118 protein-coding genes, 6 tRNA genes and 1 pseudogene (1 of these 125 running past the window's edge) are annotated in these 106646 nt (G+C 70.0%); 58 read left to right on the top strand and 67 right to left on the bottom strand.

The window, feature by feature from the left end; translation table 11 throughout:
* The 3 genes from R6U01_RS09305 to R6U01_RS09295 form a co-directional block, all read right to left on the bottom strand.
* A protein-coding gene (locus R6U01_RS09305; RefSeq protein ID WP_410286178.1) for a hypothetical protein crosses the window boundary here: on the bottom strand, positions 1-117 show its beginning. 144 nt of this gene lie to the left of the window's left edge; the window shows 117 of its 261 coding nt (coding positions 1-117); its start codon is at positions 115-117; its stop codon lies beyond the left edge, outside the window.
* A 78-nt stretch (positions 118-195) separates the two neighbouring features.
* The gene (locus R6U01_RS09300) at positions 196-702 is read right to left on the bottom strand and encodes a hypothetical protein (RefSeq protein ID WP_410286177.1); all 507 of its coding nucleotides are present in this window, start codon (positions 700-702) and stop codon (positions 196-198) included.
* Positions 695-1318, bottom strand: coding sequence for a class I SAM-dependent methyltransferase (locus R6U01_RS09295; protein ID WP_410286176.1), 624 nt, complete (start codon positions 1316-1318; stop codon positions 695-697). Before R6U01_RS09295 ends, R6U01_RS09300 begins: the two co-directional genes overlap by 8 nt.
* Positions 1319-1377: 59 nt before the next feature.
* Between R6U01_RS09295 and R6U01_RS09290 the strand changes: the two genes are divergently transcribed.
* The gene (locus tag R6U01_RS09290) at positions 1378-1896 is read left to right on the top strand and encodes a CinA family protein (protein WP_410286175.1); all 519 of its coding nucleotides are present in this window, start codon (positions 1378-1380) and stop codon (positions 1894-1896) included.
* 72 nt (positions 1897-1968) lie between these two features.
* Positions 1969-2388 (top strand): universal stress protein, encoded by a 420-nt coding sequence (locus R6U01_RS09285; RefSeq protein WP_410286174.1) that lies wholly within the window; start codon positions 1969-1971, stop codon positions 2386-2388.
* 48 nt (positions 2389-2436) lie between these two features.
* On the opposite strand, the gene R6U01_RS09280 is transcribed toward R6U01_RS09285, so the two are convergent.
* The 4 genes from R6U01_RS09280 to R6U01_RS09265 all read right to left on the bottom strand — a co-directional run bounded on the left by R6U01_RS09280 (position 2437) and on the right by R6U01_RS09265 (position 4141).
* Positions 2437-2640 (bottom strand): hypothetical protein, encoded by a 204-nt coding sequence (locus tag R6U01_RS09280; protein ID WP_410286173.1) that lies wholly within the window; start codon positions 2638-2640, stop codon positions 2437-2439.
* A 69-nt stretch (positions 2641-2709) separates the two neighbouring features.
* Positions 2710-2783 (bottom strand) — tRNA-Thr (locus tag R6U01_RS09275).
* A gap of 77 nt (positions 2784-2860) precedes the next feature.
* Complete coding sequence (locus R6U01_RS09270) at positions 2861-3406, bottom strand: N-acetyltransferase family protein (RefSeq protein WP_410286172.1); 546 nt, start codon at positions 3404-3406, stop codon at positions 2861-2863.
* A gap of 108 nt (positions 3407-3514) precedes the next feature.
* Entirely contained in the window at positions 3515-4141 is a 627-nt protein-coding gene (locus R6U01_RS09265; protein WP_410286171.1) for a CBS domain-containing protein, read from the bottom strand.
* A 176-nt stretch (positions 4142-4317) separates the two neighbouring features.
* Here R6U01_RS09265 and udk point away from each other — a divergent pair, with 176 nt between their 5' ends.
* Complete coding sequence (gene udk / locus R6U01_RS09260; RefSeq protein WP_410286170.1) at positions 4318-5013, top strand: uridine kinase; 696 nt, start codon at positions 4318-4320, stop codon at positions 5011-5013.
* 66 nt (positions 5014-5079) lie between these two features.
* Positions 5080-5475 (top strand): hypothetical protein, encoded by a 396-nt coding sequence (locus R6U01_RS09255; RefSeq protein ID WP_410286169.1) that lies wholly within the window; start codon positions 5080-5082, stop codon positions 5473-5475.
* Positions 5476-5484: 9 nt separating this feature from the next.
* Here the strand turns inward: R6U01_RS09255 and R6U01_RS09250 are convergent, their stop codons facing one another.
* Positions 5485-6897, bottom strand: coding sequence for a DEAD/DEAH box helicase family protein (locus R6U01_RS09250; protein WP_410286168.1), 1413 nt, complete (start codon positions 6895-6897; stop codon positions 5485-5487).
* 49 nt (positions 6898-6946) lie between these two features.
* On the opposite strand from R6U01_RS09250, the gene R6U01_RS09245 reads away from it, so the two are divergent.
* Both R6U01_RS09245 and R6U01_RS09240 read left to right on the top strand, forming a co-directional pair.
* Positions 6947-7942 carry an alpha/beta hydrolase gene (locus R6U01_RS09245; protein WP_410286167.1) on the top strand — a complete coding sequence of 332 codons (996 nt, stop codon included), beginning with the start codon at positions 6947-6949 and terminating at the stop codon, positions 7940-7942.
* Between the two features lie 132 nt (positions 7943-8074).
* On the top strand, positions 8075-8446 hold the full coding sequence (locus R6U01_RS09240; protein WP_410286166.1) for a hypothetical protein: 372 nt from the start codon (positions 8075-8077) through the stop codon (positions 8444-8446).
* A 22-nt stretch (positions 8447-8468) separates the two neighbouring features.
* Here R6U01_RS09240 and R6U01_RS09235 read toward each other — a convergent pair whose 3' ends face one another.
* Positions 8469-8918 carry a universal stress protein gene (locus R6U01_RS09235; protein ID WP_410286165.1) on the bottom strand — a complete coding sequence of 150 codons (450 nt, stop codon included), beginning with the start codon at positions 8916-8918 and terminating at the stop codon, positions 8469-8471.
* 81 nt (positions 8919-8999) lie between these two features.
* On the opposite strand from R6U01_RS09235, the gene R6U01_RS09230 reads away from it, so the two are divergent.
* The 5 genes from R6U01_RS09230 (at position 9000) to R6U01_RS09210 (ending at position 14782) form a co-directional block, all read left to right on the top strand.
* The gene (locus R6U01_RS09230) at positions 9000-10589 is read left to right on the top strand and encodes an amidohydrolase (protein WP_410286164.1); all 1590 of its coding nucleotides are present in this window, start codon (positions 9000-9002) and stop codon (positions 10587-10589) included.
* Between the two features lie 269 nt (positions 10590-10858).
* Positions 10859-11992: a quinolinate synthase NadA gene (nadA, locus tag R6U01_RS09225; RefSeq protein ID WP_410286163.1), complete on the top strand. Its 1134-nt coding sequence runs from the start codon at positions 10859-10861 to the stop codon at positions 11990-11992.
* Positions 11989-13656 (top strand): L-aspartate oxidase, encoded by a 1668-nt coding sequence (locus R6U01_RS09220; protein WP_410286162.1) that lies wholly within the window; start codon positions 11989-11991, stop codon positions 13654-13656. The genes nadA and R6U01_RS09220 overlap by 4 nt, the downstream gene beginning before the upstream one ends.
* A complete protein-coding gene (nadC, locus tag R6U01_RS09215) occupies positions 13650-14474 on the top strand; it encodes a carboxylating nicotinate-nucleotide diphosphorylase (protein ID WP_410286161.1) in 825 nt (274 codons plus the stop codon). Before R6U01_RS09220 ends, nadC begins: the two co-directional genes overlap by 7 nt.
* Positions 14475-14530: 56 nt before the next feature.
* Positions 14531-14782 (top strand): hypothetical protein, encoded by a 252-nt coding sequence (locus tag R6U01_RS09210; protein ID WP_410286160.1) that lies wholly within the window; start codon positions 14531-14533, stop codon positions 14780-14782.
* Positions 14783-14834: 52 nt separating this feature from the next.
* On the opposite strand, the gene speB is transcribed toward R6U01_RS09210, so the two are convergent.
* The 4 genes from speB to R6U01_RS09190 form a co-directional block, all read right to left on the bottom strand.
* A complete protein-coding gene (gene speB / locus R6U01_RS09205) occupies positions 14835-15677 on the bottom strand; it encodes an agmatinase (RefSeq protein ID WP_410286159.1) in 843 nt (280 codons plus the stop codon).
* Between the two features lie 6 nt (positions 15678-15683).
* Positions 15684-16061: a translation initiation factor IF-5A gene (locus R6U01_RS09200; RefSeq protein ID WP_410286158.1), complete on the bottom strand. Its 378-nt coding sequence runs from the start codon at positions 16059-16061 to the stop codon at positions 15684-15686.
* Between the two features lie 120 nt (positions 16062-16181).
* On the bottom strand, positions 16182-16466 hold the full coding sequence (locus R6U01_RS09195) for a hypothetical protein (RefSeq protein ID WP_410286157.1): 285 nt from the start codon (positions 16464-16466) through the stop codon (positions 16182-16184).
* Position 16467: 1 nt separating this feature from the next.
* Complete coding sequence (locus R6U01_RS09190) at positions 16468-17631, bottom strand: aminotransferase class I/II-fold pyridoxal phosphate-dependent enzyme (protein WP_410286156.1); 1164 nt, start codon at positions 17629-17631, stop codon at positions 16468-16470.
* Between the two features lie 153 nt (positions 17632-17784).
* Here R6U01_RS09190 and R6U01_RS09185 point away from each other — a divergent pair, with 153 nt between their 5' ends.
* From R6U01_RS09185 to pyrF, 5 genes are all read left to right on the top strand, one after another.
* A complete protein-coding gene (locus tag R6U01_RS09185) occupies positions 17785-18804 on the top strand; it encodes an AI-2E family transporter (protein WP_410286155.1) in 1020 nt (339 codons plus the stop codon).
* A 108-nt stretch (positions 18805-18912) separates the two neighbouring features.
* The gene (locus R6U01_RS09180) at positions 18913-20574 is read left to right on the top strand and encodes a succinic semialdehyde dehydrogenase (RefSeq protein ID WP_410286154.1); all 1662 of its coding nucleotides are present in this window, start codon (positions 18913-18915) and stop codon (positions 20572-20574) included.
* A 73-nt stretch (positions 20575-20647) separates the two neighbouring features.
* Positions 20648-21442 (top strand): hypothetical protein, encoded by a 795-nt coding sequence (locus R6U01_RS09175; protein ID WP_410286153.1) that lies wholly within the window; start codon positions 20648-20650, stop codon positions 21440-21442.
* Positions 21400-22191: a class I SAM-dependent methyltransferase gene (locus R6U01_RS09170; protein WP_410286152.1), complete on the top strand. Its 792-nt coding sequence runs from the start codon at positions 21400-21402 to the stop codon at positions 22189-22191. The genes R6U01_RS09175 and R6U01_RS09170 overlap by 43 nt, the downstream gene beginning before the upstream one ends.
* A 69-nt stretch (positions 22192-22260) precedes the next feature.
* Positions 22261-23091 carry an orotidine-5'-phosphate decarboxylase gene (pyrF, locus tag R6U01_RS09165; RefSeq protein WP_410286151.1) on the top strand — a complete coding sequence of 277 codons (831 nt, stop codon included), beginning with the start codon at positions 22261-22263 and terminating at the stop codon, positions 23089-23091.
* 36 nt (positions 23092-23127) lie between these two features.
* Here the strand turns inward: pyrF and R6U01_RS09160 are convergent, their stop codons facing one another.
* Entirely contained in the window at positions 23128-23271 is a 144-nt protein-coding gene (locus R6U01_RS09160) for a hypothetical protein (RefSeq protein ID WP_410286150.1), read from the bottom strand.
* A 51-nt stretch (positions 23272-23322) separates the two neighbouring features.
* Between R6U01_RS09160 and trmY the strand changes: the two genes are divergently transcribed.
* From trmY to R6U01_RS09125, 7 genes are all read left to right on the top strand, one after another.
* Positions 23323-23943 (top strand): tRNA (pseudouridine(54)-N(1))-methyltransferase TrmY, encoded by a 621-nt coding sequence (trmY, locus tag R6U01_RS09155; protein WP_410286149.1) that lies wholly within the window; start codon positions 23323-23325, stop codon positions 23941-23943.
* A complete protein-coding gene (locus R6U01_RS09150) occupies positions 23924-24370 on the top strand; it encodes a CHY zinc finger protein (RefSeq protein ID WP_410286148.1) in 447 nt (148 codons plus the stop codon). The genes trmY and R6U01_RS09150 overlap by 20 nt, the downstream gene beginning before the upstream one ends.
* Before the next feature lie 490 nt (positions 24371-24860).
* A tRNA-Pro gene (locus R6U01_RS09145) sits at positions 24861-24933 on the top strand.
* 493 nt (positions 24934-25426) lie between these two features.
* The gene (locus R6U01_RS09140; RefSeq protein WP_410286147.1) at positions 25427-25990 is read left to right on the top strand and encodes an AN1-type zinc finger domain-containing protein; all 564 of its coding nucleotides are present in this window, start codon (positions 25427-25429) and stop codon (positions 25988-25990) included.
* Between the two features lie 332 nt (positions 25991-26322).
* Positions 26323-27756: a lamin tail domain-containing protein gene (locus R6U01_RS09135; protein WP_410286146.1), complete on the top strand. Its 1434-nt coding sequence runs from the start codon at positions 26323-26325 to the stop codon at positions 27754-27756.
* Positions 27753-28049: a DUF3006 family protein gene (locus R6U01_RS09130; RefSeq protein WP_410286145.1), complete on the top strand. Its 297-nt coding sequence runs from the start codon at positions 27753-27755 to the stop codon at positions 28047-28049. The genes R6U01_RS09135 and R6U01_RS09130 overlap by 4 nt, the downstream gene beginning before the upstream one ends.
* A 107-nt stretch (positions 28050-28156) precedes the next feature.
* The gene (locus R6U01_RS09125) at positions 28157-28858 is read left to right on the top strand and encodes a TVP38/TMEM64 family protein (protein WP_410286144.1); all 702 of its coding nucleotides are present in this window, start codon (positions 28157-28159) and stop codon (positions 28856-28858) included.
* A gap of 40 nt (positions 28859-28898) precedes the next feature.
* Here the strand turns inward: R6U01_RS09125 and R6U01_RS09120 are convergent, their stop codons facing one another.
* Both R6U01_RS09120 and R6U01_RS09115 read right to left on the bottom strand, forming a co-directional pair.
* Complete coding sequence (locus R6U01_RS09120) at positions 28899-29321, bottom strand: GtrA family protein (RefSeq protein ID WP_410286143.1); 423 nt, start codon at positions 29319-29321, stop codon at positions 28899-28901.
* Positions 29321-30823 (bottom strand): sulfatase, encoded by a 1503-nt coding sequence (locus tag R6U01_RS09115; RefSeq protein ID WP_410286142.1) that lies wholly within the window; start codon positions 30821-30823, stop codon positions 29321-29323. Before R6U01_RS09115 ends, R6U01_RS09120 begins: the two co-directional genes overlap by 1 nt.
* A gap of 253 nt (positions 30824-31076) precedes the next feature.
* Between R6U01_RS09115 and R6U01_RS09110 the strand changes: the two genes are divergently transcribed.
* The 3 genes from R6U01_RS09110 to R6U01_RS09100 are packed head-to-tail and all read left to right on the top strand — an operon-like array spanning position 31077 to position 32840.
* Complete coding sequence (locus R6U01_RS09110) at positions 31077-32033, top strand: alpha/beta fold hydrolase (RefSeq protein WP_410286141.1); 957 nt, start codon at positions 31077-31079, stop codon at positions 32031-32033.
* Positions 32034-32076: 43 nt separating this feature from the next.
* Positions 32077-32403, top strand: a complete 327-nt coding sequence (locus tag R6U01_RS09105) for a cupin domain-containing protein (protein ID WP_410286140.1) — start codon at positions 32077-32079, stop codon at positions 32401-32403.
* Positions 32403-32840 (top strand): rhodanese-like domain-containing protein, encoded by a 438-nt coding sequence (locus R6U01_RS09100; protein ID WP_410286139.1) that lies wholly within the window; start codon positions 32403-32405, stop codon positions 32838-32840. The genes R6U01_RS09105 and R6U01_RS09100 overlap by 1 nt, the downstream gene beginning before the upstream one ends.
* On the opposite strand, the gene R6U01_RS09095 is transcribed toward R6U01_RS09100, so the two are convergent.
* The 4 genes from R6U01_RS09095 to R6U01_RS09080 all read right to left on the bottom strand — a co-directional run bounded on the left by R6U01_RS09095 (position 32841) and on the right by R6U01_RS09080 (position 38324).
* The gene (locus tag R6U01_RS09095; protein WP_410286138.1) at positions 32841-35042 is read right to left on the bottom strand and encodes a PGF-CTERM sorting domain-containing protein; all 2202 of its coding nucleotides are present in this window, start codon (positions 35040-35042) and stop codon (positions 32841-32843) included.
* 218 nt (positions 35043-35260) lie between these two features.
* Positions 35261-36169, bottom strand: coding sequence for a Vms1/Ankzf1 family peptidyl-tRNA hydrolase (locus tag R6U01_RS09090; protein ID WP_410286137.1), 909 nt, complete (start codon positions 36167-36169; stop codon positions 35261-35263).
* A gap of 586 nt (positions 36170-36755) precedes the next feature.
* The gene (locus R6U01_RS09085) at positions 36756-37100 is read right to left on the bottom strand and encodes a DUF5802 family protein (protein ID WP_410286136.1); all 345 of its coding nucleotides are present in this window, start codon (positions 37098-37100) and stop codon (positions 36756-36758) included.
* 153 nt (positions 37101-37253) lie between these two features.
* Positions 37254-38324, bottom strand: a complete 1071-nt coding sequence (locus R6U01_RS09080) for an NADP-dependent phosphogluconate dehydrogenase (protein WP_410286135.1) — start codon at positions 38322-38324, stop codon at positions 37254-37256.
* On the opposite strand from R6U01_RS09080, the gene R6U01_RS09075 reads away from it, so the two are divergent.
* Positions 38323-38799, top strand: coding sequence for a cupin domain-containing protein (locus tag R6U01_RS09075; protein WP_410286134.1), 477 nt, complete (start codon positions 38323-38325; stop codon positions 38797-38799). The two genes, R6U01_RS09080 and R6U01_RS09075, sit on opposite strands and share 2 nt — an antisense overlap.
* A 14-nt stretch (positions 38800-38813) precedes the next feature.
* Here R6U01_RS09075 and R6U01_RS09070 read toward each other — a convergent pair whose 3' ends face one another.
* On the bottom strand, positions 38814-40106 hold the full coding sequence (locus R6U01_RS09070) for a threonine synthase (protein WP_410286133.1): 1293 nt from the start codon (positions 40104-40106) through the stop codon (positions 38814-38816).
* Between the two features lie 200 nt (positions 40107-40306).
* Here R6U01_RS09070 and R6U01_RS09065 point away from each other — a divergent pair, with 200 nt between their 5' ends.
* Positions 40307-41050, top strand: a complete 744-nt coding sequence (locus tag R6U01_RS09065; RefSeq protein ID WP_410286132.1) for a helix-turn-helix domain-containing protein — start codon at positions 40307-40309, stop codon at positions 41048-41050.
* 72 nt (positions 41051-41122) lie between these two features.
* Here R6U01_RS09065 and gcvPB read toward each other — a convergent pair whose 3' ends face one another.
* The 4 genes from gcvPB to fen form a co-directional block, all read right to left on the bottom strand.
* Positions 41123-42553 carry an aminomethyl-transferring glycine dehydrogenase subunit GcvPB gene (gene gcvPB / locus R6U01_RS09060; protein WP_410286131.1) on the bottom strand — a complete coding sequence of 477 codons (1431 nt, stop codon included), beginning with the start codon at positions 42551-42553 and terminating at the stop codon, positions 41123-41125.
* Positions 42554-43882, bottom strand: a complete 1329-nt coding sequence (gcvPA, locus tag R6U01_RS09055; RefSeq protein ID WP_410286130.1) for an aminomethyl-transferring glycine dehydrogenase subunit GcvPA — start codon at positions 43880-43882, stop codon at positions 42554-42556.
* Between the two features lie 135 nt (positions 43883-44017).
* The gene (gcvH, locus tag R6U01_RS09050; RefSeq protein ID WP_410286129.1) at positions 44018-44401 is read right to left on the bottom strand and encodes a glycine cleavage system protein GcvH; all 384 of its coding nucleotides are present in this window, start codon (positions 44399-44401) and stop codon (positions 44018-44020) included.
* A 292-nt stretch (positions 44402-44693) separates the two neighbouring features.
* The gene (gene fen / locus R6U01_RS09045) at positions 44694-45671 is read right to left on the bottom strand and encodes a flap endonuclease-1 (RefSeq protein ID WP_410286128.1); all 978 of its coding nucleotides are present in this window, start codon (positions 45669-45671) and stop codon (positions 44694-44696) included.
* 184 nt (positions 45672-45855) lie between these two features.
* Here fen and fer point away from each other — a divergent pair, with 184 nt between their 5' ends.
* Positions 45856-46503: a ferredoxin Fer gene (fer, locus tag R6U01_RS09040; protein ID WP_410286127.1), complete on the top strand. Its 648-nt coding sequence runs from the start codon at positions 45856-45858 to the stop codon at positions 46501-46503.
* A 44-nt stretch (positions 46504-46547) separates the two neighbouring features.
* Here fer and R6U01_RS09035 read toward each other — a convergent pair whose 3' ends face one another.
* The gene (locus R6U01_RS09035; RefSeq protein WP_410286126.1) at positions 46548-48719 is read right to left on the bottom strand and encodes an OB-fold nucleic acid binding domain-containing protein; all 2172 of its coding nucleotides are present in this window, start codon (positions 48717-48719) and stop codon (positions 46548-46550) included.
* Positions 48720-48871: 152 nt separating this feature from the next.
* On the bottom strand, positions 48872-49486 hold the full coding sequence (locus tag R6U01_RS09030) for a YIP1 family protein (protein WP_410286125.1): 615 nt from the start codon (positions 49484-49486) through the stop codon (positions 48872-48874).
* 188 nt (positions 49487-49674) lie between these two features.
* On the opposite strand from R6U01_RS09030, the gene R6U01_RS09025 reads away from it, so the two are divergent.
* Positions 49675-50139, top strand: coding sequence for a type IV pilin (locus R6U01_RS09025; protein WP_410286124.1), 465 nt, complete (start codon positions 49675-49677; stop codon positions 50137-50139).
* Positions 50140-50183: 44 nt separating this feature from the next.
* On the opposite strand, the gene R6U01_RS09020 is transcribed toward R6U01_RS09025, so the two are convergent.
* Both R6U01_RS09020 and R6U01_RS09015 read right to left on the bottom strand, forming a co-directional pair.
* On the bottom strand, positions 50184-51323 hold the full coding sequence (locus tag R6U01_RS09020; protein ID WP_410286123.1) for a Gfo/Idh/MocA family protein: 1140 nt from the start codon (positions 51321-51323) through the stop codon (positions 50184-50186).
* Positions 51324-51338: 15 nt separating this feature from the next.
* Complete coding sequence (locus R6U01_RS09015; protein ID WP_410286122.1) at positions 51339-52310, bottom strand: sugar phosphate isomerase/epimerase family protein; 972 nt, start codon at positions 52308-52310, stop codon at positions 51339-51341.
* Between the two features lie 200 nt (positions 52311-52510).
* Between R6U01_RS09015 and R6U01_RS09010 the strand changes: the two genes are divergently transcribed.
* Positions 52511-53395, top strand: a complete 885-nt coding sequence (locus R6U01_RS09010) for a PspA/IM30 family protein (RefSeq protein WP_410286121.1) — start codon at positions 52511-52513, stop codon at positions 53393-53395.
* A 27-nt stretch (positions 53396-53422) separates the two neighbouring features.
* Here R6U01_RS09010 and R6U01_RS09005 read toward each other — a convergent pair whose 3' ends face one another.
* The 3 genes from R6U01_RS09005 to R6U01_RS08995 form a co-directional block, all read right to left on the bottom strand.
* Entirely contained in the window at positions 53423-54472 is a 1050-nt protein-coding gene (locus R6U01_RS09005; RefSeq protein WP_410286120.1) for a dipeptide epimerase, read from the bottom strand.
* Positions 54469-55575, bottom strand: a complete 1107-nt coding sequence (locus tag R6U01_RS09000) for a DUF1611 domain-containing protein (RefSeq protein WP_410286119.1) — start codon at positions 55573-55575, stop codon at positions 54469-54471. Before R6U01_RS09000 ends, R6U01_RS09005 begins: the two co-directional genes overlap by 4 nt.
* 117 nt (positions 55576-55692) lie before the next feature.
* Positions 55693-56010 carry a DUF5785 family protein gene (locus tag R6U01_RS08995; protein ID WP_410286118.1) on the bottom strand — a complete coding sequence of 106 codons (318 nt, stop codon included), beginning with the start codon at positions 56008-56010 and terminating at the stop codon, positions 55693-55695.
* Between the two features lie 250 nt (positions 56011-56260).
* On the opposite strand from R6U01_RS08995, the gene R6U01_RS08990 reads away from it, so the two are divergent.
* Both R6U01_RS08990 and R6U01_RS08985 read left to right on the top strand, forming a co-directional pair.
* Entirely contained in the window at positions 56261-57430 is a 1170-nt protein-coding gene (locus tag R6U01_RS08990; protein WP_410286117.1) for a glutathione-independent formaldehyde dehydrogenase, read from the top strand.
* Between the two features lie 317 nt (positions 57431-57747).
* A complete protein-coding gene (locus tag R6U01_RS08985) occupies positions 57748-58290 on the top strand; it encodes a DedA family protein (protein WP_410286116.1) in 543 nt (180 codons plus the stop codon).
* Between the two features lie 86 nt (positions 58291-58376).
* Here R6U01_RS08985 and R6U01_RS08980 read toward each other — a convergent pair whose 3' ends face one another.
* Positions 58377-58544, bottom strand: coding sequence for a hypothetical protein (locus R6U01_RS08980; protein WP_410286115.1), 168 nt, complete (start codon positions 58542-58544; stop codon positions 58377-58379).
* 164 nt (positions 58545-58708) lie between these two features.
* Between R6U01_RS08980 and R6U01_RS08975 the strand changes: the two genes are divergently transcribed.
* On the top strand, positions 58709-58861 hold the full coding sequence (locus R6U01_RS08975) for a hypothetical protein (protein ID WP_267664681.1): 153 nt from the start codon (positions 58709-58711) through the stop codon (positions 58859-58861).
* A 24-nt stretch (positions 58862-58885) separates the two neighbouring features.
* On the opposite strand, the gene R6U01_RS08970 is transcribed toward R6U01_RS08975, so the two are convergent.
* On the bottom strand, positions 58886-60007 hold the full coding sequence (locus R6U01_RS08970; RefSeq protein WP_410286114.1) for a CobW family GTP-binding protein: 1122 nt from the start codon (positions 60005-60007) through the stop codon (positions 58886-58888).
* A gap of 97 nt (positions 60008-60104) precedes the next feature.
* Here R6U01_RS08970 and R6U01_RS08965 point away from each other — a divergent pair, with 97 nt between their 5' ends.
* A complete protein-coding gene (locus R6U01_RS08965; RefSeq protein ID WP_410286113.1) occupies positions 60105-60566 on the top strand; it encodes a hypothetical protein in 462 nt (153 codons plus the stop codon).
* Between the two features lie 485 nt (positions 60567-61051).
* On the opposite strand, the pseudogene R6U01_RS08960 reads toward R6U01_RS08965, so the two are convergent.
* The 4 genes and pseudogenes from R6U01_RS08960 to mvk form a co-directional block, all read right to left on the bottom strand.
* A pseudogene (locus tag R6U01_RS08960) lies at positions 61052-61387 on the bottom strand (hypothetical protein); the annotation flags it as partial.
* 155 nt (positions 61388-61542) lie between these two features.
* Positions 61543-62592: an Mrp/NBP35 family ATP-binding protein gene (locus R6U01_RS08955; RefSeq protein ID WP_410286112.1), complete on the bottom strand. Its 1050-nt coding sequence runs from the start codon at positions 62590-62592 to the stop codon at positions 61543-61545.
* A 45-nt stretch (positions 62593-62637) separates the two neighbouring features.
* Positions 62638-63432 (bottom strand): isopentenyl phosphate kinase, encoded by a 795-nt coding sequence (locus tag R6U01_RS08950; RefSeq protein WP_410286111.1) that lies wholly within the window; start codon positions 63430-63432, stop codon positions 62638-62640.
* Positions 63429-64445: a mevalonate kinase gene (gene mvk, locus R6U01_RS08945; RefSeq protein WP_410286110.1), complete on the bottom strand. Its 1017-nt coding sequence runs from the start codon at positions 64443-64445 to the stop codon at positions 63429-63431. The genes R6U01_RS08950 and mvk overlap by 4 nt, the downstream gene beginning before the upstream one ends.
* 145 nt (positions 64446-64590) lie before the next feature.
* Between mvk and R6U01_RS08940 the strand changes: the two genes are divergently transcribed.
* On the top strand, positions 64591-65142 hold the full coding sequence (locus R6U01_RS08940; protein ID WP_410286109.1) for a mechanosensitive ion channel domain-containing protein: 552 nt from the start codon (positions 64591-64593) through the stop codon (positions 65140-65142).
* Between the two features lie 198 nt (positions 65143-65340).
* Complete coding sequence (locus R6U01_RS08935; protein ID WP_410286214.1) at positions 65341-65655, top strand: DUF4870 domain-containing protein; 315 nt, start codon at positions 65341-65343, stop codon at positions 65653-65655.
* A gap of 134 nt (positions 65656-65789) precedes the next feature.
* On the opposite strand, the gene rpsB is transcribed toward R6U01_RS08935, so the two are convergent.
* The 13 genes from rpsB to R6U01_RS08870 form a co-directional block, all read right to left on the bottom strand.
* Positions 65790-66614, bottom strand: a complete 825-nt coding sequence (gene rpsB / locus R6U01_RS08930) for a 30S ribosomal protein S2 (protein ID WP_410286108.1) — start codon at positions 66612-66614, stop codon at positions 65790-65792.
* A gap of 16 nt (positions 66615-66630) precedes the next feature.
* Entirely contained in the window at positions 66631-67833 is a 1203-nt protein-coding gene (gene eno, locus R6U01_RS08925) for a phosphopyruvate hydratase (RefSeq protein ID WP_410286107.1), read from the bottom strand.
* Positions 67833-68012: a DNA-directed RNA polymerase subunit K gene (locus R6U01_RS08920; protein WP_410286106.1), complete on the bottom strand. Its 180-nt coding sequence runs from the start codon at positions 68010-68012 to the stop codon at positions 67833-67835. The genes eno and R6U01_RS08920 overlap by 1 nt, the downstream gene beginning before the upstream one ends.
* A 2-nt stretch (positions 68013-68014) precedes the next feature.
* Complete coding sequence (locus R6U01_RS08915; RefSeq protein ID WP_410286105.1) at positions 68015-68209, bottom strand: DNA-directed RNA polymerase subunit N; 195 nt, start codon at positions 68207-68209, stop codon at positions 68015-68017.
* 12 nt (positions 68210-68221) lie between these two features.
* Positions 68222-68620 (bottom strand): 30S ribosomal protein S9, encoded by a 399-nt coding sequence (locus R6U01_RS08910; RefSeq protein ID WP_410286104.1) that lies wholly within the window; start codon positions 68618-68620, stop codon positions 68222-68224.
* A complete protein-coding gene (locus R6U01_RS08905) occupies positions 68614-69063 on the bottom strand; it encodes a 50S ribosomal protein L13 (protein WP_410286103.1) in 450 nt (149 codons plus the stop codon). Before R6U01_RS08905 ends, R6U01_RS08910 begins: the two co-directional genes overlap by 7 nt.
* Positions 69060-69413 (bottom strand): 50S ribosomal protein L18e, encoded by a 354-nt coding sequence (locus tag R6U01_RS08900; protein WP_410286102.1) that lies wholly within the window; start codon positions 69411-69413, stop codon positions 69060-69062. The genes R6U01_RS08905 and R6U01_RS08900 overlap by 4 nt, the downstream gene beginning before the upstream one ends.
* 39 nt (positions 69414-69452) lie before the next feature.
* A tRNA-Leu gene (locus R6U01_RS08895) sits at positions 69453-69537 on the bottom strand.
* A 167-nt stretch (positions 69538-69704) separates the two neighbouring features.
* Positions 69705-70457: a DNA-directed RNA polymerase subunit D gene (locus tag R6U01_RS08890; protein ID WP_410286101.1), complete on the bottom strand. Its 753-nt coding sequence runs from the start codon at positions 70455-70457 to the stop codon at positions 69705-69707.
* 1 nt (position 70458) lies between these two features.
* Positions 70459-70848 carry a 30S ribosomal protein S11 gene (locus R6U01_RS08885; protein WP_004046448.1) on the bottom strand — a complete coding sequence of 130 codons (390 nt, stop codon included), beginning with the start codon at positions 70846-70848 and terminating at the stop codon, positions 70459-70461.
* On the bottom strand, positions 70848-71381 hold the full coding sequence (locus tag R6U01_RS08880; protein ID WP_410286100.1) for a 30S ribosomal protein S4: 534 nt from the start codon (positions 71379-71381) through the stop codon (positions 70848-70850). The genes R6U01_RS08885 and R6U01_RS08880 overlap by 1 nt, the downstream gene beginning before the upstream one ends.
* Positions 71378-71899, bottom strand: coding sequence for a 30S ribosomal protein S13 (locus R6U01_RS08875; RefSeq protein WP_410286099.1), 522 nt, complete (start codon positions 71897-71899; stop codon positions 71378-71380). Before R6U01_RS08875 ends, R6U01_RS08880 begins: the two co-directional genes overlap by 4 nt.
* Before the next feature lie 57 nt (positions 71900-71956).
* Positions 71957-72042, bottom strand: a tRNA-Ser gene (locus R6U01_RS08870).
* Between the two features lie 220 nt (positions 72043-72262).
* Between R6U01_RS08870 and R6U01_RS08865 the strand changes: the two genes are divergently transcribed.
* From R6U01_RS08865 to R6U01_RS08840, 6 genes are all read left to right on the top strand, one after another.
* Complete coding sequence (locus R6U01_RS08865) at positions 72263-73303, top strand: zinc-binding dehydrogenase (protein ID WP_410286098.1); 1041 nt, start codon at positions 72263-72265, stop codon at positions 73301-73303.
* Positions 73293-73625, top strand: a complete 333-nt coding sequence (locus tag R6U01_RS08860; protein WP_410286097.1) for a hypothetical protein — start codon at positions 73293-73295, stop codon at positions 73623-73625. Before R6U01_RS08865 ends, R6U01_RS08860 begins: the two co-directional genes overlap by 11 nt.
* Before the next feature lie 93 nt (positions 73626-73718).
* Positions 73719-74297: a (d)CMP kinase gene (gene cmk / locus R6U01_RS08855; protein ID WP_410286096.1), complete on the top strand. Its 579-nt coding sequence runs from the start codon at positions 73719-73721 to the stop codon at positions 74295-74297.
* A gap of 25 nt (positions 74298-74322) precedes the next feature.
* Positions 74323-75300, top strand: coding sequence for an RNA-guided pseudouridylation complex pseudouridine synthase subunit Cbf5 (locus R6U01_RS08850; protein WP_410286095.1), 978 nt, complete (start codon positions 74323-74325; stop codon positions 75298-75300).
* Positions 75301-75322: 22 nt separating this feature from the next.
* Positions 75323-76615, top strand: coding sequence for a succinylglutamate desuccinylase/aspartoacylase family protein (locus tag R6U01_RS08845; protein ID WP_410286094.1), 1293 nt, complete (start codon positions 75323-75325; stop codon positions 76613-76615).
* Between the two features lie 46 nt (positions 76616-76661).
* Positions 76662-76732 (top strand) — tRNA-Pro (locus R6U01_RS08840).
* 50 nt (positions 76733-76782) lie between these two features.
* Here R6U01_RS08840 and R6U01_RS08835 read toward each other — a convergent pair.
* Both R6U01_RS08835 and R6U01_RS08830 read right to left on the bottom strand, forming a co-directional pair.
* Positions 76783-77418, bottom strand: coding sequence for a DsbA family protein (locus R6U01_RS08835; RefSeq protein ID WP_410286093.1), 636 nt, complete (start codon positions 77416-77418; stop codon positions 76783-76785).
* A 108-nt stretch (positions 77419-77526) separates the two neighbouring features.
* Positions 77527-78363, bottom strand: coding sequence for an alpha/beta fold hydrolase (locus R6U01_RS08830; RefSeq protein WP_410286092.1), 837 nt, complete (start codon positions 78361-78363; stop codon positions 77527-77529).
* 264 nt (positions 78364-78627) lie between these two features.
* Between R6U01_RS08830 and R6U01_RS08825 the strand changes: the two genes are divergently transcribed.
* Genes R6U01_RS08825 through R6U01_RS08815 form a run of 3 tightly spaced genes read left to right on the top strand, consistent with a single transcriptional unit; the run spans position 78628 to position 80781 of the window.
* Positions 78628-78858 (top strand): AbrB/MazE/SpoVT family DNA-binding domain-containing protein, encoded by a 231-nt coding sequence (locus R6U01_RS08825; protein WP_410286091.1) that lies wholly within the window; start codon positions 78628-78630, stop codon positions 78856-78858.
* Positions 78859-79233: a hypothetical protein gene (locus R6U01_RS08820; RefSeq protein WP_410286090.1), complete on the top strand. Its 375-nt coding sequence runs from the start codon at positions 78859-78861 to the stop codon at positions 79231-79233.
* Positions 79234-79275: 42 nt separating this feature from the next.
* Entirely contained in the window at positions 79276-80781 is a 1506-nt protein-coding gene (locus R6U01_RS08815; RefSeq protein WP_410286089.1) for a replication factor C large subunit, read from the top strand.
* Positions 80782-80843: 62 nt separating this feature from the next.
* Here R6U01_RS08815 and R6U01_RS08810 read toward each other — a convergent pair whose 3' ends face one another.
* Complete coding sequence (locus tag R6U01_RS08810; protein WP_410286213.1) at positions 80844-81968, bottom strand: sensor histidine kinase; 1125 nt, start codon at positions 81966-81968, stop codon at positions 80844-80846.
* A gap of 273 nt (positions 81969-82241) precedes the next feature.
* On the opposite strand from R6U01_RS08810, the gene R6U01_RS08805 reads away from it, so the two are divergent.
* Positions 82242-83357 (top strand): alcohol dehydrogenase catalytic domain-containing protein, encoded by a 1116-nt coding sequence (locus R6U01_RS08805; RefSeq protein ID WP_410286088.1) that lies wholly within the window; start codon positions 82242-82244, stop codon positions 83355-83357.
* Positions 83358-83444: 87 nt separating this feature from the next.
* Here the strand turns inward: R6U01_RS08805 and R6U01_RS08800 are convergent, their stop codons facing one another.
* Positions 83445-84281, bottom strand: coding sequence for a cytochrome oxidase assembly (locus tag R6U01_RS08800; protein ID WP_410286212.1), 837 nt, complete (start codon positions 84279-84281; stop codon positions 83445-83447).
* A 574-nt stretch (positions 84282-84855) separates the two neighbouring features.
* Positions 84856-85311, bottom strand: coding sequence for a DUF5814 domain-containing protein (locus tag R6U01_RS08795; RefSeq protein WP_410286087.1), 456 nt, complete (start codon positions 85309-85311; stop codon positions 84856-84858).
* Between the two features lie 159 nt (positions 85312-85470).
* Between R6U01_RS08795 and R6U01_RS08790 the strand changes: the two genes are divergently transcribed.
* Positions 85471-85543: transfer RNA gene (locus R6U01_RS08790), tRNA-His, on the top strand.
* 148 nt (positions 85544-85691) lie between these two features.
* Here the strand turns inward: R6U01_RS08790 and R6U01_RS08785 are convergent.
* Positions 85692-86426: an MBL fold metallo-hydrolase gene (locus tag R6U01_RS08785; RefSeq protein WP_410286086.1), complete on the bottom strand. Its 735-nt coding sequence runs from the start codon at positions 86424-86426 to the stop codon at positions 85692-85694.
* A gap of 195 nt (positions 86427-86621) precedes the next feature.
* On the opposite strand from R6U01_RS08785, the gene R6U01_RS08780 reads away from it, so the two are divergent.
* From R6U01_RS08780 to R6U01_RS08760, 5 genes are all read left to right on the top strand, one after another.
* Positions 86622-87263, top strand: coding sequence for a hypothetical protein (locus R6U01_RS08780; RefSeq protein ID WP_410286085.1), 642 nt, complete (start codon positions 86622-86624; stop codon positions 87261-87263).
* Positions 87260-88342, top strand: a complete 1083-nt coding sequence (locus tag R6U01_RS08775) for a hypothetical protein (RefSeq protein WP_410286084.1) — start codon at positions 87260-87262, stop codon at positions 88340-88342. The genes R6U01_RS08780 and R6U01_RS08775 overlap by 4 nt, the downstream gene beginning before the upstream one ends.
* Before the next feature lie 171 nt (positions 88343-88513).
* Positions 88514-89185 carry a hypothetical protein gene (locus R6U01_RS08770; protein ID WP_410286083.1) on the top strand — a complete coding sequence of 224 codons (672 nt, stop codon included), beginning with the start codon at positions 88514-88516 and terminating at the stop codon, positions 89183-89185.
* Positions 89186-89329: 144 nt separating this feature from the next.
* Positions 89330-89689, top strand: coding sequence for a hypothetical protein (locus R6U01_RS08765; RefSeq protein ID WP_410286082.1), 360 nt, complete (start codon positions 89330-89332; stop codon positions 89687-89689).
* Between the two features lie 3 nt (positions 89690-89692).
* Entirely contained in the window at positions 89693-90022 is a 330-nt protein-coding gene (locus tag R6U01_RS08760; RefSeq protein WP_410286081.1) for a hypothetical protein, read from the top strand.
* Between the two features lie 245 nt (positions 90023-90267).
* Here R6U01_RS08760 and R6U01_RS08755 read toward each other — a convergent pair whose 3' ends face one another.
* Positions 90268-91947, bottom strand: a complete 1680-nt coding sequence (locus tag R6U01_RS08755) for a Na+/H+ antiporter NhaC family protein (RefSeq protein ID WP_410286080.1) — start codon at positions 91945-91947, stop codon at positions 90268-90270.
* A 325-nt stretch (positions 91948-92272) separates the two neighbouring features.
* Between R6U01_RS08755 and asd the strand changes: the two genes are divergently transcribed.
* Positions 92273-93319, top strand: coding sequence for an aspartate-semialdehyde dehydrogenase (gene asd, locus R6U01_RS08750; protein WP_410286079.1), 1047 nt, complete (start codon positions 92273-92275; stop codon positions 93317-93319).
* Between the two features lie 50 nt (positions 93320-93369).
* On the opposite strand, the gene R6U01_RS08745 is transcribed toward asd, so the two are convergent.
* Positions 93370-95361, bottom strand: coding sequence for a 3-hydroxyacyl-CoA dehydrogenase NAD-binding domain-containing protein (locus R6U01_RS08745; protein WP_410286078.1), 1992 nt, complete (start codon positions 95359-95361; stop codon positions 93370-93372).
* A gap of 130 nt (positions 95362-95491) precedes the next feature.
* Here R6U01_RS08745 and R6U01_RS08740 point away from each other — a divergent pair, with 130 nt between their 5' ends.
* Positions 95492-96088 (top strand): DNA-3-methyladenine glycosylase family protein, encoded by a 597-nt coding sequence (locus R6U01_RS08740; protein ID WP_410286077.1) that lies wholly within the window; start codon positions 95492-95494, stop codon positions 96086-96088.
* A 14-nt stretch (positions 96089-96102) separates the two neighbouring features.
* On the opposite strand, the gene R6U01_RS08735 is transcribed toward R6U01_RS08740, so the two are convergent.
* Positions 96103-97455 (bottom strand): RimK/LysX family protein, encoded by a 1353-nt coding sequence (locus R6U01_RS08735; RefSeq protein ID WP_410286076.1) that lies wholly within the window; start codon positions 97453-97455, stop codon positions 96103-96105.
* A 158-nt stretch (positions 97456-97613) separates the two neighbouring features.
* Between R6U01_RS08735 and R6U01_RS08730 the strand changes: the two genes are divergently transcribed.
* Positions 97614-98651 carry a succinylglutamate desuccinylase/aspartoacylase family protein gene (locus tag R6U01_RS08730; RefSeq protein ID WP_410286075.1) on the top strand — a complete coding sequence of 346 codons (1038 nt, stop codon included), beginning with the start codon at positions 97614-97616 and terminating at the stop codon, positions 98649-98651.
* Positions 98652-98699: 48 nt separating this feature from the next.
* Here R6U01_RS08730 and R6U01_RS08725 read toward each other — a convergent pair whose 3' ends face one another.
* From R6U01_RS08725 to R6U01_RS08710, 4 genes are all read right to left on the bottom strand, one after another.
* Positions 98700-99209 carry a hypothetical protein gene (locus tag R6U01_RS08725; protein ID WP_410286074.1) on the bottom strand — a complete coding sequence of 170 codons (510 nt, stop codon included), beginning with the start codon at positions 99207-99209 and terminating at the stop codon, positions 98700-98702.
* A gap of 63 nt (positions 99210-99272) precedes the next feature.
* Positions 99273-100193: a tetrahydrofolate dehydrogenase/cyclohydrolase catalytic domain-containing protein gene (locus tag R6U01_RS08720; protein ID WP_410286073.1), complete on the bottom strand. Its 921-nt coding sequence runs from the start codon at positions 100191-100193 to the stop codon at positions 99273-99275.
* Positions 100194-100298: 105 nt separating this feature from the next.
* Positions 100299-101090, bottom strand: a complete 792-nt coding sequence (locus R6U01_RS08715; RefSeq protein ID WP_410286072.1) for an aldo/keto reductase — start codon at positions 101088-101090, stop codon at positions 100299-100301.
* 59 nt (positions 101091-101149) lie between these two features.
* Positions 101150-101839: an HAD family hydrolase gene (locus R6U01_RS08710; protein ID WP_410286071.1), complete on the bottom strand. Its 690-nt coding sequence runs from the start codon at positions 101837-101839 to the stop codon at positions 101150-101152.
* Positions 101840-101971: 132 nt separating this feature from the next.
* Here R6U01_RS08710 and R6U01_RS08705 point away from each other — a divergent pair, with 132 nt between their 5' ends.
* Positions 101972-103111 (top strand): CBS domain-containing protein, encoded by a 1140-nt coding sequence (locus R6U01_RS08705; protein ID WP_410286070.1) that lies wholly within the window; start codon positions 101972-101974, stop codon positions 103109-103111.
* A gap of 119 nt (positions 103112-103230) precedes the next feature.
* Here the strand turns inward: R6U01_RS08705 and radB are convergent, their stop codons facing one another.
* Complete coding sequence (radB, locus tag R6U01_RS08700) at positions 103231-103938, bottom strand: DNA repair and recombination protein RadB (protein WP_410286069.1); 708 nt, start codon at positions 103936-103938, stop codon at positions 103231-103233.
* A gap of 186 nt (positions 103939-104124) precedes the next feature.
* Positions 104125-104331, bottom strand: a complete 207-nt coding sequence (locus tag R6U01_RS08695; protein WP_410286068.1) for a cold-shock protein — start codon at positions 104329-104331, stop codon at positions 104125-104127.
* Positions 104332-104506: 175 nt separating this feature from the next.
* Between R6U01_RS08695 and R6U01_RS08690 the strand changes: the two genes are divergently transcribed.
* A complete protein-coding gene (locus R6U01_RS08690) occupies positions 104507-105049 on the top strand; it encodes a hypothetical protein (RefSeq protein ID WP_410286067.1) in 543 nt (180 codons plus the stop codon).
* A 15-nt stretch (positions 105050-105064) separates the two neighbouring features.
* Here the strand turns inward: R6U01_RS08690 and R6U01_RS08685 are convergent, their stop codons facing one another.
* Positions 105065-106525, bottom strand: a complete 1461-nt coding sequence (locus tag R6U01_RS08685) for an amidohydrolase (RefSeq protein ID WP_410286066.1) — start codon at positions 106523-106525, stop codon at positions 105065-105067.
* Between the last annotated feature and the right edge of the window lie 121 nt (positions 106526-106646).

Genomic DNA, 106646 nt, shown 5'->3' with positions numbered 1-106646 from the left:
CTCCGCGTCGCCGGCGTCGCGGTACACGACCTTGGTCCACGCCCGCACGACGAGGCGCGGAGCGAGCGTCTGAATCAGTCCCACGAGACCGACGAGCAACAGGAGCGCTGCTTTCATAGACGCCGCTTCGTCGAGCGTATTTAAAAGCGATACGCCGGTGGACGTTCGCGCCCGGCGGGGGGTCACACCGACCGCTCACACCGGCTCGGCGGCCGCGAGGAACCGCCGGCAGGTCGCGGCCGCCCACTCCCGGACCGGCCCCGCGTCCGACCACAGCACCGCGGCGAGCCCCCGCTCGTCGAACAGCCCGACGACGGCGCGCTCGCCGACGAGGAGCACGCCGACCGGCGAGTCCCCCTCGTGACGGTACGGCTCGATTCCCTGCGCGGCGAGCGCCGACCGCACGGCGGCGCCCGCAGGCCCGTCGAGTCGGTCGCCCGCGCTCCCGGTGAACACCAGCCGCGTCTCCGCGTCGAGGCCGCCGGCGACTCGCCGGGCGAGCGACGGATCGGCCCGCGGAACTACGCCGACGACGGAGTCGCCGCCGTCGAGCCGTTCGACGAGCGCGGAGAGCCGCGCGGCGGGCCCCGGGTCGTCGCCGCGCTCGAGGACGGTGAAGGATTCCCGCGGTCCTTCGGAGTCGCCGTCGACCGCCGTCTCGACGAACGCGCGGAGCGAGGCCCCCGGCCCGTCGTCACTCACAGGCGGGACCCTCCGACGGTCGCGGGGGATACGACTGCCGCCCGCCGGTCGACCGCCTGGCGAGCAGGCGGGCCGTCGCGCGGCGCCGGTCGTCCGGACGCTCCTCGGTCGTCTCGTCGTAGTACAGCACGGTCAGGCGGAGCCCCGCCCGCAGGAGCTCGTTGGCGGCGAACCGATACCGGTCGTCGCTCGGACCCGAGGGGGTCGGCGACGCGGACCGGAGGTGACCCTCGACGAACAGGTAGCCGCCGGGGACGAGCGCCTCGGCGAGGTCGGCGAAGCGATCGAGCGTGTGGAAGAAGCTCATCGTCACCAGCTCGTACGTCTCGCTCGGGAAGCCGTAGGTCGCGACGTCGCCGCAGATCGGTTCGATCCGGTCGCCGATCCCGTGCTCCGCGGCGCGGTCGCCGATGATCCGCAGCCCCTCGCGAGAGGCGTCGAGGGCGTCGACGGCGTAGCCGGCCTCGGCCAGGAACACCGCGTTCCGGCCGGTGCCGGCGGCGACGTCGAGCGCACGCCCGTCGGGGATCGCGGACACGTACGAGTGCAGCACGGGCGACGGCTCCGGCTCCCGCGGGTACTCGCCGGCCGCGAACCGCTCGTCCCAGTCGGTCATGGCGGCGGTTGCGACCGGTCGGGCGTAAACCCCACGGGCGTGGCGGTCGCACTGCGGCCATGGACGACACGGAGCCAACCGCGGAGGCCCTCGGCGACCTGCTGACCGACCGCGACGAGACCCTCGCGGTCGCCGAGTCCCTGACCGGCGGCCTGGTCGGATCGAGCGTGACGGACGTGCCCGGCGCGAGCGCCTACTTCGATCGGGGGTTCGTCACCTACGCGTACGACGCGAAGCGCGAGGTGCTCGGGGTCTCCCGCGAGTCGCTCGACGCGGAGGGAGCGGTGAGCGCGACGGTCGCGGAGGAGATGGCCGCCGGCGCGCGCGATCACGCGAACACGACGTGGGCGGTCGCGACCACGGGGATCGCCGGGCCGGACGGCGGAACGGCGGAGAAGCCCGTCGGCCTCGTGTACGTCGGCGTCGCCTACGCCGCGCCGTGGGGGAGCGAGGCGTCGTTCGTCCGGAGCGAACGCGTCGTCCTCGACGGCGACCGCACCGCGGTGAAACGCGGCGCGGTCGAGGCCGCGCTCGACGCGCTGGTCCGGACGATCCGGGAGGTCGATACCGACCGATAGGGCGGGTATCGGCCGCTGGCCGCGCCGTCGGAACGCGCGAGCGTTTATCCCAATGGCGTGTGTACGACGACCATGGTAGAGCGTGTACTCGTGCCGATGGACGACTCGGACCTCGCCGAGCGGGCGCTGCGCTACGCGCTCGACGTGCACCGCGACGCCGACATCACCGTGTTACACGTCGTCGGAGAGCCCTCCGGCATGATGGGAGCTGCGACGGGGATCGCGCTCGCGGATGACAGCGAGGAGCGGGTCCGGGAGCTCTCCGAAGACGTGTTCGAGCGAGCGGGGAGGATCGCGACGGAACACGGGGTCACCGTCAACGTCGAGTCCGAGGTGGGGTCGCCGGCGAGCCGCATCGTGGAGCGCGCCGAGGACTTCGACGCGGTCGTGATCGGAACGCACAGCGGGTCGCTCGCCGATCGGCTCCTCGTCGGCAACGTGGCGAAGTCGGTGTTCCAGCACTCGCCGGTCACCGTGACGGTCGTGCGGTGAGGCGTCGCGCGACCGACGGGAGCCTCCCGCGACCAGGGATTCTCTGCGTCAGTCGATGTACGCGTGGCCGACGACCGCGACGATCAGCGCCGCGACGACGATCCACGCGAACGGCTCGACGGCGAGCAGTCTGAGCGGTCGGGTCACCGACTCGTCGAGGCCGAACAGGGTCCCGGCGGCGAAGACAATAGCGAGGACGAGGGCGGCGACGACCCCGGCGACGCCAAGCAGCGCGGTGTCGGTCCGATCCATACCGCGGATGCGTCTCGGGTCTATATAAGCGGATCCCGAGCCCCGACGCGGGTTCGGGAGGAGGTGCGAAGCCAGGGCAGGGATTTGAACCCCGGAAGTCTCGATTACAAGTCGAGTGCATGAACCACCCATGCTCCCCTGGCGCAGGCTGGCGTACTCGGGCCTCGTATGAGTGCGTGTCGCTTTCGGCGAGGCTGACGCCCGCGGGGAAGCCGCGAGGTCACTCGGTCTCGGTCGCGGTCTCCTCGTCGCCGGTCTCCCCGGAATCGGTGTTCCCGTCACCTCCCGGCCCCGACAGCGGCTTCGTCAGCTCCACGCGGTGGAGGTCGTACCCCCGGTCGTCATAGAAGGCGCGAGCCCGGTCGTTGTCGGCGAGGGCCTCCAGCGCGACGGTCTCGGCGCCGGCCGCCGCGAGGGCGCGCTCGGCGGCCTCGAGCAGGTCGGTCCCGATTCCCTCGCCGCGGCGTTCCGGAACGACGAACAGGTTGCTCACCGTTCCGCGGACGCGCTCCCGCTCGTACCCCTCGCGGTCGAGCGAGTAACTGACGAACCCGACCGGATCCCCGTCGGCGCCGCGGGCGACGAACACTTCCCCGGTGACGACCGAGCGCGCGACCCACTCGCGCACCGCGGCGCGGTTCGGCTCCGCGAGCAGCGTCGAGCCGTGGCGGCGCTGGCCCGCCGCGAGCGCGACCCACAGGTCGGCGACGTCGTCGATGTCGTCGACCGTCGCGGGCGCGACCGTCGGCGGCTCGCCGTCGGACATGTCGGTCCCCCGTTCGGTGCCGCACGGCATGAGGCTACCGACGGGGCAGCGATGAGACGAGACGAGAGCGGGAGCCGCCAAGCGCGGTCGACACGGACCCCGCCCAGATCACACTTCGCGACAGTCGGGGCAGACGGCCTGGCCGTTGTCGCTCACCAGGTCGGGGACGAGCGACCCGCAGCTCTCGCAGACCCCTTGCGTCGGCGATCCGGAGGCGTCCGTCGTGGCGACCTCGCTCGCGGGGCTGACGCCGCCGTCCGACCCGACCATCTCCTCTTCTCTGCGCCGCGTTCCGCGGAGCGACTCGTCGTCGAGCGCCTCGCGGGCCCCGTCGCCCGTCCGCGGCGCTCCCGCGGCGAGCGCGTCGCCGGCGGTGACGACGCCGACCGCCTCGCCGCCCTCGACCGCCACGACGCGGTCGACTCCCTCGGCGACGAGCCGCTCCTCGACGGCCGCGAGCGAGTCCTCAGGCGTCACCGTCGGGAGCGGCGGGGACATCACCGAGCCGACAGTGGGCCCGTCGGTGTCGCCCGGGGTCCAGCCGTCCGCGTCGAGCAGCGCGCCGAGCGCGCTCTGACAGTCCAGCCGGCCGACCGGCTCACCGCCCCGGACGACCACGAGACAGCCTGTGCCCTCGTCCACCAGTAGGTCCGCCGCGTCCGCCAGCCGGTCCGACTCGCTCACGCCGAGGAACTCGCGATGCATCACGTCACGAACCGTGGTGTCTGTTCGCATGAGTCGTGGATCCGGGGCGATCGGCTAAAAGCTGCCCCCGGTATCGTTATACCGGCTCCGAACGTAGACAGCCGATCGGTGCCGAAACGGCCGATTTCGCGGCGACGACCGCGCGCCCGCGACGCCGACGCGGGACGAAGAGGAGGGTTCAAACCCTCCGGCGTTCGAGCGGGCACATGACCATTCCCTCGTTCGTGATCGGGATCGCGGGGGGGACCGGCGCGGGGAAGACGACCGTCTCCCGGCTCGTCACCCGTGACCTCGGCGACAGCGTCACCCGCATCCCGCTGGACAACTACTACGAGGACCTCTCGCACCTGGACTTCGAGGAGCGACAGTCGGTCAACTACGACCACCCCTCGGCGTTCGAGTGGGAGCTGCTCCGCGAGCATCTGGAAGCGCTCTTGGAGGGGCAGTCCGTCCGGATGCCCCAGTACGACTTCGAGATCCACAACCGGAAGGCGGAGCGCGTCCCGGTCGAGCCCACCGACGTGATCGTGCTCGAGGGGATCCTCGCGCTGTACGACGAGGAAATAAACGAGATGATGGACCTCCGGCTGTTCGTCGAGACCGACGCCGACGTCCGTATCCTGCGCCGGATCCGCCGGGACGTCATCGAGCGCGGCCGGGACCTGGAGGGCGTCATCGACCAGTACCTCTCGACGGTGAAGCCGATGCACGAGCAGTTCATCGAGCCCTCGAAGAAACACGCCGACGTGATCATCCCGGAGGGCGCCAACAGCGTCGCCGTGAACCTCCTCGAAGAGAAGCTCCGCGCCGAGGTCGAGGGCGACGCCGTCCGGAGCTGGGAGCGCGGGAGCCTGGAGGAGGAGCTCGGCGAGAAGCGCTCGCTCGACATGGACGACGACTGACGCGACGCTTCTCACCGCGGTGGAATCGGGGATGCGACTACGTGCGCCCGGCGCGTATCTCCGCCCATGATCCGAGCGATTATCGGCGTCGCCGGCGGACTCGCGGCGCTGCTCCCTGACCGGATCGTCGACGTCTTCCAACGGCTCGCGGTCGCGAACCCGGACGAGGTCGAACCACGGCCGGGGCTCCTCCCGACGCTTCGAGCCGAAGGCGCGCTCGTCGTCGCGATCGCTCTGACCGGCGGTCGCGTCTACGCGTGGATGCTGTACGTCGCCGGTGCCTTCGGTTCCCTGCTGCTCGCGTTCCCGCGACTGTACCGCGAGATGGCAGCGCGGTTCGTCTACGACGACCCGGACGCGGTCGAATGGAAGGTCGGGTTCGACGGCGTCCTCCGGCTCGTCGGCGCGCTGTACGTGCTGTGGGGGATCCGGGAGCTCCGCCGGCGCCGGGAGGGAGCGTAGCCTCCCTGCCTACCGCCGCCGACTCGCCACCCGTTCCTCCGCGGTCTCCGCGCTGACGACCTCGTAGAGGACCGCGCGCCCGCCGTCCGCCTTCGGACGGAGCACCCGACCGAGCCGCTGGGTGAACTCCCGCTCGCTGCCCGATCCGGAGAGCACGACCGCCACGTTCGCGTCCGGCACGTCGACCCCCTCGTCGAGGACGTTCGCGGCGACCACGCGGCCGTAGGTCCCCTCGCGGAAGCGCTCCAAGATCTCCCGGCGCTCTTTCACCCCCGTCTCGGCCGTGATCGCGGGCAGGAGGAACCGCTCCGAGAGCCGGTAGACGAGGTCGGTGTGCGCGGTGAAGACGATCACGCGGTCCCCGCGGTGGCGGTCGAGGATGGACTCCAACCGGTCGACCTTCCGGCGCGCGTTCATCATGATCTCGCGGGCCGCCTGCTTCGCGAGGAGGGCCTCTCGGGCGGCCGGGTCGTTCCCAGAGCGCTTCACCAGTTCCCGATAGTCGCTCCCGCTGGTGAACGTGATCCCCGCCTCGCGGACGTACTCGACGAAGGTGCCCTGTTCCTCCTCGTAGCGCTCGCGCTCCGCGGGCGTCAGCTCGACCTCGATCCGCCGGATGTCGTAGGGCGCGAGGTGGTCGCCCGCGAGGTCGTCGACGTCGAGCGCGTAGGCGCGGTCGCCGATCAGCTCCGCGACCGTCTCGTGGGCGCCGTCGGGGCGCTCGAACGTCGCCGTCAACCCGAGCCGCGCGGGCGCCGCGAGCAGCCGCGCGACGTCGCGGTACCCCTCGCCGCCGAGGTGGTGGACCTCGTCGAAGACGACGAGCTCGAAGGCGTCGCCGACGCCGTCGGCCTTCAGGTACGCCGAGTCGTACGTCGACACCGTGATCGCCTCGCGGCGCTGCTCGCCCCCGCCGAACCGACCGATCGGGACGTCGAACTCCCGCGCTAACTCCCGCTGCCACTGGTCGAGCAGGTCCACCGTGGGGACGACGACGAGCGTCGGGACGCCGAGCTCGACCATCGCGCGGATCGCGATCACGGTCTTGCCGGCGCCGGTGGGGAGCTCGAGCACGCCGCGGTCGCCCGCGTCGCGCCACGCCTCGAGCGCCTCGCGCTGGTACGCCCGCAGGTCGTAGTCGGTCGCGAGCGCGTCCGGCAGGCCGGCCTCGCGCGCGGCGCGGTCGCTCGCGTCCAACACGCGGTCCTCGACGCTCGCGCCGGCGATCTCCAGCGCCCGCCGGATCGCGGCGTAGCGGTAGGCGGGCGCCCGGCCGGTGCCCGAGCGCGGGTCGACCTCCACGCCCGGGAGCGGCGGGAGCGGCTCCGGGGCGTCGCCGTCGGCCGACGCGTCCGCGTCGCCCGTCGCCTCCCCGGCGTCGACCCGGATCGTGCCGTCCTCGTAGGTCAGCCGGACGTTCATCGCCGGACCTTGCCGACCGACTTACAAAGGGGCACCGCCTCTCGTCGGCATGCGCGCGGACGAACTCGACCCCGAACTCGCCGCCGTCGTCGAGGAGATCGAGGCGTTGGGACTCCCCGAGTGGCACGCGCTCTCGGTCGACGCCGCGAGACGCGTCGAGGACGAGGTGTTCGCCGGCGACGCCGAGCCCGCCGTCGTCGACGTCCGGGACCTCGCGTTCGACGGCCCCCACGGCGAGGTGCCGGTGCGGGTGTACCGACCGGAGGCGGCGGTCGACGCGGCCGGTGGCGGGGGCGACACCGAGGGGGCCGAGGACGCAAGCGACGACGCCGGCGCCCGCACGCTCGTCCACTTCCACGGCGGCGGCTGGACGCTCGGCACGCTCGACTCCATCGACGGGCCGTGCCGCGAGCTGGCGGCTCGCGCCGACGCGGTCGTCGTCTCCGTCGACTACCGGCTCGCGCCCGAGCACCCCTTCCCCGTCGCGGTCGACGAGGCGGCCGCGGCCGTCTCGTGGGTCGCCGACACCGCGGCGGCGTTCGGCGGCGACCCGGACCGGCTGGGCGTCTCCGGCACCAGCGCCGGGGCGACGCTCGCGCTCGCGGCGTGTCTCCACCGACGCGAGTTCGGCGACCCGCCCGTCGAGGTCGCCGGGCAGTTTCTGCTCTACCCGATCGCCGGCGACGACTTCGAGACGGACGCGTACCGCGAGAACGCGGACGGCCCGCTGCTCACCCGGGCGGACATGCGGTGGTTCTTCGACCGGTACCTCCGGAGCCCGGTGGACGCGTACAACCCGTTCGCGGTGCCGCTCCGCGCGGACGACCTCGGCGGGCTCCCGCCCGCGACCGTGGTCACCGCCGGGTTCGACCCGCTCAGGGACGACGGCGCCGCGCTCGCGGAGCGGTTCGGGGACGAGGGGACGCCGGTCGAACACCGTCACTACCCCGCGATGGCCCACGGGTTCTGCAGCCTCGCCGACCGAGTCGCCGTCGCCGAAGAGGCGCTGCGGGCGGTCGCGGGCGACGTCCACGAGCGACTGTAGCGGGCCGGGTCGCGCGGAGCGGCCTCAACGCGCGGAGCGGCCTCGACGTGCGGAGCGGCCTCGACGCGCAGAACGGCCCCGGTTGCGCGGTTTTCCCGATGCGCCCAAGTGACTGGACGAGAGAGAACTAATATGACGCTCATCGGTTCCGCCGTCACCTTCCTCGTCGGACTGCTCGTCGGCGGGCTGGCGATTTTCATCGCCGCAGCGGTCGTCACCGGGACGAAAAACTACGGCCACGCCGTGTTCACGGCGCTGTTCGGCGCCATCGTCTGGGCGCTGGCGGCGCTGTTCCTCTCGTGGATCCCCCTGATCGGCGACTTCACGCCGCTCATCGCGTGGGTGTGGCTGATCCGACGGCGCTACGGCGCTTCGTGGGTGCAGGCGGCGATAATCGGCCTCGTCGCGTGGGCCTCGGCGGTCCTCGTGCTCGCCGTCCTCCCGTTCGCCGGCGTGACCGACGCCGTGGGCGTTCCGTTCGTCCGGTCGCTCGGCACGGTCTGAGGGCGTCTCGCCGTCCCGTCGCTCACTCCGAGACGGTGGTCTTCACGATACTGACCGGCGCGGTGGACCGCCGGGAGACGCGCTCGGTCACGGAGCCGAGCATCCGGCGGTAGTCGCCGGAGCGCGTCTTCGAGCCCATCACCGTCAGGTCGATGTCCGCTCTGTCGATGTACCTCAGGATCTCCTCGTGGGGGACGCCGTACACCAGGTCGGTGACGACGTCGACGCCGGCGTCCTCGGCGTGGGCCGCCACCGCGTCGAGCGCCTCGCGGCCGCGCTCTTCGAGTGTCTCTCCGGCGCCCTCCGACCCGTCGACGAACTCGTCGCCGGAGTACGCGTTGACGATGTCGCTGTCGACGACGTACAGCACGTGGAGGGTCGCGTCGTACCGGTCCGCGGCGTCGACGGCGTGATCGATCGCCCGGTCGACGCCCTTGCTGCCGTCCGTGGGGAGCAGGATACGGTCGTACATGGGAGAGAATTCGCGCGGTCAGCGAATAAATCGGTCGCCGTTTCCCGAACCGTTAACACGCTTCCACGCGCCGGACCGTCCATGACAGAAGCCGCGGACCGGCTGTTCGTGAACGGGGAGATCCACACGCTGGCGGCGCCCGACGAGACGCACGAGGCGGTCGCGGTCCGGAACGGGGAGATCGTCCGGCTCGGCAGCACCCGCGACGTCGAGTTCCTCGAGGGGGTGGACACCGACGTCGTTGACCTCGACGGGCGCGTCCTCCTGCCCGGCTTCGTCGACGCGCACACTCACCTGACGACGGTCGGACGCTACCTCGTGCACGCGGACCTCTCGACGGCCGACTCGCCGGACGAGGCGGTCGACCTACTGGCGGAACGGGCGACGGAACTGGAACGCGACGCCGCCGAATCGGACGGCCCGGCGGACCCCGACGACCCGGTCCTCGGGTACGGCTACGACGAATCGACGTGGGACGAGGACCGCTACCTGACGCGGTCGGACCTCGATCGGGTCTCCGCCGACCGGCCCGTCGCCGCGTTCCGCGAGGACATGCACGTCGCCGCGGTGAACGGGGTCGTCCTCGACCGGTTCGCGGCCGCGCTCGACGCGGCGCCCGACGAGACGGTCCCGACCGACGGGAACGGCGAGCCGACCGGCGTCCTGCTGGAGAGCGCGATCGACCCGATCTACGAGGCGTTCGAGTCCGGACCGGCCGAGACCCGCGAGATCGTCGAGGCCGCGCTGGCCGACTGCGCCGCGAAGGGGATCACCGGGTTCCACGACATGGTGCGCAACTCCCACGCGCCGCGGGCCTACCGCGAGCTCGACGCGGCCGGCGAGCTGACCGCGCGGGTCCGGATCAACTACTGGAGCGACCACCTCGACGCGCTCCGCGAGGTCGGCCTCACGACGAACCACGGGAGCGACATGGTGGAGACCGGCGCGATCAAATCCTACACCGACGGGAGCTTCGGCGGGCGGACCGCGCGGCTCGCCGAGCCGTACGCGGACGACCCGGAGGAGACGGGTCAGTGGGTCGTCGACCCCGACGAGCTGGCGGAGACGGTGACCGCGGCGACCGAGGCCGGCTACCAGTTCACCGCCCACGCCATCGGCGACGAGGCGGTCGACGCGGTCCTCGACGCCTACGAGGGCGCGTCACGCGCCGACCCCGGCGAGGCGCGTCACCGGATCGAGCACGTGGAACTCGCGGACGACGCGGCGATCGACCGGCTCGCCGAGACGGGCGTCGTCGCCAGCGTCCAGCCGAACTTCCTCAAGTGGGCGGGTTCGGACGGGCTCTACGAGGCCCGGCTCGGGTCGGAGCGAACCGCCGCCACGAACCGCTACCGCGACATGCTCGACGCGGGCGTTCGCCTCGCGTTCGGTTCCGACGGCATGCCGATGGACCCCCTGCTCGGCGTCCACCACGCGGTCAACGCCCCCGCGGAGGCGCAGCGGCTGACGGTGACCGAGGCGCTGCGCGCGTACACTCGCGGGGCGGCGTACGCGGGCTTCGACGAGGACCGGCTCGGGACGGTCGCGGTCGGCAACCGCGCCGACCTCGTCGCCCTCGACGCCTCGCCGTGGGAGCGGTCGGCCGAGATCCGTGACGTCGACGTCGCGATGACGGTCGTCGACGGCGACGTCGTGTACGACGGGCGCTGATCGAGCGGAAACGACGGCCGGGCGACGGCGCGGCCGAGAGCGGTCCCATCGCGGCCCGGATTCGAACGTTCTGCGAAGGTGCGAGCACGCGTCAGGCGTCGGTCCTCTCTCACACGTCGGTCCCGCTCCGAGCGGTGGCCGGGGTGTTCGAAGTCGAGTACTCTCACAAAACGGCTCATAAGAAATTCTCACTGGGTACTGTATAATTGAAGAAAAAATTTATACAATACGCGCCCTTGAAACGGATACCTTCCGGAGCTGTCACTCGAATGCCAACGCTCGAATCGACCGACATCGATACGGAGCTCAGCCTTTTCAAATACGACGGACTCGAGCGACTCCCGGCGGAGTACCGGGAGCTCGGTCCGGACGAGCGGCGCCCCAGACTCGACGCCGCGCGCGACGCGCTCGGCGACGACGTCGTCGTCCTCGGCCACAACTACCAGCGGAGGGAGATCGTCGAGAACGCGGACTTCGTCGGCGACTCGTACCAGCTCTCGACGCGGGCGGCCGAGACGGACGCGAGCCACGTCGTCTTCGGCGGCGTGACGTTCATGGCCGAATCGGCCGACATCCTCACCGACGAGAGCCAGACCGTCCACCTGCCGTCGATGGAAGCGTCCTGCCCGATGGCCGGGATGGCCGAGGCGCTCCAGGTCGACGCGGCGTGGGCGGAGCTGACGGCGGCCGCGGGCGCAACGGAGATCGTTCCGGTGACGTACATGAACTCGTACGCCGATCTGAAGGCGTTCTGCGCCGATCACGGCGGACTCGTCTGCACGTCCTCGAACGCCGCGGACGCCTTCGAGTGGGCCCTCGACCGAGGCGACGCGGTGCTTTTCCTCCCCGACAAACACCTCGGGTACAACACCGCCGTCGACCTCGGGATCGACGACGCGACCACCGTGTGGGACCCGTGGGACCCGGCGGGTCAAGACGCCGACGCGGTCGCCGACAGCGACGTGATCCTCTGGGAGGGGTACTGCCAGGTCCACGAGCGGTTCCGACCGGAGCACGTCGCGGAGGTGCGCGAGTCGCACCCCGACGCGGAGGTCGTCGTTCACCCCGAGTGTCGACACGACGTCGTCGCGGCCGCCGACACCGTGGGGTCGACGGCGACCATCCGCGAGACGGTCGCGTCCGCGGAGCCGGGCGAGACGGTCGCCATCGGGACGGAGGTCCACCTCGCGAAGCACCTCAACCGGTGGCATCCCGAGGTCGAGGTCGTCCCGCTGTGCGGCGACGCCTGTATGGACTGCAACGCGATGCGCCAGATCGACCCGAACTACCTGCTCTGGATCCTCGAAGAGCTCGTCGCGGGTCGGGACCGGAACGTGATCGAGGTCGCGCCGGCCGAGCGGGAGTCGGCCGCGACGGCGCTCGACCGCATGCTGGAGCTATGAGCGGGACGACGACCGCGCCGCCGGACGGCGCACGGACCGAGGTCCTCGTGATCGGGGCCGGTATCGCCGGGTGTGCGACCGCGCTGGCCGCGGCCAGGGCCGGCGCCGACGTGACCGTGGCGACGAAGGCGAGCCGCCCGGCCGACGCGAGCAGCTACTGGGCACAGGGCGGGATCGCCGTGACCACCGAGGACCCGGCGTCGTTCCGCCGCGACGTCCTCGCCGCCGCGGCCGGCGAGGCGGACCCGGAAGCGGTCGAGATCCTGGTGCGCGAGAGCCGCGACGCCGTCGCCGACGTGCTCGTCGACACCCTCGGCGTGCCGTTCGATCGCTCCGCGGGTCGGGCGAGTGACGACGCGGACACCGCCGACGGGCGGCTCGACGGGCTCGCCCGCTGTCGCGAGGGCGGTCACTCCGCCGACCGGATCGTCCACGTCGACGCGTCGACCGGGGAGCACGTCCTCCCGCCGTTCCTCGATCACCTCGACGGGCTCGACGCGGTGCGCGTGCTGCAGGACACGGCGGTCCTCGACCTGCTCGGCGACGGGGGGAGCGTCGAGGGGGCGCTGCTCGAACGCGGCGGGGAGACGGGAACCGTCGCGGCCGGCGCGACGGTCCTCGCCACCGGCGGGATCGGCGCCTGTTATGGGACGTCGACGAACCCGGACGGAGCGACCGGCGACGGGATCGCCATGGCGGCGCTCGCGGGCGCGACGGTCGCCGACGCGGCGTACGTCCAGTTCCACCCCACGGCGTTCCCCGGCGGCGACGATCCGGGCGCGACCGGGGTCGAGGCCGACGCCGACCCGTTCCTCGTGAGCGAGGCCGTCAGAGGCGCCGGCGGGGTCCTCCGGAACGGCGACGGCCAGCGATTCATGCCGGCGGTACATCGGGACGCCGAGCTCGCGCCGCGCGACGTCGTCGCCCGAGCCGTCGCCGACGAGCGACGCGAGACCGACGGCGTCACCCTCGACGTCGCGGGGATCGGGTTCGCGGAGCGGTTCCCCGACCTGGCGGCGACGTGCGCTGACCGGGGCATCGATCCCGCCGACGGGATCCCCGTCGCGCCCGCGCAGCACTTCCTCTGTGGCGGCGTGGCGGTGGACGAGCGCGGCCGCGCCTCGGTCGACGGTCTCTTCGCCGTCGGCGAGTGCTCTCGCACCGGCGTCCACGGCGCCAACCGGCTCGCCTCCACGGGCCTGCTGGAAGGGCTCGTCTGGGGGCTTCGCGCCGGCGAAACGGCCGCGACGGAGGCCGAGCGACCGGCGGTCTCGCCGTCGGTCCCCGACCTCCCGACCGACGATCCGGAGCTGCCGGCGAACTTCGAGGCGGCGAAGTTCGACCGGCTTCGCCGCACGATGGACGAGCGCCTCGGCGTGGAGCGGACCCGGGAGGGGATCCGGAGCGCGGCGGCCTCGCTGCGTCGACTGAAGGGCGAGGTGGACGCGTACGCCCGGACGCGTCGGAGCCGCGAGTTGGCCGAACTCCGGAACGCGGTCGTCTGCGGGCTCCTCGTCGCGCGCGACGCCGCCGAGGCCCCGTCGGCCGGCTGCCACCGCCTCGTCGACGCGGACGGCGGCCGAGGAGCGGCCTCGAGACCGGACGGCGGCCGACCGGACCGCGCCGGCGTCCACGGCCCACGGGGGGGTGGGGACGAGTGCTGACCGAGGCGACGATCGAGTCGTGGCTCCGCGAGGACGTCGGTCACCACGACGTGACGAACGACGTGCCCGGGGAGACGACCGGTCGCTTGGTCGCCTCGGAGTCGGGGGTCGCGGCCGGAATCGAGGCGGCGACTCGGGTGTTCGACGCCCTCGACGCGGACGCCGAGGCCCTCGTCGCGGCGGGCGACTCGGTGGAACCGGGCGAGACGGTCCTCCGGGCGACCGGTCGGGCGCGGTCGGTCCTGCGCGCGGAGCGCGTCGCGGTCAACGTCGCCGGGCACGCTTCGGGCGTCGCGACGCTGACGCGCGAGGCGGTCCGCCGAGCGGCGACGGCGAGCGACCCCCCGACCGTCGCGGCGACGCGGAAGACCACGCCCGGGCTCCGCGGCGTGGAAAAGCGCGCCGTTGCGGCCGGCGGCGGCGACACCCATCGGCTCGGTCTCTCGCACATGGTGATGGTGAAAGACAATCACGTCGCCGAACTGGGGCTCGAATCCGCGGTCGAGCGACTCCGCGCGCGCGCCTCGTTCGCGACGAAGGTGGAGGTCGAGGCCGAGTCCCCCGAGACGGCGGCGCGTGCCGCCGATGCGGGAGCCGACATCGTGCTCCTCGACAACATGGATCCGGAGACGACGCGGCGGGCGGTCCGACGCACTCCCGAGGACGTTCTCACTGAGGCGAGCGGGGGAATCGGAATCGACGAGGTCGAGACGTACGCGGCGACCGGCGTCGACGTCGTCTCGCTCGGGTCGCTCACTCACGGCGCGCCCGCGCTCGACTATTCGTTCCGAACCGAGGGCGAAGCGGGTCCGATGTAACCGCAAGCGCTGCCAGAAGACAGTAGTTATTAATCATGTAGTTCGTACGGTCGACTATGGCAGAGATAGCCATCGAGTACGCGGCCGGCAGCCGCCTCCAGCCGGAAGCGGAGACAGCCCGACGCCTGATCGACTCCTACCTCGGCGACCGACCCGACGTCGACGGGGTGACCCTTCGCCCCTCCGGCGACTCGGTGTTCTGCGTCAGCGTCGAGGGCGACCGGATCTGGTGTACGGACCCGCGTGAGTGGATCGACGCGATGGCGGCCGTCACCGCGGCCCGGCGGCGGCTCTCCGAGCTATCGTAAGCGGTCGGTCCCCCGGAATCGATCTCCCGGCTTCCCCGCGTCGCCTCCCAGGTCAGTCGGCCCGCGCCGCCGCGTGGGTCCGCACGAACTCCCGGAGGAGCTTGCCCGCTACCGCCGCGGCCTGCCCGTCGTCGCGGTCGTTCACCTCGACGACGTCGAAGCCGTCGGCGCGGGGCGCGACCGCTCGCACGAGGTCGCGCGCCTCGCGCGGGGCGAGCCCGAACGGCTCCATCGTCCCCGTGCCCGCCGCGAAGCCGGGGTCGAGCCCGTCGACGTCGACGGAGCAGTACACCGAGTCGCCCGCGAAGGGGCCGTCGCCGTCCCCTCCGGTGGTCTCGTCGAGCCACGCGCGCGCCTCTTCCGGCGGTACGACCTCGACGTCGGCGTCGGCGGCGCGGTCCCACTCCTCCTCGGAGCCGGTGCGCGCCCCGACGATCACGGCCCGGTCGACGCCGAGGTCGTCGAGACAGCGGCGCGTGACGCACGCGTGGCTCCACGGGTTGCCGCCGTAGGCGTCGCGCAGGTCGAGGTGGGCGTCACAGACCACGAGCACGTCGGGTTCGACCGCCTTCACGCCCGCGTAGGTAACTGTGTGCTCGCCGCCGAGGGCCAGGGGGACGGCGTCGTCGATGGCGACGCTCCGCAGCTCGGCCGCGAGGTGGTCGAGGTACGCCTCGACGTCGTCCCACGAGTTGACGTCGCCGGCGTCGTGGACGCCGAGCGCGGAGAAGTCGCTGTCCGTTCTACGGTCGTAGTCGTCGTACGTCTCGGCGAATCGCCGGATCCGGTCCGGTCCGAACCGGGTACCCGGCTGAAACGTGGTCGTGGCGTCGAGGGGAGCGCCGACGACCACGTAGGAAGCAGCCTCGCGGTCGGTCGTCGCTCCGGGGAACATGCTCGACTACCCGACGACCTTGCGCTGGCCCTCGTACTCGAGGTACTCGATGGTGTCGTCCGAGGAGAAGTCCTCGCCCTCGGGGATGCGCATCGTGAACGTCTCGTAGGTGTCGAGGTCCATGACCTGCGCGTCGTTTCCGGAGACGGAGACGACCTGGCCCTGCTTCCGCTCGATGATCGGGACCCAGACCTTCGCGTCGACGGGCTGGGAGAGCGATCGCTTCTTCTCGTCGAAGACGCCCTTGCCCTCGACGCGCGCCTTCGCGCTTCCGTGTTTCCCCGGCTTCGCAGTGCTGTAGTGATTGATTTTGCAGGGCGAACTGTCCATCATCACGTAGCTGCCCTCCTGGAGTTCGCGAACCTGCTTCTGCTCTCGCGGCATGCCCGCTACTTTTTCCGGCGCGGGTATAAACGGTTTGGAACGGCGCCGAGGCCGGCGTTCGGGCTCGCGGTCGTCCCGTCGGAGACGCGGGCGCCGAGGCCGGCGATCGGGCTCGCCGAACTACGGGTCCAGCTCGTCGACGTACTCTTGGGGTTCGTCCTCGTCGTCCGCGTTTCCGTCCGGGGGGACGAACTGTCCGGTGAGGAGGTAGCTGGCGAGGAAGAGACCGATGAACCCGATCCCGACGGCGGCGGTCGTCCGCACGACGAACGGGAAGTCGATCCACCAGAGGGCGCGGTCCGCGATCAGCATGACGACGACGGCGAATAACAGCGCCTTCTGCTCGTCGGTCGGGTCGCGGACGAAGCCGACGACCTCCTCTTTGAGGTCACCGAGGAACCCCATCTCAGGCACCTCCGTCCGCGTCGGCTCCCTCGATCACGCGGCTCACGCGGTCGAGTCCCTGCTTGAGATCCTCGGTCGGGAGCCCGAAGCCGATCCGGAACCGGTCCGGGAAGCCGAACAGCCCGCCGGGCGCGAGCACGACGCTCTCCGTCTCCACCACGGTTCGGCAGAACGCCTCGGCGTCGTCGAAGCCGTCGGGCACCGTCACGAACCCGTTGACGCCGACGGGGTCGTACCAGTCGAGGCCGTGGCGGTCGATCCAGTCGGCGACCATCGCGTGGTTCGTCGCCGCCAGCTCGCGGTTCTCCGCTAAGATCCGCGGTTCGCGCCGCCCGAGCGCCTGCTTCGCGACGTGCTGGCCGAGCAGCGACGGGGAGATCGTGGTGTAATCCTTCCACTGCCACGCCCGCTCGACGATCGCTTCCGGGCCGGCGATCCAGCCGAACCGGAGCCCCGCGAGCCCGTACGCCTTCGTGAGGCTCGTCGTCGAGACGCCGTGCCGCCCGAAGCTCGCGACCGGGGGCTGCGGCTCCGCGGCGAGCAGCCGGTACACCTCGTCACAGAGGAGGTACGCGTCGCGGTCGACGGCGACGTCGTAGACCGCCCGCATCGCCGCCTCGTCGTGGTACCGACCGGTGGGGTTGTTCGGGTTGTTCACGACGATCACGGCGGTGTCGTCGCGGGCCGCCTCGGCGACCGCGTCGGCGTCGAGCTCCCATTCCGGCGGCTCCAGTTCGACGCGGGTCACCTCGCCGAACGCCTCGGGGACCGCGTGGAGCGCCTGATAGGTCGGTGTCACCACGACCGCGTGGGTGCCGGACCCGACCGCGTCGCCGCTCGCCCCGCCGTCGCCGCTCGCCCCGCCGTCGCCGGGGGCACCGCCGAGCCCCCGCTCGTCGCCGAGCAAGGAGAGGAACGCGAGGAAGTTCGCCTCCTGCGTGCCGCAGGTGAACAGCACCTCGTCGGCGCTCCGGCCGTAGCGGTCGCCGACCGACGCGCGGAACCCGGGGTCGCCGTTGGTCGGGATGACGTAGTCCAGCCGGCCGGGGTCCAGGTCGAACCGGCTCGCGTCCAGCGAGCGGATCCCGCTCTCGGCCAACATGATGTCGGCCTCGTGCTCGTACTCCGCGAACCAGCGTTCGAGGCCGAACGGGTCGATGCGCATACCGGACGTGAGAGTGGCGCGAGGTTAGGTGCTGCGGTCGCTCATGACCGTCTCGGAAGAGGAGACCCCCCTGAAGCAGGGTGGGAACCGACGCCGAGACACCGCGGACACCACCATCGCAACGACTTTTGCCGGCGGATGGGACTCCAAACCATGATTCTCAACCGGGGGCGACTGCTGGGTACGCTGCTCGTCGCGGTGGCCGCGCTCACGGCGGTCGTGTTGGCGGAGGTGTTGCGGACCGTCGTCTTCGCTGTCACCGTCGCATACGTCCTGTACCCGGTTCGCCAGCGACTCGTCGGACGGGGAGTGTCCACTCGGATCGCGTGCGTCGTCACGACCGTCGTCGCCTTCGTCGCCGCCGTGCTTCTCGTGGTTCCGCTGCTCTATGTGCTGTATCGGCGACGGGCGGAGCTGATCGAGATCCTCGGGCAGATCCCCGACGTCGTCCCGATCAGCGTCGGCGAGTTCGAGCTGGTCATCGAGACGGTGCCGTACGTGGCGGCCGCCGAGGTGTGGGTCCGGCAGGTCGCGCTCGCCGTCGCGGCCGCGGCGCCGCGGCTCGCGCTCGAACTCGTCGTGTTCACGTTTCTCGTGTACGGTATCCTCTACCGACCAGGAGGGGTCGAAACCGCCGTCTTCAGCGTGGTCCCGTCAGAGTATCACGACATCCCGACGCGGCTCCACGAGCGGACGCGAGAGACGTTGTACTCGATCTATGTCCTGCAGGCGGCGACGGCGTCGGCGACGTTCGTGCTCGCGTTCGCGGTGTTTTGGGCCCTCGGATACGGCTCTCCGGTCCTGCTGGCCGTCATCGCTGGCGTCCTCCAGTTCATCCCCGTCGTCGGCCCGAGCGTGCTCGTTGTCGCGCTGGGCGCGGGAGACCTCCTCGCCGGGGAGACGGCGCGGGCGATCGCAGTGCTGGCCCTCGGCCTCGTCGTCGTCTCCTTCGTCCCCGACGCGGTGATCCGGACGCAGCTCGCCGACTGGACCGGACGGATCTCTCCGGGACTGTACTTCGTCGGGTTCGTCGGCGGTATCCTCACCCTCGGCGCGATCGGACTCATCGTCGGCCCCCTCGTCGTGTCGCTGCTGCTCGAAGTGATCGACATGCTCTCCGAAGGCAATGGGACGTCGGGTCCGCCGGAGGTGGCGACCGAACCGACGGAGTGACGCGACCGTGACGAACCGGCCGACGGCGCACGGCTCGTACGATCGTCGTCCGCCCCACCGGCACCGCTTTCCCGCTCCCGACCCTCGTTCGAACGACTGATGTCCCCGATGGATCCACCGGCTCTGACGGAGCCACCCGCCGCCCTCGCGGAAGCCCCGCATCTCTCGACTCGACGACTCGACGACCTCGCCGAGCGCGTCCGCCGCGCGGACGCGACAGAGCCGGCCGGTTCGGCGGACGCGCCCGACGAGAGCGACGCCCTCGACGTGATCGCGCCGGCGACGGCCGAGCGGATCGGTTCCGTGCCCGCCTGCGACGGCGACGACGTGAACGCCGCGGTCGACCGCGCGCGGGCGGCGCAGGCGGAGTGGGCCGAGACCCCCGCAACCGAGCGCGCGGCCGTCATCGACCGCTTCGGCGACCTCGTGCTCCGGCACCGCGAGCGGCTCCTGGACCTGCTCCAGCTGGAGACCGGGAAGTCCCGGCGCACCGCGGTCGAAGAGCTGCTGGACGTGCCGACCGGGTGTACCTACCTCGCGAACGAGGCGCCCGGCGCGCTCGCCGAGGAGCGCCGTCGCGGGGTCTTCCCCGGGCTCGCGACCGCGACGGTCACCTCCGACCCGGTGGGCGTCGTCGGCGTCATCTCGCCGTGGAACTATCCGCTGGTGCTCTCGATGGCCGACGCGCTCCCGGCGCTCGTCGCTGGCAACGCGGTCGTCTGCAAGCCCGACGAGAAGACGCCGTACGGCGCCCTCGCGCTCTCTGAGCTGTTGGAGGTCGCCGGCCTCCCCGACGACGTCTTCCAGGTCGTCACCGGCGAGGGGGCGACGGTCGGACCCGCGCTGATCGACGCGGTCGACTACGTGGCGTTCACCGGGGGCACCGAGACGGGGCGGACCGTCGCCGAGCGCGCCGGCCGGAACCTGATCGACTGCTCGCTGGAGCTCGGCGGCAACAACCCCCTCGTCGTGCTCGGCGACGTCGACGTCGACGAGGCGGCGCGCGGCGCGGTGGACGCCTGCTTCTCGAACGCGGGGCAGCTCTGTCTGGCCGCCGAGCGACTCTACGTCGAGGAGTCGGCCTACGACCCGTTCCTCGACGCGTTCGTGCGCGAGACGGGGGCGCTCACCCTCGGCACCGGCTACGACTACGACGACGACCTCGGCTCCCTGATCAACGCCGACCAACTCGACCGGGTTCAGGACCACGTCGACGAGGCCCGGGAGGCGGGCGCGACCGTGGAGACCGGCGGGCGCCACAGGCCGGACGTGGCGCCGTACTGCTACGAGCCGACCGTCCTGACCGACGTCGAGCCGGACGCGACGGTCGCCTGCGAAGAGACGTTCGGACCGGTGGTCGTCGTGACGCCGGTCCCGGACGCGGCCGCCGCGGTCGCCGCCGCCAACGACTCGCTGTACGGCCTCAACGCGAGCGTGTGGACCGCCGACCGCGAGCGCGGCGCGGCGGTCGCCCGCGAGATCGACTGCGGCACCGTCAACGTCAACGACGGTTTCCTCGCGACGTGGGGCGCGGCCGACGCGCCGATGGGCGGGTTCGGCGACTCCGGACTCGGCCGCCGCCACGGCCCGGAGGGGATCCGGCGGTACACCGAGTCGCGGACGGTCGGGGTCTCCCGCGTCGGTCCGCTCGGCTTCCCCGACCGGCTCCCGACAGGGTGGTTCGTCAGGGGCGCCTTCGCGGCGACCTCGCTCGGCCGAAAAGCGAGCCGGGGCGTGCGGCGGCTCAAAGAGCGGATCGGGCTGCGGTAGCTCCGGTCTCCGTGGAAGAGCGAGCCGCCGCTCCGACCTGCGGATTCAAGGCCGTCGGCTGTCACGTGACACCATGGCAGGACCTGACCCCGCCGAACTGCGGCGGGTCGTCGACGCGTTCCCCGCGGCAGACGGCGACACGGCCGACGGCGACGCGACAGACGGCGACGCGGCAGACGGCGTCGACGACCTCCTCGACGGGACGTACGGCAGGATGAGACGCGACTGGTACCCCGAACTCGCGGAGCTGACGGCGGCGTACGCCGCGGGCGACGTCCTCCGCGAGGACGTGCTCGAACACGTCGAGGCGGTGCCGTCGTTCCGGCTCTCCGACGGCGCGGCGCCGCTCCCGGGGAACCGGCGAGCGCTGGCGGCGGCGGACGAGGCGGCCGACGAGGTGGCCGAGGTCGCCGGCTGGTACGCGACGCTGCGATCGATGCTCGACGACGACCCCGACGACCTGACCCGCCTCGAAGGACTGCTCCACGGCTTCGGCTACGTCCTCGCGCACGGGCTCTTCCTCGGCGCGTCGTCGCCCGCGCGGGTCGTTCGGCGGCTCCGACTGGCGTACCGGTCCGTCGGCGTCAGCATCGACGAGACCGAACGCGAGGCCGGCGCCGAGCGGACGACGTTCACCTGTCCGTACCGTGGCGTGGGCGCGCGGAGGTACGGCGAGAAGTGGGTGTGTCACGAGAAGCTCGACCGCGTCGACGACGGGTACGTGACCTACCTCGCGGAGCGGGGGATCGACTACCAGCGGCCGCGGGACTGCGACGGGAGCGACCGGTGTTATTCCACCGTCGCGCGCGACGGCCCGGAGCTGTGGTGGCCGAAGACCGCTCCCGCGGCGGTTCGCGCCCGCTCGTGACCCGCGATCGACGACGGCCACGGCTGCGAGCGGGGGCGAACGCGACGCGCTCGGGCGACACACCGACCACGGCGACCGACGACGAGCCGCTGGCACACCGGATCCAGCGCGGCTACGCGGCGTGGGCGCGGGTCTACGACTGGTTCGCGCGGGCGACCGCGTCCGTCGGCGGGGTGCGGGCGGGCTGCGTCCGGGCGCTCGACCTCGACCCGGGCGACACCGTCGTCGAGTTCGGCTGCGGGCCGGGCGTCAACGTCCCGTCGCTCCGGGCGGCCGTGGGCCCGACGGGGCGCGTCGTCGGCGTCGACATCACCGGCGCGATGCTCGACCGGGCGCGACGGCTGGCCGAGCGGCGCGGGTGGGAGAACGTCGAGTTCGTGCGCGGCGACGCCACCGACCCGCCGGTCCGCTCGGCGGACGCCGTCCTCGCGACGTTCGTCACGTCGCTGTTTCCCGACCCGTACGCCGCCGTGAGCGAGTGGTGCGCGCTGGCCGACGGCGTCGTCGTCGCGGCGTTCGCGCCGCGAGGGAGTCGGCCCGCGAACGCCGCCCTCTCCGCGTTCACCCGCCTGAACGGGCGGCTGTTCGACGCGAAGGGAGGCGACCCGCTCGCCCAGCTTGACGCGCGGACGGCGGCCGCGCGGCGGGCGCTCGCGGACAACTCGGAGCGGCTGACGGAAGAGCGGTACCTGTTCGAGACGATCACGGTGTACGCCGGGCACGGACGTGCGGTCGGCCCGACCGAATAACGCGGGACCGACGGACGGGTCCCCGAGCGGAACGCAACGTTTAGCGCGTCCCCGGTCGCAGTGGCGGGCATGAGCTTCTTCGAGACGCTGGCGGCCCGGATCGAGTCGACGGACAGCGTCGTCTCGGTCGGGCTCGACCCCGACCCGAGCCGGCTCCCCGAGTTCGTCGTCGACGCCGACCTGCCCCGGTGGGCGTTCAACCGCCGGATCATTGACGCGACGCACGAGCACGCCGCCTGCTACAAGCCGAACGCCGCCTTCTACGAGGACGCCGATGGCTGGCGCGCGCTCCGGGAGACGATCGCCTACGCGCACGGCAGAGACGTCCCCGTCCTCCTCGACGCCAAGCGCGCCGATATCGGCAACACGACCCGGCGGTACGCCGCCGCGCTCGACGACGCCGACGCGATCACCGTGAATCCGTACCTCGGCCGCGACTCCCTCCAGCCGTTCCTCGACCGCGCGGAGAAGGGCGTGTTCGTCCTCTGTCGCACCTCGAACCCGGGCGGGAGCGACCTCCAGGACCTCGAACTCGCCTCCGGCGAGCCCCTCTACGAGCGCGTCGCGGCGCTCGCGGACGTCTGGAACGCCAACGACAACGTCGGGTTGGTGGTCGGCGCGACCGCGCCCGAGGAACTGGCGGAGGTCCGCGAGATCGTCCCGGAGATCCCTTTCCTCGTCCCCGGCGTGGGCGCGCAGGGCGGCGACGCGGAGGCCGCCGTCGAGCACGGGCTCGCGAGCCGCCCAGGCGCCGCCGTCGACGTCGGGCTCGTCAACTCCTCTCGGGGGATCATCTTCGCCGGTGAGGAGTCGAGCCGCCCGGGCGACGAGGCGACGTACGTCGGCGCCGCGGGCGACGCCGCGAAGCGACTCACAAAGCGGCTGAACCGGCACCGGTAGGCGGTTCGTCGACGGCCGGTCGGTCTCGGGCCCGGTCTACTGCTGGTGTCCCTGCACGCAGATCGTGCAGGCGCCCGCGGCGTCGTTCCAGTGGTCGTCGCAGACGGCGTTCCCGCACCGCGGGCAGGTGTGTCGGGCGGTCGCGGCCTCGCACACCTGACAGAGTCCAGTGACGCTCATACGCCTCTCACCGGTCGCGTGCCTTATCAGGATCGGGGTCAACTCGGGCGTATGCGCCAGTTCGTCGTCATCGGTCACGACGCGCCCACCGATCCGGACGAGATCTCGCTGTCGGACCTCCCCGGCACGGGGCGGCTCGACCTGCTCTGTCGGTGCGTCGCGACCGGCGTCTTCCTCTCGCACGGGATCCGCGAGGCCGTGCGGGTCAACCTCGTCGTCGCCGACGAGCTCACCGTCACCTTCGACGCGGACAGCCTCCGCCACCTCCACCCGGACGAGCGCAACGTCGCCGCCCGGGTGCGCGACGCGCTCGACGCGACGGCCGACGCCATCGGCCACATGCCCGCGGACGTCTCGCCGGGGGTCGAGCTCCGCCGGATGGGGCTCGACGCGACCCTCGGTCGGCTGCTCGACGCCGGCGGGACGGGTGCGGCCGCCGATCCGACGCTCGTCCAGCTCCACGAGGACGGCGAGCCCCTCGTCGACGCCGCGCCCCCGACGGACCCCGTGTTCGTGCTCTCGGACCACCGCGATTTCACGGACGAGGAGGAGGAACTGCTCGCGGCGCGCGCGGATCGCCGGGTGCGCGTCGGTCCCGAGCTGCTCCACGCCGACCACACCGTCTCGGTCGTACACAACTGGCTCGACACCGATGGCTACGAGTCCTACTGACCGCCGGACCACGACCGCGCCCGCGACCGACGGTCGGTTCGCGGTCCCCCTGCGCGGGGTCGCCGTCGACTCCGAGACGCGCTGCGCGCACTGGGACGACGCCGTCGACGTTATCGCGCTCCGCTTCGGGTGCTGTGAGACGTACTACCCCTGCGACGCCTGCCACGACGCCGCGGCCGACCACGAGGCCGAGCCGTGGCCCCGCGACCGGTTCGGCGAGCCGGCGGTGCTCTGCGGCGTCTGCGGGGCGACCCTGTCCGCTCGCGAGTACCTCGACGGCGACAGCGAGGCGCGACGCGCCGCTGGCAGCGAGGGACACAGTCCCTCGGGCAACCGGGCTTCGCCCGGTGACGACGCCTGCCCGCGCTGCGGCGCCGACTTCAACCCCGGCTGTCGCAAGCACCGGGACCGCTACTTCGAGGTGTGACGGGAGCGGAGCGCGACCACGGCGACGACGATTTATAAGTGTCCACGCGGTGCGGTGGCGCGCTCCGGTGAGCGCCGCCCCGCGGCGCGACTCCGAGCGCGAGGGAGTCGGTCGCTCGGAGCGACGCAGAGAGCGACCGACGAGGCTGGGGAGGCGTGAGGTGCGGTCGCTGCGCGGGTGGGTGGGATTCAAAGGGGCAGTCGCGATTCCCGCGAGCATCGCGAGCGGGAAGACGGGAGACGGAGTCTCCCGGAAGGGCGAAGCACGCCGATGCAAGGACCGCAAGGAGTGAGTCAAACGAACGACTGAGGACCACAGCGAGGCGCACGAGCCGTCGCGGCTGGGGCTTTGGAAGTGTTCACCGCAGATCCGGTCTCACCCGTTTATAAACAAGCGCCGACGGCTTCGGAGGCGTCCGCGGTCGCCGTCGATTCTCGACTGCCCCCCTTTTCGGAAGGATTAAAAGAACGAGCGGCCTTCTGTCAAACGCGGGCCGGTGGGGTAGCTTGGTATCCTTCGGCCTTCGGGTGGCCGTAACCACGATTCAAATTCGTGCCGGCCCATTTTCACCCCACTTCGCAACGACGAGCGCTAGCGAGGAGTCCGTAGTGGGCGTGAGACTGCCAGCGGGCGAATTTGAATCAGTGAGCAAATCGAAGATTTGCGACCGTGATTCAATATTCGTGCCGGCCCACTTCTCCCGCATCCGTTTTAATCTTCTCCGTACCGGGAGGTGACTCGCGCGCCGTCTCCGGAGCGACAGTCACGATCCGCGCCCGCCGAAATCCGATTGGTGGTTGACCACGGCGAAGATCGCGTCGGGCTAGGAATGTGCTCGATTTGCGAACTCGTCGGTGAGTGGATGCTTAGACAGACCGCAACGAGCCTCAGTGACCGTGCGGCGCCGCAGCACCGGTCTGACCTGCGGCCAGTCGTACAATCGCAATGACCTCCTAACACACCGTTAAGAAATAAATAGTGTTTGATAAAAATGAAATTCATGTTAACTCATATATTTGCTCGCGGTCATCATCCCGACTCACTCGGTGTTTTAAAATGACCGAGACCCCGTTCCGTGACCGTCTACACGAAGACGATCCAGAGTATCGCAGGGAACACGCCTCGCATCGTTGTACCAAGTGCGACTGGCAGGTGTTCAGCCATGAAAAGTATGAGTGCTCCTACTGTGGCGATGACTACTGCCCGGACCATCGACTCCCTGAGAAACACGACTGTATCGATTTCAGTACCTACGTAGCGTCAGAAAAAAACATCTCAAGCGCACGGCTTACTGATTCACCGTCAGAGAAGCAGTCATTTCGGGCGCATATGCCAGAGATCCCGATTCAAGAACTCGCCGAGCGCACACGAGAGCGACGAGAGCAGATTGAGACGAAACAGGACAAAATCAAACAGGAACAGAAAGAGCAGTTTGCTAGCCCAGACGTGAATTTGGACGGGAGTCTCTCGGAACCAGAGTACGAGGAGGATATCCAGTCCATCGGGAATGAAGGGAGAAGCAACACCGAAACGGCGAGCGGAGCGAATATCACAAAGATTGTCCTACTGCTCTTGGTAATTCTCGGATTGGCTATTGGCGTGTACGTGACCGTACTGTAGGTTTGCGTACTGAGAGTCCTGTTCCCGAGCGTGCTGCGGTGCTGTGAGAGCGCTTGAAGATGTGAGACCAACACTCGTCTCAGAATCGACAAAAGGGGGGCGGTTTTGCCCTCCTACAATGAGGATGGTCTGACCAACGAGGTTGTACACAATTTGTACCGACGTACTGACGAGAATATCTCGATTGAGGAAGTGACTGACAGAACGGAGCCACAGGAATCCAGAAATCACAGTACCGACAAAAGAATGTCGGGGCCGAGCGTGGGTGATTTAGATTAGCAACGAAGGTAACGGGCCCACATCTCTTTATCAGTGTAGGACATTAACACAATATGAAACGAACCGGGGGAAAGCTACGGATCCTCTTGGCGGTGGGGATCATCCTGCTCGCGGGGTGTGCGGGCGCAGTACCCGGCGATCAGACGTCGACGGAACCGGACACCGGCGGCGATACGGCGAACGGCACCGTCGAAGTCCATTACATCAACGTCGGACAGTCGGTCAGTACGCTCGTCGTCGGCCCCGAGGGAGAGACGATGCTCGTCGACACTGGCCACTACAACGACGACGGGGAGTACGTGTTGCGGTACCTCCAACGACACGACATCAGCCGCATCGACCACCTCGTCACCTCGCACAACGACGCGGACCACATCGGCGGCAACGCGGCGGTCATCGAGTACTACGAGACCGAGGCGGACGGGATCGGAGCGGTCTACGATCCGGGTATCGCCGCGAGCACGCAGACGTACGGCGAGTACCTCGACGCCGTCGAGGAACACGACGTGACGCTGTACGAGACCCGCGAGGGGGACGCCCTCTCGTTCGGCGAAGTCGACGTCGACGTCCTCGGACCGCCGGAGCCGTACCTCGAAGACGAGGCACGCAACGAGAACAGCATCGTCCTCAAGCTCACGCACGGGGAGACGAGCTTCCTGCTCTCCGGCGACGCCGAGGACGACCAGGAGGCGTACCTGATCGACACGTACGGGACGCAGCTCCGGTCGACCGTCCTGAAGGCCGGCCACCACGGCTCTTCGAGCTCGTCGAGCGAGCCGTTCCTCGACGCGGTGCAGCCGCGGGCGGTCGTCGTCTCGAGCGCGTACGACTCCCAGTACGGGCACCCGCACGAGGAGGTCCTCCAGCGGCTGGCGGACCGGTCGGTCCCGGCGTACTGGACCGCGACGCACGGCGACGTCGTCCTCGTGAGCGACGGGAGCGGCGTCTCCGTGCAGACCCAACGCGACGCGCCCACCGACCCGCTCGCGATCCGCGACGCCGACCCGATCGAGCCGGGCACGAGCGGCGACGTCGTCGAACGCGCTCGCCTCGGCGGCGCTCCGACCGAGGGCGACACCGACGGCGACGTCGGGACGGACGGCGAAACGGACGACGGCGCCGAGGAGAACGAAACGGCGTCGACCGAGCCCGGCGCGGCGCTGGAGGTCGCGGCGATCAACGCGGACGCCGAGGGCGACGACCGCGAGAACCTCAACGACGAGTACGTGGTCTTCGAGAACACGGGCGAGGACCCGATCGACCTCTCGGGGTGGACCGTCGAAGACGAGGCGGGTCGGAGCTACGAGTTTCCCCAGGGGTTCACGCTCGAGGCGGGCGCGACGGTGACGCTTCGAACCGGCAGCGGAACCGACACCGACACCGAGCTGTACTGGGGGTCGGGTTCGCCGGTCTGGAACAACGACGGCGACAGGGTGATACTGTCGAACGACGACGGAGATCGTGTCATCGAGGTGAGCTACGAATGACCGACATCGAACTCCCGGACGGCGAGTACACCGCGGTGGTCGACAACGTCGAAGACGGGCTCGCGACCGTGTTCTTCGAACGCGACGGCGAGGAGGTGGGTGACGCGCTCTTGGAGGCCTCCCGGCTCCCGTCGGACGCACGGCACGCCGACGCCGTTCTCTCCGTGACCCTCAGCGACGGGAGCGTCGAGTCCGCCTCGTACGAGCCCGAGCGGACGGAAACCAGATCGGCGGCGGCACAGGACCGGTTCGATCGGCTCTCGCGGCGACCGCCGTCCGACGAGGACTCGTGAGTCGCTCCAAGCTCGGACGGCGACCCTGAGACGGTCAGTCACCCGCCTCCCGCCGAGGTGTCTCCGTTGACAAGTTTCAAGGCCACCGCCGGACGGGTGTAACACGAATGAAGGTCTTCGCCTCGGCGTCGGATCGACGCCGGGGAATCCTCGCCCTCGTCGCCGTCGCGGTCGCGTTCGCCGGCCTCTACGTGTTCGTCCGGGAGTACGCGGCGTTCGTCGGGGACGCCGCGGCCCTGCGGGTGTGGCTCCGGCAATTCGGCGCGTTCGCCCCGCTCGTGTTCGTTCTCATCCAGATCCTCCAAGTGATTCTCGCGCCGATCCCGGGACAGGTCGTCGCCCTGGCCGCGGGGTACCTCTTCGGTCCGTTCTGGGGCACCGTCTACAGCCTCACCGGCGTGCTCATCGGGAGCGCGATCGCCTTCTCGCTCGCGAAGCGCTACGGTCGGTCGTTCGTCGAGGACGTGCTCCACGAGGACGTGATCGCCCGCTTCGACGCGTTCGTCGAGACGGTCGGGATTCCGGGGCTGTTCGTGTTCGTCCTCATCCCCGGCCTTCCCGACGACGCGATCTGCTTTCTGAGCGGTCTCACGAAGTGGAAGCTTCCGGCCTTCATGGCCGTGATCAGCGTGGGTCGCCTGCCGGCGTACGTGCTCGCGGTGTACGCCGGCGACGAGTTCGCGAGCGGACGGGTCCTCTCAGGGATTGCGCTCGTCCTCGCGCTCGTGCTCGCCTCCGTCGCCGGTTACTACAAACAGGAGGCGATCCGCGATCTCATCGCGCGGGTGGGGCCGCGGCGTCCATTATAAAAGGACGTCTGATACAAACGCGCGTCCGGCGCTCCGGGCGTCAGCCCCAGGTCCATCGCCGGTCGAGGACGAACCGATAGAGCCCGCTGAGGAAGATGGCGATCGCGTTGGCGACGAGGTACATCATTTCCCCCCACTCGACGAGCGCGTAGAGGACGCCCAGCTGGATCGGGATCGCCGTCCCCCGGACGAGGTTCGTCTTCGCGAGTCCGGAGAGGTACTCGGCCATGCCGGTGTTCTGGCTCGCCTGAAACGTCCACGCGTTGTTGAACACGTACGAGAGGATGATCGTGGTTTCGATGGCGATCGCCGCGCCGATGAGGTAGTTGATCCCGGCGACGTCGACGAACAGCCAGAGCAGCGCCATCTGGATGCCTGCCGTGAGCGCGCCGACGACGATGAACCGACGGAGTTGGACGGCGATCGGTCCGCTGACGAGGTCGCGGAGGATCGCCCGGATCATCACCGATAGCCGAGCGCCTCGAGCCGGGCTTCGAGGTCCTCGTCGACCTCGTCGTCCCCGGTGGCGTCTCCTTCCCGGTCGCGAAGCTCCGCGACGTGGTCCGCGGCGATGGGCGCGAACCGCTCCACCACGGCCAGCTCGTCGTCGGTCGGGTCCGCCGACAGGTCCTCCTGTTGGGTCGGATCCGAGGGCCGGTGGTACAGCTCCGTCTCCCCCGTGTCCGCGTTCTCGATGTAGGTCCACTCCGCGTCGCGGACGCTCACGAGGAGGTCGCCGTCGGCCATCGACCGCGGGATGGGCTGCTCGGTCACGTCATCGCCGCGAACGGTCACGGAGACGACGGGGTCTTGTTCCGGCTCGGCCTCGCCCCGGACCGCGGGCGCCACCGACTCCCCGCGCCACTCCGGCGGCGACTCGACGCCGAGCAGGTCGGCGACGGTCGGCGGAATCGCGTCGAGCCCGACGTGCTCGGAGACGCGCCCCCCGTCCTCGCCGGGCACGTTCACGATGAACGGGACGCGGATCAGCTCGTCGTACAGCTTGGGGTAGTGCGCGAGGTGGCCGTGCTCCTGGAACTCCTCGCCGTGGTCGCCCGCGACCACGATCGCGGTCTCGTCGGCGACGCCGGCCGCTTCGAGCGCGTCGAGCACCCGTCCCACGCTCGCGTCGACCTGTCGCACGGTCGCCTGGTACAGCGTCCGCAGTTCGTGGAGGGTTCGTTCGCCGACCTCCAGCCCGAGGCTCGTGCGGGTGTGCGCGTGAAGCATCCGGTGGGTCCCGACGATCCCGTCGGACACCTCCCGGATGTACCGCGGCGCCGGGACGTACGGCGTGTGCGTGTCCATGTAGTGGGTCCACAGGAAGAACGACCCGTCCGCGTCGTCGATGAACTCGGTGGCGGCGTCCTCGACGTCGAACATCCGCGAGGCGTCGAGGAAGGGGCGCTCGTCGCTCTGTCCCCTCAGCCTAGATCCGAGGCGGCGGAACGGCGAGGCGAGCAGCTGGATCCACGCCTCGACCGTCGGGTGCGCGGCGAGATAGCGGCTGTACACGCTGGACCCGACGCTGGTGACGAACGGCTCGAACTCGTCGAACCCCTCCGGGTACCCCCAGTGGGAGGTGAGAAAGCCGTTGGCGGCGTTGAACCCGCCGGTCGCGATTCCCGCCTCGGAGAGCACCGAGGCGAGCGTCCGCGCGTCGGTCACGCCGATGTCACCGTTCCGGGCGAAAACGGGCTCCGAGGCGAGGATCGAGGGGAACGAGAAGGGCGTCCAGTTCCCGGTCGCGAACGATTGCTCGAACACCGTCCCGCCGTCGGCCAGGTCCGCGAGCACCGGCGACCGCCGCCCCTCGTCGTACGGCGCGATCGCGTCCGCTCGCAGCGAGTCGATCGTAATCAGGACGACGTTCGAGACCTCGCGGCCCGCGTCTATCGACCGCGATTCCTCCGGCGTGGACGAGTTCGAGGCCGCCTCGTCCGAGTGTGACGTGTCCGATGCCATGTTATACGGGAGGTGTCTCCGACCTTGCGACACCGCGAAACGGCTCGACCGGTCGTGCCGTGTCCCGTCGGCGGTCCGAACGGGACTCGGTCGCCCGTCGAGGAGAGGGAGCCGTGGGGGCCCCGCGCCTCGTCGAGCCGCGCGTCAGAAACACGAGTGTACCCCAGAAGCCGCATGCCAGCGGCTTGAGGATTTCGATCGCAGAGACGGCGTCGAGCGTAGGTATTTGCCGGCCGCGTGCGAACGGAACCGCATGAACGACGCGACGACCGACGCCGTCCGCGGGGTCGACGCCCTCGACGCGGACGTCCCGGACGACGAGGTCCCCGAGTCGGTGCCCGCCGAGTCGCGGGCGGTGGAGACGAACGGCGTCCGGCTCCACGTCGTCGAGGCGGGGCCGACGGACGGCAAGCTGCTCCTGTTGCTGCACGGCTTCCCAGAGTTCTGGTACGGCTGGCACGAGACGATCGCGCCGCTGGCCAACGAGGGGTACCGCGTCGTCGTCCCGGACCAGCGCGGGTACAACCTCTCGGAGAAGCCGCCGGCCGTGAGCGACTACCGGATCGACGAGCTCGCGCGTGACGTCGTCGGCATCGTCGACGCATACGGGCGCGAGACGGCCGCCGTCGCCGGCCACGACTGGGGCGCGGCGGTTGGGTGGTGGCTCGCGCTCCACAACGCCGACCGCGTCTCCGAGTTCGTCGCGGTCAACGTGCCGCACCCGACCGTCTTCGAGCAGGAGCTCCGGAACTCGTGGGACCAGCGGCTCAAGAGCTGGTACATGCTTCCGTTCCAGCTCCCGAAGCTCCCCGAGACCGTCGCGAGCGCCGGGAACTGGCGACTGGCCGTCCGTGGGCTCCGCGACACCAGCGCCCCGGGCACGTTCAGCGACGAGGACATCCGGCGCTACCGCCGCGCGTGGGACCGCGAGGGGGCCTTCGAGTCGATGGTGAACTGGTACCGAGCGATCGTCCGAGACCGCCCGACTCCCGAGCAGATCCGCGTCGAGGTCCCGACGCTGGTTATCTGGGGAGCGGAGGACCGCTTCCTCGCCAAGCGGATGGCGGGCCGAAGCGTCGACCACTGCGTCGACGGTCGGCTGCTGACGCTCGACACCGCGTCCCACTGGGTCGTCCACGAGGAGCCGCACCGCGTCGCCGAGGCGATCGCCGACCACGCCGACCCCCTCCCGCCCGGCGCGCGGGAGTAGTCCCGCCACGCACTTTTTATATCGACGGCGACGACCGTCGGACATGACGCTCGACAGATACGCGACCGCCGTCGACGACCTCGACCCGGCCCCGGGCGAGGTGGAGACCGCCGAACTCGTCGTCACCGACGACGTGCTCGTCAAGGCGTTCGTCCTCGGTCCGGACGCCGTCCTCGACCCGCACGAACACGCCGACGCGACCAACGTCTTCCACGTGGTCGAGGGGCGGCCGACCGTCGTCCGAGGCGAGACCGAGGAGACCCTCGCGGCGCCCGCGGTGGTCCTGAACGAACGCGGTGCGGTCCACGGCGCCCGGAACGACACGGAGGAGCGAGCCGTGCTGACGGCGAGCCTCTGCCCGCTCCCCTGATGGACGGCGAGATCGACCCGGACGAGCTGGTGGGGCTCCTCGGTGACGAGGCCGACGGCGAAGGTGACGAGGCCGACGGCGAAGGTGACGAGGCCGATAACCTCCGGATCGTCGACATCCGCGACCGGCGGGCGTTCGACCGCGGCCACATTCCCGGCAGCGAGTGCGTCCCGTTCCCCGAGCTGACGACGCGCGTCGGAGAGCTCGAGGGCGCCTCGCGGATCGTCACCGTCTGTCCGCACGGAATCGCCAGCCGGCAGGCCGCCCAGCTGATCGGGAGCTACGCCGGGATCGAGGACGCGCGCGTCGAGAGCCTCCGCGGCGGCGTCGAGGCCTGGGAGCGCGACGTCGACGAGCTGGTGACGACGGCGGGAGCCGACGGGACCCCCGACGCGAACGACGGCGAGACCGACGAGGGGCCGCAGGCGCCGTTCTAGCTACGGGCGACCGCGTCGGCCGAACAGCCCCGCGACCGCCAAGAGCGCGACGACCGCGACCACCGGGCCGAATCCGGGCGCCTCGTCGTCGGTGACCTCACCGAGCGGCCCGTCGCCCTCCACGACGACCGTCGTCGAGGCCTCGTCCTCCGGACCGACGACGGTCACGGTCACCTCGCGGTCCCCGCCCCCGATACCGTCTGACGCCCCCGCCTCCCCGAGCGCGACCGTCCGCTCGACCGTCCCCTCAGCGCCGGCGTCGAGCCGGGCGGGGGCGGTCGCGACCGTCTCGCCGTCGACCCGGAACTCCACGTCGCCCCCGGCGGGGAGCCCGGCGTCGTTGCCGACGGCCCCGGTGACGCGAACCGACTCGCCGGCGGCCACGCTGTCCGCGTCGGTCGAGACGCCGCGGACCGACGGCGGCGCGGGCTCCGAGACGGCGACCGTCAGCCGCTCGCCGCCGACGCGGACCGCGTAGGTCCCCGGCTCCGCGAAGGCGTGCTCGAAGCGCTCGGTCGTCTCCGCGCCGCCTTGGACCGAGCCGTTCCGGGTCGCGACCGACTCGCCGTCGACGGTCAGCGCGAGGTCGTACTCGCCCGCGACGCCGCCCGTGTTGGCGACGTCGACGGCGAGCGCGAGCGTCTCGCCCGCCACGAGCTCGACCGGGTCGCGGGCGACCGGGCGGTCGCGGTACTCCCCGGTCGCTCGGACGCCGTCGTCGGGCACGTCGTAGCCGACCTGCGCCGGCGTCTCACCGAACGCCTCCACGTGGGCCGCGCGGTCCCACGTCTCGGTCGTCTCCCTCGTGGTCGTCAGCCGCTCGGCCTCGGCGCGGATCGCGGCCGCGGTCCCGTCGTCGGCCCCCTCGGCCGCGGCCGCCTCGACCGCGTCGAGGACGTCCGCGTTCGAGACCGGCTCGTCCGCCGCGTTCAGATCGCGGAGGACCGTCGCGAGCGACGCGCTCCCGTCGGTCGCGACCCGGAGGCGGCGGTCGATCTCGCCGGCGACGAGCGCCCCCTTCGTGTAGTCGGGGTTCCGCTCCCACGTGCCGGGGTCGGCGAGCACGGCCGAGGCGTCGGGGTCGCGCTCGCCGCGCGCTAGAGTCCGCTCGAACGCCTCGAAGTCGGCGGCGCCGCGGTCGAGCGCGAACAGCGCGGCGTAGTAGGTCGCGCTCGCCTCGGTGAGCCAGCGGCCGCTCGCCTCGGCGCGATAGGCCTGCCGCGTGTGGACGTACTCGTGGGTCCACACGTCCGTGGTCGTACCCGCCGGCTCGACGTCTCGGACCCACAGGTCCGCGTCGCCGGTCTGGAGCCCCCGGACGCCCCACTCGACGCCGTCCGTGGGAGCGACGACCGCGAACACCGTCTCGTCGCGCGCGCCGACCTGCAGCGCGGTCGACGCCGACTCGAAGACGGCGAACACCTCCTCGGGGGTCGCCTCCGCCTCGGCCGCGTCGGGCACGATCAGCCGGTAGCGCTGCCCGCCCGCCTCTCTGACGTACTCCTCGTGGGGGCCGAGGAACGCCACCGCCTGCGAGGCGACTCCCTCGCCGTCGACGGCGTTCTCGCGCGTCAGCCGGACCTGACCGTCGTACTGCCCGGTGTACGACCAGCTCGCGCTCGTCCGCGGCGTCCGGACCAGCGCCCACTCGCCGGCGTCGACGAATCGGTAGGTGCCGCGCGCGCCGAGCGGTCCCGCCTCACTGACGGTGTCGTTGGCGTCCATCGCGTAGGTGAGCGACGGGTCCGCCGTCTCCCCGTCCCATTCCCACGCCGACGCGTCGGGGTCGGCGTCGTCGGCCGGCTCGAACCCGTCGGCCTCGACCGCGTCGTCGTTCGCGCTGAGCAGCGTCACCCTGAATTCCGTGACCCGGTCGGGGATCTCCGCGCGGGTCGTGACCCCGACCGTCCCGGGCTCCTCCGTCAGGGACAGCTCGTTCCGCAGGCGTATCGCGTCGCCGTCGTCGACCTGTCCCGCGCCGCCACTCCCCGTTCCTCGCGAGGGGGCGGGACCGACCGACCCGTGGAAGGCGGTCCCGCCGAGCGCGACGCCGTGGGTCGCGGCGGCGAGGCCCTCGTCGCCAGCACCGTCGTCGCCCGCCGCTCCCCCGGCGACGCCTATCGCGCCGACGAGCAAGAGGACGACGAGCAAGAGCGCACCGAGCGACGCGACCCCCCCGAGATCCGACCCCGACCGTGTCATTGTTTCCAACGCCGTCCGACGCCGACATAGGCCTGTTCCTCTCGACGGGGAGCGCCGTGGCTCTAGGGGTCCGGAGCGGTGTTCAAAAAACCGAGCGGCGGGGGGAGAGAGGGAGCGTGTCGCACCCCTCCGTGTGAGAGTTCGCTACCATGTCACATAGTTAATACGCTCCTACCGCCCACGATCGGCCGATTTCGCGTCGGTCTCGACGGACCGAATCAGACCGCGTGGATCCGGGCGGTCCAGAAGTCGCGGAAGGCGTCTTCGAGGGCGGCCTCCGGCTTACCGGTCGCGTCCGAGACGTCGGTGACGTCTGCGTGCTCGCGGACCTCGCCGAGCACGCTCCGCTCGCCGACGACGATCACGCGGTCGAGGTCGGCCGCGTCGCCGACGGCGGCCAACTCTCGGCTCGCCTTTTTTAAGTGGTCGCGGATCTGGCCCTCGCGGCGGCGCTCGAAGCGCCCCTGCGAGAAGCCGCCCTTCGAGTGGGCCTCCTTCACGTCGGAGGTGAACCCCTCGAAGGCGACGCGCTCTCCGTCCTCGTAGGTCCCGAGCGCGAACGTGTCCGAGCGGACCACCGCGAAGGCGAACCGGCCGATCGGGCGGAACCAATCGTCCGCCAGCCGGAAGGCGTCGTCCCACCGGTCGAACGGGTCGGGCTCGATCGGGGGCGAGAGTGCCGCGCTCACGGCGCCGGAGTCGTCGGCGAGGACGACCGCGGGCGCGGCCCGCCGCACGAGTCGGGCGCGGTCGCCGAACCACTCGGAGACGCTCGTCGGGACCGCGTCGGCGTCCGGGACGAACGCCGTGAGCAGCCCCTCCGGGTCGTCGCTCTCGACGGCGCGGAAGCGACCGAGGACGTCGGTCAGTCGCTCGCCGCGGGCGTCGCTGACGCGGCGGAACTCGATCGAGGCCTCCTCGCTCGCGGCCCGACTCAGTCGCTCCTCTAACGACTCGATCCGGTGTTCGAGTTCGTTGACGCGCTCCTCGGCGCGCTGCCGGTCGGCGACCGCGTCCGAGCGGCGCTCCTCTTCGGCCTCGGCGCGGCGCTCGAGGTGTCGCTTCTCCTCTTCCAGCTCCGCGATCCGCTCTTTCAGCTCGGCGCGCCCGAGCAGCCTGTCGATCATACCGAATCCGCGACCCCCGGCGACCTAAAAGGTGCGCTGTGGCGAGGCGAACTTCGAAACTCCTTATAAATCGTCGCGGTGGCGTCGCCGGCGCTACGCGCCGGCTGCTAGCGAGAGCGAAGCTCTCGCCCTGCGCGCCCCGGTGAGCGGCCCGGAGGGCCGCGAACCGCCGGTGCGAGGGAGTCGCTGGCGCTATCGGCACCAGCGACGAGACTGGGGAGGCGTGAGGCTGTGGTCGCGGTCCCGCGAACGCAGTGAGCGGGAGCACGGAAGTCGCAGCCCGCGCAGCGAAGCGAGCAGGAACAGGGCGAGACCGGAGGTCTCGCTCGCTCACGCGGTGAAACCGCGTGACCGTCTTCCGGTGGTGCGGGGCGGGACTCAGAGGGGCAGCCGCGCTCCGCGAACCCCAGCGACGCAAGGACCGGAGGGAGTGAACGGAGTGAGCGACCGAGGACCGCAGCGAGCTGTGGGAGTCGAGCGCGGCTGGGGCTTTGGAGATGGCAACCGTCGATCCACGGTCATCGATTTATAAAAAAGCAATTAGAGCACCGACACCAACCCAGAAAACCGAATCCGTCTCGGAGTACTACGCGTTCACGAACGGCTCCCAGCCCCCCCAGCGCAGGAGCGTCTCGGCGCGGTCGGCGTCCGCCAGGAGGACGTTCTTCCGGTCCGGGAGGGTCTCGTCCGCGAGCTCGTGGGGGAGCGCGAGCGTTCCGCTCGGCACGTCTTCGTCGCCGGCGACCGGGATGTGGCCGGCACTCACCTTCATCACGAGCGGCGCGTCGAGTCGCTCGATCCCCTCGCCGTCCGCGTAGAGCTGCTCGTTGACGTGCTCGTGGTCGGCCCGCCGGATGACGGCGCGGTCGCCGTCGTGGGGCTCCACGTACAGTTCCCCCAGGTAGTACCCGCTCGAGAATCGCTCGAACATGCTATGCGTGGTATCCTCTGACACGACCATATATAAGCGTTACCCGGAACGCGATCGAATTCGATAATCGGCGATTCCGCGAGTTCCTGGGGCCCGCGGTCCCATACCCCCGTGATCCGATGCCCCTGCGATCCCGAGCCCCCCGCGACTCCGCTACTCCCCGTCGGATCGCCGCGCGACCTCGTGGCGTCCGAAGCCGTAGCGCAGGCGGTTCGCGAGCCGCCGCGAGAACCGGCCATCGTTCCGCGAGTCGAACCGCTCCGCGAGCGCCTGATAGATGAGCGGGACGGGCACCTCCTGTTCGAGCGCCTCCTCCACGGTCCACGTGCCGGTGGAGCCGCCGGCGACGCGGTCCGCGACGTCGCCCAGGTCGGACCCCTCCTCGCGGAACGCCTCCTCGCACAGCTCGAGGAGCCACGACCGGATCACGGCGCCGTTGTTCCACGTGCGCGCGACCGACTCCATGTCGAGGTCGTACCGCCCCTCGGCGAGCAGCTCGAACCCCTCGCCGTACGCCTGCATCAGCGCGTACTCCACGCCGTTGTGGACCATCTTCACGTAGTGGCCCGACCCCGACTCGCCCATCCGGTCGTGGCCGTCCGGCCCGGTCGCGACCGCGTCGAAGACCGGCACCAGCGCCTCGTAAGCCCACTCCGGGCCGCCGATCATCAGGGAGAAGCCCGCCTCCGCGCTTGCGGGCCCCCCCGACGTGCCGCAGTCGAGGTAGGCGGCGTCCGTCTCCTCGGCGCGCCGGACCGACTCGTGGAACCGGGAGTTGCCGCCGTCGACGACCACGTCGTCGCCGTCGAGGTGCGGCTCCAGGTCCGCGAGGGTGGCGTCGACCGCGTCGCCCGCGGGCACCATGAGCCAGATCCGCTTGCCGTCGCTCTCGTCCCCGCCAGAACCGTCCAGCCGCTCGCAGAGGTCTTCGACCGAGTCGGCGGGCGTCGCGCCCGCCTCCGCCGCGGTCGCGGTCGCCTCCGCCGAGAGGTCGAACGCCACCACGTCGTGGCCCGCCTCCAGCGACCGGTTCGCGACGATCTGCCCCATCCGCCCGAGTCCGATGACGCCGAGTTCCATGCGCGAGGGGTGGCGACCGCCCGCCGTAGTGGTTCCGGTTCGGGCGGGGGAGCGGCGCCTCGGCGACGGGACGACGCGCCGGCGGCGGAGCGGTTCCGAGGTCCCCCAACCGTTTTGCTCGCCGCTCCGATGACCCACATCCATGGCACGCGTTCACGAGGACGCCCTCGACTGGACAGAGACGGAGCGCGGCGAGACCCGGTTCCGCCGGAAGCAACTCGCCGAGGCGGCGGACGGCGAGGCGATCGGGTGCAGCCTCTACGAACTTCCGGCGGGGGCCAAATCGTGGCCGTACCACTATCACGCGGCCAACGAGGAGGCGCTCTACGTCCTCGCCGGCGAAGCGACCCTGCGGCACGGCGGCGAGACGCACGCGATCGGGGCCGGCGACTACGTCGCGTTCGCGGCGGACGAGTCCGGCGCGCACCGCGTCGTTAACGAGGGCGACGAGCCGGTGCGATACCTCCTGATATCGACGATGGCGGAGCCCGACGTGACGGTGTACCCCGACTCGGGCACGTTCGGCGTCTACGTCGGGTCGCCGCCGGGCGGCCGCGAGGAGCGCTCGCTGTCTGGGTACTACGACGTCGACGAGACCGTCGACTACTGGGACATGTAGGCGCGCTCGGCCGGTCAGGCGGCGTCGCCGTCGTCCGGTGTCGCCGGCTCGCCGTCGCCCCCGGTGGCCACCTCGCTCTCGGCGGCCTCGCGCTCCGCGTCGCGCTCGCCGAGGTGGGCCCGCAGCGCGTCGACGTCCTTGTTGCCCGCGCCGGTGTTCAGGAGGACGACGGTGTCGTCCGGCCCGAACTCACCGGACTCGGCCAGCGCGAACGCCCCCGAGACGCAGGCCGCGCAGGTCGCCCCGACCTCCAACCCCTCCGTCCGGGCGACCTCGATCGCGGCGTCGAAGATCGCTCGGTCCGTCGTCGCCACCGCGCCGCCGTCCGACTCCCGGACCGCGTCCAGGATGAGGCGACTCGCGCCGGGGTCCGGGATCGCGATCCCGTTGCAGGCGGTGTCCACCTCGTCGTCCGGGATCGGCTCGTGGCGGTCGACACCCGACTCGTACGCGTCGACGACCGGCGCACAGCCCGCCGCCTGCGCGACGTACATCGGGACGAGTTCGTCGGTCCACCCCAGATCGCGGGCCTCGCGGGCCGCCTTGTGCATCCCGACGAGCCCGACGCCGCCGCCGGTGGGGTAGACGACGCCGTCGGGCGCCTCCCAGTCGAGCTGTTCGAGGAGCTCCAACGCCATCGTCTTCTTCCCCTCGTGGCGGTACGGCGTGACGAACGTCTTCGCCGAGTACCAGTCCGGGTGCTCGTCCATCGCCTCGGCGTACGCCGCCCCGGCGTCGCCGATCTGCGAGTTCCCGTCTATCGGGTCGGTGACGGTGAGGTCGGCGCCGTGGACCTCCGTCATGGCCTTCTGCGTGAACCCCGCCCGCGACGGGAGGAAGACGTGGGCGTCGAGGTCCGCCCGGGCGGCGTACGCGGCCGCCGCCTGTCCGGCGTTGCCGGCGCTGTTCAACGCGACCTCCGTCGCGCCGTGTTGGCGCGCGGCCGTCATCGCGAGCGACTGCCCGCGGTCCTTGAACGTCCCGGTCGGGTTCGCCCCCTCGTCTTTCAGCAGGACCCGCCCGACGCCCATCGCGTCGGCGAGGGCGGGACACTCGACCAGCGGCGTCGCGCCTTCCCCGAGCGACACCGCCGTCTCGGGCGCGAACGGGAGCAGCTCCGCGTACCGCCACATCGACTCGAAGGGGCGCTCCGCGAGCGTCGCCGGCGTCAGGTCGACCCGATCGTAGTCGTACGCGGGGTCCAGGATCCCGTCGCAGTCGGGACAGCGGTGGGTCGCCGTCGCCGCGTCGAACGTCTCTCCGCAGTCGACACACGAGAGCCCGGTGAACGCGTCGGTCGTCTCCATGGGCCGCGCTCGGGCGCGTCCGACTTCGGTCCACCGATCCCGGCGAGGCGCCCGGAGAGGGGCGGGCCGGAGGGCCTCGAACCGCCGGTCGGTACTTAACTCCGAAACGAATGAAGGGACAGCGGCAGGGAGCGAACCGTCGTAGGCTCTGTACGAATGTCTCCACACGACGGCGGGTCGGCGGCAGAGGGGTGGAACCGATGAGCCGAACGCGGCTGCGCGTCCGGCTCCCGACCGATTCCTGGCTCGGCGCGGTCTCGCGCGCGTCCCCCGAGGCGACGCTCCGAGCGACGGGCACGGTCGCCGCCGACGAGGGCGACGTCACCGCGCTGACGGTGACCGGAGCCGACCGTCCGCGCGTCGTCGAGGCTCTCCGCGACCGCGACGACGCCGACCGGACCGAGGTCGTCGAACGGGGGCGGGCGGAGACGATCGTCCGCGTGACCGGACCGGCGCCGTCGTACGTCGCGGCGGCGCGACGGGCCGGGGTCCCGCTCGAGTCGGCCGTCGAGGTCAGGGACGGGCGGGCGACCCTCGCGGTGGTCGACGACCGCGAGCGGCTCTCGGCGTTCGGCCGACGGCTCGCGGCCGAAGGCGCCACGGTCGAATCGGCCGGCGGCGACGAGTCGGAGCCGGTCCTCACGCAGGCCCAGCGCGACCTCGTCCGTGCGGCGATCGAGGCGGGGTACTACGACACCCCCCGCGAGTGCACGCTCACAGAGCTGGCCGCCGACCGCGACATCGCCAAGTCCACCTGCAGCGAGACGCTCCACCGCGCCGAGGGTCGAGTGTTGCGTCGGTTCGTCGAAGACGAGTCGATGCTCGTCGCCGAATGGACCGACGACAAACCCGACGAAACGACGACGGGGCACGCAGAGGACGCCGAGGACGCCCGCGCGCTCGACCTCGCCGAGACCGTCGGTGTCACTCCCACCGAGCCGTGATTCCCGACGTCACCGAACCGTGATCACCGACGTCACCGGCCAGTCCGGTTATCGCACCGGCGACGCTCCGCCCTACTCCTCGTCGAGCGCCTGCCACGAGAGCCGCGGATTCCGCGCGGCGGAGACCTGGTCGATTCGGCCCGCGGCGGTCCGGTTCGGGGCGGCGTCGAGCGCCTCGTCGGTGTCGGCGTACGCGAGGTTGAACGCCTCCGCGAGGTCGTCGAGCGACGATCGCCCCTCGATCTCGGTCGGCTCCGTCAGCATCGCCTCGGGCACCATCTCCGGCCACTTCGTCGTCGGCGGGTGGACGCCGAAATCGAGCATGCGCTTGGCGACGTCGGCGGCGTCGCGCTCGCCCGCCGTCGCCGCGAACTCGTGGTGGAAGGGACCGTGGGGCACGTCGAGGTCGATCCGCTCGGCGAGGTAGTTCGCGTTTAATACGGCCTTCGCGGCCGCGTCGGCGAGCCCCTCGTCGCCGAGCCGAGCGATGTACGCGTACGCCTTGACGAGGACGAGCCAGTTGCCGGTGAATCCGTGGACCTTCCCGATGGAGTGCTCGGGGTCGAAGCGCTCGTACCCGCTGACGTTCTCGTTCTCGCGGACCTGCGGGGCGGGGAGGAACTCGGCCAGCTCGCCGACGACGCCGACCGGACCAGCGCCGGGACCGCCGCCGCCGTGCGGGGTCGCGAACGTCTTGTGAACGTTGTAGTGCATCACGTCGAACCCCATGTCGCCGGGGCGGCCGCGACCGAGCAGCGCGTTGAGGTTCGCGCCGTCGTAGTAGAGCAGCCCGCCCGCGTCGTGGACGATCTCGGCGATCTCCGTGATGTCGCGCTCGAAGAGCCCGACGGTGTTCGGGTTGGTTAACATGAGGGCGGCCGTGTCGTCGCCGACGGCCGCCTCGAGCGCCTCGACGTCGACCCGTCCGTCTTCGCCGGAGGGGAGTTCAACCACGTCGTAGCCGGCGGTCGCCGCGGTCGCGAAGTTCGTCCCGTGCGCGGAGGCCGGGATCACGACCTCGGACCGGTCGTTGGCGTGGTGCTCGTGGTACGCCTTCGCGACGAGGATGCCGGTGAGCTCGCCGGCCGCGCCCGCCGGGGGCTGGAGCGTCACGGCGTCCATGCCGCCGATCTCGGCGAGGAACTCCTGGAGGCGGTACTGCAGTTCGAGGTTCCCTTGCACGGACCGCTCCGAGCGGTCCGGGTGGACCGCCGCGTTCGGATCGGCGGCGACGTCCTCGGTGAACTTGGGGTTGTACTTCATCGTGCAGCTCCCGAGCGGGTACGGCCCGGAGTCGATCGCCCAGTTCATCTGCGAGAGCCGGGTGTAGTGGCGGGCGATCTCCGGCTCCGAGGGCGCGGGGAGCGTGAGCTCGTCCCGCGTCAGGTCGTCCGGGAGCGGCGAGTCCTCGGTCACGTCGACGGTCGCCTCGCCCTTCTCCGAGAGCAGGGGCTCCCGGAGGTCCTCGGCCTCGCGCTCGTAGGTGGCCTGGTCGTGAATCACTCAGACCACCTCCTCGAACGCCGCGACGAGGTCGTCCGTCCGGCCCGCGTTCAGGTCGGTCACGCACACCTGCAGGAGGTGTTCGCCGACGACGTGGACCGCGAACCCCGCTCCCTCGAGGTCCTCGGCGATCGCCGCGGCCGGCTGGTCGACGCGCACGGCGAACTCCCGGACGTGGTGGCGGTCGTGGACCGGCGCGACGGCGCCGTCGACCTCGTCGATCCGGTCGGCGAGTGCGGCCGCCTCGCGGACGCAGTCGTTCGCGAGGTCGACGAGGCCGTCCGGCCCGAGCGTCGCCGCGTGGATCGCCGCGCGGAGCGCGACCCACGCCTGGTTCGTGCAGATGTTGGAGGTCGCCCGCTCCTTCCGGATGTGCTGTTCGCGGGTCTGGAGCGTGAGCGTGAACGCGCGGTCGCCGTCGGCGTCCTCGCTCGCGCCGACGAGCCGCCCCGGCACCTGCCGGAGGAACTCGTCGCTGCAGGCGAAGATCCCGAGCCCCATCCCGTAGGCGGTCGGGAGCCCGAGCGCGCCGGCCTCGCCGACGACGACGTCGGCGCCGACGCTCGCCGGTTCCTCGAGGACCGCGAGCGAGACGACGTCCGACCCCAACACGAACAGCGCGTCGGCGTCGGCCGCGAGGTCGCCTATCGCTCCGAGCCGCTCCTCGACGCAGCCGCGGACCGTCGGGTTCTCGGCGTACACCATGACGACGTCCTCGCCGACGCGGTCGGCGAGCGCGTCGACGTCGGCGTTGCCGTCGACCATCGGGTACGGCTCGACGGTCAGGTCGGCGCCGGCGCAGTAGTTCGCGAGCACCGCCCGCTTCCCCTCGCGGAGGTGCTCGGGGACGAGGACGGTGTCGCCCGCGGTCGAACGGACGCGGTCCGCGAGCGTCGCCGCCTCGCCGAGCGCGGTCGCGGCGTCGTACATCGAGCAGTTCGCGACCGGGAGCCCCGTCAGCTCCACGAGCATCGACTGGTACTCGAACAGCGCCTGAAGGAACCCCTGCGAGATCTCGGGTTGGTACTGGGTGTAGCTCGTGAGGAACTCCGCGCGGTCCGAGAGGTGGTCGACGACGCTCGGCACGTAGTGGCCGTAGTGGCCGCGCCCGAGGAACTCGGTCAGGCCGTCGTTCCGGCCGAAGATCTGCGAGCACTCCGCGCGGATCTCCCGCTCCGTGCGCGGTTCGATCCCGAACGCGCCGTCGAAGGCGACGTCGTCGGGGATGTCGAACAGCGCCTCCTCGTCGTCCACGCCGATCGCCGAGAGCATCGCCGCGGTCTCGTCGTCGGTGTGCGGCGCGTACGGGGAGCCGCTCGTCCCGCTCATCGGTCCGCTCCCGCGCGTCCGCCGTCGCTCTGTCGTTCGGTGCCGGGTCGTCCGTCGAATGGGTGGGTGGTCATGGTCGTGTGTCCGCTGGTGTGTCCCGCGTTCGCGGGTCGCTCCGTCGGTGGTCCGCGCTCGCTACGCGATCTGCGCGTCGTACTCGTCGGGGCCGAGGAGCCCCTCGGCGTCGCCGCCGTCGCTCGGGTCGACCTCCAGCATCCAGCCGTCGCCGTACGGGTCCTCGTTGACGAGCTCGGGCCGGTCGAACAGCTCCTCGTTGACGGCGACGACCTCGCCCGAGACGGGGGCGTACAGGTCCGAGACGGCCTTGATCGACTCGACGACGCCGAACGCCTCGCCGGCGACCACCTCGTCGCCGACCTCGGGGAGCTCGACGAAGACGACGTCGCCCAGCTCGTCCTGTGCGAAGTCGGTGACGCCGATCCGGACGGTGTCGTCGTCGGTCGTGGTCCACTCGTGCGATTCCAGGTACCGTAACTCGTCGGGAACTTCGAAGCTCATTGGTGAAATGGGTCGTCGTGGGACACTCGAAGCGGGCGCGATCCGCCCGACGCACGCCACCGCGCCGCGCGCGTCCGCCGGACCCGCGTCCGCGGGGCGATGACCGACGGGATTCGCGGTCGAGAGGTGGTCCACGACACGTGTGACTCACTCTTTCCACGACGAGGAAATAAAAGGTATGTTCGCGGCGGTCGCGTGGTCGCCTCACTCGTCTCGCCGGCAACGCAGTGGGACCGGCGTCGGGGCCGGGGCGACGGTCGGGAGGTCGGACGACTCCGAACCGGGCCGACGCTCACGACCACCGGTCGAGGCCGGTCTGGACCTGCGACTCTCTGATTCGCTCGAAGCCCCGCTCGACCTCGTCGGCGGCGACGCCCCACTCGTCGACGACGTAGGCGCGCGCGGCCCCCACGTCGGGGTTCATCTCGGTGTCGACGTCGACGTCCGTCGCCGGCGGGTGCATGAACAGCTCCCGGATCTCGGCGGCGTTCGGGATCTCGGCGCCGCGCGCGTCGAGGACGCCCCACAGGTCGCCGTGCTCTTTGACCGCCGTCACGGCTGTCTTCGGGCCGACGCCGTGGACGCCCTCGTTGAAGTCGGTGCCGCACAGCATGGCGACGTCGACGAGTCCCTGTCGGTCGAGCCCGAGTTCGTCGAGCGTCGCCGCTAGGTCCATCAGCTCCGGGTTCCCCTTGCTCGTGAGCTGCCGAAGGGTCGTCGGGGCGCCGAACAGGAGGGCGTCGTAGTCCTCGCTGCCGACGTGATCGACGGATCCCGTCGCCGCCATGTGCGCGCACTGCGCCTCCCCCTCCGCCGGCGCCTCCACGATCGGCACGTCGAGCAGGCGGAGCAGCTCGCGGGTCGTCTCCTGAATCGTGTCGGTGAGCCGCTGCGTGCGGGCGTCCAGTCGGGCGGCCTCGATCGCGTCGCCGCGCTCGACGGCCGCCGATCGCCGCTCCTCGGCTCCCTCGCGCTTTTGTCGTCGGTCGGCGACCTCGTCGGCCTTCAGGTCGGTGACGTCCCCGTCGAACACCATCACGGGGACCAGGTCGTGTTCGAAGAACTTCGGGAGCCCCTGGACGACGCCGATCAGGTTCGCGACCTCGACGCCGTCGGCGGTGGTGTACTTCTCCCCGCTCGTCCACTTGACCGTCGTCGTGAGGTACCGGTACAGCCAGTTGTGCGCGTCGACGGCGACGACGCTCCCCGCGATCTCCTCGAAGGTGACGTCCCGGATCGAAGCGAGGTCGCGTAGGTCCGCGTTTCCCATTACTCGATCCGTCGTCGTCGCGACTCTTAAACCATCGACTCGCGGGGCGGTCGGTCGACGGCTGACCGCCCGCAGACCGCTAGACGCCCGTCGGAGTGGCCGTCCCGCGCCCGGCCGAACGCCTCCGATCGCTGCCGGCTTGTGTGCCGTTTATGTGCGTCGATCGATTAGGGTCCGACACCGAATGGTGTCGCCGTTCGAGGTGTTGAAAGTAGACGAAGACGCCGACGAGGCCGCGATCGAGCGCGCCTACCGCGCCCGGGTAAAGGAGGCGCACCCGGACCAAGGCGGGACGGTCGAGGAGTTCCAGCTCGTCAGGCGCGCCTATCGCGAGATCGACGAGCGGTCGGAGAACGGGGACGCGGACCGCGCGGCCGCCGACGTGGACCTGACCGACGAGGGGGAGGCTCCCGAGGTGGAGCCGGCCCGGGTCGACTTCCTCGATTACGACGTGCTCGCCGACTACGGCTGGTCGCTCGACGACGACGACCTGTTTACGAAGGCGTCGCACGCCGACCTCAGCGCCGCGGAGCACGGCCGCCTGCTCGTACAGCCCGACGAGAGCCTCCTGGAGGCGGCCGAGAACCGCGGGTTCGGGTGGCCGTTCTCCTGTCGAGGCGGCGCCTGCGCGAACTGCGCGGTCTATCTCGTCGAGGGGGAGCTCTCACAGCCGGCAAACCACATCATGCCCGACGAGCTCGCCGAGGAGGGCTTCCGCCTCTCGTGTAACGGCTATCCGGTGAGCGACGAGCTGAAGATCGTGTTCAACGTGAAGCACCTCGCCGAGCTCGACGACCTCATCCTCCCGCCGGGACCGTTCACTCGGCGGTGAGCGGGGTCGCGTCCTCGAAGACCGGGCCCGAGCTGCGGGCGCGTTCAGAACCTCTCGGCGATGGCGGCGACGACGGCGTCTTCGACCGCGTCGCGCTCGCCCGAGAGGAACTCGATTTTGCCCTCGCGGAGCCCGGCCGTCGTGACGTCGGCGGCGGGCGCGAGCTCGGCCGCGCGCTCGGCGACGTCGCGGACGGAGACGTCCGCGCTCGTTCGGACGTACAGCTCGTCGGTGCCGATCCCGACGGTCGCGTGCGACTCGCCGTTGGCGCGCCGGCGGTGGAGGTCGTCGAGCAGGAGCGGCGTCGGCGGGAAGTCGTAGCGGTGGGTGTAGCCGTCGGTGTCGAGCACGTCGAACTCCACGCCGTCGACCGCCTCGGTGACGACGTTCGCCGTCGCGGTCGCCACCTCGGTCTCCAGCTTCTCGCGGAACTGCTCGGAGACGTGCGCCGCGAGGTTGCCGCCGTCCTCGAAGAGGAGGTCGGCGACGAGCTCGCGTTTGTCCTGGTACGACTGGTAGTACGCCTCTAAGGCGATCGCCTCGCGGAGCTCGGCGACGCGCTCGACGTCGTAGCCCGCGTCGCGCGCGAGGTCGACGTAGCGGTCGGGGGTGTCGGCCCAGTAGCTAACGGCCGGGAGGTGCCGCAGGTCGTCGCGGACGTCGTCGTTGACCGCGGAGGCCAGCGAGGCGACCAGCGCGCCCGTCGAGAGGTCGCCCTCGATCGACTCGATCTCCGGGGAGACGAGCGTGTCGACGGCCTCGCGGGTCTCGGGGTCGGCGACCTCTGCGTCGACGACGACCGCGTCGACGCCGTAGACGGAGAGCAGGTCGATGCCGTCGGCGGACTCCACCGTCGAGCCGGTGCCGACGAGGAGGAACAGCGGGAGCTTCTCGTCGTGGCGGTCGCGGTCCTGCAGCATGCGGGTCGCGTCGTTCGTCGCCGCGTCCATCCCGTACACCGGGTCGTCGAGCGGACGGCGGGTGAAGTAGTGGTACTCGGCGTCGCTCTTGGCGTGCTCGTCGCGGATCAGCGGGAGCACGGCGCGCTCGACCGCCGCGCCCGCGACGTAGCCGTCGGCGGTGGCGGGGTGGCGCACGACGATCGGGCGCGACTCGAGGACCGCGCGGCGGATCGCCTCCGCGGCGTCGAGCAGTCCGTCGGCGAGCTGGGCGACCGTCTCGTCGCCCGCGAGCGGCTGCAGTCCGTCGGGACGCGCCTCGTCGGTGAGGGCCTCGGCGAGTCGGCGCCGCACGGCGTCGGCGTCCGCGCCCTCGAGGAGCACGAGCGCCTCCGACTCGACCTGCACGTCGCCGCGGTGGCTCTCGACCTCGCCGTCGATCCGAACCACGTCGCCGACCTCGACGTTCGGGTACGCGCGGGTGCCGGGGTCGACGAACGCGGCGACGTCGACCACACCGGTCTCGTCGCGCACCTCGAAGACCGTCGGGCCGCCCGTCTGTCGGACGCTAACGACTTCGCCGTCCATTCGGACCGAGTCGCCGACGGCCTCGGAGAGCGTGCCGATGTCGACGCGCTCGCGGTCGCCCTCGATCTCGTCGGCGTCGTCGGGTTCGGACTCGTCCGCGACGTCGGCGGTCTCGCTCGCCTCGGCGAACGTCTCGGCTCCGGGCTCGTCTCCGTCGTCCTCCTCGGTCTCGGCCGGCTCGGTGGTGTCGACTTCGGTGCCGGCGTCCCCGACCGCCGCCTCGGCTCCGGTTCCGTCGCTCGCCTCGGCGTACGTCTCGGCTCCGCTCTCGTCGTCGGCGTTCGCGCTCTCGTCTCCGTCGTCGCCCGCGCTCTCGTCGTCGCTCCCGCCCTCGTCGGCGTCTTCCTCGGGCAGGTGCTCGGTGTCGCCGTCCTGGACGAGCACGCCGCGGAACTCGCGGTCCGCCTGGCGGATCGACCACGCGAGGTCGATGTTCCCGTTGTCGCGAACGCCTTTCACCTGCACGAACACCTCGTCGCCGGGCTCCCAGTCGAGGCTGTCGAGGCGACGGTCGAGCTCGGAGCGGTGAAGCAGCCCGGTCACCCCCGGAGCGAGGTCGATGAACACGCCGAACTCGGCGTAGCCGTCGACGACGCCGCGGTAGAACCGGTCGGGTACGAGCTGATCGGGGGCGTTCCCCTGGAAGTCGAACACGACGTCTTCCTGGTGCGGATCGCAGATGCGACCGCCACCGTCGACGTCGACGCCACAGATGATACAGGATCCCATTTGAGTACACCGAGAGCCTCGGGCCTAAAACGGTTGTCGAAAGCCTCGCGGGAGCTACGCCGCGGGAACGGTCGCCGCAGCGCGCTCCAGCTACAGCCGGGGCGACCCCTTCGGCGGCCTCGACGACCGACCGACCGGGGGCGCCGGGCGATCTACCCGAATAAGACCCGGACCGACGCGATCACGCGGTAGCCGACGCCGTAGCCGAGCACCGCCGGCGGGACGCCGGCGACGAGGGTTCGGAGGGGCGTCGTCCGGTGGACGGTCCGGAACCCGATGAGGAGCAGCGCCGCCGCGTACGCGCCGCAGACGACACGCAGCTCCGGGATCGGCGGTCCGGCGAGCGCCATCGGTGAGCTCGCGTACGCGACGACCTGAACGGTCTCGCTGACGCCGCCGCGGTCGCGCAGCGCGAGGCCGTCGTCGATCTCGACGCTGGCGACGATGACGCTCACCGTCGCGACCGCCGCGGTCAGGTGGAGTCCGACGGGGGCCGCGAGCGCGATCACGACGAGGAGCGTCACGACCGCGGAGAGGGGACGGGACCCGACGATCCCGGGGATCGCGGAGGGCTCGGTGACCATCCACCCGAGCGCGAACGCGGCGGCCACGGCGACGGCGAACGTCAGCGCCGGCGCCTGATCGCCGGGCGCCACGCCGTTCGCGAAGAGGCGACGCGGCCGAACGAGGGCCTCGACCCACGCCCGAGCGAGCCCGCGTGGCCCCCGCGCCCGTCCGCCCACCGGATCGTCGATCCACGATGTCACGTGCCCCCTTCGAGTGGGTGGAATAACGGGGTTCCGATTCCGGACTGTCCGCGGGGGTTCGAGTCCGGACTGACCGTGGGGGCCGGATCACCGCGGCCGCACCTCCCGCGGCACCGACGCCCGCCCGTTCTCCCGTCTGATAAGCGGCGGCTAAACCCTTATACGACTCCGCTCGGAGTCGCATCCGAATGTGCGCGTTCCGGAACGACGAGCGGGGGTTCACCCCGGTGGCCGGCACGGGACTGCTCGTCGTCGTCGTCGTCCTGCTGTTGGCGGTCGTCGGGGCCGCGGTGTTCGGCCTGATCGACGGGGTCGCCCCGCCGGACGCGGAGTTCCAGGTCGAGCGGGAAGACGGCGAACTCGTCGTCGTCTCCGCCGGTCCCGAGCCCGTCGCCGCCGAGGAGCTGTACGTCCGCGGCGAGGACCCCGACGGCGAGATTGAGTTCGGCGCGTGGCCGGGCGACGGGGTCGTCGAACCCGGCGATCGCGTGACCATCCCGAACGCGACCGGGAACGAGCAGGTCGACGTGGTGTGGGAGCCCGTCGCGTTCGACACCCGCGAGACGCTCGGGACCTACGAGGGCGAGGACTCGGCGATAAGCGAGTGGGCCGAGGAGGAGCCGGGCTCGGACCCGCTCGGCGGCGGCTTCTGAGCGGTCGCGTCACGGCCGGGTGACCCCCGCCGACCGCGCCGGCCTCACCCGACCGAGATCCACTCGCCGCGCTCGTCCGAGCGCTCGACCGCGCGGAGTACCTCCTGGACCGCGTACCCCTCCGCGAACGACGGCGAGAACGACCCGCCCTCGGCGACGGCGGAGAGAAACTCGTAATTCTCGTGGACGAAGGTGTGTTCCCACCCGATCACGTGTCCGGGGGGCCACCACCGGTCGACGTAGGGGTCCGTCTCGTCCGTGACGAGGACCGTCTGGTAGCCGCGGTCGTCCCCGCGGAGCACCTCCAGCTCGTTGAGCCGCTCTAAGGAGAACTTCAGACTCCCCTCGGAGCCGTGTACCGCGATCGCGTGGTCGTTCTTGTGTCCCGTCGCGAACCGGCTCGCCTCGAAGGTGCCGGTCGCGCCCGACTCGTAGGCGACCTGCGCCGAGTAGGCGTCGTCGACGGTCACGTCGCGGTACTCCTCGACGGCGGGGTCGTCGCCGTCGGCGTACACCGGCCGCTCGTCGACGAACGTCTGCAGGTGCCCGGAGACGCGGTCGATCCCGCCGGCCTCGTCGCCCACGAGGAAGTTCGCGAGGTCGATCGTGTGCGCGCCGAGGTCGCCGAGCGCGCCCGAGCCCGCCATGTCGGCGTCCATCCGCCACGCCCAGGGCGCCTCGGGGTCGACGAGCCAGTCCTGCAGGTAGCGGCCGCGGACCTGTCGGATCTCGCCGATCTCGCCGTCTTCGATCAGCCCCTTCGCGTAGCGGATCGCCGGCACGAACCGGTAGTTGAACGCGGTCCCGGCGGGGACGTCCGCCGCGGCCGCGGCGTCGCGCATCGCTTCGGCCTCCTCGAGGGTCGGCGCGAGCGGCTTCTCACAGAGGACGGGGACCCCCGCGTCGAGGGCCGCGATTGACGGCTCCGCGTGGACGTGGTTGGGCCCGAGGTTGTAGAAGACGTCCACCTCGTCGAGCGCGTCCGCCCAGTCGGTCGCCGTGTGCGCGAAGCCGAAGCGCTCCGCGGCGTCGGCGAGGGCCTCCTCGTCGCGTCCGACGAGCGTGTGGCGCTCGACCGCGGGCGCGTCCGGGAAGAACATCGGGAGTCGCGCCAGCGCGTTCGCGTGCGCCTTGCCCATGAACCGATACCCCAGCACGCCGATCGTCAGTGGTTCCCGTGTCATGATCTCGTCCTCCGTCTACTCCGCCCAGTAGGCGTCGCCCGGTTCGGTCGCGAAGACCGCTCGGTCGAGCACGTCGACCGCCTTCTCTAGCCCCTCGCGCGAGGAGGTGAGCGAGTCCTCGTGTTCGATCGAGAGCGCGCCCTCGTAGCCAACCATCCGGAGCGTCGAGACGACGTCCTTCCAGTGGCCCTCGCCGTGGCCGTAGCCGATCGAGCGGAACAGCCACGAGCGGTCCGGTTCCTCCGTGTAGCTCGTCGTGTCGAGCACGCCCTTCACGCGGGCGTTGGCGTCGTACACTTTCGTGTCCTTGGCGTGGACGTGGTGGATGGCGTCACGCTCGCCCAAAAAGCGGATCGCCTCGGTCGCGTCGATCCCCTGCCAGTAGAGGTGTGACGGGTCGAAGTTGGCGCCGATCCGCTCGTTCGTGGCCTCCCGCAGCGCGAGCAGCCCGGTCGGCTCGTACACGAGCATGTTCGGGTGCATCTCGATGGCGACGTCGACGCCGTGGCCCTCGGCGTGGTCCGCCAGGTCCCTCCAGTACGGGATCGCGACCTCGTCCCACTGGTGCTCGTGGGCGTCGGCGTGCTCGCTCGGCCACGGCGCCGTTACCCAGTTCGGCGTCGAGTCGCCGGGCGCGCCCGCGGGGAGCCCGGAGAAGCAGGTCACCGCGTCGACGCCGAGCAGGTCGGCCAGCTCGATCGCCTCCCGGAGCTCGCGGTCGGCCGCCTCGGCGCGTTCCTCGTCGGGGTGAAGCGGATTGTTGTGCGTCGCCAGCGCCGAGATCCGGAGGTCGTGACGGTCGAGCAGTCCGAGCAGTTCCTCGCGCTCGGTCTCGTCTGCGAGGAGCGCCCGGCGGTCGACGTGGTCTTCGCCCGGCCACCCGCCGACCCCGAGCTCGACTGCGTCGACGCCGATCGACTCGAGGTACGCGGCCGCGTCGCCGATCGATTCGCCGCCCAGCGGAACGGTCAGTACACCGATGTCCATGCGCGAGGGTTGTACAACATCCCGAATAAACCTTCAGGAACTGGGGACGAGTCGCGAGCGCCGCCGCGGAAGTTCCGATCGGACCCCCCGGGGAGCGTCGGTTCTCGCTCCCGTTTCGAGGGGCATCCACGGCGTTTCCGTCGCGTGCGGGCCCGCGAAACCACATGAGGTTTTAACGGGTGGAACGCGTATGACGGACCATGGGAATCCTCTCGCGCGCCTCCTACGTCATCCGCTCGAAGCTGAACGCCCTCTTGAACCGAGCGGAGGATCCGACCGAGTCGCTCGACTACTCGTACGAACAGATGCGCGACGAGCTTCAGGACGTCAAACAGGGGATCGCCGACCTGACGACACAGAAGAAGCGGCTGGAGATTCAAAAGCGCAAGCTCGATGAGAACGTCGAGAAGCACAACCGGCAGGCCCGCGAGGCGGTCCAGCAGGACCGCGACGACCTCGCGCGGAAGGCCCTCGAGAAGAAGAAGTCGAAGATGGCCCAGATCGAGGAGCTGGAGGGCCAGATCGCGAAGTTAAACCACACCCAGGACCAGCTCGTCGAGAAGAAGAACAAGCTCCAGAACCGCATCGAGGAGTTCCGCACGAGGAAGGAGACGATGAAGGCCCGCTACGAGGCCGCAGAGGCGTCCTCGCGCGTCTCCGAGGCGATGACCGGGGTCGGCGACGAGATGGAGGACGTGAGCCGGTCGATCGAGCGCGCCGAGGAGCGGACCGAGGAGATGGAGGCGCGCGCCGAGGCGATGGACGAGCTGGAGGAGACCGGCGCCTTCGAGGACGCGCTCTCGGACAAGGACTCCATCGACAGAGAGCTGGAGAGCCTCTCGACGGACAGCGAGGTCGACGCCGAGTTGGAGACGCTCAAGGGCGAGCTCGGAAAGGGCGGCTCCGCGAGCGACGACGTCGACGCGAGCACCGACGAGGAGATCGACGAGGAGCTGGCCGACATCGAGTCCGAGATCGACACGGACGACCTCGAGGCCGACGTCGCCGACGACGCCGAGGCGGAGGAGGAGGTCGACGTCGAGCTGGAGGAGTCGGAAGTCGACGCCGACGAACCGCGGAACTGACGCGCTAGGAACCGCGGAACTGACGCGTTACCGCTCTCCGCGCGGTCGGGCGCCGGTCCCCGCCCAGTCCTGTTCTCCGAGCCGGATCTCGCCGCCCTTCAGCCCGATCCCGTCGTACGGGTCCTCGGCGAGCAGCAGGGAGCCGTCGAGGTCGGCGTAGTCGAGGAGCGGCGCCAGCTGCGCGGCCGCCGCGATCGACGCGTTCGACTCGATCATGCAGCCGCACATCACCTCCAGTCCGTGAGCGCGCGCGGTCGCGATCATCCGTCTCGCCTCCAGCAGCCCGCCGGTCTTCATCAGCTTCAGGTTCGCGATGTCACAGCGGTCGGCGATCGCGGGGACGTCGGAGAGCGTGACGCACGACTCGTCCGCCGCGACGGGGAGCGCCGAGCGCTCGTAGACGAACCGGAGCCCCTCGGGCTCCTCGGCGGGCACGGGCTGCTCGACGAACTCCACGTCTCGCTCGGCGAGCCACTCGCTCTTTTCGACCGCCTCGCGGGGAGTCCAGGCCTCGTTGGCGTCCACGCGGAGCCGGGCGTCCGGCGCGGCCTCGCGGACCGCGTCGATCAGGTCGCGGTCCCGGTCGGTGCCGAGCTTGATCTTGAGGACGGGGTATCCCGCCTCGACGGCGGTCTCCGCCTTCTCGCGGACGCGCTCCGTCTCGTCGAGTCCGATCGTGTAGGAAGTCGCGGGCGCGGTCGAGGGGTCGAGGCCCCAGAGGCGGTACAGCGGGACGCCGAGCCGCTTCGCGGCGAGGTCGTGGACGGCGATGGACACGGCGGCCCGGGCGGCGGGATTGTCGCCGATCGCGCTCGCCATCCGGGCCTCGACCTCGTGGAACGCGTGCGGGTCGTCGACCGACTCGACGATCGACAGGAGTTCCGGAAGCACCGCCTCGACCGTCCCGGCCGTCTCTCCGTAGTGGACGGCGGGGGCCGCGCCGCCGATTCCGGTCATTCCGCCTTCGTCCGTGATCCGGACGATCACGTTCTCGGCGTCGGTCTGGGTGCCACGTGAAATGGTGAACGGGTTCTCCAGCGGGAGCGAGACCCGTTCGAACTCGGTATCGAGGCTCATTCGCTCGCGGGCCCCTCGTCGTCGACCCCGCCGTCGGCGGTCGCGGTCGCCTCCCCGAGCCCCGCGTCGACGATCCCGTCGACGATCGCCTCGGCGCCGTCCCTCACCGGATCGGCCGCTGGCGCTCCGAGCTCGTCGCCGAAGTCGGTGACGGCGTCGGCGGCGGTCGCGTCGTCGTCGACGTCTTTGGTGTTGAGCGCCCCGGCCACGACGCTCGTCTCGTGGACGGGCGCCGAGAGTCCCTCGTAGAGGTCGACGTAGTCCGCGAGCGTCGGGAGCGAGAACGACTCGTAGCCGTGGACCGCCTCTCGGCCCGCGGCGTGACAGAGGACGAGCCCGTCGGCCATCGAGCCGTGGAGGATGCCGCAGGTGACCGCCGAGTAGGCGGGGTGGACGATGCTCCCCTGTCCCTCGACGACGAGGAGGTCGTGGTCGTCGCCGATCTCGACGAGCATCTCCTCGACCGCGCCGGCGGTGAAGTCGGAGACGACGCGGTCGATCGGGTTCCCCCAGCCGGCGATCATGATGCCGGTCTGGCCGGTCGGGACGAACGCCGCGTCGATCCCGCGCTCGCGGGCCGCGGCGACGATCTCCAGCGAGGCCGTCATCTTCCCGACCGAGCAGTCGGTGCCGACCGTGAGCACGACGTCGGCGTCGACGTCGCCGGAGGCGCCCGTCGCCACCGTCAGGTCGTCGTCGGGCTCGCGGACGTCGACGAGGTCGACGCCGTGCTCGGCGGCCAGCGCGGCGAACTCCTCGTCCTCGTTCAGGAAGTAGTGGAGGCCGCTGACCACGTCGCACCCGGCCTCGATGGCGGCCTCGACGTCGGCGCGCCACGACTCGTCGAAGCCCCCACCGATCGGCGCGATACCGATGTAGAAGGCGTCCAGGTCGCCGGCGGCGGCCGCGTATGCCTCGTCGAACGACGCGACGATCGGCGCGTCCGCCACGTCGGGGACGTGGTCGCTGACGCGGTCGCCGGCGCGGTCGCGGTCGAGGACGGCCCGCACCTCTTGGTCGCCGTAACGCATCACGCCGAGGGCGGTCTTCGCGCGGTCGGGGAACTTCTCGTGGGCGAGAATGGCAATCCGTTCGTCGCTCATGGCGAGTCGGTCACCCCATGTACGCTTAAAAGGGTCGGCCGAGGTCGGCGGGTCTCTGCGATCCGTCGCCTCGTGCGGGGCGATCGTCGCCGGTCGCACTCGCGGTGGCCGCTCGTTTCAGGCCCGGTCGCGGACGAAGTGGTCGGCGCCTTCGTAGAACCAGTACCCGTTCTCGCGCATCGCCCGGCCGAGTTCCTGATGGAACTCGACGAAGTCGTCGAACTCCTCCTTCTCGACGCCCTCGAAGATCTCCTCGACGGAGACGACGGTCTCGTAGTCGATCCGGATCGGATGGTCGCCGTACGCCTCGACGTACTCCGCGGCCGACAGCGGGAAGTCCTCCTCCTCGTCGATCTTCTTCGCGAGCACGGCGTGGCCGTACTGCCGCATACCCTCGCTGCCCTGCTCCCCGTCGGGGTCGTGTGGCCAGTCCATACCCTCCGTTTACCGTGCCGCAGGAAAGTCGTTGCGCTCCGCCGAACGCGCGTCGGGCCGCCAGCGCGGTGGGGGTCCGTCCTGCCGGTCGCGTCGCCAGCGCGGTGGCGGTCCGTCCTACTGGCCGATCCACGGCTTCCGGCTTGGCCCGACGTGCGTCTTAGTTGAATTATAACACGATTTATTAACAGTATCTATAATTGAAAAACATTTAGAATACCTCGGAGAGCTTGTTAGCTCGGATCCCAACATGAAAGCAGTAGTATACCAAGGCCCGTACGAAGTGGCGGTAGAGGAGGTTGACGACCCGGAGATCGAGCACCCGAACGACATCGTCATCGACATCACGACCTCGTGTATCTGCGGTTCGGACCTGCACATGTACGAGGGTCGGACCGCGGCGGAGGAGGGAATCGTCTTCGGGCACGAGAACATGGGGATCGTCTCGGAAGTGGGCGAGGCGGTCTCGACGCTGGAGGAGGGCGACCGCGTGGTCATGCCGTTCAACGTCTCCTGCGGCTTCTGTCAGAACTGCGAGGAGGGGTACACCGGCTTCTGTACCAACGTCAACCCCGGCTTCGCGGGCGGCGCGTACGGCTACGTCGCCATGGGGCCGTATCCGGGCGGACAGGCCGAGAAACTGCGCGTCCCGTACGCCGATCACAACGCCCTGAAACTCCCCGAGGGACGGGAGCACGAGGACGCGTTCTCGCTGCTCGCGGACATCTTCCCGACCGGTTGGCACGGCACGGAGCTGGCGAACCTCCAGCCCGGCGAGTCGGTCGCCGTCTTCGGCGCCGGCCCGGTCGGACTGATGGCCGCGTACAGCGCGAAGATCAAGGGCGCGGCCGAGATCTACGTCGTCGACCAGGTGCCGAGTCGACTGGAACTGGCCGAGGACCACTGCGACGCGACCGCCATCGACTTCTCCGAGGGCGACCCGGTCGACCAGATCATCGAGGAACACGGCGGGATGGTCGACAAGGGCGTCGACGCGGTCGGGTATCAGGCGACCGACCCCGAGGACGTCGACACCGACACCGAGGACTACTCCTACGACCCGGCCAAGGAGAACCCGGCGGTCGTGATCAACAACCTCATCCGCGTCGTCCGGCCGACCGGCGAACTCGGCATTCCCGGTCTGTATGTGCCGGAGGACCCGGGCGCCCCCGACGACATGGCAGCGCAGGGGCGGCTCGGCATCGACTTCGGGAAGTTCTTCGAGAAGGGGCTGAAGTGCGGAACGGGTCAGTGTAACGTCAAGTCGTACAACCGGTACCTCCGCGACATGATCATCGAGGGACGCGCGGACCCGAGCTGGGTCGTCTCGCACCGCGTCGACCTCGAGGAGGCGCCGGAGATGTACGAGGCGTTCGACGCGCGAGAGGAGGGCGTCACGAAGGTCCTGCTCGAGCCCTGAATCGCCGAGGCTCCGCCCCGCGGTCGCCGGTCCGAATTTTTGCTTCGTTGAAATCCTCGTACGGGTACGTATTCTCGCGGCCGCGCTGAATGGAGCGGCTGAGTTCTGTGAGACCGGTTCCTCCCCGGTCGCCACGACATCCGTGGCGCAGCCGAGTCGGGGAGACCATTCTGAGAGTGCTACTCTCAGTCGAATGCGTCTCAATTCGTCTTCAGACGTTCGTTTGGAAATGCGCGACCATCCCGTCGAACAAAACGCGTGCGAGCTCCTCACCTCGCGCGGAGTATTCAAGTATCACCGAAAACAACGGAAGCGAGATGATCACGTCCGTCCTTCCCACCTCATGGACGGAGCTCGTCGTTTCGGCCGGCGTGCCGCTTTTCGTCATGTTGTTCTACTTCGACGGGATGATGCTCGGGAAATTCACTCCACCCGGGGCGCTCTTTTTCGGATACGTCGTTGTCGTCGACCCGCCACTGCTGGTGCTTTCAACGGTGGTTGGGCTGTGCGTCGCCGCTTCAACGCTTGGCCAGTGGACGCTGTACCGGGGGTTCAACGAGGACCGGCCGGAGCTCATCGGAATCCGTCGGCGGATGCCGTATCTAAACCGTCTTCCGTTCTTCATCCGGCGGAAGGTGGGCAAACGGTGGATGCGGTTCGTCACCCGCGCGTTCGATCGGTTTGGCGGTCTCGCTCTCTGTCTGACCAACGCCGTTCCAGGTATGGGGGGACTGATGAGTATCCCGGCCGGTCTGAGTAAGTACCCACTGGCCCGTTTTCTCGTGTTCGCCACCGTCGGAAACGTCTTCTACATGCTTCTCTTGGTCGCTGCCGCGAAGGGACTCGTCGACTTGTTTTGAAATAAAAATCAGTGTACGACCGGAAACGTCGAGTGAGACGACTCGAACGCCGACGCGCGTCTGGAGGTCTCACCTCTCGACGGTCGTCACGCCCGGAGCCACGCCTTCGGGTGTTCCGCCCGGAGGTGCGACTGGTACTGCGAGACGAGCTCCGGATAGCCGTCGGCGACGCAGTGCCAGCCGCAGTGCTCACAGAGCCGTTCGACCGCTTCGTCGTCGCTCTGGACGTGTCCGCCCCGCCTGTATGTAACCATAGTGAACTCTCTCGGCGGCCGAGCCGAGCCAATGGGTATCGTACGATACGAAAGCGCTTCACTCTGTCGGCGGCGCGAACGCGCCGTCACGCCGACGCTCGCGAATCCGGACATCCCTTCCGACCGCCGAAATCGGTATGTCGGTTCCGCGCGTTTTGGCCCGTATGTGCAAGTACTGCAACTGGGCCTTCCACGACGGGTGGGGCGAACTGCTGAAGTACGACGACGTCTACCAGTCGGCGGTCGGCGCGGAGACCGAGTCGACTCACGGGTTCCACGAGGAGTGGGACGACCTACAGGCCGAACTGGGGATCTGACGCTGACCGATCGGCCGAGCCGAGTCAGAGCGGGAACGCCTCCGCGCTCTCGATCGCGTCGGGGTCCGTCGTCGCGAGGTCGTCGAGTTCCCGCCGGATCCGCGCTTCGTCCATCTCGCTGCCGATGAACACGAGCCGCGTGCGGCGGTCGTCGTCGGGGCTCCACTCGCCGATCGGTCCCGCCTGCACCGACGGGCCGGCCTGGCTCACGCCGATCACCTCGTCGGTGCCCGCGACGTTCGCGACGCCCTTCGCTCGGACGACGGCGCCGTCCCAGTCGTCGAGCCAGTCCGCGAACGGCTCCGGATCGAGCGCGTCGGCGGAGCGGTAGACGAACGAGTCGACCCCGTGGGCCGCGGCGGCGCCCTCGTCGTGGTCGTGGGCGTGGCCGGCCGCCTCCTCGTCGTGGCCCTCTCCCTCGCTCTCGGCGATCGCCCGCTTCCAGCCCGGGGACCGCTTGGCCGTCTCGAAGTCGAACCGACCGGTGTCGAGCACGTCGTCCGAGTCCACCTCGGAGTAGCTCGTGCGGATCCGCTTCGCCCGCGGTCCGAGCCGGTCCGCGACCGACTCGATCTCGTCGAGCACGTCGTCGGGGACCATGTCCGTCTTGTTCAACACGAGCACGTCGCAGAACTCTATCCCCTCGACGAGCACGTCCGCGAGGGGACGGTCCGCGGCCGGCTCCCCGTCGCCCGGAAGGCTCTCGCCGGCGTCGAACTCCTTCCAGAACCCGTAGGTGTCGAGGACGGTCACCATCGTGTCGAGCCGGAAGCGCTCGGTCGGGTCGACCTCGGAGTCCTCGGTCCCCTCCGTGAACGCCCGCGCGATCGGGATCGGCTCTGAGATGCCCGACGACTCCACGAGGAGGTAGTCGAACTCGCGGGACTCCGCGAGCGCGGCGGCCTCGCTCAGCAGGTCGTCCTGCAGCCGACAGCAGATGCACCCGTTCGAGAGGTCGACGATCCCCTCCTCGTCGTTCTCGCGCGCGACGAGCTCGGCGTCGACGTTCACCTCGCCCATGTCGTTTAAGATGACGGCGATCCGGCGGTCGCCGGGGTTCGCGAGCAGGTGGTTCACCATAGTCGTCTTCCCGGCACCGAGGTACCCGCTGAGGACCGTCACGGGGATCCGGTCGTCGTTGCTCATGTGTGCCACCGTGAGACGTGCTATCAGTATGAAACGATCGATCGACGGAGTTCCCGCTGGCACAAAGTTTACGCCGGCCGCCGGGCGGTGCTCCACCATGCGCCGCAGAGCCCTCCTCTCGACCGCGGCCGCGACCCTCCCCCTCGCCGGGTGTCCGACCCCGCCGTGGGGGGAGATCCCCGAGACCGCCGCCGGCGCCGAGGTGACGCTCCGCCGCGAGCACGCCGGCGCGTTCGAGTCCGACGAGCCGAGTCCGCACGACGACGCCGTCCTGCTCCGCGCGCTCGACGCCGACCCGGCCCGGCTCACCGTCAGGGGCCGGCTGCTCGGCGGCTCGCGCGACTGCTACCGCGTCGACCTGATCGAGGCCGACCTGACGCCCGACCGCCTGCTGCTCCGGCTGACCACCGAGGACGACCCCAACTGGGACGAGGAGGTGTGTTCGGACATCGCCCAGGCCCATCCCTACGAGGTCGCGGTCACGTTCACGGAGGCGCCCGTTCCGGAGCGCGTCGAAGTCCGTCACGGCGACGAGACGGTGCTCGACGAGCGGGTGTGACTGACCGAGGCCGAAATCAGAGTGGTAGTTTATAAATAAACTGCGGTGGCGTCGCCGGCGCTGTGCGCCGGCTGCAAGCGAGAGCTTCGCTCTCGCCCTGCGCCCCGGTGAGCGGCCGAACGGGCCGCGAACCGCCGGTGTCGTCGGATCCGTCGCTTCCGGCGGCTGTCGCCGCCAGCGGCGAGGCTGGGGAGGCGTGAGGTTCGGCCGCTGTGCGGGGCGGGACTCAAAGGGGCAGCCGCGAGGGCGGCGTAGGCGACGTAAGCACTGGAGGGAGCGAGCAACGCGAGCGACCGAAGCGCGCAGCGAGCGTACGCCGCCCTCGCGGCTGGGGCTTTGGAGGACTTCACCGACGATCTTCCAGCGAACAGGTATAAACGATCGACTGGAACTTCGGAGGACTTCACCGCAGCACCCGTCGCTCCCGTGTATGGACGATCGACTGAGCTCTCTCAGCCGGCAACATCATCGCCACCAACCCCGTCTTATCGCTCGATCCCGCCCTGCTCTTTGATCCGCATGATGTGTCGGACGTTCAGGTAGATCTCCTCCGGCGAGGTCTGCTCGTCGGGGTCGTACAGGTCCGACACGCGGTAGAGGATCGCCGAGAGCTGTTGGCTCTCGGAGCTGTCCCCGCGCACGTCGGCGGCGATCTCGCGGAGGAACGCGCGGACCTCGCCGTCGTCGGGGAACTCCCCGGCGGCCGCGTCCGCGGCCGACTCCGAGACGACAGGGTCGACGCCGGCCGCGTCGAGGGGGTCGGCGGGGTCGTCTTCGCCCCCGTCGCGCTCTGCATCCTCTTCGTCGCGCTCTGCATCCTCTTCGTCGCGCTCTGCATCCTCTTCGTCGCGCTCTGCATCCTCTTCGTCGCGCTCGGCCTCCTCTTCGTCGCGCTCGGCCTCCTCTTCGTCGCGCTCGGCCTCCTCTTCGTCGCGCTCGGCCTCCTCACCGCCCCCGTCGGCTCCGTCCTCCCCGCTCATCGACCCTGGCTCACCCCGCGACGGCGCACCACGCCGGCGTTGTTCGCGACGTTCTCCACGATCACCCGGAACGCGTCGGCGGTCTCGCCCTCGCCCAGCACCACCGGGTCGCCCTCGTCGCCGCCGGTCCGGACCGCGGGGTCGAGCGGGACGCCGCCCAGGAAGGGGAGCTCGTGCTCCCGCGCGAGCGCCTTCCCGCCGCCGGAGCCGAATATCTCGTGGAACCCGCCGCAGTCCGGACACCGGAAGCCGGCCATGTTCTCGGCGATCCCGAGGACGTTCGTGTCGTGTTTGCCGAACATCCGGAGGCCCTTCACCGCGTCGTCGAGCGCGACCTCCTGCGGCGTGGTGACGATCACGGCGCCCGTGAGCGGGAGCGTCTGGAGGATCGTGAGCTGCGTGTCGCCGGTGCCCGGCGGCAGGTCCATTACGAGGTAGTCGAGCTCGCCCCACTCCACGTCCTCGACGAGCTGAGTGATGATCTTGTGGACCATCGGCCCGCGCCAGATGACGGGGTCGTCCTCGCCGGTGAGGAAGTCCATGCTCATCAGCGTCACGCCGAAGCGCTCGGGCGGGACGATCGTCTCGCCGTCCGTCTGGGGTCGCTCCTCGGCCGAGACCATCCGCGGGACGTTCGGCCCGTACACGTCGGCGTCGAAGAGCCCGACGCGAGCGCCCAGCTCCGAGAGCCCGGCCGCGATGTTGACGGCCATCGTCGACTTGCCGACGCCCCCCTTCCCGGAGGCGACCGCGATCACGTTCTTCACGCCCGGTAGCACCCGCTCGTCCGCGTCCAGCTCGTCCGGGATCGACGCCGACAGGTCCACGTCGAACCCGGTGTCCGCGAGCGCGTCCCGCACGTCCTCGGCGATCGCGGACTCGTGCGGCGAGAAGGGCGCGCCGAGCGCGAGCGACACCCGGACCGTCCCGCCGTCCCCGTCCGCCTCGACGGCGACGTCGTTCACGAGACCGAGCGAAACGATGTCGTCCCCGAGGTCGGGGTCCTGCACGTCCGCGAGCCGCTCTCGCACGTCCGCTTCGTTCATGCCCGGAGGGAGGGCGGTGGGGCGAATAAGGGTTCTGTCACCCGGTCAGTCGACCCGCGTGCCCGCGTCTTCGCCGCGCAGGAACGGTCCCAACCCGTCGGCGCCGAACACGTACGCCGGCGCGTCGAGCGCCAGGAGCTCCCGCACCTTCGCCGCCATCCCGCCGGAGACGTCCGTCGCGTCGCTCGCGCCGAGCGCGTCGGCCACCGCGTCGAACGAGTCGACGGCGGGGATCACCTCCCCGCCCGCGTCGAGGACGCCGGGGACGATCGAGCAGACGCCGACCCGCCGCGCGCCGAGGCCGGCGGCGAGCTCGACGACCAGCTCGTCGCCGGAGACGACGGTGACGCCCGCGCCCGCGGTCGCGACGCCGTCGCCGTGGAGCACCGGGACGAACCCCTCGCCCAGCAGCGTCGACGTCGACGAGAGCGGGAGGTCGAGGTCGCCGCCGGCCCCGTCGGGTCGGGCCGCGAGCGACAGCGGGTGGACTGGCACCGCGGACACGTCGCGGTCGCGGAGCCGGTCGAGGACGGCCCGGTTCAGCGTCGTCATCGCGCCGTGGACGTCCGCCACGGCCGCCGGATCGCGGGTCCCCGCGCTCGTCGACACGCCGTGCTCGCTGGCGTGGTGGTGACCGAAGCTCCCGCCGCCGTGAACGACGACGAGCCGGTCGACCGTCCCGTCGGCGAGGGCGTCCGCGATCGCGTCGCAGGCGGCCGCGAGCCTCTCGTCGTCGAGCGTCTCGGGTCGGTCCTTCTCGGTGATCAGACTCCCGCCGAGCTTGAGGACGACGGGGGGTGCGGCGCCGTCGGAGCCGGAGTCGAGTCCGTCGTTCGTCACGACTCCACCACCCGGACGCCCTCGGTCGCCAACTCGGCGCGGAACGCGTCCTCGCAGCCCTGCGTGAACGAGAGCGCGGTCTCGGAGGCGTCGCTCGCGTCGAGCGCGACGATGCACCCCCCGCCGCCCGCGCCCGTGAGCTTCGCGCCGTGTGCGCCCGCGTCCCGGGCGGCCCACACCATCGCGTCGAGCGACCGCGCCGAGACGCCGAGCGCGGCGAGGAGGCCGTGGTTGAAGTCCATCAGCTCGCCGAGCTCCGCGAGCAGCTCCGGCGACGGCTCCTCCTCCGGGACGGCGTCGGCCAGCAGCGCCTCGCCGGTCCGGACGACGTCGCCGATCGACTCGACCGTGTCGGCGGCGAACCCGTACTCCTCGCGGAGCTGGCCGACGCCGGCCACGAGCTCGCCGGTGTCGCCCGCGCCACCGTCGAAGCCGACGACGAACGGTAGGTTCGGCGCCTCGATCGGCTCGCAGTCGTCGCCCTCGACGCGGACCGCACCGCCTATCGCCGAGCAGAAGGTGTCGGCGCGGGAGGCCTGCCCGTCCTGCACCTCGTACTCGGCGCGGTACGCGCGATCGGCCAGCTCGCGTCGGTCCAGCGGCTCGCCCAGCGCCCGCGTCGCGGCGTCGATCCCCGCGACCACGACGGCCGCCGAGGAGCCGAGCCCCGCGCCCAGCGGGATGTCGCTCTCGACGGTGATTTCGAAGCCGGCGTCCGGCGCGTCGGCCGCCGCTCGCGCCTGCCGCACCGCGGCGTCGACGTAGCCCATCGCGGCCTCGACCAGCGGCGTCGGCACGTCGACGTCGGGGCGGTCGTCGGTGCCGCCGGAGTACTCCACGGTGAACCCGTTCAACGAGAGGTCCTCGGCCTCAACGCGGACGTGGTCGTCCGCCCGCGGCTCGGCGGTCACCGTTGCGCGTCGCTCGATCGCGGCCGGCACGGCCGGCTCGCCGTACACGACGGCGTGTTCGCCGAAGAGGTACACCTTCCCCGGCGCTTCACAGACGGTCATACGAACTCCCTCTCTCCGGGGGCTTACAGGCGTTGCGCTTGCCGGGTCGCGCGGCGGGCCGGTCGCCTTCGTCGGGGCGCGGCCCGTCGACGACGGCCCGGCCGATCCCCCCATCTTTTCAGCGCCGCCCGCCGTCGCGTGTGCCATGACTCAGCTACCGTCGCTCCTCGCGGGGTCGATCACGGACTTCGTCGAGAGTATCGCGGTCGCGATCCCTCGGCTGCTCTCCGGAGCGGTCTTTCTCGCGCTGGCGTACGTGACGGTCCGCCTCGTCCTCTCGGTGGTCCGGGCCTCGATCCATCGGGTGTACGTCGGCGACAGAGAGCTCGTGGGCGACCTCATCGTCACGCTCGTGGCGATCTTCCTGTGGTTCGGCGTCGCGCTGACCTTCCTGAAGATCGTCGGCATGGGCGACATCGCGGCGAGTCTCGGCACCGCCGTCGGCTTCATCGCGCTGGGCGTCTCGTACGCGCTCTCGGAGATGATCGAGGACACGGTGGCCGGCGTCTACCTCCTCCGGGACCCCGATTTCAACGTGGGGTACCGCGTCGAAGCGAAGGGCGTGACCGGTACCGTCGCCGCCATCGAGCTCCGGAAGACCCGCATCGACACGGACGGGGGCGACCGCGTCGTGCTCGCGAACCGGGAGATCGAAGGGAAGTGGACGTACGACGAGTCCGGCGACGCGGCCGGGTGAACGGTCCGTGAGACGCGTCCCCTCGGTCACCAAACACTTATCTGGTCGGGATGAAAGCGAACGAACATGTCCGACGACACCGACACCGACGAGGACCGCGGAGGGGGAGACGCGACCCCCGCGGAGACGACGGCGGAGGAAGCAGCGACCGCCTCAGAGACGACGGCCGAAGAGGAGACGGACCCCGCAGCAGAGCGGGTGGAGGGGGACACGACTCTCGCGGCGTTAGCACACGCCTCCGCGCTCGTCGCGTCCTTCTTCGGACCCCTCCTCTTCCTCATACTCGCGGACGACGACGACGAACTCGTCAAACGGAACGCCAAGAACGCGCTGAACTTCCAGATCGTCGTGTTCGTGGCGCTGGTGATATCCGGGCTGTTGACCGTCGTGCTCATCGGGCTCCTGCTGATCCCACTCATCGCCGTGATAGACCTCGTGCTGGTCCTGATAGCGACCGTGAAGGCCAACGACGGAGAGGTGTACCAGTACCCGTACACGCCCGACATCATCTGATCGGACGGCGCCCGGTGGTCGGATCCGGCGAACGGGTCCCGTCGACGGCGCTCGCTCTCGAGACGCGCGGTCGGTCCCGCTCGGGATCGGGTCTCTCGATTCGAGCGGCGAAAAGTCGAACTCGATGTCGACGGTTACAGTTCGTCCTCGAAGTCGTCGAGGGGGAAGACGGTGTCGGCACCGCGGCGGTCGAGCGTCTCGTTGGCGAGCAGCCAGTAGACGACCGACAGCGCGCGTCGACCCTTGTTGTTCGTCGGGATGACGAGGTCGACGTTCGACAGCTGGTTGTTGGAGTCGCACATCGCGATGACCGGGATACCGACCGTGATGGCCTCCTTGACGGCCTGCGCGTCGCCGATCGGGTCGGTCACCACGACGACATCCGGCTCGATGTAGCCGGCGTAGTCGGGGTTCGTCAGCGTCCCGGGGATGAACCGTCCCGTGCGGGCGCGGGCGCCGATGGCGTCCGCGAACTTCTCGGCCGGGAACCGGCCGTACTGCCGCGAGGACGTGACGAGGATCTGCTCGGGGTCGTAGTTGGAGAGGAAGTCAGCCGCGGTGCGGATCCGCTGGTCCGTCGTGCTCACGTCGAGCACGTACAGGCCGTCGTCGCGGACGCGGTGGATGAACCGCTCCATGTCCTTCGTCTTCTGCTGGGTCCCGATGTGGACCCCGGCGGAGAGGTAGTCCTCGACGGGGATCAGCAGGTCGACGTCGTCGTCGGGCATGACGTCGTCGTCGAACGGGGAGGCCTCCTCCTCGTCCGCGCCGTCGTCGCCCTCGGCGTCTCCGGTCTCGGCGTCGGCGGGTGCTTCGGGTTCGGCGTCGGCGGACGCCCCCTCGGCAGCCGCGTCGGCGGTCGGTTCCTCGGTCGTGTCGGCCTCCTCCTCGACCGTCGCGTCGACCGCCTCGGTCTCCGCGTCGTCGTCGAGTTCGACCGCGTCGTTGTCTTCGCTCATGTGTGGTGTGGACCCGTCATACCGCGTCGTCCGCGATGCGGATCAGTTCGTTCAGCTTGGCGGTGCGCTCGCCGCCGACCGTCCCGGTCTTGATGAACCCGGCGTCGGTCGCCACGGCGAGGTGTGCGATGGTCGTGTCTTCCGTCTCGCCCGATCGGTGGGAGATGATCGTCTCGTAGCCGTTACGGGCGGCGAGTTCGACCGCGTCGAACGCGTCCGACAGCGTCCCGATCTGGTTCGGCTTGATCAGGATGCTGTTGGCCGCGCCCTTCTCGATGCCCTCCTGGAGCCGCTCGACGTTGGTGACGAACAGGTCGTCGCCGCAGATGAGGGTCCGGTCGCCGACCCGGCCGGTCAGCTCCGCGAACGCCTCGTAGTCGTTCTCGTCGAGGGGGTCCTCGACGTACGCGAGGTCGTACTCGTCGACGAGGTCGGCGACGTACTCGATCTGCTCGTCGGTCGATTTCGTCTCGTCGCCGTACACGTACGCGTCATCGTCGTCGTCGTACAACTCGGCGGCCGCCATGTCGAGCCCGAAGCGGATCTCGAAGCCCACTTCGTCTTCGACGAGGTCGACCGCCTCCTCGACGACCTCGAACGCCTCGGCGTCCGAGATGGGGGGCGCCCACGCGCCCTCGTCGCCCTTCGCCGCGGGCACGCCGCGCTCGTCGAGCACGTCCGCGACCGCCGCGTGGACCGCGGCGTTCGCGAAGACGGCCTCCGAGACGCTGGGCGCGCCCACCGGCGCCGCGAGGAACTCCTGGATGTGGGTCGCCTCCTTGGCGTGCTCCCCGCCGCCGACGACGTTGCCGAGCGGGATCGGGAAGTTGTCGCCGCGGAACGCGCCCCCGAGGTGCTGGTACAGCGGGGCACCGAGCACGTCGGCGGCGGCCTTCGCGGCCGCCATCGAGATCGCGACCGCGCTGTTTGCGCCGATCGCCGAGAAGTCGTCCGTGCCGTCGGCCGCCCGAAGGGCGTTGTCGACGGCGCGCTGGTCGCCCGCGTACAGGCCTTCGAGCCGCGGCACGGCGTGCTCGCGGGCCTTCGCGATGGACTCGCTGGCGGGCAGCTCGATCGCCTCGTACTCGCCGGTGGACGCCCCGCTGGGTGCCGCTCCGCGGCCGAAGCCGCCTGACTCGGTGAGGACGTCGGCCTCGACGGTCGAGTTTCCGCGGGAGTCGAGCACGCGCCGCAACGAAACGCTGGTGATTCGTGTCATCAGTTGGATTCCCTCCGGACCGTGAACGGAAGCACGCCCGCGTCGTACTCCTCCGCGGCGACGAGGATGGGCTCCGTCTGGTCCGTCTCGATCAGCACGGGCGCCCCGTAGGACACCTGCAGCGCTCGCGCGCCGAGTATCCGTGCCTTCTCGTATCGATTGTATCGCTGTCCTGACATTATTACTGGTACGGTGAGACGACGTCGACGAGGTCGCGGTGGCTGACCATCATCCGGCGACAGCAGTGCCGGTGGACGCCGAGGTCGTCGAGCACTTCGCCCGGGTCCTCGTCGCCCTCGCGGGCGCGCTCCCTGAACTCTTCCCAGTGTTCACCGATGACGTTGCCGCACGTGAAACACCGGACGGGGATCATCATGACTGGATCACCTTAGCGGTAGGACTTCTGGTAGCGGGCACGCGCGCCGGGTCCGCCCCACTTCTTGGGTTCGGACTGGCGAACGTCGTTGACCAGCAGCGTGCGGTCGAAGTTCATGTACGCGTCGCGCAGCTCGGCGTCGCCGAGGTGCTGGACGAGACCGCGCGCGATGGCGGTCCGCGTCGCGTCGGCCTGGCCGCTGAAGCCGCCGCCCTCGACGTTGATGTCGATGTCGACGCCGTCGCGGAGCTCCTCGCCCGCGATGCGGAACGGCTCCAGCATCTTGAGACGCGCCTGCTCCGGTTCGACCAGCTCGACTGGCTGGGAGTTGATGCGAACGCGACCGGCGCCGTCGCGCACGGTGGCGCGGGCGACGGCCGTCTTCTTTTTGCCTGAGGTGTTAGTTACCATGTGACGTTGGCTCCCAGAGACTCGGAGATCTCCCCGAGCGTCGTGAACTTGATGTTCGAGAGGCGGTCGAGCGAGGTGCCGTCGAGGACGACGCTCTCGACGTCGTCGTCGCGCTCGTAGGGGTTCCCCACGTAGACGCGGACGTTCGAGAACGCCTCGCGGCCGTCCTCCGTCTTGTACGGCAGCATGCCGCGGATGGCACGCTTGAAGATCCGGTCGGGGCGCTTGGGGTAGTACGGCCCGCTGTCGGAGCCGAGCTCCGCGCGGGTGTGGTACGTCTCCAGCGTCGCCTCCTCGTTGCCGGTGATGACCGCGCGCTCGGCGTTGACGACGGCGACCGTCTCGCCGTCGAGGACGCGCTGGGCGACCTTCGACGAGACGCGACCGAGGATGCAGTCGCGGGCGTCGACGACGACGTCCGCGTCGATCTTCGCGAGACTCATCGAATCACCCGGACGTCGCTGCCTTCGGGGTTCTGTTCGACGAACTGTTCTAGCGACACCGCTTCGCCGGCCTGGTCGATCTTCGTTCGGGCGGTCCCCGAGAAGTCGACGGCGGCGACGGTGACGTTCTTTTCGAGCACACCGCTGCCCAGCACCTTGCCGGGGACGACGACCGTCTCGTCTTCCTGAGCGTACCGTTCGATGCGGCCCAGGTTGACCTCAGCGTGCGTGCGCCGTGGCTTCTCCAGTCGGTCGGCGACGTCCTGCCATACGCTGGCACCGGAGTCACGCGAGACCGACTTCAGATCGGCGATGAGGTTCTGTAGTTTCGGATTCGTCTTGCTACTCATAGCTGTCCCTCCTGTGGTGGAGAGTTAGTGAAAACGGAGTGCAGGGAGCAGGATTTGAACCTGCGGACCTCTACAGGACAGCGCCCTGAACGCTGCGCCGTTGGCCTGACTTGGCTATCCCTGCGTGCACTCCTGGGTAATCCGGCTCCCTTCAAACCACTTTCGGTCCCGCCGTCGGAACGACCCGACTCGGGCTCGGAGCGACCCGACGCGGCGTCGGGTCGGAACGCGGCGCCGCGGCTCCGTGCAGGGGCGAGCGCCGGCCGCGTGATTTGAAGGTCCGTCATTACGTTAGACCGCGACTTTCGTCTGTAGTTCGTCCGCGCGCTCCTCGATGGACTCTATCGCGCGGAGCAGCAGTTCCTCGACGCTGAACGACCCGTCCGTCTCGATGTGGAAGACGAACGCGCCGGGGACGTCCTCGACGCTGACCTCCTTCCCGGGGAACCGCTCCGAGAGGTCGTTGTCGAACGCGTCGGTGAGCTCGATGTCCCCGTCGGGCGTCTCGATGACGCCGCGGAGGATCCGGGGCTCGTCGTCGTCGAACTCGCCGAGGTCGCCCTCGACGGTGACGCGCTGGAGGTGACGGTAGCCGACGGAGACGCCGCCCTGGTGTTTGGCGTGCTCCTTGCCGGCGTTCAGCACCGCGTCCGCCTCGAACTCCAGCCGCTGTCCCTCCTTCAGCTCGATGATCGGCACGTTCTCGTCGGCGACTCCGACGAGCGGGTCGGCGCTCTCGATGTCGCCGGAGTACGCCGTCGCCGGTCCCTCGACGTCAAGCGCGAGGGTGACCTCGTCGCCGACCTCGAAGTCGTCGAGCGGCGTCGTCAGGGGGATGAGCCCCAGCCGGAGGCCGATCATCTCGTCGAACATGACGGAGGAGTTCTCGACGAACCGGACGGTGTCGATCGAGAACGTCGGGACGTCGGCGATCATCGCGCGGCGGATGCCGTTCGCGAACGCCGGCGTGAGCCCGCGGATCAGCACCCGCGCGCTTCGTTCGTCCCGTTCGACGTACTGGACGTCGAAGTCGTCTTCCGTCATGTCAGACTCGCTTGTTCTTGGGCGCCTTCGTCCCGTCGTGCGGGATGGGCGTGACGTCCTCGATCCGGCCGATCTCGACGCCCGCGCGCGAGAGCGCGCGGATCGTCGCCTGCGCACCGGGACCGGTGGACTTGTTGAGGTTGCCGCCCGGGCCGCGCACGCGAACGTGCACGCCCTCTAAGCCGGCGTCCTTGACGCGCTCGGCGACGACCTCCGCCATCTGCATGGCGGCGTACGGCGACGCCTCGTCGCGGTTCTGCTTCACCACGGTGCCGCCGGACGACTTGGCGATCGTCTCGGCGCCCGTCTCGTCGGTGACCGTGATGAGCGTGTTGTTAAACGACGCGTACACGTGGGCGATGCCCCACTTTCCGTCCTCGGATTCACTCATTAGTTGCTCTCCTGTGACTCCGCGCGCTCGGGGTGGAGATCGTCCGCGAGCGGGCTCGTCTCGTCGAAGGCGATGGCGCCCTCGTCGTCCACGTCGACCTTCACCGAGGGGCGCGTGACGCGGGCCCCGTTGACGGTGATGTGGCCGTGGACGATGAACTGGCGGGCCTGCTGGGTCGAAGACGCGAACCCCTGCCGGTAGGCGACCGTCTGGAGACGGCGCTCGAGCAGGTCGGTCACGTCCAGCGAGAGGACCGCGGAGATGTCGTCGTTGTCGCCGAGGATGCCGATGCGACGGAGCCGTGCGACGAACTCCGCGCCGGCCTCCTGGGCGGCGTCGACGTCACCCTGGGCCTCGCCGAGCAGCCGACGCGCCTCGCGTCGCATGCTGCGCAGCTCGGACTGGGCGCGCCAGAACTCCTCTTTGTTCTTCAGGCCGTAGCGCGAGAGGAGGTCGGACTCCTCGGCGATGCGCTCGCCCTGGTACGGGTGGTTCGGCGTCTCGTAGCCCTTGGTGTTCTTGCCGGTGCTCATTCCTCGTCACCCGCTGCTTCTTCTTCCGCCATCTCCTCGCGGATCTCCTCGACGTTGACGCCGATGGTGCCCTCGGACCGTCCCGTGGACTTCGTGCGCTGGCCGCGAACCTTCTGGCCGCGCTTGTGGCGAACGCCCTTGTACGATTCGATGACCTTCATCCGGTTGATGTCGTGACGGCGCTTCTCGCTGACGTCGGTGCCGACGAGGTGCGTCGTCTCTCCGGAGTAGAAGTCGTTCTGTCTGTTCGTCATCCACGACGGGACGTGGTCTTCGAGGTTCTCGGCGATGTCGACCACCGCGTCGATGTCATCCTCGTCGAGGAGACCGAACGTGGCGTTGCGGTCCACGTCGGCCTTCTCGGCGACCAGCCGCGCCGTGCGCGTGCCGATGCCGTCGAGTTCGGACAGGCTTCGCTCGACCGTCTTCGTCCCGTCGAGGTCAGCGCCCCCGATCCGGACGAAGTATTGGAGGTCTTCCTCCTCCGGCGAGTCGTCCTGTGTTTCTTCCGTGCTCATGTGTTGGTTGTGGTGAGCCCTACCGGCGCGAATCCGGCGGTGCTCGGTCCGTTCGAGCGTTGCGGCGGGGATTCGAACCCCGGAGGCAGTGACGCCACAGAGTTAGCAACCCTGCGCCTTGGGCCAGGCTTGGCTACCGCAACTCGCGTCGTATCGTCGCCCTCGCGGACTCGGGACCCGGTGCCCCTGCAGTTCGTGCATCCGTACGGTCCCGCTTTCGCTACTTAAACATCACGGAAGGCGGGGCCGAGTGCGTCCCGTTCGCACGGGTGTGAGGTGTTCACGTGGAGAACGCCGCGTCTCGCGGAATCGGGGGGTTCCGTTTGGCGTACTGTTTAGTGGGTGCCCCGGGTGGTCCGACACATGAAGGCAGTCCAGTTCGACTCCCACGGCGACCGCGACGTGATCGAGTACGGCGAGTTCCCCGACCCGGATCCCGGACGCGACGAGGTCGTCGTCGACGTCAAGGCGGGCGCGCTGAACCACCTCGACATCTGGACGCGTCGCGGGATGCCCGGCATCGACCTGGAGATGCCCCACATCCCTGGCAGCGACGCGGCCGGCGTCGTCGAGTCCGTCGGTGAGGGCGTGACGCGGTTCGAGCCCGGCGACCGCGTCGCCGTGAGCGCCGGCGTCTCCTGCGGCGAGTGCGAGTTCTGCCGCCACGGCGAGGAGTCGCTGTGCCCCTCGTTCCACATCATCGGCGAACACGTGCGCGGGGTCCACGCCGAGTTCGCCGCCGTCCCGGCCGAGAACCTCGTCCCCGTTCCCTCGGACGTCGACTGGGAGGTCGCCGGCTCCGCCTCGCTCGTCTTCCAGACCGCGTGGCGGATGCTCCAGACCCGCGCCGACATCGAGGCGGGCGAGAAGGTCCTGGTGCTCGGCGCCTCCGGCGGCGTGGGCCACGCGGCGGTCCAGATCGCCGACCACGCGGGCTGTGAGGTGTTCGCGACCGCCTCCACCGAGGAGAAGCTCTCGCACGCCGAGGCGTGCGGGGCCGACCACGTCATCAACTACGAGACGGACGACTTCGCCGAGGAGATCGCCGAACTCACCGGGAAACGCGGCGTCGACGTCGTCGTCGACCACGTCGGCGCGGCGACGTACCCGAACTCGCTGAAGTCGATGGCGAAGGGCGGGCGGCTCGTCACCTGCGGCGCGACCACCGGCCCGAACCCCGACGCGGGGCTCAACCGCATCTTCTGGAACCAGCTGTCCGTCATCGGGTCGACGATGGCGACGCCCGGCGAGGTCGACGACGTCCTCGAACTCGTCTGGGACGGCACCTTCGAGCCGCACGTCCGCGACACCCTCCCGATGAGCGAGGCCGCGCGCGCCCACGAGATGATCGAGAACCGTGAGGGCTTTGGCAAAGTAGTCGTAAGACCGGACAGTGAGCTCTGAGACCGACGCGGACGGGAGCCCGGACGGCGGCTACGTCCACGTCCCGGAGGGCGAAACCCCGGCCGGCGAGACCCCGGCGGGCGAAACCCCAGCCGGCGAGGAGCCGGTGGCAGACGGCTTCGGCCGGAAGGGGTGGGCGCTGACGGCCGTGCTGTTCACCTGCGTCCTCGTCATCCCCGGGATCATCTATCTCTATCCGTACGCGGCGGGCTGGTTCGGACTGCCGTTCTTCGCGACGTACCTCGCCCTGCCGCTCGTCCCCGCCGTCCTCCTCGGCCTCGTCGCCGTCTGGTCGATGACCGCGGCGACGCGGGACCGGTAGCGGGAGGCGTCGCCGCCGCGGGACGACGCCGAGAGGTCGGTACCGCGAGCGGCGAACGACAACCGTTTTGAACGACACCTGCGCAGTAGCGATATGTTAATCACCGTCTCCGGCCCGCCCGGCAGCGGGAAGAGCACGAACGCCGCGGGGCTGGCCGACCGGCTCGGCGTGGACCACGTCTCCGGCGGCGACATCTTCCGCGAGATGGCGGCCGAACGCGGCATGACGCCGGTCGAGTTCAACGAGTTCGCCGAGCAGGACCCCCAGTTCGACCGCAAGCTCGACCGACGCCTCCGCGACATCGCCACGACCCGCAACGATCTGGTCCTGGAGTCGCGGCTCGCCGGGTGGCTCGCGGCCGACCACGCCGATTTCCGGTTCTGGTTCGACGCCCCGCTCTCGGTCCGCGCCGAGCGGATCGCCGAGCGCGAGGGGAAGCCCGTCGACCGCGCGAGAACCGAGACGAAGCGACGCGAGGACTCCGAGCGCAAGCGGTACGGCGAGTTCTACGGCATCGACATCGACGACCTGTCGATCTACGACGCCGCGTACAACACCGCCCGCTGGAGCCCCGAGCCCTTCCTCGACATACTCGTGGCGACCATCGAGGCGTACGACCCCGCGACCGACGAGGGGAAGGCGCCGATCGAGGGCGTGAGCTACGACTTCTGAGTCGGCGACAACACGGTACACTCCAATGACAGACACAGCCGACGACGCTCCCGCGGCCGGCGACGACCCGCTCCGGGCCCCGCCCGGCGAGCGCTCGATCCCGGAGCTGCTCCGGTTCGGCGTCGTCAACGTCGACAAGCCCGCCGGCCCCTCCTCCCACCAGCTCTCCGCGTGGGTGCGCGACGCGGTCAACGACGCGCTCGCGGCGCTCGACCCGGATGGGGAGCCGATCGACGGCGTCGCCCACGCCGGCACCCTCGACCCGAAGGTCACCGGCTGTCTGCCGACGCTCACCGGCGACGCGACGCGGGCGGCTCAAGTCTTTTTAGAGGGAAGCAAGGAGTACGTCGCCGTCCTCGAACTCCACGGGTCGCCGCCGAGCGACTTCCGCGAGGTGGTCGCCGAGTTCGAGGCGGAGATCTACCAGAAGCCCCCGCGGAAGAGCGCCGTGACCCGCCGGCTCCGGACCCGGACGATCCACGAGCTCGACGTGCTGGAGGTCGCCGACCGGCGGGCGCTTCTCCGGATCCGGTGTGAGTCGGGGACCTACGTTCGGAAGCTGTGTCACGACATCGGCCTCGCGACCGGGGTGGGCGCCCACATGGGACACCTCCGCCGGACCGCCACCGACCCGTTCGACGACGGCGACCTCCACGCGTTACAGGACCTCGTCGACGGCCTCGCGTGGGCGCGAGCGGGCGACGAGGCGCTCCTCCGCGAGGTCGTCCGGCCCGCCGAGGACGCGCTGGTCCACCTCCCGTCGGTGACGGTCGCGCCCTCGGCCGCGCGCAACGTCGCCACCGGCGCGCCGGTGTACGCGCCCGGAGTCATCGGCGTTGCGGAAGCGACCGACGCGACCGCGCGATCGTCGGAAGCGGCCGACGACCTGCCGCTCGTCGCGTGCCACACGCCCGACGGCGTCGCGGTCTGTCTCGGCCGGCTCGTCGGGGACCCCGACGCCGAGTCGGGCGTCGTCGTCTCGCTGGAGCGCGTCCTTTTATAATCGCGCCCGCGCGGGTCCGAGTATGGACGAACGCGAGGCGGCCGACCCAGACGCGGACGATCCGGACGCGGGCGACTCAGACGCGGGCGATCCGGACGCGGGCGATACACACGACAGCGACGAGAAACGGGTGTCCCTCGGCACGGCGAGCGCGGAACCGGGCGAGGTCGCCCGCGGCTGGCTCGACGTCGCGGAGCTGCCGACCGGCACCGCCGAGCGGCTCCCGGTCGTCGTCGCGAACGGGCCGGAAGACGGACCCACGCTGTGGCTGACGGGCGGCGTCCACGGAGACGAAGCGACCGGTGTCGCCGTCGTCCAAGACGCGGTGACGGCGCTGGCGGTAGAGGCCCTCGCAGCGCTCGCCGGGACGGTCGTCGCGGTTCCCGTCGTCTCGCCGGCGGGCCTGCGGAGGAACGCCCGCGAGACGTACTACGCCGACGAGGACCCGAATCGGCACTTCCCGGACGCCGACGCGGAGTCCGCGCGGCCGCCGAAGCTCCAGGAGCGGATCGACGCCCGGCTGTACGCCGCGATGACCGGCGAGACGGTCGAGGACGCAGGGGGGCGCGACGGTCCCGACCGCGAGCCGGTCGACCCGCCAGTCGCCGAGCCCGCCGGAACGGGCGTCGTCGCCGACGCGCTGATCGACTGTCACACCGCGGGCGTCGGCAGCGAGCCCTTCGCGATCCGCGACCGCGTGCTGTTCGGAGAGCGGCGGAGCGAGAACGACGCGGTGGCGCTCTCCGACGAGTTGGGCCGCCTCGTCGACGCCTTCGGCTTCCCGACGGTGCGCGAGTACCCGGCCGCGGAGTACGTCGAGGAGGACCTCCAGCGCTCGACCGCGGGCGCCGTGCTCAACGAGGCCGGCGTCCCGGCGTTCACCGCGGAGCTGGGCGCGCACAGCGTCGTCGACGACGGACTGGTCGAGGCGGGCGTCGCCGGAATCGCCGCGGTCGCGGTCGAACTCGGCCTCCTCGCGGGCGAAGACGTTCCGGGGTCGGTCGGCGAGCCCGGCGACTATCTCAACCCCACGCCGGTCGACTTTCCGGTCCGTCGCTTCCGCGGACCGACGACCGACGTCTCGGGCCTGATCCGTCACCGCGTCGCCGCCGGCGACGCGTTCGAGGAGGGCGACGTCCTCGCCGACGTGGTCGCCGCGACCGGCGAGGAGCGAGGGGCGATCAGCGCGGACCGCGACGGCTACGTCCTCGGACGCACCGAGGGACTGGCGGTCTACGAGGGCGACCCGACCGGGAGCCTCGCGGTGCGCGACGACGGCGACCTCGTGGTCCCGCGCGAGAGCGACGAGGAGTGAAGCGAAGTCCTTAATTACTGCACTCTCATTTTTCCGCGTGCAGACGGGGACCGTGGGGTAGTGGTATCCTATGCGGATGGGGTCCGTATGACCTGAGTTCGACTCTCAGCGGTCCCACTTCGAGCTTTTAGGTCGCGAGCGACGCCGACGTCTCGGCCGCCCCCGAGTCAGACGCCGTCTACGAGCCGTTCCAACTGCTCCGGCGGCACCGCTCCCAAGGCCGTCCGCCCCTCGTACCTGAACATCGGAACGCCGGAGACCGCCGCGTCTCGCGCCGCGGAGAAGTCGCTCCGGAGCCGGTCGCTGAGCGTCTCGTCGTCGACCGCCCGCCGGATCTCGTCGCCGTCCAGCCCGACGCTCTCTGCGATCTCCGCCAGCACGTCGACGTCGCCGACGTCTCGGCCCTCGACCCACAGGGCCTCGAAGGCCGCCTCGTCGAAGTCGAGCCACCGACCGGGGTGCTCCTCGGTCACGTACAGCGAGGCGACCTGCGCATCGAACGAGTCCACGCGGTCCGGGAGGTCGTCGAGGTCGAGCATCTCTTCGGCGCCGTACTCCTCGCGCAGGCGGTCCACGTTCCGGCGGACCCGGTCGAAGTACGCCTCGTCTTTCCCGTCGTCGATCGAGTGGACGATCTCGCCGTCCGGACCGCGCTTGTGCCCTCGGAGGTCGTACGGGTGCCAGTCGACGTCGAGCTCGCGCTCCCGCGTCTCCTGGTACGCCGCCAGCGACCGGCGGCCGAGGTAACAGAACGGGCAGACGTAATCCGAGTAGACCGTGATCGCGTCCTCGTCTGGAGCCATGTCCCTCGAGTACGCCCCCCGGTCGCATAAGCGACCGAGTGAGCCGGGCGTAACCGCGGGCGGTTGGCGGCCGTCCGAATCTCCGGTATCGGACGGCCGACCGGGCCTCTACAACAGGAAGTCGGTCAGGTACTCGGTGAACGCTGCCGGCCGGTCCTCCGGGACCCAGTGGTTGGCTTCCAGACCCACGAGCTCGCAGGAGTCGATGTCGGACTCGAGCCGCTCGGCCCACTCGACCGGCTGGAACTCGTCTTCCGTCCCCCACAGCAGGAGCGTGTCGGCGGTCACGTCCCGCGGGTCGATCTCCGTCGTGTGGCTCGTGTTGGTCGCGCTCGCGTTCCTGACGAGAGAGGTGACGCCCTCCTCGCTGGCCCACGCCGCCGTCATTCCCTCGAGGAAGGCCTCGTCGTGGTCGTCGCCGCGGAGCGTGTCTCGGAACAGCCCGTCGAGCATCCCTCGCAGCTCCTCGACGCTCGTCTCCCGAGCCGTCTCCGGGAGACCGAGGTCGGTGATCGTCCCGATCGGCCACGAGTCGTAGGCGACGGAGTTCGACAGCACCAGGCGGTCGACGGCCTCGGGGGTCCGCGCCGCGTAGCGCAGCCCGACGCCGCCGCCGAGGTCGTGGCCGACGAAGTCGATCGAATCGAACCCGAGCTCGTCGACCAGTCCGCGGACCGCGATCTCCTGCGCGCGGATCGACCGGTCGAACCCGTCGCGCATCGCCGAGCCGCCGTAGCCGATCATGTCCGGCGCGACCGCGCGCCGCTCTGCCGCGACCGCCTCGAACTGCTCGCGGAAGAGGTACGAGTTCGTGGGGATCCCGTGGAGGAACACCACCGGATCGCCCCTCCCCTCGTCCCGGTACGCCATCTCGATCTCGTGGTCGTCGACCGCGACGGTCGTCCGTTCCTGTGCGTCCGTCCATTCGTCGTACGTCGTCGTCATTGGTGTTGCACCTCCGTGGACGTTCGACGAACGGAGCTAAAGGCGTGGTGCGCGGTGGTCGCGAGACGCACAACCGGGCGGACGACGTCCCGGAGAAGCGGTGACGACCGTCGACCGGACGGAGTAGGCAGTCAAATCGCGTGCATCTCGTGTGTACTGGCGACACGGCCTGTCTCGATAGACGAGACACGAGTCGAGACGATGTAATGGGTAGACCTGTGATTCTGGGGAACTGTTTTCATTAGACCCACCGTACGATACAGCATGTCCGACGCGACGCTCGACGACCGGGGGCGTCTGACACTCCCGAAAGAGATTCGAGAGCGGCACGGAGACCGTTATCACATCGTCGAACTTCACGACGGAATCAAGCTGATTCCGGTCGCAGACGACCCCCTCGACGCGCTTCGAGACGAGTTCGCCGACGTCGAAAAAACGGCCGGTGACCTCAGGGAACGAGCGCGCGAAGCGGCGGTAGACGAGGCCGGGCGCTGAGTGTACGCCGAGACTGACTTCCTGCTCGCGCTCATCAAGCATGAAGACTGGTTAGGCGAGACGGCCGAGACGGTGTATCGAAACAACCGAGACGAACTGTGGACATCGCAGTTCGCCCTCATCGAACTCCTACTGGTCGCCTACCGCGAGGAACGCGACACCGAGCGGGTGGTCACGAACGCCGCGAAACTCCTCGACGTACGCGGCGACGTGGATACCGTTGTTGCGGCGGCGACGTACGTCGAAGACCACGGGTTCACACCCTTCCACGCGCTCCAGCTCGTCGAATCCGACGGCGACACCTTCGTCTCCAGTGACGGCGCGTACGAGGGGTTCGCTCCACGACTCGACCTGAAAGGGGTGAGCGAGGAGTAACGCTCCGCAACCACTAAACGCACCTCGTCCCACCTTCCAGTAATGAGCGACTGGACGGAGAAGTACCGCCCGAGCACCCTCTCGGAGGTCCGCGGCAACGACAAGGCGCGCGACGCGTTCGCGGCGTGGGCGCGTTCGTGGGACGACCACCGCGAGGCCGTCGTCCTCCACGGGAGCCCGGGCGTCGGGAAGACGAGCGCGGCCCACGCCCTCGCGAACGACATGGGCTGGGAGACGGTCGAACTGAACGCCTCCGACCAGCGCACCGCCGACGTCATCGAGCGCTTCGCGGGCCGGGCCGCCCGCAACGCCACCCTCGGCGGGAGCGCTGCCGGCGGCGGCGCGGCCGGCGGCGACACGGCCTCTCGCCAGCTCGTCATCCTCGACGAGGCCGACAACATCCACGGCAACTACGACCGCGGCGGCGCGAGCGCGATCACGAAGCTGGTCAAGGAGTCGGGCCAGCCGATCGTCCTCATCGCCAACGACTACTACGACATGTCCCGCGGGCTCCGCAAGGCGACCCAGGAGATAGAGTTCCGCGACGTCTCCGCTCGGTCCATCGTCCCCGTCCTGCGGGACGTCTGCCGGAAAGAGGGGATCGAGTTCGAGTCCGACGCCCTCCAGCGGATCGGTGAGCGCAACCGCGGCGACCTCCGCGGCGCGATCAACGACCTCCAGGCGGCCACCGAGGGCCGGGACGCGATCACGGTGGAGGACGTGGTCACCGGCGACCGCGACAAGGCGCTCGGGCTGTTCCCGTTCCTCGACGCGGTGTTAAAAGAGGAGTCGGCGCAGGAGGCGCTGCAGTCGGCGTACGCCGTCGACGAGACGCCGGACGACCTCACGATGTGGATCGAGAACAACGTCCTCGACGTGTACGATCCGCGCGAGGCGGTCCGCGCGTACGACTTCCTCGCGAACGCCGACGTGTGGCTGGGTCGCGTGCGCGCCACGCAGAACTACACCTACTGGCGCTACGCGACCGACAACGCGGCCGCGGGCGTCGCCGCCGCCCGCGACGGGGAGAAGGGCGGGTGGACGCGATACAGCCGCCCGCAGTTCTGGAGCTCCTCGAACGCCACCGCCGACGAGGTCGTCGGAAAGATCGCGGCCGCCAGCGGCTGCAGCGTCGCGACCGCCCGACGCGATGTGCTCCCGTTCCTCGAGACGGTCACCCACCACTGCAAGCCCCGCGAGCTGACGGTCGCGATGGCGGCCGCCTACGACCTCGACGAAGCGGGCGTCGCCTTCGTCACCGGCTCCGGCGAGTCGACCAACAAGGTCGCGTCGATCGTCGGGGACGCTCAGGCGCTCCGCGAGGAGCGCATGGAGGAGCACGCCGAGGGCGCCTTCGCCGGCGGCGCGCGGGTCGCGGAGGCCGCAGGCGCGGAGACCGCGGACGAAGACGTCGCTGAGGCGCCAGCCGCCGGAAGCGACGGATCCGACGACACCGGCGGAAGCGAGGGCTCCGAGAGCGCCGGCGATGTGGCGGGCGACGACGGGAGCGAAGACGACGGGCAGGCCGGACTGAACGACTTCTTCTGAACGCGTCGCCTCTCTGCGCGCTCGCGGCGGTGCTGCACCGACGAGCCGCGGCGATGTCGGTGTTACCGCGTCGGTGAGCCGCCGGCGTCGGTCGCGACTCCCCCGGAGTCCGGTTTCGCGAGGTCCGCGTCGGCGACGTCGTCGACCCCCTCGAACTCGAACCGCGCGCCGCCCGCTCGGCTCTCCGTCACCGAGACCGACCAGCCGTGGGCCTCGGCGATGCGCTCGACGATCGCGAGGCCGAACCCGGTGCCGTCCTCCGCCGTGGTGTGGCCGGGTTGGAACACGACCTCGCGCTCGTCGGGGTCGATCCCCGACCCGTCGTCTGCGACGTAGAACCCGTCGGGGAGCGACCCGACGAAGATCCGGAGCGACGTGGCGGCCGGCGGATCGGCTTCGCTCTCGTCGCTTGCGGTCTCGGCCGGACCCGCTCCGTCGTCGGTTCCAGACACGCCGGAGACGTCCCCCGGCGAGCAGTCGGCGGACGTCCCGTGTTCGATCGCGTTCCGGAAGAGATTCTCGAGCGCCTGCCTGAGTCGGCTCCGGTCGCACTCGACGGTTGGCAGCCGGTCGTCGATCACGAGTTCGGCCTCGGCGCCGGACCCGACGGTTCGCCACGCGGCCTCCACGACCGGGCGGAGATCGACGCGCGCGGCCGCCTCGACGGATCGCCCCTCTCGGGCGAGCGCCAAGAGGTCCGAGATGAGATCGTCCATCCAGTCCAGGGCGTCGGTGGCGCGTTCGAGTCGCTCGTCGCCCGCCTCGCCCTCGAACTCCTTCGCCAGTTCCAGGTTCCCGGCGGCGACCGAAAGCGGGTTCCGCAGGTCGTGCGAGACGACACTGGCGAACTCCGCCAGTCGCTCGCGCTGACGCTCCACCCGGCGCCGGCGCTCCACCTGCTCGCTCGCGGGGAGGAGGTACCCGACGACGTCGCCGCGCTCGTCCCGTTGTCCGCACTCTCGGACCCACGTGGGTTCGTCGTCGGTCGCGAGGCGGTAGGTGACGTCGACGACCTCGCCGTCGAGCGCCGAGCGGAGGCGATCCCGGTCGGTCTCGGCCGTGGCCTCTAGCCAGTCGCTCCGAGGCAGGGCGTCGACGTCCAGCCGCGACTCGCCCGCGGCCTCGACGACGACGCGGTTCGGATCGCCGTCCGGCCGTCGATAGGCGACGCCCGGACGACGCTCCATCGGCGACAACACGTACGATACCCTGTCTTGTAATATTATAAATTTTACTTGTCTATCAGTTGTCTGACGTTCGATATCAACTCTGAAAATGATGAAATCAACTTGTACTAGCGTCGAAAAGAGCTTTTATTCCGTCTCTGTGTGCTACTGGCCGGTGGTTCGCCTCGTCGTATCACTAGTATTACACGAGTCTGACGGCACGGTCCCGGCCCCGACGGATTCCGAGCCGACTCGCGGAGGGGTTTTACTTCACCCCCTCCCCTCCGTTCAGGCATGCGCGCGGCTATCCTTCGCGAGTACGGCGAACCGCTGGCGGTCCGCGACGTCCCCGCCCCGGAGCCCGGACCGGGCGAGGCCGTGGTCCGCGTTGAGGCCTGCGGCGTCTGTCGGAGCGACTGGCACGCCTGGATGGGCCACGGCGAGTGGGCCGACGACCGCGTCCCGCGCGGGCAGGTGCTCGGACACGAGCCCGCGGGCGAGGTGGTCGCCGTCGGCCGGTCGGTCGACCGGTTCGCGCCGGGAGACCGTGTCGTCGTCCCCTTCTCACTCGGCGACGGCACCTGCCCGTACTGCCGCCGCGGACACGGCAACGTCTGCGCCGACGGGCGCGCGCTCGGTTTCGAGCCGGACGCGCCGGGCGCGTTCGCGGAACGGGTCGCCGTCCCGAACGCCGACTACAACCTCGTGGAGCGACCGTCGTGGCTCGACGCGACCGCCGCGGCCGCGCTCGGCTGTCGGTACATGACCGCGTATCACGCCCTCGCCGAGCGGGCCGACCTGAGCGCCGGCGATCGCCTCGCAGTCCACGGCTGCGGCGGCGTCGGGCTCTCCGCGGTCCAGCTCGGCGACGCCCTCGGCGCCCGGGTGGTCGCGGTCGACGTCGATGACGACGCGCTCGCGCTCGCGAGCGACCTCGGCGCCGACGCGCTCGTGAACCCCGCCGACCTCGGCGACACCGCCGACGCCGACACCGACCGCGGAGGCGACGGCGCCGCGGCCGCCGTGCCGGAACGGGTCAGGGACCTCACGAACGGCGGCGCCGACGTCTCCGTCGACGCGCTCGGGATCGCCGAGACCTGCCGCAACTCGGTCCGGTCAGTGCGCCCCCGCGGCACCCACGTACAGGTGGGACTGACCACCGAGGCCGAGCGCGGCGAGGTGTCGCTCCCGACCGATTGGATGACGCGGTGGGAGGTCTCGTTCGTGGGCTCGCGCGGGATGCCGCCGACGAGCTACGACGACCTGTTCGCGCTCCTCGACGCGACCGACGTCGATCCCGGCGCGCTCGTCAGCGACGAGATCGGGCTCTCCGCGGTCTCCGCCCGGCTCGCCGCGCTCGGCGAGTACGACGTGCGCGGCGTGGAGGTCGTCACCGGGCTCTCTGAGTGAACCGGGCGCCCCTCCGCGGACGCGCGTCTCATCGGTCGTCTCTCGAATCCCGCGGTGACCGCTCTCCGCGTTGACGCCGAGGGTCGCTCAGTCGCCGCCGATCGGGTCGGTCGCGGGGCCGGCGCCGTCGGCGCCGCGCGCGACCCACGCCGCGCCCGCGGCGAGCGCGACGGCGACGCCCAACGCCGCGAGGTTGATCCGCTCCCACCCCGCGGTGTACAGCACCAGATCGCGACCCAACAGCAGCGTCGTGACGAGGGCCGCCATCGCGCCGGCGGCGAGCAGTCGGACCGTCCCGGCGGTGGACCGGCTCACGCCCGCGTAGCCGGACCGGACCGCCTCGGTGGCGAACGCCACGGTCGCGACGAGCCCGAGGTGCCCCGCGAGCCCGGTGATATAAAAGCCGGCCTGCGCGCCCGGGGAGTACGTGACGAACGGGACCGCCCGCGAGAACACCGCGCTGGCGACGATGCCGGCCACGGCGATGGCGGTCGCGATCCGGAGGAGACTCGTCGACCCGCGGCCGCCGCCCCAGATGGTCGTCAGTCCGAGCAGCGTGAAGATCGTCAGCGCGACGATCAGGTGGGCCGCGTGCGTCGAGACGGTGTACCCGCCGGGGACGAGCCCGCCGACGGTGACGGTGATCGCGCCGACGGTGATCTGCAGCGGTAGGATGAGCACCGCGAGCGTCGCCGCGAGTCGCGTTCGGCGGTCGAAGCTCCCGAGCCACGTCCAGCCGGCGGTCCCGATGATGAGGAAGCCGGTGACCATCGCCCACACGCGGTGGAACCACTCGATGAAGTCCGGGTTGATCGTCATCGCGGGGATGAGCTGGTCGGAGCAGAGCGGCCACTGGGCCTGACACGCCAAGCCGGACCCGGTCGCCGCGGTGTAGACGCCGAGCGCGAACAGCGTCAGCGTCATCCCCGTCGTCGCCGCCGCGTATCGTCTGAAGGTAAGCCACGCGGGCCGAAGACTCATTACCCAAGTTCGGGAGCGAGCGCACTTAGACCGTTCGGACGCTCTATGCGGGCGGGAAGCGACTCGACCAGAGATCGGTCTACTATTTATAAAAGAGGGCGGTGACGTCGCCGGCGCTCCGCGCCGGCTGCAAGCGAGAGCTTCGCTCTCGCCCTGCGCGCCTCCGAGTGCCCCTAGGGCACGAGGAGCGCGCGCGAGGTCGCCGGCGCTACACGCCGGCTGCCAGAGAATCTCCGATTCTCGCTGGACGCGGTGAGCGCTCGAAGAGCGCGAACCGCGAGGCTGGGGAGGTGTGAGGTGCGGTTGAGGGGCGGTCGGGAGGGACTCAAAGGGGCAGCCGCGAGGACGAAGCCTGACGATGCAAGCACCACAGGAACGAGCGAAGCGAGTGACGAGGAGCGCAGCGAGTCACGCGAGTCCTCGCGGCTGGGGCTTTGGAGATGTTCGCCGTCACAGCGACTGTAATGACCTATAAATATACGTTCGAACCGACGGAATCGCTGTTCGCCACGTCGTTCTATCCCGACAATTCGCGCTTCGCGCGCCGCGCCCGTTCGGACATCTCCTCGTTGCCCTCGACGTCCGCGAGGGTTTCGACGGCCTCCAGGTTCCGCACCGCGTCGTCGAGGAACGAGAGCACGTCGCCGGTGTAGGCGTACACCATGTAGTCGTCCGTCATCACGTCCACGATCGCCTGCGGGCCGAGCCCCTCGGCCCGAAGCTCCAACACGTACCGCATGAACTTCTCCTCGGGACAGCCGCAGTAGGGGTTCGCCTGACAGTCGCAGTCGAGGAAGTCCTCGGCGAAGTCGAGGACGCGGTCGCGCGTCGTGGAGTCGAGCTTCGAGAGCCCGTCACCGGTGAACAGCATGTCGAGGGTCGCACCGGCGAACGCCCCCTTCGGGACGTTCGTCTCCAGCTGGGAGGCGAGCTGGCGGTGGTTCTTCACGTAGATCTTGTCGGTGAACGCCACGGTTGGGGCGAGATACGCCGGCTGGCAGTAAAAGGGCCGTGGTCGTCGGAGCCGCTGTCCCCTTTCCGGCCCTGGGCGATTACCGGACGGCACCGCGTCACACGCCCGTCCGGGAGTCGTAACGGTTATTTATCAAAGCGGGATAGATATCGACGCGTGTCCGGGTTAGGGTAGTGGACTATCCTTCAGCCTTGTGGAGGCTGAGACGCGGGTTCAATTCTCGCACCCGGACCTTCTGCGGCGAGCAACACCGCGAGCCGCAGGGATCCGCGGAGAATCGAATCAGGGAGGTCGCGCGCAGCGAAGCGAGCACGTCCGACCGGGGTTCAATTCTCGCACCCGGACCTTCTGCGGGACGTCGCTCCGAAACAGCGATGCAGTCAGAGTTCCAGCCGCGCTCCGTCTTCCGGGACCAGGACTCCCTCCGTCTCCGATCGCAGCTCCTCGCGAGAGAGCAGGCAGTGGTTGATCGCCTCCATGTGGACCACGGCGACCCCGGCGTCGGTGGCCTCGCGGACGGCGGCGACGTCCGCGACGCCCATCGTGATCGGCTCCCCCTGATTGAACCGCGCCTCGCCGCCGTTGAGCACGACCGCGTCGGGCTCGAACCGCTCTAGGGTCGCCGCGACCGGCTCGTACCAGACCGTGTCGCCGGCGAGGTACAGCGTCTCGTCGCCCTCGAGGACGAACCCGGAGACGGGACCCATCCGCTCGGCCAGTTCGCCGTGCCCGTGACGGCCGGGCGTCCGATGAAGGCTGATTCCTCCGAACGACGCCGCGTCCTCGACGGGTCGCACGTCGGTGAACCCGTCCTCGACGAACGCCTCCGCCTCGGCGGGCTGACAGAACAGCGGGACGTCCGAGCCGAGCTCCGACCTCGCCGCCTCGTCGAAGTGGTCGGGGTGGCGATGGGTGACGATCACCGCGTCGTGCGACAGGTCGACGTCGGGAATCGGGACGAGGGGGTTCGCGCGGTCGTTCGGGGTGTTATCGATCGGGGGGAGCGTACCCTCGGACGCGAACAGCGGATCGACGAGGAAGGTCGTCTCGCCGACGGTCGCGAGGACCGTGGCGTTGCGAACGAGCGTGACGCTGGCGCCGGCGTTCGTCGACATATATGGGTCACTTCGGCGAGCGAGGGGTTGTGAGTTGCGCCGCCGGATCCCCCTGCGCGTGACCCTTAGCGAGAGGGGGAATCCGCGTTAAGCTCACTCCACCGGCCGCACGAGATCCGCGTCCCGCGTAACGCACCGTCTACTTATGTGTCGGTCGAGCGTCGTGTGGCTCGTCATGAACGGGCGTGAGGCGCCGTGAGACGACGGGAGCTGCTCCGGAGGAGCGCCGGGGTCGGCGCCGTCGGCCTCGCCGGGTTCGCGGGCTGTGCCGACGGGGACCCCGGACCTGCCTTCGAGGAGGGGTTCGAAGACGGGATCGGCGACTGGGAGGCCGGCGCCGCGATCGGTCCCGAGGTCGACGTCGAGGATTTCGATTGGGAGCTCGACGTCTCCGAGGAGGAAGCGGCCTCCGGCGAGCGCTCGCTCCGGATCTGGAACGAGGGCGACTACGACGACGGCGTCACGTGGGGCGTCCACCCGGTCCCGATCGAGTCCGGCGGGTCGTATCAGATCGAGGTGACCGGGCAGTTCTGGAGCGAGTCGGAGTCGTTCAACACGATCCGGAACGCCCTGATGCGGCTGGGACCCGAGCCGCCGGCGGCCGAGGAGGACTTCCCGCAGCCGGGACTCAACACGAGGGACCTCGGTGAGACGCCCTACGGCGGGCTGCGCGACGCGCTGTGGCTGGCCGACGGCTGGCGCGAGTACGCCTTCGAGTGGACGACTCCGGAGCTGTCGACCGACACGCTCCACCTCGCCGTCGGCACGGCCGTGGTCTGGGAGGCGGACGCGACGCACTACGTCGACGACCTCTCGGTGAGGGTCGAGTCGCGATGAGCGGTGACCCGGAGGTGACGTCGAGCACGGACGATGACGACGACGCCGGAGACGCCGACAGCGACGCGGACACCGCAGACACGATGCGAGAGCGCGCCGGCGAGAACCGGGTGAAGCTCTGGCTGCTGTTGCGCGCGAACCGGCTCGTCGTCGCGGGGGTCCTGACGCTCGCCGTCTTCGTCGCGTTCGTCGTCGTGGCGGTCGCCTTCTCGCCGTCTCTCGCCGGGAAGGTCGGGTCGAGCGACCCGATCGAGACGCTGTTCGCGTCGATGATCACGGTGATCGTCACCGGGGCGACGCTGGTCGTCACGATCGGTCAGGTCGTGCTCACCCAGGAGACCGGTCCGCTCGGGGAGCAGCAGGAGCGCATGGACGGCACCCTCGGGGTCCGGGACTCCATGTCGGAGCTGATCGGGTCGCCGACGCCCACTGACCCCGCCGCGTTCCTCGACGCGATCCTGGGGGCCACGTCCCGCCGTGCGGAGGAACTCCGCAAGTCGGTCTGCAAGCGGGGTGGGGACGGCCCCGACGAGACCGCCCTTCGGGAGGACGTCGACGACCTCGCGGAGGGCGTCATCGAGAACGCCGACACCGTGCGCGACCAGCTCGACGGCGCGGAGTTCGGTTCCTTCGACGTGGTGTTCGCCGCCCTCAACTTCGACTATAGTCCGAAGATCGGCCGGACCGAGCGTATCGCCGCCGACCACGACGCGGCGCTCTCCGACGACGAGCGCGACCTGCTCGGGGAGCTGAAGGAGCTGCTGTCGCTGTTCGGTCCCGCCCGCGAGCACGTCAAGACGCTGTACTTCCAGTGGTCGCTGATCGACCTCTCGCGGCAGATCCTCTACGCCGCGGTGCCGGCGCTGGTCGTTGCGGGCCTCATGCTCGCGGTCGTCGACGCCGGAACGTTTCCGGGGCGCACCCTCGGCGTCGACCACGTGACGCTCGTCGTCGGGGCCGCGTTCGCGGTCACGCTGCTCCCCTTCTCGCTTTTCGTCTCTTACGTGCTCCGCATCCTCACCATCGCGAAGCGGACGCTCGCCATCGGACCGTTGGTGCTGCGGGACTCGGACGAGTAGGCGCCGCCGTCGAGCGGCCGTCGTCGCGAGCCCCGATCGCTGCGGGGAGAACACCACGCGGGCGAGGCCGCTGGCGTGGACGCTACCGATCGGCGCGCTTCCTCGGGGGATAGATCACGACCGAACCACGTATCCGTGCGCTATGTGTCACCGTCACACAGAGGTGCGAGTGTGGTTTCACAGGCGGCGCGGGGCGACGGGAGCGTCCGACGATGGCGGTCGCGGAGCGGGCTCGCGGCCGTGGTCGGCGCCGTCTTGGTTATCGGGACGCCGCTGGTCCAGACCGCCGTGCTGGGTACCCGGCCGTACGCCGCGAGCGTCTTCGACGTCTTCTCGCTCGTCGGGTGGCTCCTGCTGCTGGCCGGTCTCGCCGGCGTTTACGCGACGTTCGGGGCTCAGTTCGGTCGGCTCGGTCGCGAGAGCGTGGCGACGACCGCCGCCGGCATGGGGCTCCTGTCGGTGCTCCAGCTCCGGCGCGTGGCGCGCTTCGTCGTCGCGGGGTTCCGCGCCGTCCCCGCGACCGGTGAGGACCCGTTGGGACTCCCGCTCACGGTCGCGACCGTGCTCGGGCTCGGGCTCACGGTTCTCGGCGCGGGCGGGCTTGGCCTCGCGCTCCGTCGAGTCGAGAAGCCCCCGGCGGTGACGAGCGGGCTCTTTGTCCTCGTGCCGGTTATTCCGAGTGCGCTCATCGGACTCGACCGGATCGTCGGCTTTCAGCCCTCGGTGGGTCGACTGGTCGTCAGTCCAAGCGCGGTTCTCCTCCCGTTCGGCCTCGGCTGGATGGCGCTCGGGCTGGTGGTTTGGGCCGAGGCCCGGTCCGGTTCCCGGCCGGCGACCGAGTAGGGCGACGGCTACGCGTTCGAGAATGTCGCCCGCAACACTACCGGGCGAGTTTCCACTAGTAGGCTCGGTGAAAGTGAACCCGCCTTTGACGGGCGATTTAGGCACGGCAGTACATTCATTACATCAGCACGCTAAGTACTATGTATGCCCGTTCGTATCGAAGAGTTCGAAACAGGCGATCTTCCCAGTGGTCCGAGCGTTCCCAAGCAGGTACTCATCTACCTGTATACGAATCAGGACAAAGCGTTCACCCGGTCGGAAATTGCGACCGGAATCGAGGAAGACCCGAACACGGTCGGCACTGCCCTTTCTCGCCTGAAACGGCGTGATCTCGTCCGACATAAGGATGAGTACTGGGCGATCACGAGAGATTTGGGACGCGTACAGGATGCGTACGATCTCCATGCTGTGACGGAGCAGCTCAACGACGAGGATGGGGGAATCGACTCGGACGAGTGGGATGCAGCCGCTCCGGACGAGCCACATCCCAGCGAGAAGGACTGAGAAATGCAACCGGAACGAGGCGACGTGGTTCGCAGTTCCGACCCGTTCAAATCAGGTGAGGACAGCCAGCGACCGTGGCTGATCGTCAACAACAGTTCGCACCCGTTCGCCGACGAACAGTTCTTCGCAGTCGCCGTCTCGACGAGGGAGTACGCACAGTCGCTTGCGTTGCGTTCCGAGGTGTGGGATATTGGCGGTGTCCCGCGCGAGTCGTTCGTCTCGCCGTGGGCCGTTCACTCTCCACGGATCGAGGATCTGGTAGCGTGGCAGGGCCGGGTTACCGACGAATTCGTCGATACTGTCGTCGACGAAATAGAGACGTATCTGCGATAATTCGAAATGTACGCCCGCAACACTAACGACCGGTCTCATCTCCGGCGGCGTGCCGCGTCGACCGGGAAACCCTCGTGGCGGGCGGTCGCCTGCGCGGCGACGGGCGGGTCGCGTCAGCGACCGGATGTGACGCGCCTGGGTTCTCCGCGCTGTCATCGCTCCCATCGGGGAGTACTCGGGCGGGGACTGAGGGCGCGCACCCGACGGTAGCCGACGAACGTATATAAACGACCGGACCGACGACCTCAGTCGTCCTGCTCCCTTCCGGCGACGACCACGCGCCTCCCGTCGTCTTCCTGTGGCTCCGAGGCCGACACCGGATCGATTCCGCGACGGGCAGCGTCGAGCTCGGAGAGCCCGTACACGAGCCCGACGAGCAGCAGGGCACCGAGCGGCAGCAGAGCGAGCGGCGTCACCCGCGTGACCCCCCAAACGACGAGCAGGAGGACGACCACGGCGGCGACGGTGACCGCGTAGTAGATCTGCGTGCGGACGTGGTCGATCAGGTCCGCGCCGGTGAACGTCGACGAGAGGACGGTCGTATCGGAGATCGGCGAGCTGTGGTCGCCGAAGATGGCGCCCGAGAAGATGACGCCGACCATCGCCGCCACGAGGGTGTGGCCCGCCGCCCCGCCGCCGCTGATCTCCCACGCGATCGGGATCGCGATCGGGGTGACGATCCCCATCGTCCCCCACGAGGTGCCGGTCGAGAACGCGATGAGACCGGCGACGACGAACACGAGGGCGGGCAGGAGGGTGCTCGAGACGGAGCCGACCGCGACGTTCGCGACGTAGGCGCCGGTGCCGAGCGCGTCGATCGCCTCGCCGATCCCCCACGCGAGCACGAGGATGGAGACCGCGGTGAGCATAATCGAGAATCCGTCGATCGTGTACTCGGTCGCGTCGCCGAGCCCGAAGATCCCGTAGGCCTTCCCGAGGACGAACCCGCTCGCGACCATCGCGAACGAGCCGATCATGAGCGCTACCTCGTAGGCGGCGTTGAGCGCGGCGTCCCACAGCCGCCCGCCCGCCGCGCCGAACTCGCCGGCGAGGAGGTCGCCGACGAAGCCGACCGGCGAGAACTCGCCGGTCCACAGCGCGGTCGCGATCGTGACGGCGATCAGGACCGCGACGGGGACGAAAAAGCACGTGAGCCGCGGCGTCGACGCGGGCGGCTCGCCGAGTTCGCCGGCGACGTCCTGCATCGGCACGGCCTCGTCGCGCGTCACCCTTCCCGAGGTCCACGACCGGTGTTCGGCGGTCAGCATCTCCCCGTAGTCCCGCCCCGAGCCGACCACGACGAGGACCATCACGACCGCGAGGATGGCGTACATGTTGAACGGGATCGACGAGACGAACACCTCGAAGACGCCGGGACGGTTCGCGGCGTCGACGCCGGCGGCCTCGTACCCCTCGGTGATGAGCGAGAGCTGGAACGCGACCCACGAGGAGATGCCCAGCGTCGCCACCGGCGCCGCGGTGGAGTCGACGACGTACGAGAGCTTCTCGCGGGAGATCCGGAGGCGGTCGGAGACGTCCTTCATCGCGGAGCCGACGATGGCGGTGTTCGCGTAGTCGTCGAAGAAGAGGACGATTCCGAGCCCCCACGCGACGAGGCCGGCCTTCCGCTGGGTGTCGAGACGCTCGAGCGCCCAGTCGCGGACCGCGGCGGTGCCGCCGAGGTTCCACACCATGGCGACGCCCGAGCCGAGCAGGAGGGTGAACACGAGGATGGTCGCCTGGAATTCGTCGGAGACCGCCGCGACGATCCACTCGAACGTCTGCACGATCCCGAGCCCGCCCGTGACGATGACGGCCCCCGACCAGATGCCGAGGAACAGCGACAACACCGCCTTTCGGGTGATCACCGCCAGCGCGATCGCGAGCAGCGGCGGGGCGACGGACAGCGCTCCGAAGTCGGTCATTGTCTTGCTCACTCGTCCGAGAGGTGTAATATCTCACGGAGTGCGTGCTCCGACGGATCGTCGGGAGTCCGCCGCGGCCGCGAATCGACACGCGCGAAACGGGAACCCGGCGATCGGTCGCCGCCTCGACGCGGAGAGTCGGCGACGAATCGACGATCGGACGGAAATCGACGACAGGGCGGCCATCGACGATCGGACGGAAATCGACGACAGGGCGGCCATCGACGACAGAGCGGACCGACGGCACCGCAGCGGTCGCGGGCACGCCCGGCGGAATCGGCGCGTATCCGAACGCACTTACGTCCCTGTCACGGACCCACGCGCAATGTCTGTACGAGTCGGCATCCTCGGTGCCACCGGCGCCGTGGGTCAGCGGTTCATCCAGTTGCTCGACGACCACCCGACGTTCGACCTCGCGGCCGTGACCGCCAGCGGGGACAGCGCCGGGAAGACGTACCGCGAGGCCGCCAAGTGGCGCGTGGACACGCCCATCCCGGCAGACGTCGCGGAGATGGAAGTCACGGAGACGACGCCCGCGGGGGTCGCGGACGCCGACGTCGACCTCCTCTTCTCCTCGCTCCCCTCGGGCGTCGCGAGCGAGGTCGAGCCGGCGTTCTTGGAGGAGGGGTACGTCGTCTCCTCGAACTCCTCGAACGACCGCATGGCGGCGGACGTCCCGCTCACGATCCCCGAGATCAACCCCGACCACCTCGATCTCATCGAGGTCCAGCGCGACGAGCGCGGCTGGGACGGCGCGCTCGTCAAGAACCCGAACTGCTCGACGATCACGATGGTGCCCACCCTCGCGGCGATCGACCGGTTCGGCTTAGAGAGCGTCCGCGTCTCCACGCTGCAGGCGGTCTCCGGCGCGGGCTACTCCGGCGTCACCTCGATGGAGATCATCGACAACGCGATCCCGCACATCGGCGGCGAAGAGGAGAAGATGGAGACGGAGTCGCGCAAGCTCCTCGGCGAGTTCGACGGCGCGGCGGTCGAGCTCCACGACGCCGACGTGGCCGCCTCCTGCAACCGCATCCCCACGCTCGACGGCCACTTGGAGAACGTCTTCGCCGAGTTCGCCGAGGACCCCGCGCCCGCGGAGCTCCGCGAGGCGATGCGCTCGTTCGAGGGCGCCGGCGAACTGCCCAGCTCGCCCGACCAGCTCATCAAGGTGTTCGGCGAGGACGAGCCGGAGCGCCCGCAGCCCCGCCTCGACCGCACGTACGCGAACGGCATGGGCATCGTCGCCGGCGGCGTGCAGTCGACCGACGCCGGCGCGAAGTACAACTGCCTCGCGCACAACACGATCCGCGGCGCGGCGGGCGCCTCGCTGCTCAACGGCGAGCTGCTCGTCGAGGAAGGGTACGTATAGGCGAGCCGCTGAGGCTTAAATAGGCGAGCCGCGACCGGACGGCAGCGGCCTTACTTCCCTTCGAACTCGGGCTCGCCGTCACTCATGAACGCCGTGACGCCCTCCATGAGGTCGTCGGTGTTCATCACGTGGCCGAAGCCCATCGCCTCCACCTCGAGGCCGGCCTCGGCGTCGGTGCGACCGGCGTGCATGGCTCGCTTCGCGTACGTCTGGGCGATCGGCGGGCCGCCGGCGAGCCCCTCGACCAGCTCCCGAGCGCGCTCGTCGAGCTCGTCGTTGGGGACGACCTCGTTGATGAAGCCGTACCCCGCCAGCGTCTCGGCGTCGTAGCGGTCGGCGGTGAAGATGATCTCCTTCGCGCGTCCCTCGCCGACGATCCGGGCGAGCCGCTGCGTGCCGCCCCAGCCCGGGAGGAGTCCGAGATCGAGCTCGGTCTGGCCGAGCTCCGAGCGCTCGGAGGCGACCCGCATGTCGGCCGCGGTCACGAGCTCCATCCCGCCGCCGAAACAGTAGCCGTCGATGGCCGCGACCACGGGCATGTCGGAGTCCTCCAGCTTGCCGAACGTCTGCTGGCCCCGACGCGAGAGCTCGACCGAATTGATCGGGTCCCCGGCGCCGGCCGCCATGCTCTGTAAGTCGGCCCCGGCCGAGAAGGCGCGGTCGCCGGCGCCGGAGAGAAGCAGGGCCCGCACGTCGTCGTCGTCGTCCAGCCGGTCGATCGCGTCGGCGAGCTCGCCGAGCAGCTCCGCGTTGATCGCGTTCATCCGGTGCTCGCGATCGATCTGTACGTGGCCGACGCGGTCCTCGACGGTGACGTCGAGCGTGCCGTAGGCGTCGAGGGCGTCCCCCTCGGCTCCGGCGTCGCCGCCCTCGCCGTCGCCGTGGAAGCCGCCGGCCTCGACGGCCTCGCGCAGGTAGTCGGTCGCCTCGTAGCGCGCCTCGCCGGTCTCCTCGTGGAGCTCGTCGAGGACGGCCACCAGCTCGTCGAGCCCCTCGCCGTCGGCCAGCTTCGCGGGACCGTCGGGGAAGCCGGCGCCGAGCATCACGGCCCGGTCGATCGCGGACGCGTCGGCGACGTCGTTGCCGATCAGCCCCGCGACCTCGTTGGCCATCACGGCGAGCAGTCGCTTCCGGACGTCCGCGTCGATCGCGTCCGTGGGGATCTGCGCGCCGTCGCCGTCCTCGTAGTCGTAGAAGCCGGAGCCGGTCTTCTTGCCGAGCTCCTCGGCCTCGAACTTCTCGACCAGCAGTGGGCAGGGGCGGTACGCCTCGCCGAGCACCTCGTGCATGTAATCGAGCACGTGGTAGCCCACGTCGATGCCGACCTGGTCAGTGAGCTCGAACAGGCCCATCGGGATCCCGACATCGAACTTCGTCGTGGAGTCGACCGTCTCCATCGTCGCGTCGCCGGACTCGACGATCCACGCCGCCTCGTTCATGAGCGGGACGAGGACCCGGTTGACGATGAATCCGGGGCTGTCCTTCCGGACGCGGACGGGGGTCTTCCCCATCGACTCCGCGAGCCCCTCGATCAGGTCGAGGGTGTCCTCGGACGTGTGCTCCCCGGAGATGACCTCGACGAGGTCCATCCGTACCGGCGGGTTGAAGAAGTGCATCCCGCAGAACCGCTCGGGCCGGTCGGTCACCTCGGAGAGCTCGGTGATGGAGAGGCTGGAGGTGTTGGTGACGAAGACGGCCTCCTCGGGCGCGTGCTCGACGACCTCGTCGTACACGTCCTTCTTGATCGCCATCTTCTCGGGGACGACCTCGATCACCACGTCGGCGTCGGCGAGCGAGTCTTCGAGGTCGACGTACGGCTCGATCCGGTCGAGCGCCGCCTCGGCCTCGTCGTCGCCGATGCGGTCCTTCTCGGCGAGCTTGCCGAGCGACCACTCGATCTGGTCGTACCCGTCCTGAACGAACTCCTCTTCGATGTCCCGCAGCGCGACGTCGTAGCCGGCGAGCGCGGCCACCTCCGCGATGCCGTGCCCCATGTTCCCGGCGCCGAGGACCGTTACGTGCTGGACGTCTTCCAGTTGCATACGGCAACCGTCGGAACCGTCATGGTTGAACGTTTTCATCTTCCAAACAGGAAACTCACGGTAAGTTTATCAGACGGGCTGAAAGCCGCGATCGAAACCGTCGTGAGGCTCCGAGCCGAACCTCGGAGGGATGCACGACCGAGTCGCGGCGACCCTGCGGGAGGACCCGACGATGGCGGGGCTGATCGACCGACACGGACGGCTCGCGATCGCGCCCGCGGACGACGAGTTCGCGCGCCTCTGCACCTCGATCGTGAACCAGCAGCTCTCGACCGCCTCCGCGGCGGCCATCCACGAGCGCTTCGTGGACGTCCTCGGCGGCGACCCGACCCCGGACCGCGTGCTCGCGGCCGAGGAGGCGGCCCTGCGCGAGGCCGGACTCAGCGGGACGAAGGTCGAGTACCTCCGGGAGGCCGCCGGGACGTTCCGCGACGGCGACCGCGACCTGACCCGCGAGGGACTGACGGGTGCGAGCGACGAGGCGGTCGTCGAGGCGCTCACCCAGATCCGGGGTGTGGGGGAGTGGACCGCGCGGATGTACCTGATCTTCGCGCTCGGCCGCGAGGACGTGCTCCCGCTCGGCGACCTCGCGGTGCGGAAGGGGATAGAGCGGGTGTACAACGACGGCGCGGAGCTCTCGCGGGCCGAGATGCGCGAGATCGCCGAGACGTGGCGCCCCTACCGAAGCTACGGGGCGCGGTACATCTGGGCGGAGTACGAGTCGTAACCGACGGTTGCCGCCTACTCCTCCTCTAAGATCTCGCCGGCCTCGTCGCGCTCCTTCTCGTCCGTGTCGGCGCGCCGCCGGACGTCGACGCGGTAGTCGGTGAGGATGTCGCGGCCGAGGAGGAGGGGGTACTCCATGTGGCCGCGGTCCTCGACGCTGGCGGTGACGGTGTGCTGATTCCCGCCGATACCGATCACGAGGTCGACGACGGGGCGGGCCTTCCCGCCCTTCACGCTGCCCGACTTCACGCGCGTCATGCTCTTGATCGGGCCGGCACCGATCTCGGCGGCCAGCTGGGTGTCGATGCTCGTGCGGGTCGCGCCCGTGTCCGACTTCGCGAGCGCTTGCTTGGAGCCGGAGGTGCCGGTGACGACGACCTCCTCGATGTAGCCGATGTCGGGCTGTTCGGTCGAGCTCGGCTTCGGCTTGGGCGCACAGGAGGGCCGCGAGTCGTCGAGGGTGGCCGCGACGCGCTCGACGGCGTCGTCGTCCACCTCACCGCCGACCGTCTCGATCGCGAGCCGCGCGATGTGCGGGGCCGGGCTCGTGCCGGTCGCCTCGTAGAGGCCCTTGAATCCGGCCGTCGGGTTCACCTCGAGGACGTACCAGCCGTCGTACCCCTCGACGAGGTCGACGCCCGCGTAGTCGAGGTCCATCACGTCGGCCGCGTACAGCGCGGTCTCGGCGGCCTCCTCGGGCATGTCGTCGGTCGCGTCCTCGACCGCGCCGCCGAGCGCGACGTTGGTGCGCCAGTCGCCCTCGGGCGCGTACCGATACATCGAGCCGACGATCTCGTCCCCGACGATGTACACGCGCAGGTCGCGGTGCTTCTCGTCGTCGCGGTCGATGAGCCGCTGGAGAAACGCCTGCCGGTTGCCGACCTTCGGGTTCACCCGCTCGGTGAGGTCGACCTTCCACGTGCCGCCGCCGTGCGTGCCGATCGCGGTCTTGTAAACCCCGACGTCGCCGAAGCGCTCGCGCCCCTCGTTGAGGCGGTCGTTCGACAGCGCGAGCAGCGCGTCGGGCACGCGGATGTTCCAGTCGGCAAGCGTCGCCGCCGTCGCGAACTTGTGGATCGACGCGAGCACGGCGTCCGGCTCGTTCAGCATCGGCCTGATGCGCTCGAACGTCGTCGCCAGTCCGAGTAGCTCCGCCGGCTGGTCGGTGTTCGAGAGCAGCAGCCGGTTCGCGATCACGTCCACGGCGGGCTCGACCTCGACATCGCCGTCGTCAACGGTTATCGCCGTGTTCTCCTCGCGGAGCCAGACGGGCTCGTGGCCGAGGTCCTCGACCGCGTTGCAGATCGCTTTCGTTTCCTTGCTGTTGTGCAGCGACAGCACTCCCACCCGGACTGGGTCCGAACTCATGGGGACAACTGCGCATGCCGGTGTAAAAGGTCGCCCGGTTCCGCGACGACGACGCCGACGGCGTCGGGACCGCGTCCTGCTCCCGGAGCCGTCGGGCGGTTCCGCCGCGTGATAGCCGGGTCGTCATATATATACACTTTGCCCTGCTCCGTCGTGGCATGAGCGACGATCGGGTGTTCACGTACAACGGCGGCGCGGTGCCGCCGGGCGAGACGCAGAACATCCGCTACGGAATCAGCGAAACGTACCTCGGCGACCCCGTCCGGATCCCGGTCACGATCATCAACGGAGAGCGCGACGGCCCGACGGTGTACCTCACGGCGGCCGCGCACGGCGACGAGCTCAACGGCATCGAAGTGGTCCGCGAGGTCGCCCACGAGTGGGACCTCTCGTCGCTGTGCGGCACCCTCGTGTGTCTCCCGGTGCTCAACGTCCCCGGCTTCATCGCACAGAAGCGATACCTGCCGGTGTACGACCGGGACCTCAACCGCTCGTTCCCCGGCGAGCCCGGATCGACGAGCTCGAAGCGGATGGCGAACCAGATCTACTCCAACTTCATCGCGCCCTGCGACTTCGGGCTCGACTTCCACACCTCCACCCGCGGGCGGACGAACATGCTCCACGTCCGCGCGGACATGACCGACACCGGGGTCCACCGCCTCGCGATGGCGTTCGGCTCGAAGGTGGTCATCGATAGCGAGGGGCCGAGCGGCACCCTCCGCGGCGAGGCGACCGCCGCCGGGATCCCCACGATCACGATCGAGATGGGCGAGGCCCACCGGTTCCAGCGCCCGCTCATCGACGACGCGCTCGACGGCGTGCGGTCCGTCTTCGCGGAGTACGGACTGCTCGAGACCGACACGGTGCGCTGGCCGGGCTGGCGGACGATCGTCGCCGGCACGGGGGAGAAGACGTGGCTTCGCGCCGACTCCGGCGGCATCGTCGACACGCACTTCGAGAGCGGCTCGCTCGTCCAAGAGGGCCAGCGCATCGCGACGATCACTAACCCGTTCAAGCAGGACGCCGTCGCGGTGAAGGCGCCCTTCACCGGCCTCCTCATCGGCCTCCTCGAGAACCCGGTCGTCTACCCCGGAAACCCGCTGTGTCACCTCGTCGAGGTCGACGAGGCGGTCCGCCGGGCGATCGAGACCGGCAACGAGCCGATACCGGTGGGACAACCGAACGCGGCGGACTGACCGCGGTCACGGAGCCGAGTCGGCGCCGGTCGGCCCGGTTGCGTGGATCTACTCACTTCCCAACCGTCTACGGAACGCCGTCGCGACGCCAGCGAGGGCGAGAAGGAAGCCGGCGAGGAACGCGACCGGCTGGAGGAACGCTCGCTGGAAGACGACCGCCCCCGGCTCGCGCTCGACCGTCCGCGTCCAGAACTCGTAGCGGTCGCCCCGATGCTCGACGATCACGAGGCCGTCACCGAGCGTCGGGTCGGTCGGGTACGACAGCGAGTCGACGCGGGCGTCGGGGTCCTCGACGCCGAACCCGCCGTCCGACTCGCGCGCCCGGTCGAACGCCTCGCGCGCCTCGAGGTCGAGGTCGGCGTAGTCGACGACGGCGTCGTCGCTCAGGTCGTCCGGATCGACGCCGCCACCGGCCACCGGCGAGGCGTTCTGAACCGGCTGAACGGTGTGCGTGTACGCGGGGTTCGGGTCGCCGACCGGCACGGGGAGGTACAGGGGGTTGGCCATCAGGAGGACGCCGACCGCGAGCAGGCCGACGGCGACGAGCCGGACGCGCATGCGAGGGGGTCGGCGGCGCGAGCGGTTGAGGCTTTCCGCTGCGCTGCCGGCTCCGAGACCGCCTCAGTCCAGGTCGATATCCACGCCGTGCTGGAGTCCGGCCGCCTTCACGGTGTTGTACAGGAGCATCGCGCGCGTCATCGGCCCGACGCCGCCGGGGACCGGCGTGATCGCGCCGGCGACCTCCCTCGCGGACTCGTAGTCGACGTCGCCCACCAGCTCGTACCCCTTCTCCGTGTCCGCGTCCACGCGATTGATGCCCACGTCGACGACGGCCGTGCCCTCACGCAGCATCGAGCCGTCGATGAACTCGGGGATGCCGGCGGCGGCGATCACGATGTCCGCGTCCGCGAGCTTCCCCTCCAGGTCCTTCGTTCGGGAGTGACAGACCGTCGTGGTCGCGTTCCCGACCGGGGCCTTCTGGATCAGGAGGTTCGCCATCGGCTTCCCGACGATGTCGGAGCGGCCGACGACGACCGCGTCCGCGCCCTCCGTCTCCACGTCGTAGGCCGCGAGGAGCTTCTGGACGCCGTGGGGCGTACAGGGTTTAAATCGGGCGTCGCCGGCGACGAGCCGACCGACGTTCTCCGGGTGGAAGCCGTCCACGTCCTTCTCCGGGTCGATCTGCCGGAGGACGCTCCGCTTGTCGACGTGGTCGGGGACCGGCAGCTGCACCAGGATGCCGTGGACGTCCGGGCGCTCGTTGAGGTCGTCGATCGTCTCGTACAGCTCGTCGGCGGGCGCGTCGGCGTCGATCTCGACGTGGACGCTCTCGATGCCGACCTCCTCGCAGTCGCGCTGCTTCATCGAGACGTACGTCTCGCTGGCGGGGTCGTCGCTCATCAGGACGGTGGCGAGCCCCGGTGTCACGCCCGCCGCCTCCAGCGTCTCGACGTGCGCGGTCACGTCGGCGCGCACGTCGGCGGCGACGGCCTCTCCGTCGATGATAGTCGTCGCGTCCGCGTCGTCGGTGCCTTCGCTCATACCCGAGGGGAGAACGAGGCGGTACAAAAGCGACGCGGGATCGTGTCGATCTCGGATATTCTATCTCCGGTTTTATACACGAATCTGTAATACTTCGGACGATCGCTACTCCGGGAACAGCTCCTCCTCGCGCCCGACAGCGTCGATCGCGGCGATCTCTGCCGGGGCGAGATCGAGATCGGCGGCCGCGAGGTTCGCCCGGAGGTGGCGCTCGCTCGACGCCTTCGGGATCGTCACGACGGGGTCCTTCGCGGTCGCCCACGCGATCGCGACCGCCTCGGGCGTCGTGTCGCGCGCCTCCGCGACCTCGACCACGGCGTCGATATCGCGCACCCGCCCGCCGGCCAGCGGCGAGTACGCGACCACGGTGTAGCCGTGCTCGCGGGCGTGATCGAGGAGAGTCGGTTTATAAAACAGCGGATGCAGCTCGGTCTGGTGAGCCGCCAGCGGGGCGTCGAGGGCCGCCATCGCGCGGTCCAGCTGATCCGGCTCGAAGTTCGAGACGCCGGCGTCGCGCACGAGCCCCTCGTCGACCAGCCGGTCGAGCGCCGGGAGCGTCGTCTCCGGGTCGTAGCCGCCTCGCGGGCGGTGGACGTACAGCAGATCGAGCGTCTCGACGCCGAGCAGGTCAGCGCTCTCGCGGGCGGCCGGCGCCACGTCGTCGCCGGCGAGGTCGTCGACCCACAGCTTCGTCGCGACCGTCACGTCCTCGCGGGTCGTGCCGTCGCCGATCGCGTCGCTCGCGTCGAGCCCGGCGGCGAGCCCATCGCCGACGACCGCCTCGTTGCCGTAGATCCGCGCGGTGTCGAGGTGGCGGTAGCCGACGGCGAGCGCGGTCGCGACCGCGTCGGGATCGTCGATCCCCATCGTGCCGAGACCGACGGGCGGGAGGTGCATACCCGACGCTGGGCCCGACCGAGACAAAAAGCGTCCGGCTTCGCCCGCCGGCAAGCGGCTCAGATCCGGTCGCCGCCGCGCGCGTCGACCGGCGCCCGCCCGCAGATGCTCACGAGGTCGTGGAGGTCGTCGATCTCGTAGGTGGGCTGACAAGAGAGCTCCGCGGAGCGCCGGTGCGGGCGTCGCACAAACGCGGAGTCGATACCGGCGTTGTCGGCGGCGCGCACGTCGGACTCGTTGTCGCCGACGAACAGCGCCGTCTCGGCGCCGAGGTCTTCGAGGGCGCGTTCGAGGTAGTACGGCGAGGGCTTCTTGCGCGAGAGGCTGGCGATCGACGGATCGCGGCCGTACGTCACCTCGAACTGTCCCGCGAGACCGAAGTGGTCGAGGACCGCGTCGACCGTGGCCTGCTGGTTCGAGGAGACCACGCCGAGCGGGGCGTCGAGGTAGCGGAGTGCGTCCACGTCGGCGTACGGCGTCTTTCGCCCCTTTCGGGCCGCGTCGAGCTGTGCGGTCGAGGCGATCTCGTCGCGGACCCGCCAGAACTCCACCGGGTCCACCCCGTAGCGCTCGCAGATGTCGGCGAGCGTCGCGGGGTCGACGCCGACCGCGACATCGTCGACGTGGGCCAAGTCGGGATCCTCGACGCCGAGGCTCACGAACGCGTCCCAGGCGGCTTCCCGGAGCGTATCGAACGGGGTCCGTCCGACGAGGACCCCGTCCTTATCGAGAACGACGGCGTCGTACACGGCCCACTCTCTGTGGGTTACCGGCAAAAAGCTTTCAGTGGCCTCGGGCGGCGGACGGCGGATCAGAATCTCGTCGTGTACCACGGCTCCCGCACTTTCAATACCCGGCGCGACGAACCCTCAGACTGGACCATGAATATCGTTGATATCGCGGTGCCGGAGTACGTCGAGGTCGACGTCGATGAGCGACTGGCCAAGGTCCGGTCTATCTTCGAGCGCGAGAACCCGAAGGGGATCATCGTCACCGACGACGGCGAGTACGCCGGGGTCGTCGGAGAGAAACAGCTCATGCGCTCGCGCATGGAGGACGACACGAAGGTGTCGGCCGTCATGAAGCCCGCGCCCTCCGTCGACCGCCACGAGGACGTCCGGGAGACGGCCCGTCTCCTGGTCGAGGGCGACGTGAAGATCGCCCCCGTCTACGAGGGCGAGAAGCTCTACGGGATCGTCACGGTCGACCAGATCCTCGAGGCCGTCCTCGACAGCCTCGACGCGATCACCGTCGGACAGGTCGCGACGGAGGACGTCATCGGGATCAACGAGAAGGACAGCGTCGGCCGCGCGATCAACCGCCTCCGCGAGAACGGGATCTCTCGGCTCCCGGTGCTCGACGACGACGCTCAGCTGGTCGGCGTCGTCACCACCAACGACATCGTCGAGTTCGTGGTGCGCGACCACGAACGCCAGGGGAGCGGCGACCGCGCAGGCGACATCGACCGGATGCTCGACATCCCCGTCTACGACATCATGTCGAGCCCCGTTCTCACCGCGACCGCCGACGAGACGGCGCAGGTCGTCGTCCGACGGATGTTCGACAACGACGTCTCCGGGCTGGTCGTCACGCCGGGCGACGCCGACGCGGTCGCCGGGATGGTGACCAAGACCGACGTGCTCCGCGCGCTCACGTTCACCGAGCAGGACTCGATGGACGTCCAGATCACCAACGTGGACCTGCTGGACACGACCTCCCGCGAGCACATCGTCGAGTCGATCGAGCAGGTCTCCGACAAGTACGCGGACATGCACGTCATCCACGCGCACGTCCGGCTCCACGCGCACAAGGAGAAGCTCCGCGGCACGCCCCTGATCCAGTGTCAGATCCGGCTCCGGACCAACGAGGGGCAGGTCGGCGGCTCCGGCGAGGGCTACGGCGCCGAACACGCCTTCCACGTCGCGCTCGACAAGCTGGAGCGCAACGTCCTCGAGATCAAGGGCGTCAACGCCGACGAGGAGTACCGAGGCCAGCTGCTCCGCAAGCTCGGCGAGCTGTGAGCCGGTAGGGCGACGCTCGACGGTTCCGGCCGTCTCTTGTCCCGTCTTCTCGCTTTTTCTGGACCGCCTCGGCCGCGAGCGACGCCGCTCGCGGGTCGAAGGCGCGGCGCGGCTCCCGGCTACGTCTCGGCGCCCTCGGCGAGCCCGTCGGCGACGATCCGGAAGGTGACCGAGTCGCCGGCGGGCTTGGAGCGGTGCTTCTCCAGGGTGGCTCGCCGGTTACCGCCCCGGAATCGGTCGACGCGGACGACCGCGCCGGTCCAGTGGTTGAGGGTGTTGCCGCCGAGCGCGCGGTCGCGATCGGAGTCGGGATCGGTGAACACCTGGTTCGTGATCACGACGGCGAGGTCGTGGCGGCGCGCCAGCGAGAGGAGGTGCGTCACCTGCTTGGCGACCTTCCGGAGCGACTGCCCGCCCTCGGTGTCGCTGGCGCGTTCCAGCCGGTAGAACCCCGTGGCGGAGTCCAGTACGATCAGCTCCACCTCCGCGGCGAGCTCCTCGGCGTCGCGGACCGCCTCTCGCTGGTCGTCGAAGTCGTACGCCTCGGTGATCACCAGCCGGGAGGCGATCTCCTCGACCGTGTCGTCGATGTCGGGGTCCCCCGCCCGTCCCGACGCCAGCTGTTCGAACCGGTCGATCGAGAGCCCCTCGGTGTCGATGTACAGCGCGCGGTCGCCGGCTGCGGCGACCTCGACCGCCGCGGCCAGCGCGAGGTTCGTCTTTCCGGCCGCGGGCGGGCCGTACACCTGCGTGACGACCCCGCGCTCGAACCCCCCGCCCAACAGGTCGTCGACCGGTCGACAGCCGGTCGGGATCGGATCGCTCACTACGAGACGCCTTGCTCGCACTCGTATTTAAACGGTCGATCGCGGCGTCGGCGCTCGCACGCGAACGGTCGAGCGAGTCGCTCGTCGAGGTGAAATATGCGTGAAAAGAACGGAACGGTCGCCGGTCCCGGTGACCGGCGACGGGGTCCGGTAGTGCGTGCGGACGCGGCGTCCGCGGTAGAGTCGTTAGTTGCGGACGACGTTCGTCGCGCGGGGTCCCTTGGGGGACGACTCGATATCGAACTCGACCTCTTGGCCCTCCTCGAGGTCGGGGCCGCCGACGTCCTCCATGTGGAAGAACACGTCCTCGTCGTCGTCGAGATCGCCGTCGTCAGTCGAAATGAAACCGTAGCCGCCAGTGTCGTTGAAGAAATCAACCTTTCCTGTCGCCATTGCGAGTAAACACACGCCGGTTGACGGCATAAGACTTGCGAGTGTACAGTTAACACGACCATCGATCGACGATCGTGTGAGTTATTGGCCTGAATACCCGGATCCGGTGAACGTACGGTCGATCCTACCGGATCGAACCGACTGGACCGTCGGTTTCCGGCACGCCCGTCGATTTATGTACGAGCACGCCGAGCCGACGGCCGTGCTCCGACCCCTCCGCGAGAACGGCCCCGCACTGTTGGTTCCGGCCGCGTGGACCGTGGCTGTGAGCGGCGTCCTCGGCGTCGTCAGTACCCACGCACTGTTCGTCGCCCACGTCGTCATGAGCGTCCTGCTCGTCGCGTTCCTCGTCGGATCGTGGGGCGAGATGGGGTCGGGTGCCCTCCGCGTCTGGAAGCTCGTCATCCTCGCCGGCACGCCGGTGACGCTCGCGGGAGTTCTCGGGTTCCTCGCGCTCGACGGCGTACTCGCGTTCCCTGCGAGGCCGCTACTGTCGATCGCGTTGTACGGATGGATACTGCTCCCGGCAGTCGGGCTGGCGGACACCGGCCGGCGGGTCGGGCGATCGGCCCGCGCCTACGACGTCGGCGCAGCCTGCTGTGTCGTCGGGGCGGTCGGCGTCGCGGTCGCCGGCTCGCCGACCGCGACCGCCGTGGCCCTCGGTGTCGTCGGCGTCGGCCAGACCCTCGGGATCGTCGCTGCGACCGTCGCGGAGTGACCCCCCGCGGGGTCCTCAGTCGTCGTCCGCGGTTCCGGCGGGCGTCCGCTCGACGTCGACGGAGGGTTCGAAGTCGGGCCGTTCGACGCCGAGCAGCTCGTAGGGGTCGGCGTCGTCGGGCATCGGCGACTCGTAGTCCGCGCCGCCGCGCTCCTCGAACTCGGCGACGACCTCCGCGCGTAGCTCCTCGTCGGTGAGCAGGCGGAGCAGGGTCCCGCCGATGGTCTTCGCGGCGTAGAGCATGCCCTCGGTTCCGGTCGAGCCGCTGGCGGCGACCGCCTGCCAGGAGTGCGGGGGCGTCCCGGCGGGCCACGTCGCTGTCGTCATCCGCCCCAGCGGGACGAGCTGGCTCACGTCGCCGGAGTCGGTCGAGTACGACCCCGTCTCGCCCGCGTCGAGCGCGTCGATCGGTTCGGTGAAGTAGGCGTTCTCGGCGGCACGGTCGCGGTACTCCTCGGGCAGCTCGGCGATCTGGTCGGAGACGTCACCGAGCGACGCCTTGAGCTCGTCGGCGATCGGGTCGTCGACCGAGAACGAGCCGAGTTCGGCCATCGTCCCGCGGATCGCGTCGCCGAGCGTCTCGTTCGGGCGGACGCCGTAGATCCCGCTGGTCTGGGTGACCTCGACGTCGACGTCGGCCATCAGCGCCGCCCCCGCTGTGGCGTTCTCGAACCAGTCGCTCACCTCCTCGACGAGGTCGCGGCTCGGCGCGCGCACGAGGTACTCGCCGGTCGCCTCCGGCGGGACGACGTTGGCGGCGTCGCCGCCCCGGGTGATCACGTAGTGGAGTCGGACCGGGTCGGGAACGTGCTCGCGCATGTACTCGACGGCCGTGTTGAGGAGCTGGAGCCCGTCGAGCGCGCTCCGCCCCGCCTCGGGCGAGGCGGCGGCGTGGGACGACTCCCCCCGGACCGTCACCTCGTAGCTGTCCACGGCCAGACACGACCCCTTCGTGGGCGCGTTGTACCAGCCGGGGTGCCAGGAGACCACCGCGTCGACGTCGTCGAACGCGCCCGCGCGAGCCATGTACGTCTTCCCGGACCCCGCCTCCTCGGCGGGCGTGCCGACGTAGACGACCGACCCCTCGACGCCCGCGTCGATCGCGTCGGCGACCGAGAGCGCGGCCCCGAGCGAGCCGACCCCGAAGAGGTTGTGCCCGCAGCCGTGGCCGTTTCCGCCGTCCTCGATCGGCTCCCTCGTCCCGCTCGCTCGCTGTGAGAGGCCGGGAAGCGCGTCGAACTCGCCCATCGTGCCGACGACCGGGTCGCCCTCGCCGTAGCGGGCGACGAAGCCGGTCTCGACGTCGCCGACGCCGACCTCGACGTCGAAGCCGCGCTCGGCGAGGACGCCGATCAGTCGATCCGCCGCGTACATCTCCTCGAACGCCGTCTGCGGGTGTTCCCAGATGTCGCGTGCGAGGTCCGTGAGCTCGTCTCGCCGGGCCTCGACCGCCTCCGTCACCGCTTCGAGTTCCATGACAACGGATGGCGAAGACCGGTGAAAAAGGGTTCGGACGCGGCGAGGCGACCGGACGGGTGGACGGGCCGGGAATGTTGAACGCCTCAGGATGGGCCTTCTCGATCTCGTCAAGGACGAC

It is taken from the genome of Halorubrum sp., assembly GCF_046498025.1.
Lineage (GTDB): Archaea > Halobacteriota > Halobacteria > Halobacteriales > Haloferacaceae > Halorubrum.
Note: the sequence above shows the minus strand (reverse complement) of the source record. Positions and strands in the feature narration are given on the sequence as shown.

What these genes read in the sequence shown, in the direction of transcription:
- R6U01_RS09295 (WP_410286176.1), bottom strand. Translation starts at nt 1,318, where the DNA reads ATGACCGACTGGGACGAGCGGTTCGCGGCCGGCGAGTACCCGCGGGAG.
- R6U01_RS09290 (WP_410286175.1), top strand. Translation starts at nt 1,378, where the DNA reads ATGGACGACACGGAGCCAACCGCGGAGGCCCTCGGCGACCTGCTGACC.
- R6U01_RS09285 (WP_410286174.1), top strand. Translation starts at nt 1,969, where the DNA reads ATGGTAGAGCGTGTACTCGTGCCGATGGACGACTCGGACCTCGCCGAG.
- R6U01_RS09280 (WP_410286173.1), bottom strand. Translation starts at nt 2,640, where the DNA reads ATGGATCGGACCGACACCGCGCTGCTTGGCGTCGCCGGGGTCGTCGCC.
- R6U01_RS09270 (WP_410286172.1), bottom strand. Translation starts at nt 3,406, where the DNA reads ATGTCCGACGGCGAGCCGCCGACGGTCGCGCCCGCGACGGTCGACGAC.
- R6U01_RS09265 (WP_410286171.1), bottom strand. Translation starts at nt 4,141, where the DNA reads ATGCGAACAGACACCACGGTTCGTGACGTGATGCATCGCGAGTTCCTC.
- udk (WP_410286170.1), top strand. Translation starts at nt 4,318, where the DNA reads ATGACCATTCCCTCGTTCGTGATCGGGATCGCGGGGGGGACCGGCGCG.
- R6U01_RS09255 (WP_410286169.1), top strand. Translation starts at nt 5,080, where the DNA reads ATGATCCGAGCGATTATCGGCGTCGCCGGCGGACTCGCGGCGCTGCTC.
- R6U01_RS09250 (WP_410286168.1), bottom strand. Translation starts at nt 6,897, where the DNA reads ATGAACGTCCGGCTGACCTACGAGGACGGCACGATCCGGGTCGACGCC.
- R6U01_RS09245 (WP_410286167.1), top strand. Translation starts at nt 6,947, where the DNA reads ATGCGCGCGGACGAACTCGACCCCGAACTCGCCGCCGTCGTCGAGGAG.
- R6U01_RS09240 (WP_410286166.1), top strand. Translation starts at nt 8,075, where the DNA reads ATGACGCTCATCGGTTCCGCCGTCACCTTCCTCGTCGGACTGCTCGTC.
- R6U01_RS09235 (WP_410286165.1), bottom strand. Translation starts at nt 8,918, where the DNA reads ATGTACGACCGTATCCTGCTCCCCACGGACGGCAGCAAGGGCGTCGAC.
- R6U01_RS09230 (WP_410286164.1), top strand. Translation starts at nt 9,000, where the DNA reads ATGACAGAAGCCGCGGACCGGCTGTTCGTGAACGGGGAGATCCACACG.
- nadA (WP_410286163.1), top strand. Translation starts at nt 10,859, where the DNA reads ATGCCAACGCTCGAATCGACCGACATCGATACGGAGCTCAGCCTTTTC.
- R6U01_RS09220 (WP_410286162.1), top strand. Translation starts at nt 11,989, where the DNA reads ATGAGCGGGACGACGACCGCGCCGCCGGACGGCGCACGGACCGAGGTC.
- R6U01_RS09210 (WP_410286160.1), top strand. Translation starts at nt 14,531, where the DNA reads ATGGCAGAGATAGCCATCGAGTACGCGGCCGGCAGCCGCCTCCAGCCG.
- speB (WP_410286159.1), bottom strand. Translation starts at nt 15,677, where the DNA reads ATGTTCCCCGGAGCGACGACCGACCGCGAGGCTGCTTCCTACGTGGTC.
- R6U01_RS09200 (WP_410286158.1), bottom strand. Translation starts at nt 16,061, where the DNA reads ATGCCGCGAGAGCAGAAGCAGGTTCGCGAACTCCAGGAGGGCAGCTAC.
- R6U01_RS09195 (WP_410286157.1), bottom strand. Translation starts at nt 16,466, where the DNA reads ATGGGGTTCCTCGGTGACCTCAAAGAGGAGGTCGTCGGCTTCGTCCGC.
- R6U01_RS09190 (WP_410286156.1), bottom strand. Translation starts at nt 17,631, where the DNA reads ATGCGCATCGACCCGTTCGGCCTCGAACGCTGGTTCGCGGAGTACGAG.
- R6U01_RS09185 (WP_410286155.1), top strand. Translation starts at nt 17,785, where the DNA reads ATGATTCTCAACCGGGGGCGACTGCTGGGTACGCTGCTCGTCGCGGTG.
- R6U01_RS09180 (WP_410286154.1), top strand. Translation starts at nt 18,913, where the DNA reads ATGGATCCACCGGCTCTGACGGAGCCACCCGCCGCCCTCGCGGAAGCC.
- R6U01_RS09175 (WP_410286153.1), top strand. Translation starts at nt 20,648, where the DNA reads ATGGCAGGACCTGACCCCGCCGAACTGCGGCGGGTCGTCGACGCGTTC.
- pyrF (WP_410286151.1), top strand. Translation starts at nt 22,261, where the DNA reads ATGAGCTTCTTCGAGACGCTGGCGGCCCGGATCGAGTCGACGGACAGC.
- R6U01_RS09160 (WP_410286150.1), bottom strand. Translation starts at nt 23,271, where the DNA reads ATGAGCGTCACTGGACTCTGTCAGGTGTGCGAGGCCGCGACCGCCCGA.
- trmY (WP_410286149.1), top strand. Translation starts at nt 23,323, where the DNA reads ATGCGCCAGTTCGTCGTCATCGGTCACGACGCGCCCACCGATCCGGAC.
- R6U01_RS09150 (WP_410286148.1), top strand. Translation starts at nt 23,924, where the DNA reads ATGGCTACGAGTCCTACTGACCGCCGGACCACGACCGCGCCCGCGACC.
- R6U01_RS09140 (WP_410286147.1), top strand. Translation starts at nt 25,427, where the DNA reads ATGACCGAGACCCCGTTCCGTGACCGTCTACACGAAGACGATCCAGAG.
- R6U01_RS09135 (WP_410286146.1), top strand. Translation starts at nt 26,323, where the DNA reads ATGAAACGAACCGGGGGAAAGCTACGGATCCTCTTGGCGGTGGGGATC.
- R6U01_RS09130 (WP_410286145.1), top strand. Translation starts at nt 27,753, where the DNA reads ATGACCGACATCGAACTCCCGGACGGCGAGTACACCGCGGTGGTCGAC.
- R6U01_RS09125 (WP_410286144.1), top strand. Translation starts at nt 28,157, where the DNA reads ATGAAGGTCTTCGCCTCGGCGTCGGATCGACGCCGGGGAATCCTCGCC.
- R6U01_RS09120 (WP_410286143.1), bottom strand. Translation starts at nt 29,321, where the DNA reads ATGATCCGGGCGATCCTCCGCGACCTCGTCAGCGGACCGATCGCCGTC.
- R6U01_RS09115 (WP_410286142.1), bottom strand. Translation starts at nt 30,823, where the DNA reads ATGGCATCGGACACGTCACACTCGGACGAGGCGGCCTCGAACTCGTCC.
- R6U01_RS09110 (WP_410286141.1), top strand. Translation starts at nt 31,077, where the DNA reads ATGAACGACGCGACGACCGACGCCGTCCGCGGGGTCGACGCCCTCGAC.
- R6U01_RS09105 (WP_410286140.1), top strand. Translation starts at nt 32,077, where the DNA reads ATGACGCTCGACAGATACGCGACCGCCGTCGACGACCTCGACCCGGCC.
- R6U01_RS09100 (WP_410286139.1), top strand. Translation starts at nt 32,403, where the DNA reads ATGGACGGCGAGATCGACCCGGACGAGCTGGTGGGGCTCCTCGGTGAC.
- R6U01_RS09095 (WP_410286138.1), bottom strand. Translation starts at nt 35,042, where the DNA reads ATGACACGGTCGGGGTCGGATCTCGGGGGGGTCGCGTCGCTCGGTGCG.
- R6U01_RS09090 (WP_410286137.1), bottom strand. Translation starts at nt 36,169, where the DNA reads ATGATCGACAGGCTGCTCGGGCGCGCCGAGCTGAAAGAGCGGATCGCG.
- R6U01_RS09085 (WP_410286136.1), bottom strand. Translation starts at nt 37,100, where the DNA reads ATGTTCGAGCGATTCTCGAGCGGGTACTACCTGGGGGAACTGTACGTG.
- R6U01_RS09075 (WP_410286134.1), top strand. Translation starts at nt 38,323, where the DNA reads ATGGCACGCGTTCACGAGGACGCCCTCGACTGGACAGAGACGGAGCGC.
- R6U01_RS09080 (WP_410286135.1), bottom strand. Translation starts at nt 38,324, where the DNA reads ATGGATGTGGGTCATCGGAGCGGCGAGCAAAACGGTTGGGGGACCTCG.
- R6U01_RS09070 (WP_410286133.1), bottom strand. Translation starts at nt 40,106, where the DNA reads ATGGAGACGACCGACGCGTTCACCGGGCTCTCGTGTGTCGACTGCGGA.
- R6U01_RS09065 (WP_410286132.1), top strand. Translation starts at nt 40,307, where the DNA reads ATGAGCCGAACGCGGCTGCGCGTCCGGCTCCCGACCGATTCCTGGCTC.
- gcvPA (WP_410286130.1), bottom strand. Translation starts at nt 43,882, where the DNA reads ATGAGCGGGACGAGCGGCTCCCCGTACGCGCCGCACACCGACGACGAG.
- gcvH (WP_410286129.1), bottom strand. Translation starts at nt 44,401, where the DNA reads ATGAGCTTCGAAGTTCCCGACGAGTTACGGTACCTGGAATCGCACGAG.
- fen (WP_410286128.1), bottom strand. Translation starts at nt 45,671, where the DNA reads ATGGGAAACGCGGACCTACGCGACCTCGCTTCGATCCGGGACGTCACC.
- fer (WP_410286127.1), top strand. Translation starts at nt 45,856, where the DNA reads ATGGTGTCGCCGTTCGAGGTGTTGAAAGTAGACGAAGACGCCGACGAG.
- R6U01_RS09035 (WP_410286126.1), bottom strand. Translation starts at nt 48,719, where the DNA reads ATGGGATCCTGTATCATCTGTGGCGTCGACGTCGACGGTGGCGGTCGC.
- R6U01_RS09025 (WP_410286124.1), top strand. Translation starts at nt 49,675, where the DNA reads ATGTGCGCGTTCCGGAACGACGAGCGGGGGTTCACCCCGGTGGCCGGC.
- R6U01_RS09020 (WP_410286123.1), bottom strand. Translation starts at nt 51,323, where the DNA reads ATGACACGGGAACCACTGACGATCGGCGTGCTGGGGTATCGGTTCATG.
- R6U01_RS09015 (WP_410286122.1), bottom strand. Translation starts at nt 52,310, where the DNA reads ATGGACATCGGTGTACTGACCGTTCCGCTGGGCGGCGAATCGATCGGC.
- R6U01_RS09010 (WP_410286121.1), top strand. Translation starts at nt 52,511, where the DNA reads ATGGGAATCCTCTCGCGCGCCTCCTACGTCATCCGCTCGAAGCTGAAC.
- R6U01_RS09005 (WP_410286120.1), bottom strand. Translation starts at nt 54,472, where the DNA reads ATGAGCCTCGATACCGAGTTCGAACGGGTCTCGCTCCCGCTGGAGAAC.
- R6U01_RS09000 (WP_410286119.1), bottom strand. Translation starts at nt 55,575, where the DNA reads ATGAGCGACGAACGGATTGCCATTCTCGCCCACGAGAAGTTCCCCGAC.
- R6U01_RS08995 (WP_410286118.1), bottom strand. Translation starts at nt 56,010, where the DNA reads ATGGACTGGCCACACGACCCCGACGGGGAGCAGGGCAGCGAGGGTATG.
- R6U01_RS08990 (WP_410286117.1), top strand. Translation starts at nt 56,261, where the DNA reads ATGAAAGCAGTAGTATACCAAGGCCCGTACGAAGTGGCGGTAGAGGAG.
- R6U01_RS08985 (WP_410286116.1), top strand. Translation starts at nt 57,748, where the DNA reads ATGATCACGTCCGTCCTTCCCACCTCATGGACGGAGCTCGTCGTTTCG.
- R6U01_RS08980 (WP_410286115.1), bottom strand. Translation starts at nt 58,544, where the DNA reads ATGGTTACATACAGGCGGGGCGGACACGTCCAGAGCGACGACGAAGCG.
- R6U01_RS08975 (WP_267664681.1), top strand. Translation starts at nt 58,709, where the DNA reads ATGTGCAAGTACTGCAACTGGGCCTTCCACGACGGGTGGGGCGAACTG.
- R6U01_RS08970 (WP_410286114.1), bottom strand. Translation starts at nt 60,007, where the DNA reads ATGAGCAACGACGACCGGATCCCCGTGACGGTCCTCAGCGGGTACCTC.
- R6U01_RS08965 (WP_410286113.1), top strand. Translation starts at nt 60,105, where the DNA reads ATGCGCCGCAGAGCCCTCCTCTCGACCGCGGCCGCGACCCTCCCCCTC.
- R6U01_RS08955 (WP_410286112.1), bottom strand. Translation starts at nt 62,592, where the DNA reads ATGAACGAAGCGGACGTGCGAGAGCGGCTCGCGGACGTGCAGGACCCC.
- mvk (WP_410286110.1), bottom strand. Translation starts at nt 64,445, where the DNA reads ATGACCGTCTGTGAAGCGCCGGGGAAGGTGTACCTCTTCGGCGAACAC.
- R6U01_RS08940 (WP_410286109.1), top strand. Translation starts at nt 64,591, where the DNA reads ATGACTCAGCTACCGTCGCTCCTCGCGGGGTCGATCACGGACTTCGTC.
- rpsB (WP_410286108.1), bottom strand. Translation starts at nt 66,614, where the DNA reads ATGAGCGAAGACAACGACGCGGTCGAACTCGACGACGACGCGGAGACC.
- eno (WP_410286107.1), bottom strand. Translation starts at nt 67,833, where the DNA reads ATGACACGAATCACCAGCGTTTCGTTGCGGCGCGTGCTCGACTCCCGC.
- R6U01_RS08920 (WP_410286106.1), bottom strand. Translation starts at nt 68,012, where the DNA reads ATGTCAGGACAGCGATACAATCGATACGAGAAGGCACGGATACTCGGC.
- R6U01_RS08915 (WP_410286105.1), bottom strand. Translation starts at nt 68,209, where the DNA reads ATGATGATCCCCGTCCGGTGTTTCACGTGCGGCAACGTCATCGGTGAA.
- R6U01_RS08910 (WP_410286104.1), bottom strand. Translation starts at nt 68,620, where the DNA reads ATGGTAACTAACACCTCAGGCAAAAAGAAGACGGCCGTCGCCCGCGCC.
- R6U01_RS08905 (WP_410286103.1), bottom strand. Translation starts at nt 69,063, where the DNA reads ATGAGTCTCGCGAAGATCGACGCGGACGTCGTCGTCGACGCCCGCGAC.
- R6U01_RS08900 (WP_410286102.1), bottom strand. Translation starts at nt 69,413, where the DNA reads ATGAGTAGCAAGACGAATCCGAAACTACAGAACCTCATCGCCGATCTG.
- R6U01_RS08890 (WP_410286101.1), bottom strand. Translation starts at nt 70,457, where the DNA reads ATGACGGAAGACGACTTCGACGTCCAGTACGTCGAACGGGACGAACGA.
- R6U01_RS08885 (WP_004046448.1), bottom strand. Translation starts at nt 70,848, where the DNA reads ATGAGTGAATCCGAGGACGGAAAGTGGGGCATCGCCCACGTGTACGCG.
- R6U01_RS08880 (WP_410286100.1), bottom strand. Translation starts at nt 71,381, where the DNA reads ATGAGCACCGGCAAGAACACCAAGGGCTACGAGACGCCGAACCACCCG.
- R6U01_RS08875 (WP_410286099.1), bottom strand. Translation starts at nt 71,899, where the DNA reads ATGAGCACGGAAGAAACACAGGACGACTCGCCGGAGGAGGAAGACCTC.
- R6U01_RS08865 (WP_410286098.1), top strand. Translation starts at nt 72,263, where the DNA reads ATGAAGGCAGTCCAGTTCGACTCCCACGGCGACCGCGACGTGATCGAG.
- cmk (WP_410286096.1), top strand. Translation starts at nt 73,719, where the DNA reads ATGTTAATCACCGTCTCCGGCCCGCCCGGCAGCGGGAAGAGCACGAAC.
- R6U01_RS08850 (WP_410286095.1), top strand. Translation starts at nt 74,323, where the DNA reads ATGACAGACACAGCCGACGACGCTCCCGCGGCCGGCGACGACCCGCTC.
- R6U01_RS08845 (WP_410286094.1), top strand. Translation starts at nt 75,323, where the DNA reads ATGGACGAACGCGAGGCGGCCGACCCAGACGCGGACGATCCGGACGCG.
- R6U01_RS08835 (WP_410286093.1), bottom strand. Translation starts at nt 77,418, where the DNA reads ATGGCTCCAGACGAGGACGCGATCACGGTCTACTCGGATTACGTCTGC.
- R6U01_RS08830 (WP_410286092.1), bottom strand. Translation starts at nt 78,363, where the DNA reads ATGACGACGACGTACGACGAATGGACGGACGCACAGGAACGGACGACC.
- R6U01_RS08825 (WP_410286091.1), top strand. Translation starts at nt 78,628, where the DNA reads ATGTCCGACGCGACGCTCGACGACCGGGGGCGTCTGACACTCCCGAAA.
- R6U01_RS08815 (WP_410286089.1), top strand. Translation starts at nt 79,276, where the DNA reads ATGAGCGACTGGACGGAGAAGTACCGCCCGAGCACCCTCTCGGAGGTC.
- R6U01_RS08810 (WP_410286213.1), bottom strand. Translation starts at nt 81,968, where the DNA reads ATGGAGCGTCGTCCGGGCGTCGCCTATCGACGGCCGGACGGCGATCCG.
- R6U01_RS08805 (WP_410286088.1), top strand. Translation starts at nt 82,242, where the DNA reads ATGCGCGCGGCTATCCTTCGCGAGTACGGCGAACCGCTGGCGGTCCGC.
- R6U01_RS08800 (WP_410286212.1), bottom strand. Translation starts at nt 84,281, where the DNA reads ATGACGCTGACGCTGTTCGCGCTCGGCGTCTACACCGCGGCGACCGGG.
- R6U01_RS08785 (WP_410286086.1), bottom strand. Translation starts at nt 86,426, where the DNA reads ATGTCGACGAACGCCGGCGCCAGCGTCACGCTCGTTCGCAACGCCACG.
- R6U01_RS08775 (WP_410286084.1), top strand. Translation starts at nt 87,260, where the DNA reads ATGAGCGGTGACCCGGAGGTGACGTCGAGCACGGACGATGACGACGAC.
- R6U01_RS08765 (WP_410286082.1), top strand. Translation starts at nt 89,330, where the DNA reads ATGCCCGTTCGTATCGAAGAGTTCGAAACAGGCGATCTTCCCAGTGGT.
- R6U01_RS08760 (WP_410286081.1), top strand. Translation starts at nt 89,693, where the DNA reads ATGCAACCGGAACGAGGCGACGTGGTTCGCAGTTCCGACCCGTTCAAA.
- R6U01_RS08755 (WP_410286080.1), bottom strand. Translation starts at nt 91,947, where the DNA reads ATGACCGACTTCGGAGCGCTGTCCGTCGCCCCGCCGCTGCTCGCGATC.
- asd (WP_410286079.1), top strand. Translation starts at nt 92,273, where the DNA reads ATGTCTGTACGAGTCGGCATCCTCGGTGCCACCGGCGCCGTGGGTCAG.
- R6U01_RS08745 (WP_410286078.1), bottom strand. Translation starts at nt 95,361, where the DNA reads ATGCAACTGGAAGACGTCCAGCACGTAACGGTCCTCGGCGCCGGGAAC.
- R6U01_RS08740 (WP_410286077.1), top strand. Translation starts at nt 95,492, where the DNA reads ATGCACGACCGAGTCGCGGCGACCCTGCGGGAGGACCCGACGATGGCG.
- R6U01_RS08735 (WP_410286076.1), bottom strand. Translation starts at nt 97,455, where the DNA reads ATGAGTTCGGACCCAGTCCGGGTGGGAGTGCTGTCGCTGCACAACAGC.
- R6U01_RS08730 (WP_410286075.1), top strand. Translation starts at nt 97,614, where the DNA reads ATGAGCGACGATCGGGTGTTCACGTACAACGGCGGCGCGGTGCCGCCG.
- R6U01_RS08725 (WP_410286074.1), bottom strand. Translation starts at nt 99,209, where the DNA reads ATGCGCGTCCGGCTCGTCGCCGTCGGCCTGCTCGCGGTCGGCGTCCTC.
- R6U01_RS08720 (WP_410286073.1), bottom strand. Translation starts at nt 100,193, where the DNA reads ATGAGCGAAGGCACCGACGACGCGGACGCGACGACTATCATCGACGGA.
- R6U01_RS08715 (WP_410286072.1), bottom strand. Translation starts at nt 101,090, where the DNA reads ATGCACCTCCCGCCCGTCGGTCTCGGCACGATGGGGATCGACGATCCC.
- R6U01_RS08705 (WP_410286070.1), top strand. Translation starts at nt 101,972, where the DNA reads ATGAATATCGTTGATATCGCGGTGCCGGAGTACGTCGAGGTCGACGTC.
- R6U01_RS08695 (WP_410286068.1), bottom strand. Translation starts at nt 104,331, where the DNA reads ATGGCGACAGGAAAGGTTGATTTCTTCAACGACACTGGCGGCTACGGT.
- R6U01_RS08690 (WP_410286067.1), top strand. Translation starts at nt 104,507, where the DNA reads ATGTACGAGCACGCCGAGCCGACGGCCGTGCTCCGACCCCTCCGCGAG.
- R6U01_RS08685 (WP_410286066.1), bottom strand. Translation starts at nt 106,525, where the DNA reads ATGGAACTCGAAGCGGTGACGGAGGCGGTCGAGGCCCGGCGAGACGAG.